This is a genomic window from Hydrogenothermus marinus (assembly GCF_003688665.1).
GTDB classification, from domain to species: domain Bacteria; phylum Aquificota; class Aquificia; order Aquificales; family Hydrogenothermaceae; genus Hydrogenothermus; species Hydrogenothermus marinus.
Genome location: NZ_REFO01000012.1, coordinates 57,672 through 173,014, shown reverse-complemented (window position 1 = coordinate 173,014; position 115,343 = coordinate 57,672). Strand labels below are relative to the sequence as shown.

Here is a 115,343-nt window from a genome sequence, read left to right as displayed (position 1 = left end):
CAGCGAAAAGTTTTACAGTTTCTATATAATCTTCATAAGTATCTCCCGGAAGTCCAACAATCATATGAGCACAAACTTTTATATTTGGTCTTTTTTTTGTTCTTAATACTGCATCTACAAAATCTGCAACTCCATGGGCTCTATTAATATCCCTTAAAGTTTTTATATTAGCAGTTTGAAGTCCATACTCTATCCATATTTCAGGCTTTTTTATAGTATATGTAGCTATTAAATCTAAAACCTCCTCAGGTACAACATCAGGTCTTGTTCCTATGGACATACCAATGATTTCATCATATTCCATAGCTTTATCATATATTTCTTTTAATTTTTCTACTGGAGCATAAGTATTTGTATATGCTTGGAAATATGCTAAAAATCCTTTTATATTTTTAAATCTTTTTTTATAAAAAGAGATAGCCTGATTTATTTGATTTTCTACAGTTTCCTTAGTCATTGCATAAGGACTAAAAGATATATTATTACAAAATGTACATCCACCAGATGCTTTTGTACCATCTCTATTTGGACAGGTAAAACCAGCATCTATGGATATTTTTTGAATTCTTCCACCATATTTTTCTTTAAGATATTGATTAAACTTTATCATAATTTACAAATTATATAATAAATTTGTTTTTTCCAGTTTTTTTAGCTTTATATAGATTTTCATCCGCTTTTTTTATTAATTGTTTAACAGATTCTATATTTTCTTCAAAAGTAGCCCCACCTATACTAACTGTAATTTTTAATTTAATGTCTTCACATACAAATTCTTTAGAAGATACTACATCTCTTATCTTCTCTAAAACCTTTGGTAAATCTTCTTTGTCTAAATATGGAAATAAGATTAAAAACTCTTCTCCACCATATCTAAAAATTAAATCTGATTTTCTTATAACATTTTTTATTTTATTTACTACCTCTTTTAAAATGCAATCACCTATTAAATGTCCATAAGTATCATTTATTTTTTTAAAATCATCTATATCTATCATAGCTATTGAAAATGATGTATTCGCAACTTTAGAAATTGTAAAATGATTTTGCAAGATTATATCCATACTTCTTCTATTTAAAACACCTGTTAAAGGATCAACTTTTGCTTCAAATTCTGCTAATACAGCTGTTGAAAGAGATATTGTATTTATAAGCCTTCCTACATTCTTAATAAGATTAATATAATCTATTAATAAATTTTTAAAACTTCTTTTTTGTATATAAAAATAGATCTCATTTGATATTTCATGTATAAGATCATGTATTTTTTCTATCCTAAGACAGTAATTTTTACCAATTATTAAATCTAAATGTCCTTTTGACAGTTTCTGCCCAAAACTACACTTTCTCGAATTAAGCTCTATTGAAGGCTGAGTTCTTAATTTTTTTATATCTTCTATCAATTTATTTGTCCATATTAGATGATCCAATATATAAGGTTTTAAAATAGATGGATTATCTTCTCCTTTAAATAATCTTAGCTCTTCTCTTATCCAATCTTTATCTTCTTTTAATAACTGGAATAAATAGCCATAAGAAAAAGTATTTTCTATAAAAAGAAAAATATCTTCTAATTTATCTATAAACTCAGATTGTAATTTATCTTTTATTATTACCAATCTTACTCTATCAATAAAATCATAAAAAAAGGAAAAGGGGATATTTTCTTTATAAAAGAAAACACCTACTTTGAAAAACTCCCTTTTTCCATCATCTCTTTTTCCTTTTATCAAAAAGTTAAAACCATTATATATCTCTTTTTTTACTCTTTTTATAAGAAAAGTTTTAAAAATAGCATACATATAATCATCATTTAAGTAATTATTAAAAACCATTTCTAAAGCTTTTTCTACTTTTTTTTCTAAATTCTTCATAATTTTTCAATAATTGCTTGTGCCATTTCATCTGTATTTACTTTTTTAGTACCAGGTTGCCATATATCTGCAGTTCTATATCCATCATTTAATGCTTTTTCGACTGCATCTTGTATATCCTTAGCTGCATCATGCATTTTAAATGTAATATCAAGCATCATAGCAGCAGATAAAATCATTGCAGTTGGATTTGCTATATTTTTACCTGCAATATCAGGTGCTGAACCATGAACAGGCTCATATAAAGCGTATCTTTCTCCAATAGATGCAGAAGGTAGCATTCCAAGGGAACCTGTTAAAGCTCCTGCTTCATCAGATATAATATCTCCAAATAGATTACCTGTAACTATTACATCAAAATCTTTTGGTCTTCTAACAAGTTGCATAGCTGTATTATCAACATACATATGCTCAAGTTCAACATCTTGATAATTCGCCCATACTTTATTTACTACTTCTCTCCATACTGCACTTACTTCAAGAACATTTGCTTTATCTACACTTGTAACCTTTTTTCTCCTTGTTCTTGCAATTTCAAAAGCAAGTTTTGCAATTCTTTCTATTTCATGTTCAGAATATATCATTGTGTTATATCCAACTTTTTCACCATTTCTTTCTTCTATTCCTCTTGGCTCTCCAAAGTATATTCCGCCTGTAAGTTCTCTTATTACTAAAAGATCAACACCTTTTATAAGATTTTCTTTTAAAGGTGAAGCATCTAAAAGAGCGGTATATGCTTTTCCAGGTCTTATATTAGCAAAAAGATCAAGCTCTTTTCTTATTCTTAAAAGTCCTTTTTCTGGTCTTTTATCTGTTGGGAGGTTATCCCATTTTTCTCCACCTACAGCTGCAAGTAAAACTGCATCACTTTCTTTTGCTAATTTTAATGTTTCTTCTGGTAAAGGATCTCCAGTTTCATCTATTGCAGCACCGCCTATAAGCCCTTCTTTAATATCAAACTTAACATCATATTTTTTTTCAATTGCTTTTAAAACTTCTAAAGTTGCTTTTGTAATTTCAGGTCCAATTCCATCACCAGGAAGTACTAAAATTTTGTACTCTTTTTTCAATTTGTTAATCCTCCATTTATTTATTAAATCTTAAATTTTATAATAAATTTAGTGCCTTTTCCATATTTTTATTTTATATTTATTATTCATTTATAGTTGAATATTATTTTATAAATTTTCATGTAAGAAATTACTAATTTAAAAGAAATTCTTGATATAATTTTTTGATTAAATATTTTGGAGGAAAAAATTTTGAAAAAAAGAGTAGTTCTTGCTTATTCTGGAGGTCTTGACACTTCTGTAATAGTTAGATGGTTAACAGATAAAGGATTTGAAGTAATTACATATACTGCTGATGTTGGACAAGGAGAAGAACTGAAAGAAATACCTGAAAAAGCAAAATTAGCAGGAGCTGTTGAAGCTATTGTAGATGATATAAAAGAAGAATTTGCAAAAGATTATTGCATGCCCCTTATGAGAAGCGGTGCATTATATGAAAATAGATATACTCTTTTATCTGCTTTATCAAGACCTTTAATATCAAAAAAATTGGTAGAAATTGCACATAAATATAATGCTAACTATGTAGCTCATGGTTCTACAGGAAAAGGTAATGACCAAGTAAGATTTGAAACATCTGTATGGGCTTTAGATCCAAATATAGAAGTTTTAGCTCCTGTAAGAGATTGGGAATTTAAATCAAGAGATGAAGAGATAGAATATGCAAAAAAACATGGCATTCCTGTAAAAGCAACAAAAGAAAAACCATATTCTTATGATAGAAATTTATGGGGTGTTGCTATAGAAGCAGGTCCTCTTGAAGATATATGGCAAGAGCCACCAGAAGATGCTTTTGAAATAACTGTAAATCCTGAAAATGCACCAGACAAGCCAGAGTATATAGAAATAGAATTCAAAGAAGGATTACCAGTTGCAATAAATGGAAATAAATATGATGAGCTTTGGAAATTAATATGGGATTTAAATGAGATAGTAGGTAAACATGGTGTTGGAAGAATTGATATGGTTGAAAATAGGCTTGTTGGAATAAAAACACGAGAGGTTTATGAATCTCCTGCAGGATTAATATTAATAAAAGCTTATGATGAAATTGAAAGTCTTGTATTGGATAGATTTACATATCATTATAAATTAACTCATATAAGTCAACCTTATGCTGATCTTGTTTATAATGGTCTTTGGTTTTCAAAATTAAGAGAAGCTTTAGACGCATTTACATCAGAAATTTCAAAACTTGTAAATGGAACTGTTAGATTTAAACTTTATAAAGGCTTAGCTACAATTGTTGGAAGAAAATCTCCTAATGGTCTTTATTTTGAAAACTTAGCAACTTATAGCCCTGAAGATGAATTTGATCACAAAGCAGGAGAATACTTTACAAAAGTTTGGGGACTTCCATTAAAGGTTTTCGCAAGAGCTAATAAAAATTTAAAGAATAGTTAGATTGAATTTTTTTATTTGGTGGAGTCGAGGGGAATCGAACCCCTGTCCGAGAACAGCCGTTGCTCGGGCTTTCTACAGGCTTAGCCTGTGCTTTAAATTTCACCTGCAACGACCCCACAGGCAGGGTATTTGCAGGCTATCCCTGTCAAGTTTCGGAAAGAGCTTACAGGGAAATCAGCCCTTTCCTATCCCGTGTATCTGTCGCCCTTCCTAAACCCACGGGCAAGTTTAGGAGGACGTCGCTGCGTTAATTAAGCAGCGAGAGCGATTTCGCGTTCGGGAATTGTTGTTGTTTGGTTTTTTACGGAGTTACCTTCTCCGGCCTGCACACCCGGCGTAACTGTTCCCGTCGAACCCGAATCGACCCCATATTCAGTTAGATTATAAATATATATCAGATTTAGATTTATGCAAGTATTGAACTAATTAGTTTAACACAAATAGCTCCACCGAAAAGTAGGAATAAAAATATTACTGCTGCGGCATATATAGGTTTCATTCCAACGCCTTTTATCTTATTTACATTTGTTTCAAGTCCCATTGCAGCCATAGCTACTGTTAACAAAAATCCATCAATATAATTAATTCCAGAAACAATATTTGACGGAAGAAGATTTAAAGAATTAAAACCAACCATAGCAATAAATCCAAAAACAAAATAAGGTATAGGAATATCTCTAAGTGTTACACCTGTTCCATGAGCTTTATGTTTTTTGGCTAAATAAAAACTTAAAATTAAAAGGAGTGGTGCAAGCATCATAACTCTTGTAAGTTTTGCTATAGTTGCAGTATTTCCTGCAGGTTCTGATATAGCAAAACCAGCTGCTACAACTTGAGCCACTTCATGGACAGTAGCGCCTGTCCATATTCCATATAAAATATCATCAAATCCTGGGAGTAAACCTGCTTTATAAATTACTGGATATAAAAACATAGACGTTGTACCAAATATGGTTACAGTTGCAACTGCCATTGCTGCATGATGCATTTCTGCTTTTACTACAGGAGCAGTTGCTAATACAGCGGAGGCTCCACATATAGAACTACCTGAAGATATTAAATATGCCATCTTATCTTCTAAACCAAACCATTTTCTTGCTATCCAAACCCCAAGTATAAATGTAGAGCTAAGCATTATTGTATCAACTATTAAACCAACTAAACCTACTTCCATAACATTTTGGAATGTTAATCTAAAACCTAAAAATACGATAGCTATTCTTAATATTTTTTTTAATGAAAAAGTAATACCAGGTTTGAAGCTTTCAGGAAATTTTACTAAATTACCAATTACAACGCCCAATAAAATTGCAAGTATTAAAGAACTAAAATGTAATGTTTTTTGCACAAATTCTAAGTTTGCTAAGAACATAGAAATTAAAGCTATTAAAACAGCAACAGAAACTCCTGGGATATATTTAACCATTAAGGAACTCCTTTTATATAGAAAATATAAATATTTAATATATTTTAAAACATCTATATTTTTGTTTTAATAAAAAATATCTATAGATATATAGACATATAAAAAGAAAGAAGCTAGGATAACCCAGCTTAAAGTTTATAAAATTTAGTTTTTAATTAATACTAAGGACATTGATTAGTGTGAGGAACTTTACCTAAGTTTAATAAGAAAGCTTTAAATGGACCCATATTTTGCATAGCTTCCCATTTAGAACCTTTAAATGTCATTTTTGACATTATTCCCATACCCATAAATCCAAACTCACCTCTTGCAAGAGAATTCCAGTTTTCATCAGTTGCATACATTTGAAAGTCAGGGTTTGGATCTACTGCTTTTCCTCCATAAACACAGATAGCTTTTCCATCTTTTGGAATAATATGAACTTCTACTGCTTTTTCAGGTCCCCCGCAATCACTTCTGTAAAACTGAATACTTCTATATTCTTTTCCTTCTTTAATATTCTTAGCCCATTTAGCAAGACCTTCTGTTAGTTCAGGAGTTTTATTCCATAAATCACAAAACTCTTTAGCATATTCTGGAGACATAAATGCTGGTTGTGCAAACGAAAATGAAGCAGTAGCTATTAATGAAAATCCTATAGATAATGCAGTTTTTTTCATATCTCCCTCCAATAGAAAATTGATTAAAGGAGGCTAAAAGCCTCCACTTTTACATTAAAATGACCAATCAAGACCTACACCAATAGAGTCTTGAGAGTTTTTAGCTCCTGCAAGATAATCATTTGGAGCCATATAAGTAGCTGTAGATTCAACTTTTTTCTCAAATGCATGTACATAAGATACATTTAAAGTAAAGTGTTTAGTAAACTGATAGCCTGCACCAAGTGTTATATGATGTTCAGTTATAGCTGGAAATCCAATTAAATTAAACCAAGCTACTTTATAATCTGGGAATGGCTGTGCAAAATCAGGAATATTATTAGAATTTCCCATATTTAAATTACTTCCACTTTTAATTGGAGATTTTCCATAATTATAACCAGCTCTTAATTTTAATTTGTCAATTGTATATTCTCCACCTAATGCAAATACCCATTGATCATCCCATTTAAACTCTTTATATCCTTTAGCACTTGACCAGTTTATCCATCTTATATCAAAACCAACTTTTAAATTATCTAAAGGTTTAGCACCTATACCAATAGCTACTTCTTGAGGCTGTGTTAGTTTTAAATCTTCAAATTGCCTATTACCATCAGAATCAAAAACTTTTTTGTAAGTCATACTTATAGGTGATTGGTAGTTAAATCCTGCATATATCATATCTCCTAATTGATATGCTAAACCTAATTGGAATCCTATTCCATAATCTTGTGAAACTCCTCCTCCTGCATTCCATTTTTTAATTTGATTTGTATTAGGATCTTGATATTGCATTATAGACCCTAAATCTAAAGCTCCATAAGCTAAATCAAGACCAAACCCAATAGAAAGCCCAGGCATTGCTTTATAAGAAATAGCAGGAATTACTCTCATAAACTGTAAATTTGTATGCATATTTGCAAGACGAGGATCCTTATTCCTGTAATCAACACCCATACCAGATACACCAAAAGCACCAATGCCAACTGTTAAACTATCATTAATTTGATTTACAATACCTACTTCTGGGATGACGAATGTATCTGCATCTGATGTTATATAACCACTATCTCCGCCAGAGTCCATACTTCTTCCTTTTACATGAGGCATAAATAAGATTCCGCCAAAACTTACATTAAAACCTTTTTCTGCAGACATCCAAGCAGGGTTTCTAAAAATTGCATCTGTTTTTCCTACTGGCATACCTACACCAATTCCACCCATAGCTCTTGATGCAGGTGATACACCAATCAGGTTGTCTCCATTTGTTGCAAGAGCTGCTGTTGATAATACAGCCGATGCAACTGCTACCGAACCTACCAATTTACGCATTTTTCTTACCTCCAATTACTTAATGTATTTTACATATCTTTTTATATTAAACATATTTTTATTTTATTGTCAAATAGTTTAAACTATTAATATATATATGTTTTTCTAATATTTAATTTTTTTAGTCCCCTATCTTAAGTAAATCTTTTATCTCATCTTCTAATTTTCTACATCTTGGACAGATTGTTGAATCTCCTTTGTATGAAAAAGGAGTCATACATTCTTCACAAGGTATCATTACATGCTCTGCAAGAACTTCCACTTTATTTACAAATGTATCAAACTCTAATTTATCAGCTAAATGTAAACAATCTTCTGGACACATTTCATGGCAAATTCTACATTTTACGCATAAAGCAGGTTCAAATAAGATAGAGAGTTTATTATTTCCTTCTTTTAAAGCACCTGTTGGACACATATGATAACAGATATAACAGTTAGTACATTTTTTATTGTCTATCCATTTTTCAGAAGTAAAAGATATTTTATCTACTTCTAAATATTTATCTTTAAAATCTATGTCTGAGTTCTTTAAAGCATTTATAAAAGCTATCCTTTTGTATGGAACAACCTTTTCTTCTACTAAATTTTTTACTTCTTCTTCATTATTTTCTTCATTTTCTATTGGAATATTAGGAGCTAATGCCCAAAAAGCAAGACCTGCAGTTTGTTTTGTAAATCTTTTTAAGAAACTTCTTCTACTTTCTATTTTCTTTTCTTCTTCTGGTTTTTCATATGCTATTTCTTCAAGTTTTACTCTATTTTCAACACCTAACTGCTCAAGAACATAATTTGCCTCTTTTGCTATATTTTCTATTCTTTCTTTTAAATTTCCTATCTGACAACTACTACAGTGGCCTATATCAAGAATAATATCTGAATTTTTTTCTAAAACAAAAGCAACTAAATACTGACTATCTACTGCAGATACACAAGGAACATTTAATTTACAACTGATTAAATGTTCTTCTGTTTCTATAAATTTTTGGTGAAATTCTTTTAGATCAAAACCTTTTAATGAAAATGCTTCTGTTGGACAAACACCTACACAAGCACCACAAGATATACATTTTTCTTCATTTATTTTAATTTTATCGTTTTCTATATAGAGCACATCTTCTACTGGGCATACATCAATACATTTTTGACAAGAGGAAAATCTATAATAGGTTCTAACACAAGAATATATATCAAAATTTAATCTTGCCATTTTAACTTACCTGAGATTCTAATTTTTCGTTTAAATATTCTAAGTCAGACATTAAAAATTCTAATGTTGCATCTGCAACATCATAATAAAAAGGTGTTTCTGCTATATCCTTTATTGCAAGTAAATAAGGAAGTCCCCAATTTGCAAGATGTTCTTCTAAAAATTTCTTTTGTATTTTTCTATATTCATTAGCTTTTTCTTCATCTTCTCTTGCAATTGCATTTAGTTCATCTTGAATTAGGTTCATCATAAACTCAAGTTCTACACCTATATGATCAGGAGATAAAGCTCTTGTTTTATTTAAGTCTATTGCATAACCATGCTCTCTATAGAAAACGAGGGTTGGATTTGTTATTGTTGGGTTAATATGTCCTTCATCGTTTACAAATACAGATTCATAAGGATATACATTTAAGATAAATAAAGTAGTATAATCAACATTTAAATCTTCTTCTATAAGTTTCATTATATCTTTTTCTTTGAATTTATCCCATTGTTTAGTATTAGGAAAAAGTTCAAGTAAATCTTCATTTTCTTTTATTTTTTGCAAAGTAAAAGGATCTATCTCTTCTATGAAAAGTCTTGATAAAAAACCGTACATATTTATTCTTGCTTGAGTTATATCAATAATATTTTCCATTGTTTTACCTCTTTATTAAATTAAGGAGGCAAAAGCCTCCTTATAAAATTTATCCTTCATGACTTGAATGTCCAGTACCTGGCATTCTATATGAACTATCTGTATGTGGATACCATGGTCTTGGCATCCATTTAGGTCTTCTTAATCCATTTGGTCCTGGAGCTGGTCTTGTAAGTTGGTCTCTCCATGCTTGGAATACTTTAAATGTTGCATCTGTATTTACTACAACATCTCCAATTTTATCATCTGGTCCTGCTTTTTCTATTAATACTTTCTTATGCCAGCACTGCATTCCTGAAAGTGGATCAGGGTTTGGTGGGAATACTGCATTTTGCCATACACCTGTTGTTCCTTTCCACCACACATCTTTAATATCTTTGTTAAATTCTGGATATGGCCATTGTAGGTTTTTGTCTTTATGTTTAATTTCCACTTCTCTTGGAAGAGTTCCTTCTACAGTTCTCATACTCCATGTATTTCCTTGTCTTTGAATATCTACTCTTGTAGAACCAAATGTCATAATTCCAAGAGGTTGATCAAATCCTTCTACATTTACAAAGTTTTTAACTCTCCATCTTCCTTGGTGGTGAGAACAAGCTACAACTCCAGGTCTAACTGCCTGAGTTGGCATTGCCATTCCTACAAAGTATCCTGTTTCTATTCCTGTTAAAGTATCTATTACTCTTAATTTAATAGGATCTCCTCTTTTAATTCCAAGTCTTTTTGCATCACCTTCATATATCCATACAGGGTTATGGTTTTGAGATATTTCCATTAACCATTTTGCATTTACAGATCTTGTGTGAATGTTATAAGGAAGTCTAAATATTGGATTTAAACAGAATGCATTATCTTCTTTCATATATGAATGGTGAACATGAGAGAGTATATGTATCCATTTTCTTCTTTGCTCATCTGTTCTTGGATATATTGGAATTGCATATTCAGGCCATTTAAACTCAACAAGTGTTTTTGAGTAGAACTCAAGATGACCTGTTGGAGTATGGAATCCTTTTACAAATTTACCATCTTTTTTAACTGCTAATATATGTCTTTCAGAGTGATATTCTTTAGCATTATTATGTTTTAAGAATACTGCACCATTTTCATCTATATCACATTCTGAAAGTGGTATCCATTTTCCTTTTACTTTTATTGCATTTTTCACAGGATCATAAGGAACTTCTCTATCCATTACATTATAAACATTTGTTTCTTCTGTCCAAGCACCTCTATCTCTCATATATTCATAAGGAGTAATTCCCATTTTTTCACATATTTTCTTAAGCCCTGGTATTGTGCTAAATGCCGCATTGTACCATTCTTCTACAGTTACAGGTTGTCCTGGATTTTTCTTAGATTCCCAGTATTTTCTAATTCCAAGACTTCCATCTGGATCTATAGCCCATGCAAGATTTATCCAAAACTCATCATCTTCCCAAACTTCACCAAGTCCAGCTTTTTTATGAGCCTCTAATGTTGCTCTTGCAGGATTTTGAGGTTTCCAACCTAATTTCTGTAATGCTACTCTTAATACAGGTTGTCTAAATGCTGTCCATCTTTCAGGTTTTGTTTCTGCTGTTTGATTATCATGTCTTTCACCTGCAAGTCCAACAGGAAGGATATAATCAACAAACCAGCTTGTTTCAGACCATGTTGGAGATAGATGAACTGTTAAACCAAATTTATTTTCATCTGTTAAAGTTTCTATCCATCTAAATCCATCTGGATTTGTCCAAACTGGATTATATATTCTACCAAACCAAACTTCTATTTTATTTGGTATTTTTAACCCTCTTGCTTCCCATTTCTTTCTCCATTCTTCATCAGAAAGTAAATGAGGTAGGATTATACTAAGTTCATAAGATGATATAGGCCATTCTGGAGGCCATAATAACTCACTCCAAGCATCTACAGGTTCAGGTTTATCTGCTAATGTTGAAGCTCCACCATTATTACCTACACCAAGTCCATGCCAGTGGTGCCATCCTGTTCCACCAACTCCTCCGATAGAGCCTGTTAATGCAAGTAAAAAGTTACCTGTTCTTCCTGCCTGCATCCATCCACCACGGTTTCCAGCAGCTTGAGCTCTCCAGAAGTAAGAAGTAATTCTATCTCCTGCCCATAAAATCATTTCATATAGTTTTTCTAATTTTTCAACAGGTACTTTTGTTTCTTCTGCCGCCCATTCAAAAGTATATGGTGCATAAATCTCTTTTAATACAGATATGAAATCATCAAATGTTTCACCTTCAGGTATTTTTGAGATAATACCTTCTTTTTTAAGGAAGTTTAGATAATCTTTATCTTTTATAAATGTTTTCCAGTTAAACCATCTTTCTACAAATTTTCTATTATATTTATCTTCTTGTAATAATCTGCTTGCCATAGCTAAGAATACTGCAGCTTCTGTACCAGGCCATGTAGGTATCCATAAATCTGCCATACCTGCAGAGTTTGAAAGTCTTGGATCCATTACAACTAATTTTGCACCTTTAGCTCTTGCATCTGCTATATAACCTGCGTGCTGTTGATAATAGTGACCTGCATCTGCAGCATGAGAAGAAGATAAGAATATTAATCTTGAATTAGCAAAATCTGGAGAAGTTCTATCATCACCTGACCAAGTTATAGAACCAAGTCTTCCTCCTGAAGAACAGAAGTTGGTATGAGAGTTATGGTAATCTCCACCCCATGACCAAACTACTCTTGGCTGGAATCCATTATAGTTAGGTCTTCCAACATGGTACATTATCATCTTTTTAGCATATTCATTTCCATTTTTAGCTTTTTTAATAACTTCTCTCATTCTTTTTCCGATTGTTTCAAGAGCCTCATCCCATGTTGTTCTTACCCATTTTCCTTCTCCTCTTTTAGAACCTGGAGCTCTTTTAAGTGGGAAAGGAATTCTATCAGGATCATACATCTGAGAAAGAGTTGCATATCCTTTAGCACAATTTCTTCCTCTTGAACCTGTATGGAAAGGGTTTCCCATAAATTTTCTAACTGTAAGATTATCTTTATCTACCCAAGCAGTAAGACCACATGCTGCTTCACAGTTTGAACAAACAGTAGGAATAATCATGTAATTAATAAGCTTTACACCACCTCTTAAAGCTCCTCCCTTTTCTTTCCACACATCTCCTGCAGGTTCTTTCCAATCATTCCACTTATCAAACGGTGGATAATAATCTAAATGTTTTGGTGTAAAAGTTAAATTTGAATTTTCTGATGCTACTGCATCTGTTGAAGCTTTTTCTACTGCTCCTTTTACAAGAGCAGCACCACCTACAGCTGCAGCAACAGTTTTAAGAAAATTTCTTCTTGTTGTCTTCATTTATGCTACCCTCCTAATTAACTTAATGGTAAATATTGTGGAGCAATTAACCAAGCATGTTTTATAAGCCAAAGTCCTACAATTGCACTTAATGCACCTAAGAAAGCATACTGATATTTTTTATTTTCATTTGCTATGCCTACCAATACCATCGGTATTATAAATGTCAAAAACATTCCACCCCAGAAAAATGGAGCAACATCACCAAAAGCAAGTATTTCTATTGTCTTATATGCAAACTCACTATGAATTTTTGCAAAGAAAAGCTCTCCAATAAACATTGCAGCTGCTAATCCTGCACTACCGAAAAGTATATATCCAAGCTCTCTTCTTATTTCTTCTTTTAAAACATTTCCATAAATTGCATCAACTACTAAATAAGCTGCAGAACCAGCTATCATTGCACTTAAAAGCATAGAGATCATTTCAGCAGGAAATACCCAAACTTCTCTTGCCGTAGCTTCTCCCATTATTCCAGCAGTATAAATAGTTGAAAAAAATGCCAAAATAAATCCAGGAATCATAATTCTATCTAAAAGTTTTTTATTTCCAGTTACCCATGACCAAAATGCTATAAGAAGAACAATTACAAAAGCTGAAACTACCCATGCACCTAAGGTAACTGCTGAAGTAAAGTGTGCAAATACAAATATTTTCCAAAATCTAAACATATGGTGTAAATCTAAAACAGTAACTAAAAGAGTAATACCTATAAATATTATTCCAAGTATTGGAAGCCATTTTCTAAAGAAATTATCTTGTTCTGGATATTTTTTTATGAAATAAAGTCCAAGTAAAAATGTTCCTGTTGCTATACTTTTTGCCCACATATTTGTTGAAACAAGCCATCCCCACACTACCTTAGGTAGTGCAACATCAAAAGTTACTTCTGCTCCTAACATTTTAATGCCCTCCTATATGATCTAAAAATTCTACATCTGTAAATAAAGTATATCCTTCAGGTCTTTCTGAAGCTAAAGGATCAAGAGCTACTGTAGAACCTCTTACATAGAAATGCTTAGGATGAGTATTAAGCTCTGGTTTTCTAACCATTACATCTCTGTGTTCTTGTAAGTACTTAGAAATTTCAGATTCAGGATCATCAAGATCTCCAAAGATATTAGCATGAGTTGGACATGCAACAACACAAGCAGGCATCATACCAACTTCTATTCTATGAGCACAGTAAGTACATTTATCAGCAGAGTTTGTAATTGGATCAAGATAGATAGCATTATAAGGACAAGCCATCATACATGAAGCACATCCAATACATCTTTCATGATCAACATTAACAATTCCATTTGGTAGATAGTGAAGAGCTGAAACAGGACAGATTCTTTCACAAGGAGCATTATCACAATGATTACATCTTAAAGGAACAAAATGTCTTTTGGTCTCTGGAAACTCTCCTTGATCTATGTATTTTACTCTGAGCCTCCAGCTGTGCAAAGGAACATTATTTTCGGCCTTACATGATACAGCACAGGCCATACATCCCATGCATCGGCTAAGATCCACTAAAAAACCTAATCTCATTTGGCCATCCTCCTAAAGGTTTGATTATATATTGTCATATATTATCTATATTTAACATATTTTTTTTAATAAAAAAAGGGATACTTTAAAAGTATCCCTTCAAAAATTAATAATTAATTAAAATCAGATTATAAACAACCTTTAAAGAATCCAGGTTTTGGTTTAGGAGTAATGTCTACCTCTTCAAACTTAACTATAGAAATTCCATTTTTTTCACCAACTATTACACCACTTCCATCTAATGTACCACCAAAACCTTCAAGGAGCTCTGAGTATGTAACTCCATCTTTTGTTGGTTTTACGTAGTAATATTCTCCTTCTGTAACATCAAAAACAACTACCTTTGGAGCTGCTGTATATATTTTATCTGCAGGAATTCCTTCAAAAGCTTTATGAGGTGGACATGATGAAAGAACAGAAAATTCTCCAGTTTCTTCAGCTTCTTTAGCACAAGACTCTGCAGTAATTACAGCACTTGTTAAATCAATTTCATTATCTTCATCATCTTCTTCAGCAACTGCAGGATTATAAACAGATATAGCTATTATAGCTAAAAATAAAGCCAATAATTTTTTTAAGCTCATAATATATCACCTCCTAATTAGATCTTACTTAAAATTCTTCCAATTTCTTAAACTTTTCAAGTATGCAACTATGTCATTAATATCTTTTTCAGATAAATGAGAGTATGGAGGCATTTTTGACATTTTTTTACCATCAGGTCCAACTGTATACCAAGTGTACATATCATTATTTGGATAAGCATTAAATTTATCTGGTTTAGCAAATTTATTGTAATGTCTATTTGGATTTAAGTTTCTTATTACAACATCACTTGGGTTTATTATAGATTCTCTTAAATAAGGAGCATTTGCTATTCCACCAATATCAGATAAGTTTGGCGCCATTCCTGGAGGTGCTGTTTGTTGATCATCATATCTATGGCATCCATTACATCCATTTTGTTTCATTAACTGCTTTCCTCTTGCAGGATTTCCTATGCTTTTATAAGGTATTCCCCATGCTACATATTTTAAATATTCTTTATCAAGGCTATAACTTGGAAGTCTTATAAATTTCCATCTTGAAAGAGATTTGTTTCCATCTCTTTCCATATATTTACCATCCCATATAGCAAATGCTATAGGTACAAGACCTGCTTTAAGATTTGAGTTTTCAGTTTTTAAAGGTCTTACAAATACTGCAGTCCAAAGATGTTTTTGTTTATTATATTTCATAGATATATCAGAACCTTCTTCTTTAATCTCTGTTAAAGAACCAAATCCTTCTGAAACAAATACTTTTTGATAATCTCTACCTGCTACAGTTTTTTGGAGATAAACAGTTACTGGATGGTTTTCATCTCCCATTCCAATATAAGGAAGTGTAATTCCTCTTCCAAATTTATTTGGCACTTCAATACTTACACCATCTGCATAGCTATCAGTATTATATTTTGCTTGAGTTGAAGGAGTATTATCTTTCCATTGAACATATACTGCTAAAACTTCATTATTATAAGCAACTTTTACTAAAGCTCTTTGTAAACTTTTTTTAGGAATTAAAGAGTTTGCTTTTTTATCATTTAATCTTACTGAAACTTGAGGATATAGATATACATATTTGCCTGGAACTGTTTTCCATACAGATGATGAAGGATCAGCTGTAAGCTTAGAAGAAACCTTTTTAGCATTTAATACTTCATATTTGTAAAATGCACTATATTCGGAAGCCATAGCTACAGTAGTTAAAGCTGCAAATCCTGATAAGGCAGTTGCAAACCATTTTTTCATTATCGTTGTCCTCCTTAGGTTTTCATAATTTTAAAAGGAGGGGTAATTACCCCTCGTGAGAACTCTCTTTAACATCAAAATATGCTTTTACTTCCATTTTTGGTGTATTCGCACCTTGAACATATCTGTAATCTATTATTTTGAAGAACTCTGTTCCTTTTAATCCTTGTTCTTTTGCTAATTCTTGATAGTAGTTCTCATCAAGTCTAAACATATCTTTGTGATTATAAGCTATAAGGATATCCATTAATTCAGATTCTTCGCCTCTTTTTCTTTTTTCCATTTCAGCTTTTAAAGTTTTAGCTGCTTCATGAACTCCTGGTCCAAATAATTTTTCTAAGAATTCCATAGGTATTCTTTCTGAACCTTCAATAGGAGCTCCACTTTCATCTATTTGAGGAGGTGCAAGTACTGGTGGCACATAGTATACATTAGGTTGTGTTCCAAAATCTGGTCTTAAAGGTAATGCTACTTTATATTTATGAACAAGTTTATAAACTTGTGATTCTTCATCATCTAAGAATCCTACAAATCTAATTCTTCCTACACATTGATGAGCACATGCTGGAGGAAGTCCTCTTTCAATTCTTGGGAAACAGAATATACATTTTTCTGATTTAGAAAGTTTAGGATTGAAATAGATTTTTTTGTAAGGACATCCTGCTATACAGTATCTATATCCTTGACATCTATCAAGGTCAACAAGAACTATACCGTCTTGCTCTCTTTTAAATATTGCATCCCTTGGACAAGCTGCGAGACATCCTGGGTTTGAACAATGATTACATATTCTTGGTAAATAGAAGTAGTATGAGTTTGGCCAATCTCCAGCACCTACATCTTCATCCCAGTTTGGCCCCCATACTGGATCTGAATCAGGTTGTAAAATATCAGTATCAGCATTTCCAAAAAGTTCATCATGGTTATAATCCCAAGGTACTCCATAATCAAGTACCATATCTGGGATTATACCATCTTGAAGGTTTCCATTTTCATCAAATCCACCACCTGCTTCCATCCAGTTTCTTGGATATCCTGCTCCTGGTTGAGTTTCAACATTGTTCCAGTACATATATTCTCTACCATTTCTATTTGTCCATTGAGTCTTACATGCTACTGTACAAGTTTGACAACCTATACATTTATTTAAATCCATTACCATTGCAAGTTGTCTTTTTGACATTTTTTTACCTCCTTAAAATTAAGCTTTTTCTATATCTACTGAAGTAGTATAAGCATGTTGGTTACCATCCCAGTTTCCACCAAATTTAAGATGTCCCCAACCATCTGAAAGTTCCAGGAGGTTGAGTAGATCACCAACTACTGCATTATGGTTTCTATTGAATTTAAACATTAAAGGTTCCCATCCATGCTCTAATAGAATTGCATCCTTAGGAGCTGATGGATAAAGTTTTGCCATTGCATAGAAGTCCCCAAGATCATTAAATACTCTTACTTCATCACCATCTTTAATTCCTTTTTTCTTAGCAATTTCAGGGTTAATCATTACATAAGGTTTTCCTCTTTGAAGTCTAAGTAAGAGTGTAGATGTTTTATATGTAGAGTGAATTGACCATCTTGCGTGAGGAGTCATTAATACAAATGGAAATCTCTTAGGTCTTATAGGATCTTTTGCAGTAGGTACAGCAGCGCCAAGTTCTATCCAAATTGGATGATCTACATAGTAAGTAAGTCTTCCTGATAATGTTTCAAATCTTTCAAACATATATAAGTTATTTTCAAATGAGTTATAAGGTTTATCTGGATAGAGTGGAGAAGATTTTCCTGCTTTTTCGTTTAAAACAAGGAATCCACCTCTTTTTCTCATTGACTCAATAGTATTAGGTTGGAACTGTTCAACATTTTCAAGAGCAAATTCAACTGCATCTTTATCTGTTCTAACTTTTCCATCTTGTGTAAACTCTTTTACAAAGTTTGCAAGGTCTCTATATCCAGTTTTTGAGTGAGTAGGATCTGGTATTTTTATATATTTTTCAGGATTTGGTTCTCCTTTTTTCTTAGCTTCTTCAAATCTTTTGAGGGCAATTTCCTGTAGTTTTTCTGCGATTAATGTACATATTTCCCATTCTGATTTTGATTCTCCAACTGGTTTTAAATTTGCAGGTGGTTGTGCTAAATTTGCAAATCTATGGTATCCAGGGTTTGTTCTTAAGTCCCATACTTCATAATGAGATTTAGCTGGTAAAACTATATCTGCATATTGTGCTGTAGAGTTCATTCTAAAGTCAACATAAGCAAAGAATTTAGCTCTTTCAAGGAATGCTTTTTTATAAGTCATACCTTTATTTCTTCTAAATCTTGAATCTGCAAAAAGTAAAACAGTTTCAAATGTATCCCAGTAAGGTTTTCCATCTTTTTCATGTAAATTTTCTTTCCATTTTTCATCATTTCCAAAGTTGTCAAGTATCTCTCTAACTCTTTTGAAATATTCTTCTTTTGAAAGACCTGTTGCTCTTCTTACATCTTCATCATCATAAAGTTTTTCTGCATCTTCAAGCAAGTTTCCATAAACAAACTCACTTACAAAACCAGATGCAAATCTTTGTTTGTATTTGCCTGCAAATCCAGAAAGTTTACCCATTCCAGATATAGCAACTTCATTTTCTGTTGATAAGCCACCAAATGGTCCAAGTCTTCCTGTTAATCCAGGGATTGAAGCTATAGCTCTATGAGTTAATACACCATTAAAGTATTTTCCAAGGGAGAAACCTACTGTAATTTGAACAACTTTTGGAAGAGCTATATCTCTTGCAAGTTGTTCAACCATTTTTGGATGAACACCTGTTATTTTCCATATTTTTTCTTTGCTAAATTTTCTTGCTTCTTTTTTAAGAAGTTCAAATACTGTTGTTACTTTTATTTTGCTACCATCTTTTAATGTAACTTCCCAAGTTCCTTCAAGAGCTGGATCTATATCCCAAGCTACATCATGAAGTCTTAAAGTTTTTACAGGATTTCCTTCTGTTCCAGGCATAATTGTTAATTTATTTGTTTTTGTATTCCAAGAGAAGAAACAACTTTCTGGTTCAAACTCTCCACCTTCTGCATGATCTTCAAATGTTTTATATACTTCTTCATCAAGCTCAGCAGGTGGATTTTCTACATCTATATCAGAAAGTCTTAATAATTTTTTGTTATCAAGTCTTACTAAGAATGGTAAATCTGTGAAATGTTTTACAAACTCCGGTTTGTATAGTTTATTTTGGATAATTTCATCAATTACAGCCATTGCAAGATGTGCATCATATCCTGCTTTTACAGGAATCCATAAATCAGCGTGTATAGCTGTTGAGTTAAATTCAGGAGATATAACTATTACTTTAGCACCATTATATTTACCTTCCCATACAAAGTGAGCATCAGGGATTCTTGAAGTATTAGGGTTCATTCCCCACCAAACTTGAGTATTAACAGTATAGTAATAATCCCAAGTACATCCTACATTACCTTCACCATAAACAACTGTAACACCCGCAAACATATCACCAACATAAGATGCTATGTATGGTCTTTGTGCTCCAAGCTGTGTTCCAAGTCTTTTACCTGATGCTGCTCTTGCTTCAGTAAGCATTCCTGCACCAACGTGAACATAGAGACCTTCTGGTCCTTTAGTTAACATAGTATTGTAAATATTTTCTGCTATTTCTGTGTATTGTAAATATTTTCTGCTATTTCTGTAATAGCTTCATCCCATGTAATTCTTTTCCATTTACCTTCTCCTCTTTTACCAACTCTCTTAAGAGGATATAAGATTCTATCCTTTTCATACATTATTTGTGAGTGTTGAACCCCTTTATTACAACCTCTTGGGTTAAAGTCAGGTATTTTTGCATTGATTTGTGGATAGTTTGCTACTTGGTTTTCTCTTGTAACTATTCCATTATCAACCCATACATCCCAAGCACAATTACCCTGACAGTTAACACAGTGATAAGCTGTTCCATGCTCCTCTTTTTTCCCATAAGTATAAGCAAACTCTTTTCTATACATATTTTCAACAAAAGAGCTATTAGGATAAGAAGCTCTAGGATCTTCTACTATAAGAGCTTTATCTTTTGCAAAGGCAGCATTGCCACCTACTGTAAGGCCTGCTCCTGTTATGCTAAGAGCTTTTAAAAAGTTTCTTCTTGATAAGGCCATTAGCTTAACCTCCTTATTAAAAGTATAATATTAAAATTTACTAAAAAAAGGGGTAAGGACCCCTCTCTAGTAATATTTATTATAAACAACCTCCACCACCACCAGCTTTTGGAGGTACATATTCATCTTCTTCTGTTGGATATCCTGCGTCATTCCAAGCTTGCATACCACCAGCTAAGTTCTGAGATATCTTAAATTTCTTTTTACACTTTTCAAAAATTTTAGGATCTCCTTCTTTTGAAACAATAACTGTTGGTAAATAGTAGTTTATATGGTCTAAAGCTTCCTTTGGTGCTTTACTTTCATCACAATCAGGTAAAGGTATAGCTCCTGGAATATGAGTTAATGTATAAAACTCATAATCTTCAGCATCATCCTCTTCTTCTTCTGAAGGTTCATAAGGTCTAACATCAATAATCTGTATATTTAATTTTGGATTTTGTAACTTTTTATAAAGTTGTTCAACTGTAAGAGGAATACTAGCTTGAAGCTCAGTTTGTTTTTTTCCAAAACTTACCAGTATTATTGCAAGCACAAAAATTATTCCTATATAAATAGCACGCTCTACTTTTGGATTCATTTTTTATTCCTCCACTTGTGATGAAACTTGAGTAGCTACCTGTTCTAATTTTGAGATATTTCCTTTAACTCCAATTATTGCCACTATTAATACAACTATTGCTATCCAGTATAAAAATCTTTCTATATTGCTCATTTTCTCACCTCTCTTGTATTAGTCATAAACTTTATCAGCATCAGGTTTAGTTTCTAAGAACTTGCTCCATCTTCCAAAGTAAATAAGATGTGCTGTTAAGATCCCTACAATAAAGTAAGTAGCACTCATTGCCATAGAACCTATTGATAAAGTGGGATATGCAGATATGAATGCACCTGTTGTACATCCACCACCAATCATAGCACCATATGCAAGACCGATTCCTGCAAAGAATACAAGAAGTATTCTTACCCATGGAATTGGAGTAACTGTTTCTGCAAAAGAAGGTGGAACAACATCAAATTTGAATGTTCTTGATATTATTGCACTTAAAAATGCTCCCGGCAAAACACCTATAATTAATCCTGCATGCCAAATAATTCCTTCATTAATTCTAGGAACTACAGCTAAAGGATGCCCTATTGCATGAGATATCCATCCAACCAGAGCAAGTGTAGCTCCAGAAAATCCAAGATATTCCCCTTGAGCAGTTGCCCATGTAATTATTAATCCAGCAGCTATTCCAGATGGAAGCCAGTGCCATTCTTCTTTTATTGAAAGGAAAGGTTTACCTTCTTCAAATTTTTTAGCAGGATCAAGCCAGTTTGCTATAAGGGCAAATATTAAGAATAAAGTGCCCCAAGCTACTGCTAAAGTACCATATGGAACACCTAAAAGTCCGTAAAGAGTTAATTTTTCTTTAGTTCCAAGGATTCCTGCTTCTACAAGAGCTGGTTGAGTCATACTATAAAGTACAATACCTAATATTAAACCTATTACTCCACCAATAGCTATAAACTTACCTGCTCCTACTCTTGCAACACAAGTACCAGGACAAAATCCTGCTGCTCCCATAGAAATACCAAATAAAAATCCACCAACAAGGTGAGCAATACCCATAAATGGCATAATCCTTGGGATTATATTTGTTTGTTCAGCAAGTCCAAAAATATCAACAAGTCCATAAATAATAGAAGCAGTTGCAATAGCAGTAAATGCAAATTTCATTATTTTTAAATCTCTAAGAAGTAAAAGACCTTCAACCCTTGAGTATCTAATAGCTCCAACTTTATGAAGAACAATACCAAATAAGGCTCCTGTGATTAGACCCATTATTAAAGGATGCATATATTCCATAACTTAAACCTCCTTTTTTAAATCAAAGGGGTAAATACCCCTTTGAAATTATTTTGCAATTGGTAAAGAAGGATCATTACCCCATTCATCCCATGAACCAATATAAACTTTAGCATTTTTTATACCAATATATTTAGCAGCTGCAAATATGAATGAACCTCTACCTGTTCCTACGTGACAATATGTAATAAGTGTATCTGTTTCAGGGTCAAATCCTTTCTTCTTTAGCTTTTTGTAGAATACTTTTTTAAGTTTTTTAACTTTTTTGAATAAATGTTTTCCAGGTTTACCATTTGCATTACCTGCAACTTTTTTCCATTCAAAGAATACTGCTCCTGGGATATGTCCACCTCTTTTAACTTTTTCATGTTTTCCAGGTTCTGCAAGAGCTTCAAGTTGAGCCTTTCCAACATATTCATTGAATCTTCTTGCATCAAGTATGAAATATTTTGATTTTTTACCATTTTTCTTAATATCTTCTACTGCTTTTAAAACTTCTTCTTTTGTAGCTAAGATATCCCAATTTATGTTAGCTTTAAAAGTTTTAGGTGCAGGTTTAGAACCTTCACCAGTTTCTACTGGATATCCTTTTTTCTCCCAAGTTTTGAATCCACCATCCATCATTCTATTTTGTCCGTTTAAACCATCAATACCATAGAGCCATAAGAAATACCATACACCAGATGCGTTAGGACCTCTACCATCATCATAAGCTATTACTTTTGTATTATTATCTATCCCAAGACTACCAATGAATTTTTCAGCTCTTTCTTTACACATTGGAAGACCATTACATTTTTTAATATCATTTAAAAGGTGTAAATCATGAGCAAATGCATGTGCTGAACCTGGAATATGACCTTGTTTGAACATTTTGTCTGAATCTCCACTTACAAAAACTGCTCCTTTTGAATCGAAAACTTTTTTCGCATCATCAACCCATATGAGCATATTAGGGTTTGCAGGTTTATCTGCTGCTAAAGCAATACCTGCTGATGCTGCTAATCCTGCTGCTACAGAAAGAGAAAATTTTTTGAAATTTCTCATTGGAAAATACCTCCTTGATAAATTTTTATTTGATAAAGATTGGATCCTTTTCTGAACATGTTTACGTATTTAAAGCTCATTTCATTACATTTTTGCTTCATATTAATATCCTAATTTTCTAAATATACATCACAAATTTTAAGTTAACAACAACTAACTTTAATTAGCTTTCTAACTGTAATATGATTATTAATCATAAAAAAATTAAAAAAGCAAGAGGTTTAGTTGAGATATTTTTTATCTTTTATACCTCCTTCAAAAGCTAATAGGGTAAAAATAAAAAATAAGCGCTATATAATTCCAAAAGATGTAAGCCTAAAAATAAATAGAGCAATATGGGAACTTCAAAAACAGCAAGAGAAAATAAATAAAACGTTTTTAGTGCCTGTAGAGGTTGATATAACCTTTATATTGCCTAATAAAAGAAGAAGAGACTTAGATAACATAATGAAAACCGTAGGTGATTGTATGGTTTATGCGAAAATCTTGAAAGACGATAATCTTATATATAAGCAAAAACTTGAAAAAATAATAATTCCTAATAAGGAAGGCATAATTATTGATATTAAGAAATATAAACAAAATATAAAAAAAATTAATAGTTTTATAGAAAGTTTAAATGAGTTTAAAGAAGATATTCATAATGTATGAATAAATAAAATTAATACTTTTAAAAAAAATTAAATATATAAGGAAAGAGATCAATGGAATTTATTTCATATTCTTTAGATAAAGAATTACTTATCAAAATAATATTATCTATTTTATTAGGATTAATAATTGGATTAGAAAGAGAACATAAAGCTAAAGAAGAAAAAGAAGTTTTTGTTGGAATAAGAACATTTCCATTAATTACAGTTCTTGGCTGTTTATCAGCTTTAATCTATGAAAATTATTTTGAAGGTATTTTTTATTTTACGTTTGGAGCTTTAATTTTATTTACAATAATAAAATTTTACTTAGATTTTTCTCGTGATAGAGGTGTTACAACAGAAGTAACGGCAATAATATCTTTTTTAATTGGTGTTTTAACCTATTATAACTATATCTATATAGCAGTTTTTTTAACAATAATAATTACTTTCTTATTAGCCTTAAAAACACGACTTGAAACTTTTGCAAAAGGTTTATCTCAAGAAGATATATTCTCTATTTTAAAATTTATTCTTATTACTATAGTTGTATATCCATTACTTCCTGATAAAGATTTTGGGCCTTTTAATGCTTTTAATTTAAAAGATATTTGGAAAGTAGTAATTATAGTTTCTACATTAGACTTTATTGGATATGTACTTTTAAAATGGAAAGGTGGGAAAGTAATATGGATAACTGGAGTAATTGGAGGTCTTGTATCAAGTACTGCAGTAAGTTATGAACTTGCCAAAAAATCAAAAGAAATACCTTCAATTACTGAATCTACAACTGTTGGTATAGCTTTAGCTTGGGCTATTATGAATATTAGAGTTTTAGTATTATCAAGTTTATTTTCTTATGAACTTACAAAAAGTTTAGCTATTCCTTTATTAATAACAACTTTAATATATTTAGTTATTATCTTTGTAAAATATAAAGATGAGTTTATTTATAAAAAAGAAACACAAAAGGAGATAAATATTGAAAATCCGTATGATATTTGGTCTGCTATTCAATTTGGGATAATTTATGCTGTTGTCTTATTTGTAATTAAAGCTCTTAAATTTTATATAGGTAGTACAGGAATTTATATTGGAAGTTTTATATCTGGAGTTATTGATGTTGATGCTATCACATTGTCTTTATCTCAAATGGTTAAAGATAATCCTTCATTTCTTGAAATTGCAATAAAAGGAATTTTAATTGCTGTTATATCAAATAGTTTTTTCAAATATGGTTATATATTTGCTTTTGGAAATAAAACACTTTCTAAAAATATGCTTATATTTTTAACTGTTATTACCATTATTTGTGGATTTTTTATAATATTTGTCTAAATCAATGATAAAATATATTTCAAACTTGATTTAGGAGTTTTTTATGGACGAAAAAATTTTATCTGCCCATGGTTTAAACCTTGAAGAATATAAAAGAATTATCCAGTTAATAAATAGAGAGCCTAATGAGATAGAACTTGGAATATTTGGAGCATTATGGAGTGAGCACTGCTCTTATAAATCTTCAAAACCATTTTTGAAAGTATTTCCTACAGAAGCACCTTGGGTAATACAAGGCCCAGGTGAAAATGCAGGGGTTGTAGAAATAGATGATAAATATGCAGTAGCTTTTAAAGTAGAAAGTCATAATCATCCATCTTATATAGAACCTTTCCATGGAGCCGCTACAGGAGTAGGTGGAATAATAAGAGATATTTTATCTATGGGAGCAAGGCCTGTAGCTGCATTTGATAGTTTAAGGTTTGGAGATCCAAGAAATGATGGAAATAGAAAAAATATAAAAGATTCAAAACCTATAATAAAGGGAGTTGTTAAAGGAATAGGATTTTATGGAAATTGTATAGGTGTACCTACAATTGGTGGAGAAGCCGTATTTGATGAAGTTTATGCTGGAAATCCTTTAGTAAATGCTTTTTGTATTGGAATCTTAGAAAAAGATAAAATCTTCAAAGCAAGAGCTACAAAAGTAGGTCAAAGAATGGTAATGGTAGGCTCTGCTACAGGTAGAGATGGAATACATGGTGCTACAATGGCATCTGCTGAATTTTCAGAAGAAACAGAAGACAAAAGACCAAATGTTCAGATAGGGGATCCTTTCTTTGGTAAAAGACTTGTTGAATGTACATTAGAAGTTATGCAAAAAGGTTTAATTGTTGGATGTCAAGATTTTGGAGCAGCAGGGCTCGCAGGTTCTACTTCTGAATTTGGTGCTAAATCTGGTATGGGAGTAAAAGTTTATCTTGAGAATGTGCCATTAAGAGAAGAAGGAATGACACCTTACGAAATTCTTCTTTCAGAATCTCAAGAAAGAATGCTTTATGCTGTAGATAAAGATAAAGTTGATGAAGTGATAAAAATAGCAAAATTTTATGGACTTGAAGCGGCAGATATTGGAGAGACTACAGATACTAAAAGAATGGAAGTTTTTTATAAAGGTGAAAAAGTTGTTGATCTTCCTATCTCTGCAATAGTTGATGATGCCCCTGTTTATAATAGACCAAGAAAAAAACCAGATTATTTAGATAAAGTAAAAGAGTTTGATGAAAATAAACTTCCTGAAAAAGATATAAAAGAATCAATAAAAAAAGTTTTATCTTCTCCAACAATAGCAAAAAAAGATTGGATATATAGTCAGTATGATCATGAAGTTGGAGTTAACACTATTGTTAAGCCAGGTAGTGATTCAGCAGTTTTAAGAGTAAGATGGGCTGTAAAACCTGAAATAAACTCAAAAAAAGCAGTAGCAATATCTTCTGATGGAAATGGTAGATGGGTATATTTAAATCCATATGAAGGTGGTAAAAGAGTTGTAGCTGAAGCAGTTAGGAATGTTTATGTTTCTGGAGCAAAACCTTTAGCTATTACAGATTGTTTAAACTGGGGAAATCCTGAAAATCCAGAAATTATGTGGCAGTTTGAACAAGCTACAAAAGGTATGGCTGATGCTTGTAAAAAATTGAATACACCTGTAATTGGTGGAAATGTTTCTCTTTATAATGAAACAGTTTTAGAAGATAAAAGAATTAATATATATCCAACACCTGTAGTTGTAGCTGTTGGTGTTTTAGACAATCCAGAAGATGCTATACCTTCTTTTTATCAAGATGAAGAAGACATTATAGCTATAATTGGAGAAGTTGATAAAAAGCCAACTATAAATGGCAGTGAGTACTTGAAAGAAGTTTATGGAAAAGTAGAAGGAGATATTCCACCAATAGATTTAGACATAGAGTTGAAGCTTTCAAAATTTATTAGAGAAAATAAAGATTTAATAAAATCTGCTCATGATGTTTCAGATGGTGGATTAATAACTGCCACTTTAGAATCTGCATTTATTAATGAAAAAACTTTCGGAATTGATTTAAATATAGATACTACATATAGGCCAGATTTTGAACTTTTTGATGAAATGAGAAGTTTGGTAGTAATATCTGCAGATAAAGAAAGTATAAATAAACTTAAAGATATTGCTGAAAAAGAAGGAATAGGATTTAAGATTATTGGAAAAGTAAAGGCTGATGAAAAACTAAATCTTAATATTAATGGTATTAAAATAGAAGAAGATATGAATTTATTAAGAGATTTATGGGAAAATAGACTTAAAAAAATGCTTGATTAAAAAAGGTAAAGGCATTTTACCTTTACCTCTTAAAAATCTATTTTTTTCCGTATTTTTCTTTTATCGCTTTTAAATTATGAACAACAGCAGGAACAAGTCTATATCCTTCTTCTTGTAAAGCGGCAAGTTTTGCAACACCTGCAGGTGTTATAATAGCAAATGGTTGTATATCTTCTCTTTTAAAACCCATAAATTTTAAAATATTATTACATACATAAAACTTAACTCCATAAGCATCATGAAAAGATTTTATTCTTTCTAAAATCTGCTTAAACTTATCTTTATTTTGTTTTGCAAATATAACAGCTTCTGGACCATGACTTACTACAACAATTTTAAGTTCTGAAAAAGGAGCATATTGAGTATATGCTTTAATATGGTTTGATATATAGTTTAAGGCTTGATTAACATCTTCTGGTGACGATAAATTCCAATCATATACAACTTTTATTGTTGGATATGTTTCTTCTGAAACTTCAAATGTAGCTAACTTTTTTTCTTTTGCATAGGATATAGAAAATAAAAAGATCAAAGGAAAAATTATTAATATTTTTAAGGTTTTCATTTTATAACCTCTTTTTTATTGAACTTTTACTGCACCTAAATCTTTTATTGCTTGTTCTATTCTACTTTCTAACTCTTCTGCTGCTTTTTTTACTTTTGGAAATTTTGTACCATCTAATAACATAGATCCCTTAGCTACTACTATATAGGAATAATCATCATCTTCTCTTTGATAAATTGTTATTACCCATGGAGATAAAACTATAGCATTTGGATCAGTTGTATAGATTTTATATAAAGTTGTAATACTTGTTACTAAGAAGTTCTGAATAAAAGAAATTTTTAGCTTATCAAAATCTGGAAAGAGGTTTACATTGTTTGAAAGTGGAGCAACTGGATTTGTAGTATCAACAAGGGTTATTTGATATGCTTCAAGATTTGATTTTAAAACTATAACTAATTGATCTGCATCCATTTCTACTTTAAAAATATCAAGTCCTTTTCCAGAACCTCCTGTTTCAGGTTGCCATCCAAATGAGTTTAAACTTATAAGAAGTGTAAAAATTGCAGATAAGCTTAATAATCTAATCATATATTCCTCCTTTCTTGTTTTTTTAAAGGGGCTTTATGCCCCTTTAAGATATTAATAGATAAACTGGAATCCTACACCAATATAAGAAAAGTCTTTATCTTTTTTCTTACCCCAGTCATAAGATAAGTTTAATTTGAATTTATCTTTGTTAATTAACCAGTTTAAACTTATTTCATAAACTTCTTGTTTAATAGCTGGTCCAGTGAGACTTTCTTTGGCATTATTAGGATCTTCTTTATCAATATCTTCTTTAGAAGCCATTACAGAAGGTCTTACAATCTGTCCATTAGCTAATTTTATGTTATATCCTGCTTTTACAGACCAAACAGTATCTGTACCACTTTCTCCAGTTTGAAGCTTTCTATATAACCAATCATATTCAGCAACAAAGTCTACAGGACCAAAGTTTGCAAGAAGATCAACACCTCTTAAACTATTTGATTTAAATACATCTGTTTCTCCTTGATAAGTATAGTTTAATCCTACTGTTACACCATTTCTTTTTCCATAATAAGTTTGTGTATAACCCATTTTATATTTTTTATGCTCAGGATCTCTAAATGACCAAGCAACTCTTACTGCAAACAGAGGAGACCATTTTTTACCATCACCAACTTTATCAGATTTTCCACCTATATCCTTAACTATTTTTGTACTATTAGTATCAAAAATACCAAAATTATAATTTAGCTGTTTATTTAATGCTAATCCACCAATATTAATACCTGTTTCTCTACCAGGACCTCTACCTACTATATGCTTTCTTACATCAAAGTTTGTTAAAGCTTTTTGGAAAGATATTACCTTAAATGCAGTAGTAATACTTTCTCTACCAACTTGAGGTCTGAAATATCCAATAGAAATATTAGCCCACTCTGGATCTAAATGCCATGTCCAAAGAGCATCCCATATATAAAACTCTCTATTTTCATGGGCAGAATTGGCATTCGCTGTTCCGGTAGATGCAGATGCCTCATTTTTACCAAGATTATCATACGCAAACCATACTTTGAAAGAGATATCTTTTCTTAATTTACCTTTTACACCAATTCTACCTCTTCTGATATAAATATCATTTCTTGCATCTATATCCTTGTTAAAAGGATCATTTTTTAGAGTATAAACATTCCATACCTGTACCATCTGGAAAATCGTTAATTTTTTTCCATCTCCAAAATAAAATGTTGGTGCTGCATTTGCTGATGGAGCATTAAATAATGCTGCTGCTCCAAGACCTACTAATGCTGATGCTACAACTTTTTTCATGACTACTCCTCCTTAAGGTTTTTTGTTTTTATTTACTACAAACTGTATCAACAGCTTCTTTTAGCTGTTTATCATAAAGTTTTAATATTTTTATTGCTTTTAAATCTGGATTTCCCATCCATTTCATTGCTAAAGATGGTCTAAAAAATCCAATCACAAGCTTATTTTCTTTATTTCTATATGTATAGATTCTTAAAGGACACATTCCTACAAGCCATGGATTATGCTTTAGCACAAAATAACCATCAGAAAGTCTGCAAACCATATAGATATTCATATCTTCCCAAAAATCTGTTCTTCCTTGTTCTTTCATTCCTCTTGTGACATGAGACACTTTAATAATTTTGAAATTTCTTTCTTCCAGGGCAGATTTTAGTAATAAATCAGCTTCTTCAAGTGATAATTCACAACTAATTTCATATATATCTGGAAGTTCTACTATCTCTTCAGCTTCCTCTTTTGCAGATTCTGGTAGCTTTTTTTCTTTTATATGTTTTTCTTTAGTAGAAACTTTTTTGATTTTTACATTATCTTCATCATCCCATGGATCATGTTCTGACATAGATATATACTCAATTCCACAGGATGATAAAAACATGCTTATTAAAAAGATAGAAAAAATATTTAAAATCTTTACGGGCATATTCCACCTTCCATAGGACATCCACATTTAACATCAAGAATTTTTACATTAGATTCATAAGGAACTTTTATAATTTTCTGCTTTTTAATGTAGTCAATTACAACTTCATAAACTGGGGGATGATCTGGTCTTACATTTTTACCTACTCTGTATAAGTTTCCACCCCAAGCTGAAACAACATAAGATCTTTTTGGATCAAGATCTTTACCATTTACTTTGATATTTCTAAGTCTTTTTCCTCTTGGAGCTCCAAGTTTAATCTCATATTCTAAACCTAAAAGCCTACTCATATCTCCACCTTGTTGATAAAGTGGATTTTCATTAAATGCATTATCAGCTATATCTTCAAGAATCATTTTTATCTGTTCACCAGTCATTTCAAAAGTGTAAACATCTGGATAAGTAATAGCTGTCATTTCATAAACATTATCAACTGTAATATCTTGGCCAGGTAAAATAGTTGTTCCCCATCTATATCCTGGGGTAAATACTATCTCTGCATCTGTTCTATCTCTTATAGCCTCTCCAATGAGTCTATCAAATGTTGAGTAGAATGTATCTCTCTTGTATAAAAGAGTTTCTGTTTTTCCTATTACTTGATCTAATTTGTCTTTATAAGGTTCATATGCTTTTTCAACAAATTTTTCTACTTCTGGATCAGGTTTTATAAAATTAGAAGCTATAGGAATTAACTTATAGTTGTATTTTCTAATTTTTCCATTTTTTACATCAAGGTCTAATCTTCCAAGATATTTACCATGTGAGCCTGCAATAACAATCATTGTGTTATTTACAAAAATTGGTTTTGGAGCTGGATTATGAGTATGTCCACTGAATATAATATCAATTCCATTTACCATTTTTGCTAAAGCTTGATCTAAAGAAAAACCATCATGAGATAAAAGAACTACAAGATCAACTTTCTTATCTTCTCTAAGCTCATCTACATATTGCTGTAAACTTTCTGGTTGAATACCAAAAGTCCATCCTTTTACAAACTCTTTTGGATTTGCTATTGGTGTGTATGGGAAAGCATTTCCTATTATTCCTATTTTTACACCGTTTACTTCTCTTATAGTATAAGGTTTAAATACAAGCTCTTCCCACATTGAGTCTTTTATGTTTTGAGCTATAAATTCTGCATTTAGATGATTATTTACAAGTTCAAGAACTCTTTCTTTTCCGTAAGTAAACTCCCAATGACCTACCATAATATCTATACCAAGTAGGTTTTGAGCATCTACTATAGCTTTTCCTTTAGTGAATAAACCTATAGCTGTTCCTTGCCATGTATCTCCAGAATCCATAAATAAAACTTTATCCTTTCCTCTTTCTGCAACTATCTGTTTAACAAGTGTTGCCATATGGGCAACTCCACCCATTTTCCCATATTTATGGGCAAGTTCTGGAAAATCTAAGTATGTATCAAAATAAGCTCTTATTGTTCCAGGAGTAATATCGTAATATTTGAGATAAGCTTCTCCACATAAAAATCCAGGTTTTCCTACAAGTTTAGGATGAGAAACTAAAGTTGATGGTTCTCTCCAGTATAAAGGTCTTAAATGAGCATGCATATCACATATATGAAGTAAAGTAATATTTCCAACAGATTTGAAAGACATTAACTCTTCAGGAGACATATTATTTAGCTTAGCTAAAGCATCTCCTGATGTTAAAGATATACCTGCTATAGCTGCAAGTTCTAAAAAGTCTCTTCTTGTAAGGTTCATAAATTACCTCCTAATTATCTTCTAAGTCCTGGAGTTTTTAGTTCTACACCATTAGCTAATGATTTTATATAAACTTCAAGAGCTACCATTTCCTTTGAACCTAATGGTAATTTTTTCTGACCTGCTTGTTTTTGGCAGCCTAAGAATCTTTGTTGTAGAGTAAAAACTTTATCTTTTGTCATTCTATATGCTGGCCATAAAGAAGCATTTGCTTTTCCTTTTGAACCATTTATAGTTTGTGTTCCAAGGGGATAAAGAGGTTGCATTCTTAAAACATGGCCTACTGCAAATTCATGACAAACCTGACATGAAAGATTTCTTTTTCCTCTTTTTAAGGTAAATACATATCTTCCATAATCATGATACTCTTTTACATGAGGTTCAGATAAATCTATTTTTATAGGTGTTCCAGCAGCTAAGTAGTAAAGATATGTAGTTAATGCAACATTTTCTTTACTTTTTAAAGAAAAAGGTTTTACTTTTTGGTACTTAGCTTGGCAAAGCTGAATTCTTTGCTCTAAATTGATAACCTTACCACAAGATTTGTCATATTTTGGATAATAAGCTGCTGCAGTTGCCACTTTTTCCTCTACTTCTCCATTTTTAGTATGGCAAGAAGCACAAGATTTACCTTCAGGTCCCATAGGTTTATTAAATAATTTCCCACCTACTTCTTCTGCAAAAATCTCTCCTGGGTTAATACCTTCTTGATAAAGTTTCCAGTCTTCTGGTGAAATTACTTCTGCTGCCATTGATGTAGAAGCAGCAATAATAGCAGAAGCCATTAAAAATTTTTTCATTCTCATAACTAAATTCCTCCTACCCTTTAGGTTTTATTTGGATAGTCTTTTCAGTTACATCTCCAGTAATATCTTTCCATACCATTTTTAAAGGAGCTTTTTTGTCTGCTTTTATATAAAATTCCAAGAAAGGATTTGCACTAACAGAACCTTTTAAATCAAAAGTAGTTATTTTTTCATCACCATAATAAACTTCAACTTTGTTTATATAATCTGCAGGAATAATTTTCCCTGTTTTTTTATCTTTTGTTAGACCTGTATGCATTGGATGCATTATAATTGATTTAACTTTTACAATATCTCCTTTTTTATACCTTCTTGGTGATACTCTAATCATTGCTACTCTTGGCATTTTAAATTCCTCCTTATTTTTTATTTAATAAATTAACCACAACCACCAATTGTTACTTTTATAGGTTTTTCAGCTTTAATAGTTCTTCCATCTTTTAAAACAGCTACTGCTACTACTGGCATAGTTTTAGCAAGTCTTATTCTTGTTGAGAGATAAGCTTTACCATTTGCAGGACTTAAAAACATGCTTAATGTATGAGGGTCTGTATTTTTAGTTGCAAAAATATGAATTGATTTAACCTGTTCTATTGGAAGATTTACTTGTACTTTAACAGGAACTACTGCCCCATTTTCTGCAATAGAAGGAGCTATAAGTTTAATATCTGAAGATGCTTCAAGTTTAGATGCATCTACTCCTAAAACTTCTTTAACTGCCTCTTCAAAAGATTTTTTCTTTGGTTTATTTTCTGCTCTTGCAACAGAATTTGGTAAAATTTTAGGAGATATAGCAACTAATACTCCTGAGATAGCAACACCTTTTAAAAATTTTCTCCTGTTCATGAATATAACCTCCTTTTTATTCTTCTAAGAAATAATCAGTCATTGATTTCTTTTTATAATGTCCTTCATAAAAATATTTAAGGATTTTTAAAAAATCTTCTTTTTTCCAAGCACCAAATATACTTTTTACTTTTTTACCAGAAGATTCTATAAAGTGAAAAGTAGGGGTTCCTAAATATCCGTATTCTTTTCTTACTTCTTGTCCTATTTTTGAACATTTTCTAATTTTTACAGGAATAAAGTATTTATTAACTATTTCTTGAACTTTCTTATCTTTAAAAGTCGTAGCTTCCATTCTCTTGCAGTAATGGCAACTTGGAGAAAATATATATATCATTACTAATTTATTTTGCTCTTTTGCTTTTTTAAAAGCTTCTTCATAAGGTTGCCATTTTATATCTGCAAAAGCTGAAACAGTTAATATAGCTACCATAATAAATACTCTTATCACTTTTTCCTCATTATTTTAATGTCATTAAAAATGCAGTTAATGCACAAACTTGATCGTAATTTAATGCTCTTGTTGTAAGGTTTACTGTCATTATGTTGTAATAAGGTACAAATTTTGGTGATTTTGGATCTCTCATTTCCTTAGGAACTTGAACCCTATAATCTGCTATTCTTTGATATATCCAATCTATAGTCTTTTTCTGTCCTCTTAAATCTTTAGCTTTAAATAAACCATTCATATATCCAGTTAAATCAGGCCCTATATCCCCAGCATTTATTGAACCAGGTGCATTATGACAAGCTACACAGTTTGCTAATTTTTTGTTATTAAATATCTTTTTTCCTTCTTTTGCTTTCTTTGCTATAAATTTAGGATTGTCTAGTTTACAGTTCTCAGGTATTGCATATAATCTTGGAGGTGGATTAACATCTTTTAACATTATTTTTTTTGCATCTGGGTACTGTACTCCTGGACAGTCTTGAGCATTAACATCTGAAAAATAAACAAAGCCTCCCAGAATAAGACTTGAAAGTAAAACTTTTTTGGTTTCATAATAAACCTCCTTTTTTATACTCTGGATTTTTATTTATGCAAACAGTGTGCCAATTTTTAAATTTGAATTAAATCGCCTTATAAACTTAGTTTTTACATATATCAGCTAAGTGGAAACATATTTTTTTATATTAAATAATTGTCCCATTTGGAACAATTTTAAATTTTAGTTTTGTTCTTTTTGGGACAGATTTTCTAAAAGACCTAAATTTTTCATTTTTGTTCTAAGTTGTTTTCTTGATATTCCTAATTTTTTTGCTGCTCTTGTTTGATTCCAATTTTCCTCTTCTAAAACTTTCTTGATAATTTTTCTTTCTAATTCTATAAGATTTGTAGTTTCTATAGATTCCTTTTTAGAACTTTCTTTTTTCTTTAAAATTCTTGGAGGAAGATGTTGAGCTTTAATTATTCCTTCTTGGCACATAACAACAGCTCTTTCAATAGCATTTTCCAGTTCTCTAACATTACCTGGCCAGTCATAATCAAGAAGAATATTCATTGCTTCATCATCAATTGAGAAAATCTCTTTATTATCTATTTTGGAAAATTTATCAATAAAATGTTGTACAAGTAAAGGAATATCTTCCTTCCTTTCTCTTAAAGGAGGTATTCTTATATGAACTACATTTATTCTATAAAATAAGTCTTCTCTAAATTTACCTTTTTCTACCATTTCTTCTAAATTTCTATTTGTAGCAGATATAAATCTACATTTTGCAGGAATTAAATTAGATCCTCCAACCCTAAAAAACTCCTTTTCTTGTAATACTCTGAGAAGTTTTGCTTGAGAAACTAAATTAAGCTCTCCAATCTCATCTAAAAATAAAGTTCCTTCTCCTGCAAGTTCTATTTTACCTATTTCTTTATTTGAAGCTCCTGTATAAGCTCCTTTTTCATGTCCAAAAAGCTCATTTTCAAAAAGATCAACTGGTATAGCACTACAATTTATAGCTATAAAAGGAAATTCTGCTCTTTTGGAAAGTTTATGTATAGCTTTAGCTACTTTTTCTTTTCCTGTGCCACTTTCACCTTCTATTAAAATAGTTGAATCACTTTTACTAACAATAGAGATTTCCTTAAAAAGCTCTTTCATTTTCTGACTTTTTCCAACAATTCCATGAAAATTTTCTGTATCTATACTTTTTCCTTTTTTTTCTATATAAAAAGATAAAATTTTTAGTAGATTATTGAAATCTATAGGTTTTGGTAAATAATGGTTTGCACCTTTTTTCATTGCTTCAACTGCACCATTTATAGAACCATAAGCAGTAATAATAATAAAAGGAGTAATACTATCTTGTTTCCTAAATGTTTCTAAAATTTCTATTCCTGTACCATCGGAAAGTTTATAATCACTTAGAATAATATCGTACTGTTTTGCATTTAATTTTGAGATAGCTTGAATTTTATTTGTTACAACATCAACATTAAAACCTTTTTCTGTTAATATCTTTTGCAGGATTTTTATAATGTTTTTCTCATCTTCTATAAGTAAAATATCTGCCATACTAAACCTACCTTGTTATATTTTTCTTTATAATTATTATATATAATATAAATTTTGTAAATTGCAAAAAAGGAAAAACTATGATAAAAAAGTTTTTGAGTAGTTTATTATTCATCTTAATATTTGCCTCTTTTTCTTACGGTAAAGATTTTTATACTTTTGCTGTTCTTTCATCTGAAAGTCCAATACAAGAGTATAAAAGATATAAAGTTCTGGTAAGGTATTTATCTAATATATTAAAAAAGCCTGTACAACTTATAATAGTAAAAAAAGTAGAAAAGTTTTTAACTCTTTATAAAGATAGAAAAATTGATATTGCAGTGACATGTCCTGTTGTTTTTTTTGAACTTAAAGAAAAGTATAATGCTAAAGATTTAGCCGTTTTAAAAATCAATAATAAAATATTAGAAACAGGCGTATGGATAGTAAGAAATGATAGCAATATAAAGAGTATTAAAGATTTAGTAGGGAAAAAAATAACTCTTGGTAGTTCTGTATGTGCAAGTAATTGTGTAATGCCTCTTTATGTTTTAAGTAAAGAAGGTATTACTTATAAAGATATTCCAGATATGTGGAGTTCGGGAACAGATAAAGCCGCTATTTTAAATGTGCTTGCTGGTCTTGCAGATGCAGCAGGAGTAAAAGAAGAAAGTGCAAAAAAATATATTGATAAAGGTATAAAAATAATAGCAAGAACCCCTTATGTGCCAAGATATGTAATCTCTGCATCTTCTAATTTAGATGAAAATGAAATAATAAATATAAAAAATGTTTTATTTTCTTTACATGATAAACATTTATTAAAAAAAGCAGGGATAGATGGTTTTGTTGAAGCTAAAGAATATATGTTTGAAGTTATAAAAGATTATAAAGAAATACTTGATAAATATCCATTTTTAAGATGAAAAAATTAAATTTAAGAAAGCTTTCTATTCAATGGAAAACATCATTAGCAACATCAATATACATATTAATACTTTTATTTGGTTCTATATTTTTAACTGCATTAGGGTTTGAAAAAAAATTAATAAATGAGAAAAATATAGCTACTATTGAAAATATAAAAAGCATAATTGATAGTTATATAGATAGCTTTGTTTTAAGACAGATGGATAAATTAGATGAGATGATACAAAAGATAAAAGAAAATAAGCAGTAGAAAATGTAAAAATTCTTGATATAGATGGAAAGATTATAGGAAATAGTAATATTGAAGAACTTGGCAAAGTAGATAGAAATGCTTTGACAAAGTTTCTATCAAAAGGAAATAAAAGTTTTATAGAAGATATAAAAGAAAAAACTTATTTCTTCTATCCAGTAAAAATAGATAATGAACCAATAGGATATGTGGTATCTATCTATAATCAAAATATGATAAAAAAATCAGCTGATAAAGAAATAATGTCTGTTATATTCCAAACAGGAAGTATAGCTATTTTTGTAATTATTGCTTCTTTCTTAGGAACTTTTTTTATAACTGGTTTAATAATAAGACCTATAAAGGAATTAAAGGACAAACTTATTGGAATTTCAACTGATGACTTTCAGTATAAAAATATACTAAATAAACCTCTAAAGAAAGAAAAAGATAAAAAATGTACAAAAAGTATATCTGAAGAATGCTGGATAGTAGCTGAAAATCCAGAAAAAATACTGGAGAATATAGGGGGCCTTTCAATTAAGGAATGTTCAAAATGTGAAAAATTCCATTCTTTAGCAAAAGATGAGATAGAAGAGCTTTCTTTTAGTTTTTATATGATGACAGCTTCTTTAAAAGATTTTTTAAAGAAACTTGAAGAAGCCCATAAAGAAAGAGAAACTTTAAACTGTATGGCAGCAATGGGTGAAATGAGTGCAAAAATAGCCCATGAAGTAAAAAATTCTTTGTATGCAATAGGAAATGCAGCAAGTTATTTAAAACATAGCATAGATAATGAGATTGTAAAAGAGTTTTCATCTGTAATAAAAGAGGAAGTAAATAGACTAAATGAGATGACTATCACATTTTTGAACTTTTCTAAATTGATAGAGCCAAATTTTAAGTTAAATAATCTAAATACAGAAATAAAAAGAACATTAAATCTTTTAAAAGATGATTTTGAAGAAGAAAATATAAAAACAATAACTAATTTAGGTGAAATTCCAGATTTTGAGTTTGATAAAAATATGATAAAACAAGTTTTATTTAATCTACTTTTAAACTCTATAGATGCAATAAAAGAAAAAGGAGATAAAGAAAGATATATAAAAATTTCTACATATCAGAAAGAAGAAAAAGGACAAAGATTTGTAATTCTTGAAATAGAAGATAATGGTATAGGTATAAAAGATGAGGATAAAGAAAAGATTTTTAAGCCGTTTTTTACTACCAAACAGAAAGGAACTGGTCTTGGACTTCCAATGGTATATAAAATCATATTTAGTCATAAAGGGATTATAAATATGCATTCTGAATATGGTAAAGGAACTAAATTTACTATAATTTTTAAAATATAAGGAGGATAAGACATGAAAAGATTATCTGTTTTACTACTTCTGTTAATTTTTATAAATTCTTTTTCTTTCTCAATGGAGCTAAAAAAGGTAAATAAAAATATATATATGGTAGAAGGTAATATTGGGCTTCCTTCCAAAGAGAATAAAGGTTTTATATCTAATGCTTATGGTATTTTAACATCTGAAGGTTGGATAGTTGTAGATACACTATCAACACCTGAACTTGCAAAAGAATTTATTTCTAAGCTAAAAGGAGTAAGTAATAAACCTATAAAATATGTTTTTATTACTCATTATCATTTAGATCATTATTTTGGAGCATCAGAATTTAAAAAAGAAGGGGCTAAAATAATAGGAAGTAAAGGATTAGAAGATTTTTATACTTCAGGTAAAGCAGATTTATATTTAAATGGTATAAAAAACTCTTTTAAAGGTATATTTGAAAATGTAAAGCTTGTAAAACCGGATATTGTTATTAAAGATAAAAGAGTATTTACTATAGATGGCAAGAAGTATATTATAGAAAATGTTGCTCCTGCTCATACAAGTTCAGATATTATTATCTATATACCAGAAGATAAAATAATATTTGTTGGGGATTTAGTAGTAAAAAATAGAATACCATTTGTAGGAGATAGTGGTTCTAATAGTAAAAACTGGCTAAAAGTATTAGAAAAATTAAAAAATGTGGATATTAAAGTTATATATAATGGACATAATAAACCTTTAGATAAATCTGCTATAGATTTTACATATGACTATATAAAATTTTTAAGAAACGAAATATCAAAAATGAAAGATGAAGATTTATCTTATGATGAAATAAAAGAAAAATTAAGTAATGTTAAATGGAAAAAATATCCTCAATTTAAGGCATTTCACTTTAAAAATATATATAAAATTTATAATGATTTAGATTTTGAATTTTGAATAAAAATATTCTTTCTTGGGCTTTATTTGATTTTGCAGAGACTATATTCTCAGCGAATATAATCTCTGTATTTTTTCCTTTAATTATTGTTTCCTATTTTGGAGGAAAAAGTTATCATTACTCTTTTACTTATTCTTTATCTATAGTATTTGCTATTTTTATTGGATTAATCTTAGGTAAATTTGCTGATAAACATGGTTTAAAACTAAAAATTTTTAAAATTAGTATATTAGCTATATTTTCTTTGCTGGTAGCTTTATCTTTTGCAAATAACTTAATTTATGCTCTTTTTATATTCTTTATATTAAACATTAGCTATCAAACAGCACTTATATTTTATAACTCTATTCTTAATAATTTGTCTAAGAAAAATAATATCAGTTTTATATCTGGATTAGGAGTAGGGATAGGATATATAGGAGGTATTTTAGCTTTAGTTATTACTAATTTGACTCAAAAAGAGCCTCATAATATTCTTATGTTTACAGCTATAATTTTCGCCATATTTTCATTTCCTTCTTTATTTTTACTTAAAATGGATATTCCAAAATTAAATATGAATTTTTCCTTAAAATCTTTATTAAAAGATAAAACTTTTTTGCTTTTTATAATATCTATATTCTTTCTAACAGATGCTATTCATGGAGTTATTATATTTATGTCTCTTTATCTTCACAAAGTATTTGCTTTTGAAACAGGACAAGTTATTTCAGTAATTGCTCTTGCAGGAATTTTTGCAGTTATCTCTGCCCCATTTATTGGAAAATTATGTGATTATATTTTTAATCCTATAAAGTCTTTAAAATATATTATTCTTTTTTGGTTTTTTGGATTTTTAGCTCTTATAATTTCAAATAAATATCTAATTTATATTATAGGTGCTATTTTTGGAATTCTTATTGCATCAAGCTGGACTTTACTTAGAGTTATTTTAATAAAGATTTCTCCTTCAGAGCAACTTTCATCAAGGTTTGCCATTTTTTCAGCATCTTCAAAATTTGCAAGTATTTTATCGCCTTTAATATGGGGAATTATTACTTATACATTTAATGATTCTATTTTTTCTTATAAGTTATCAGTATTGGTTCTGTCAGTTTTTCCATTGATAGGCTTTTTTATTTATAACAAATTTTTAGAAAATCTGGGGACATAAAGTCCCCTTTTTTTTAGTATTTTCTTTCTTGTGGTTGATATTTAGTAATTCTTACTTCTGTATATTCTACTTTTGGTCCATCTTCAGTGTAATATGCTAAAGAATGTTTAAGGAAGTTTTCGTCATCTCTTTCAGGATAATCTCTTCTTGCATGAGCTCCTCTTGACTCTTTTCTCATTTCTGCAGTTACAGCTATTGCTTCTGCTAAATCTAATAGATTTCCAAGCTCCAGATAGTTTATTAAAGCAGTGTTAAATAGTTTGCTACTATCTCCTGGTGCAAGATTTTTATATCTTTCTTTTAATTCTTTTATTTTTTCAATAGCTTCTTGCATTGGTTTTTCTTCTCTAAATATTCCTACTTTATCCCACATTGTTTGAGCCATTTCTGTTCTTATATCATTTATATTTTCTGTTCCTTCTTTCTTTAGAAGTTCTTCTATCTCTTTTCTTGCTCTTTCTTCTTCAGCTTTATAGTTATATGAAGTATCTTCAGGTATATTCTCTGCATATTCTGCAGCTGCTGCTCCTGCAGGTTTTCCAAATACAACAATATCAAGTAAAGAGTTTCCACCAAGTCTATTTGCTCCATGAACAGAAACACAAGCACACTCTCCAACTGCATATACCCCTTTAACAGGAGTCATAGAAGTTTTATAGTCTTCAACATGAATTCCACCCATTGAATAATGAGCAGTCGGTCTTACTGGGATAGGTTCTTCTATAGGATCAATACCTTCAAAATCTATTGCAAGCATTCTAATCTGTGGAAGTCTTTCTTTAATTTTAGCGGCTCCAAGATGTCTAAGATCAAGATGAACATAAGCATTCATTCCTTCTCCCCATCCTCTACCTTCAAGGATTTCTGTCTCTATAGCTCTTGCAACCATATCTCTTGGAGCAAGCTCCATTTTATTTGGAGCATAATTTTTCATAAATCTTTCACCTTTGTTATTTATAAGATATCCACCTTCTCCTCTTGCTCCTTCTGTAACAAGGATTCCTGTTGATCTTAATCCTGTAGGATGAAACTGAACAAATTCTATATCTTTTATTGGAATTCCAGCTCTATAAGCTATTGCAATACCATCACCTGTAGAGCCAATTGCATTTGAGTTTCTTACCCAGTAAACTCTTGCATATCCACCTGTTGCAAATATTATAGCTTTAGCTTTTATTACATGAACTTCTCCATTTCTTATATCTATAGCAATAACACCTTTTGCTTCATTATTGTCAATTAAAAGCTCTTTAACATACCATTCGTTTAAAAACTCAACACCATTTTTTAAACATTGCTCATACATTGTGTGAAGCATAACGTGTCCAGTTTTATCTGCTGCATAACATGTTCTTGGGAAACCTGCACCACCAAAAGGTCTTTGAGCTATTCTTCCGTCTGGAAGTCTTGAAAAAGGAACTCCCATATGCTCAAGTTCATATATTCTTTTTGGTGCTTCTTCACACATAAATTCTATTGCATCTTGATCTCCAAGATAGTCTGAACCTTTAACTGTATCAAATGCGTGAACTTCTGGACTGTCAGATGGATCAACATTCGCTAATGCAGCATTTATTCCACCTTGTGCTGCACCTGTATGGGATCTAGTAGGATAAACTTTTGTTATTACTCCAACTTTTACATTTTTGTTTTTATTTGCTTCTAAAGCAGCCATTAAACCACCACCACCAGCTCCAACAATTAAAACATCATAACTTAACATTAGATATCCTCCTATTTGATTCAAGCATTTTTTTATTATAAAACATATTTTTATATATTTTCTAACCTTTTTATACCTTTATCTCCAATATCTTTTCTATAATGAGCTCCTTTAAAATGTATTTTTTCTACTGCCTTATAAACCTTTTCTTTAGCTTTTTTTAATGTTTCTGCTACTGCAGTAACTGTTAAAACTCTACCACCATTTGTTACTAATTTGCCATCTTTTATATCTGTTCCTGAATGGAAAACAACTATATCTGGATCTTTTTCTGCCTCTTCTATGCCTGTTATCTCAAATCCTTTTTCATACTTTCCTGGATATCCTTTTGATGCCATTACAACACCAATAGAGTATTTATTACTCCATTTTGGTTTTACCTTGTCAATATTTCCATCTAATATATCAAGAATATGTTGAACTAAATCTGATTCTAATCTTCTCATTATAGGTTGAGTTTCAGGATCACCCATTCTTACATTGAATTCTAAAACATTTATTCCTTTACTTCCTATCATAAGACCTGCATATAAAAATCCGCAAAGTTCCCTACCTTCTTTTTTCATACCTTTTAAAGTAGGATACATAATCTTTTCAAGAATCTCTTGTTCAATCTTTTCATCTACTATAGGTGCTGGTGAATATGCTCCCATTCCACCAGTATTTGGACCTTTATCTCCATCAAAAACTCTTTTATGATCTTGAGAAGTTGCCATAGGAACAAGTTTTTCGCCTTTTACCATAGCAATATAAGATGCTTCTTCACCGTCTAAAAACTCTTCTATAACTATTCTTTTTGAGGCTTCTCCAAATTTTCCTCTAAACATATCTTTTATAGTTTGGATAGCTTCATCTAAGGTATTAGCTATTATTACTCCTTTTCCTGCTGCAAGACCATCAGCTTTTATTACTATTGGCATTTGCTGTTTTTTTACAAAATCTATAGCATCTTTTTCATTGTCAAAAGTTTCATAAAAGGCAGTAGGTATCCCATACTTTTTCATAAAGTTTTTTGCAAATACTTTGGAAGCTTCAAGAATTGCAGAAGATTTTCTATGTCCAAATATTTTTAAATTTTCTTCCTCAAATACATCAACTATACCTTCTGAAAGAGGTTGTTCTGGCCCAACGACTGTTAAATCTATTTTTTCTTCTTTAGCAAATTTTACTAAAGCTGGTATATCTGTCGGAGATATATCTACTTTTTCTGCTATCTGCCATATACCTGCATTTCCTCTTGCAACATATAATCTATCTACAACTGGACTTTGTTTTATCTTCCAAGCTAATGCATGTTCTCTACCACCATTACCTACAACTAGAACTTTCATTTATATTTCTCCTTTTTCTTCAGGAATTATTAAATAATTATAATCTTCCCTTTCTCTTATTATATTAAACTTATCTTTTTCAACTAATACTTCAGCAGCTCTTGGTCTTACATTATAATTAGAAGACATGGAAGATCCATATGCCCCTGCACTCATTACAGCTAAATAATCACCTCTTTGTAAATCGTCTATTTCTCTATCAAGAGCAAAAAAATCTCCTGTTTCACATATAGGTCCTACAATATCAGCAACTACTTTTTTATCTTTTTTATTGACTGGTAATATATGATGATAGGCATTATACATGGCAGGCCTTAAAAGATCATTCATTCCACTATCAACAATTATAAAATGCTTATCTTTTTTATTTTTTGTAAAAATAACTTGAGATACTAATGCTCCCGCTTCTCCAATTAAAGATCTTCCCGGTTCTATTATTAGTTTTAATCCTGTCTGTTTTACGATTGGAATTACAATATCTGCAAGTTCTTTTGGATGAGGAGGTTTATCTTCAGGCTTATATTTAATACCTAAGCCACCTCCTATATCAAAATATTGTAGTTCTATTCCTTCCTTTTTTAGATCAAATACTAATTCTGCTACTTTTTCAACTGCTTCTTTATAAGGAGATATATCCATTATCTGAGAACCAATATGACAATGAACTCCTACAATCTCTAAATTTTCTAGCTTTGAGGCATATCTGTATGCATCTAAAGCTTCATTTATATCTATTCCAAATTTACTTGCCCTTAATCCTGTTGATATATAAGGATGAGTTTTAGGATTAACATCTGGATTTACTCTTATAGATATTCTTGCTTTCTTTTTTCTATCTTTTGCTATTTTATCAATTACTTCTAACTCTTGAAAGCTTTCAACATTAAAAGCTAAAATCTCTTCTCTTACAGCATAAGAAAGTTCAAAATCTGTTTTTCCAACTCCTGCATATACTATTTTATTTGGAGGAATTCCTGCTTCTCTTGCTTTAAATAACTCTCCTCCAGAAACAATATCTACTCCAATATCATTTTTTTCTATTATTTTGAGAATAGACAAATTAGAATTTGCTTTAACTGCATAACAGATTAAAGTTGGATAATCTTTAAAAGCTTCTTTATACTGATTAATTTTATCTTCTATAGCTGTTTTACTATAAACATAAAAAGGAGTACCTACTTTTTCGGCAATTTTTTCTAAAGGTACTTCTTCACAATAAAGTTTTCCATCTTTATATCTAAAATATTCGTTAAAATTTTCCATAAATTCCCTACCATAAAACAATTATTATAAAATTTCAGAAAAATTATTATATAATAAATTAAACCTAAAATTATTGAGAGAATTAAATTGGGACTTGAGTTAAAAGGTATTACTGTACCTGCTCTTTTAATAAAATTAGATAAAGAAAAAAGTTTTGAAGAAAATTTAAAAGAATTAGAAGAAAAGCTTTCTTCTGCTTTTTTTGAAAATTCTTATGCAGTAATAGATTATCAAGATTTAAACTTAACAAAAGAGCAAATTGATAAATTAGAAGATATTTTAAAAAAATATAATTCTAAAATACTTGGGTATAAGTTCCATAAAACAGAAAAAGATAATAATAGAAAAGAAATAAATAAAATAATTGAAAAAAAAGCTCTAAAAATAGTTAATAAAACAGTAAGAAGTGGACAAAGAATAGAATATGATGGAGATATTCTCATACTTGGAGATGTAAATCCTGATGCTTATATAATAGCTTCAGGTAATGTTATAGTTATGGGTAAACTAAGAGGTATAGTTCATGCAGGAGCAAATGGAGATGAAACTGCTATTGTTCTTGCTTTAAAGCTTATGCCACAGCAACTTAGAATAGCAAGCTTTTTTTCTCGCTCTCCAGATGTTATAGAAGAACCTGAGTATCCCGAAAAAGCATATATAGAAGATAATCAGATATATATTGAAAAAATATAATGAGGTAATTAAAAATGGCACGAGTTATAGTTGTAACTTCAGGTAAAGGCGGAGTAGGAAAAACAACAATAACAGCAAATATAGCAACTGCTCTAGCCAGACTTGGTAAAAAGGTTCTTACAATAGACGCAGATATAGGTCTTAGAAATCTTGATATGATTTTAGGTCTTGAAAATAGAATTGTTTATGACATAGTAGATGTTGTTGAAGGAAGAGTTCCTCCAGAAAAAGCCTTTGTTAAAGATAAAAGAGGACTTTCTCTTTATCTACTTCCTGCGGCTCAAACAAAAGATAAAGATGCAGTAAAACCAGATCAAATGGTAGATATAGTTGAAACTGTAAAAGAAAAATTTGATTATATTTTTATAGATTCTCCTGCAGGAATTGAAGGTGGCTTTAAAACTGCAGCAGCTCCTGCAGAGGAAGCTTTAATAGTAACAAATCCAGAAGTATCCTCTGTAAGAGATGCAGATAGAATAATAGGTTTATTAGAATCTATGGAAAAACAAAAAATGAATCTTGTTATTAATAGAATAAAACTCCATCAAGTCAAAAAAGGAGAAATGTTATCAGTTGAAGATATAGAAGAAATACTTCAAATACCAAAAATAGGTATAATTCCTGATGAAGAAAAAATGGTTGATTTTACAAATAAAGGCGAGCCAATAGTACTTGAAGAAGGTTATAAAGCTGGACAAGCTTTAAGAAATGTTGCTAGAAGACTAGAAGGTGAGAATATACCATTTAATGAATTAGAAGAAAAAAAAGGTATTCTTGGCTGGCTTTTGGGGAGGTAGCTAAATATGGGTTTGTTTGATTTTTTTACTAAAAAAAATACTTCTTCAGAAGTTGCAAAAAAAAGACTTCAGATGGTTTTAGAATATGAGAGAAAAGGTCTACCTCCTAATTTTGCCAGTATTTTACAAGAGGATTTGAAAGGATTATTTAAAAAATATCCTCAATTTGATTCTAATAATGTGGAAGTTGAGCTAAAAGAAGAAAATGGTAAAGATCAACTTTGGATAAGTATTCCATTTAAAGGATAGTATATGGAGAGAATAATAATAGCAGTTCCAAAAGGAAGATTATTTGGACAGACAATAGAAATTTTAAAAAAAGCAGATATTCTTAAAGAAGAAGTAAAACCGGAAAGTAGAAAACTTACAGTCGAATCAGAAGATTTCATTTTTTTACTTGTAAGAGCTAAGGATGTTCCTACTTATGTTGAGTATGGAGTTGCAGATATTGGGGTTGCAGGGGATGATGTTTTACTTGAGAAAAATCCAGATGTTTATATTCCTACGGATTTAAAAATAGGAGCTTGTAGAATTGTTGTGGCAGGGCTTCCAGAAAGTAAAGAAAAATATAGTCATAATTTAACAGAAATAAAAGTTGCTACTAAGTATCCAAAAATTGCAGAAAATTTCTTTAAAGAAAAAGGGATAAATGCTTCTATTATAGAGCTTTATGGCTCAGTAGAACTTGCACCAATTCTTGGACTTACAGATTATATTGTAGATATTGTAGAAACAGGAACAACATTAAGAGAAAATGGCCTTGTTGTAATTGATGATATTAGACCATCTTCTGCAAAACTTATAATAAATAGGGCAAGTTATAAAACTAATAATGAAAAAATATCTGAGTTTATAAATAAACTTGAGAAGGTATTATAAATGAGGCTAAAAGCTGTAATTCTTGCAGCAGGAAAAGGAACCAGATTTAAGTCAGAAAAACCAAAAGTTTTACATAAAATACTTGGAAAACCTATGATTTTTTATGTTAAATCAGCAGTAGAATGGGTAAATCCAGAAGAAATTATTTTTATAGTTGGACATAAAAAAGATGAAGTTATAAAAGAGATAAACTGTGATTCTTGTAAATTTGTAGAACAAAAACATCAGCTTGGGACAGGACATGCAGTAATTCAAGCAATAAAGTATTTTAAAGATTTTGATGGATATATACTTATAATAAATGGAGATACGCCTTTAATAAAAGGAGAGACTTTAAAAGAGGCAATAAACTATCTACAAGCTCTTATAAATTACGAAGGAAGAAATATAAAAGATAAAAATTATCAAAATAAAGAGATTGCTGGACTAATATTAACTGCTACTGTAGAAAATCCATATGGATATGGAAGAATAGTAAAAGAAAAAGCTGGAGTTGTAGAAAAAATAGTTGAAGAAAAAGATGCATCATTTACAGAAAAACAGATAAAGGAAGTAAATTCAGGGATATATATAGTTTATGCACCATATTTAAAAGAAGCTTTAGAAAAACTAAATAACAATAATGCTCAAAAAGAGTACTATTTAACTGATATTGTTAAAATTTTAAAAGAAGAAGATAAAAAGTTTTATACTTTCAATGTTGGAGATCCAACTCAGATATTAGGAGTAAATGATAGATGGCAACTTTCTCAGGCAGAAAATATACTAAAAAATCAGTTTATCTATTTTTGGGCTTTAAATGGTACTACCTTTCATAATCCTGAAACTATTTATATAGAGTTTGATGCTACTTTTGGAAAAGATATAGAGATTTTTCAAGGCTGTTCTATAAAAGGAAATACAGAAATAGATGATGGAACTATTATTTATGAAAACTGTGTAATAAAAAACTGCAAAATAGGAAAAAATGTAAAGATCTATCCAAATACAGTAATTGAAGATAGCATAATAGAAGATAATGCAGAAATAGGACCTTTTGCAAGAATTAGAAATAATACAGTTATAGGAAAAAATGTATCTATTGGAAATTTTGTAGAGATTAAAAACTCTACGGTTGGAGAAAACACTACAGCAAAACATTTAACATATCTTGGAGATGCAGAAATAGGAAAAAATGTAAATATTGGAGCTGGAACAATAACCTGTAATTATGATGGAGTAAAAAAACATAAAACAGTTATAAAAGATAACGCATTTATAGGAAGTGATACAATGCTTGTTGCACCAATTATTATTGGAGAAAATGCTTATACCGGTTCAGGTTCAGTAATTACTAAAGATGTTCCTGATAATGCTTTAGCAGTAGAAAGAACACCGCTTAAAATAATAGAAAATTACTCAAAGAGGAAGAAAAATAAAGATGAACAATCTTGTTAAATATTTATTAATACTAATAGTTGGAATAAATTTTGTATCATATGCAAAAGATAATATAAAGCTTTATGACAAAATAGTAATAATAGTTAACAATAGGCCTGTATTAAAATCAGAAATAGACCTTGCAAAAAAATGGTATAACTTAAAAGATGATAAAGAAGCTGCTAAAAAATTAATAGACAGTATTCTTTTATATCAAGAAGCAAAAAAACATCATATACAAGTTTATCCTCAAGAAGTTGATTCAGCTATTTTAAGAATAGCAAAGTTAAACGGTATAAATTCCATAGATAATTTTAAAAAATTTTTAGAAAAAGAAGATATAGCTTACAATGAATTTTATGATCTTGTTAAAAGAGAAATAACAATTCAAAAATATATTCAGTTTGTTATAAAACCAAAAATTTTAGAAAATATAAAAGAAGCAAATGAGGAAACATATAGAAAAGTAAGAATAATATATTTAAGTAAAAAAGATAAAGATTTTGAAGAAAAATATCAGTTTTTAAAGAAAAAACTAACCGTTGCTAATTTTTCAGATTTAGCAAAAAAATACTCAGATGATCCTATAACCAAAAAAGATGGAGGACTTCTTGGATTTGTTAAAAAAGGAGAACTATTAAAACAGCTTGATGAAAAAGTTTGGAGTATAAAGCCAAAACAGATAGCAGAAGTTAACACAAAAGATGGAATTTATTTTGTATTAGTTGAAAAAGAAGAGAAAAAATTTGTTCCAAAAGATGTAGATATAGACAAGATAAAACAAAAGCTAAATGAAGAACTGAAACTACAATTAAAAAAATTAAAAGAAAAAGCTGTTATACAATATTTAGATAAATCCTTAAAAGGTTAGACTAATGGAGGAAATAAAAAAATTAATAAAGAAAATTACAGAGTTTAAAGATTTAGAAGAGGAAGAGGTTAGATTTTTATTCAATAGCTTAATGGAAGGAAGGTTAACTGATGCTCAGATAGGGGCTGTTCTTACTGGCTTAAAAATGAAAGGAGAAACAATTAAGGAAATTACTGAAGCTGCTAAGGTTATGAGGGAAAAAGCTGTAAAAGTTCCAGTAAAAGATAAATCAAAGCTTATAGATACATGTGGTACAGGTGGAGACAAAGTTGATACTTTTAATGTTTCAACAATTACTGCATTTGTTATAGCTGGAGCAGGTGCAAAAGTAGCTAAACATGGAAATCGTTCAGTTTCTTCAAAATGTGGAAGTGCAGACATAATGCAAGCCTTAGGTGTAAACATAGAAATGACACCTAAAATAGCAGCAAAAGCTATAGAAGAGATAGGACTTGCATTTTTATTTGCACCAATTTATCATCCTGCAATGAAAAATGTAATAAAACAAAGAAGAGAGCTTGGAATTAGAACTATTTTTAATATTCTTGGACCTTTATCAAATCCTGCAGGAGCTAAATATCAATTAATGGGTGTTTATGATGAAAATCTTGTAGAGCCTCTTTCAAAAGTTTTAAGACTACTTGGAATTGAAAAAGGATATGTTGTATATGGTAAAGAAGGATTAGATGAGGTTTCTATCACTTCAGAAACTGTAGTTGGTGAGATAAATGGAGATGAAATTTCAATTTATACAGTAAAACCTGAAGATTTTGGTTTAAAAAGAGCTTCTTTATCAGATATAGAAGGTGGAGATATAGATTGTAATTTACAGATAGCCCTTGATATTTTAGAAGGAAAAGATAACTCTCCAAAAACAGATTTTGTAGCTATAAATTCAGCATTTGCTTTATCTGCTGTAGGTATTGTAGATAATATAAAAGAAGGTGTTCAGCTTGCTAAGGAAACTATTTATACAAAGAAAGCATATGAAGTTTTAGAAAAATTAAGAAATTTCAATAAAGGAGAGGAAAGCTAAATGGAGTGTAAACCTTTAAAAAATAAGCTTGCATTTATAACTGGTGCAAGTAGAGGAATAGGTAGAGCAATAGCTTTAAAGCTTGCTGATATGGGTGCAGATGTAATAATAAATTATTACAAAAATAAAGAAAAAGCAGAAGAAGTAGTAAAACTAATAGAAGAAAAAGGGAGTAAAGGATATACATTACAAGGTGATTTTGGAAAAAAAGAAGATATAGATAAGGCTTTTAACTGGATAAAAGAAGAATTTGGATATCTTGATATTTTTGTTAGTAATGCAGTTGCATCAGGTAGAGAAGTTGTTGGTGGTTTTGCTCCATTTTTAAGACTTAAAGAAAGAGGTACTAAAAGAATTTATGATATTACAGTTTTTGGTTTTATCTGGTCTGTCCAAAAAGCAGTTCCTTTAATGGAAGGAAGAGAAGGAAAGATAATAGCAATTTCTTCAACAGGTACAAAAGATTATATGCCAAACTATGCTATTCATGGCTCTGCAAAATCAGCTCTTGAAGCATTGGTTAGATATGCAGCAGTAGAATTTGGAGAAAAAGGCATAAATGTAAATACAGTTTCTGGAGGTCCAATAGATACAGAAGCTATTCAGCTTTTCCCTAATTACGAAGAGGTAAAAGAAGGAACAATAAAATTAACTCCCCTTGGAAGAATGGGTTTACCTGAAGATATAGCAGGAGTTGTGGGATTTTTATGTACAGATGATGCTAAATGGATTCAAGGTCAAACAATAGTTGTAGATGGTGGTTTATCTCTTGTAAGGGGTCGTTAGTTTTCTAAAGACCCTTTTTTTATCATTTGAGTTATATGTCCAATAGTCATAGAAATATTATTTATATTTTCTTTTAAATCTTTGCTAATATACTTAGAAGATTTTGGATTATCTATGAACATTTCTATTTGGATTAAATTTTGTCCTATCATGTCTAGTATATTTTCACCTTTAATATCAAACTCTTCTAAGAATACAGGTATTTTTTCTGCAACAGAAGGAAATGTAAAAAGTATCCAAGCTAAACTTTCAGAAGATAGTATAAATATATTTCTAAGTCTTTCTGTATCTTCTATTTCATCAAGATATTTTATTAACTGACTTGTTTTCTTTAAACCAGTAGAAAATTTATCTAATATTTCTAAACTTTCTTTATATGTTGGAATATGATTTTCCAGTACATAACTATTTATTTTTGTTTTATTTGAAAATAAAAAATATTCTAAATCACCTATTAGAAAGTCTATATAAATTTCACTCTTTTTCATAATTTACATATTTATTAATTAGTTTTCTTAATTTTAACATAGTTTTTGTATGAATTTGAGAGACTCTTGATTCTGTAATACCTAAAATTTCTCCTATTTCTTTCATAGATAATTCTTCATAATAATAAAGTGTTATTATCAATCTTTCTCTTTCTTCTAATTTTGAAATAGCATTAGCTAATATTTCTTTTAATTCTTTTTCTTCAATATATTTATCTGGAGTATCATCGTTTATTGATATAACTTGCCAAAGTTTTGTATCATTATCTTCATCATTACTAACGTTAGTTTCAATTGAAATTAATCCTGAATTTGAAACTTTTTCTGCATATTTCATATACTCTTCTACAGACATTCCAAGATATTCAGCTATCTCTTCTGTTGTTGCTTCTCTTCCAAATTTTTGTTCTAGATGCAGTATGGCAGACTCAATTTCTCTTGACATTTTTCTTATATTTCTTGGTATAAAATCAAGTTTTCTTAAAGAGTCTATAATATTACCTCTAATTCTTATTTCTGCATATGTTGCTAGTTTTACTCCTTTTGATTCATCATATTTCTCTAAAGCATCTATTAATCCAAGTACTCCTGCTTGAAATAAATCTTCTTCTGTAACAATAGGTGGAAGATTTTCTTTTTTTAAAGAATTTACTATATACTTTATCTTTGGTATAAATTCCTCAATAATTCTATTTCTATCCTTAGTTAACATACCCATTTTTAACCCTCCTTAATCTTAATCCAGCTATTAAAAACTCTTTTCCAGAAATTAGTTTCTGGAGATTTCTTTTTACCACTTATTAAAAAGTTTGCAAAATTATGTATATCTTTAGAATATTTTGAGTTTTTGTCTTCTTTAAAAAGTATATTTCTATCTCTTATAGATTTAGTTAATTTCTCATCATTTCTTAAATAACCATAAAACTCTATCTCTTTTCCTGTAAATCTCTTTAAAATGGAATTCATTCCTTTATAAATCTTTTCTCCTTCTTCAGCAGAAGATACCATATTTACAATAAGTCCTAATTCTAAACTTTCTGGTTTATGCTTAGAAATAATTCTTGAAACTGCATAAGCATCGGCTATAGCAGTAGGATCAGGTGTTGTAATTACTGCAGTTTTATCTGCTGCAAGACAAAAATTAATAACGATTTCATCAACACCTGCAGATGTATCAATTAGCATAAAATCAAAATCATAATAAATATCTTTTAATGAATTTATGAGAAATAGCTGTTGTTCTTTTGTTAGATTGGCAAGTTCTTCAACTCCAGAAGTAGCAGGGATAAATTTTATTCCATATCTTGAAGTATATATTATCTCATTTATTGATTTTTCTCCGGTAAGTAAATGTCCTAAGTTATAAGGTGGTTTTTCATCTAAAAGAATATCTATATTTGCAAGAGCTAAATCTGCATCTAATATAAGAACTCTTTTACCAAGAGTTTGAAGACAGTATGCCAGATTTACTGTAAAACTTGTTTTTCCTACTCCTCCTTTTCCAGAGGTTATAGTTAAAACCTGAAAATCATTGTTTTCTTCTTTAATAAGCTTTCTTAAATCAAAAGCTTGATCTTTCATAGCTTAACAGCCTCAAGTTTTTCAAAAATTTCTTTAAATTCAAAAATATCTGTTGGTACATTTAAACCATTAGTTATGTAACTAACTTTATAAGGAATGTTTGAAAGAGTTATAAATAGTTCCTCTTCAGTTGATAATTCATCAAATTTTGTTAATATTACATGAGATATATTAAATTTTGCAAAGTATTCTAATTCTTTTTTTATGATGCTTTCTTTTTTATCTAAGGAAATAGTTAATATATTTTCACTATTGTTAGTATAAGCTACGTAATTTACAAACTTTTCTATATCTTTAAGTTCTTTTAAATTTCCGGGGGTATCAAAAATAATATGATCATAATCTTCAAAGCTATCTTTATAAGAGATTATATCTTTTTCATTTTTAATTGGAAAAAATGGTATCTGCATAATTTCAGCAAATTTTTTCAAGCTATCAAATCCACTTATTTTAAAGAAATCAAAAGATGCAATAGCTATTTTTTTATTCCTTGAAAATTTTAAAATAGATGCTAATTTTGCTATTGTTGTTGTTTTACCAGTTGCAATTCCACCAAGAACAGTAATAAATTTTTTGGCTAAGCTATTTTCTTCTACCTTTGAGTTTAATAGTTCTTTGTCGTTAGAATTTATATAATTTGAAAAATTTGCATATATATAATCAGATATAAACTCTTTTTTCTTCAAATCTAATGGTTTTAGTTTTATTAAGAAATTTAATAAACTTTCTAATCCTTCAAAATCTTTTTCTGTTTTAAAATTAGCTTCTATAGGATTTTTAAATTTATCATCTGAAAAATCTTTTTTGTTTGGTGATGCAGCAATTATTTCAAGTTTATCTTCTGATTGTGAGATATTAATTATTATCGCATTTTCACCTAATTCGTCATTTATTTTTTTCCAGCCTTCTTGTATGCTTTCTACAATAAATTTTTTCATATACATCTTTCACCCCCTTTTAACATCTGCATGTATACTATAAGCAATATTTATGCCAAATATAATCTTATATATTTTACTTTGCATTAAAAGTTATTTAAAACGAAAAGATGCAAACTTTTTACTGCACTAATCTGTATAAATTATTACAATAGCTGTAGAGAACTTATTTTCATGGGCTATTGATAAGCTTATTTTATAAGCTTTAGAAGGATTTTCTTTAAGGTGCAGTAAAATTTCTGCAGGCTGTCCTTGTTTCCCAATAATTTCTATCTGATTAAAGTATAGAATTTTTTTAAATGCTTGATAATATGCTTTTATACCTGCTTCTTTAGCAGCAAATCTTGCTGAAAAGCAAGGAATACTATTTTTACAGTATTTTATCTCATTTTCTGTATAAATTCTTTTTAAAAACCTATCTCCAAACTTTTCAATAGCTTTTTTTATTCTTTCATTTTCTACTATATCTATTCCAGTATATATTTGCATTTTAAAGCTCTTTTAAAATTTCATTTGCTATATTTTCAGGATTTTTACTATCTACATTTATGCTAATATCTGCTTTAGAATATAATTTTTTTCTATTTTCATAAAGTTTTTTTATATTTTCTATAGGCTGGTTTAGTAAAGGCCTATTTGTATCACCTTCACATCTTTTAAAAACTTCTTCTAAGGAAACATTAAGCCATATTACTCTACCTGAGTTTTTCATAATTTTTAGGTTTCCCTCATCTGCCCCAACACCTCCACCTGTTGCAATAACTAATCTATCTTTTTTTGCAAACTCTTTTAAAATATTCTTTTCTAAATTTCTAAAATATTTCTCTCCTTTTTCTTTAAAGATTTCAGGAATTGTTTTATTTTCTCTTCTTTCTATCTCTTCATCTAAATCTATAAACTGCATATTTAGTTTTTCTGCCAAAATCTTTCCAACTGTAGATTTACCACTGCCCATAAATCCTATTAAATATATATTCATTTTTCCATTCCTACTAATAGTTGTAAATCAAATATTTTTAAGTCAATCTGGTAAATTATATTAAGATATTGTAAGAAAACATCATTATAATTTTTTTCTGCTTCAAGAACATCTACAATATTTGTAAGTTTATATTTATATCTTTCTGTAGCAAGCTTTAAAGCTTCAGCGGATGCTTTTATATTTTCTTCATATGCTTTTGCTTGGATAGTTAAAGATTTTATATCTTCTAAAGTTGTTTCATACTGCTTTTTTAGATCATTTAAAGTGTTTTTGTAATTTAGTTTTTCTTTTATCTTTTCAGACTCTTTTTGAAGAACTTGGCTTTTTTGCTTAAATCCATCAAATATTGTCCAGTTTGCTGAAACTGTTAAAACATAGCCTTTTTTCCATGTTTCTTTTAAAGATGGAAATTCTTTTGTCCTATATGTTTCATATTTTAGATTTAAGTTAACTGTTGGAAAGTTTGATGATGCATAAAAATTTTTTTCTCTTTCTTTTATTTTTATATTTTCTGTAATAATTTTAAGCTGGGTATTGTTTTTTAGGTTATCTTTAGAAGGTATTTCATAAGATATTATCTTAAGGTTTCCTTCTGGATAAACTATTTTATCTAAGAATAAAAATCTTTTTAATTCTATTAAAGCCTTTGTATAATCTGCTTTTGCTTTTTCTACATCTGCTTTAGCAAGCTGATACTGGGCTTTAACCCTATAAAGATTGTATTTATTTGTAAGTCCTACTTTAAACTGATTTTTTATAAATTTATAATTTTCTTCCCAGTATTTTAATGAATCTTCTTTCTTTTTTAAGACTGCTTTATAATAAAGAGCTTTTATATAAAGTTTTTTAGCTGTGTCTATTATTTTAACTTGGGTATCCTTTTTTATTAAATTTTGAAGTTTTATATTTTCTTTTGCTACATTTAAACTTTCAAAAACAGTTTTATCAAATAATTTTTGAGATATTCCTATAGATGCTGAGTATCTATTTTTGAGGGATAATCCTGTAATATAGTTTGGATCATATTTTTGAAAGGTTCCTGTTATTTGTATAGTTGGATATAAATTACTTTTAACTTCTTTTATTTTTTGATAAACCTTCATTAAATCTGCTTCATTCATTTTTATTTGTAAACTATTTTTTTTAGCAATTTCTATTACCTGATTTAATGTAATTGCAAAAGAGGTTGTGGATATAAAAAGAACTAAAATTATTAACTTTCTCATTTAGTTTCCTCAATCTTAACTTTTACTCTTTCTTGAATACCAAAAGGTGCTTCTAAAATAACCTTATCTCCTGATTTTAAATCTCCTGTAGCTATTAGCTTACTTCCTTTTTTACCTACTATTTCTATATCTACTTTTTTAGCTTTTCCATTTTGTATTATCAGTACATAAGCTCCATTTTCTTCAAAATGAACTGCTTTTTCTGGAATCAAGAATCCTTCAATATCTTTTTCTTTTATTTTTACTTTTCCATATAAACCTTCTTTTAATAATGGATTTTGTTTTATATCTGCTTTTACTTTAATCATATTTTCATTATTAAATGAAAATGATATATAGCTAATTTTTCCTTCAAAGCTATCTATTGATGGGATATTAACTTTTACCTTATCTCTTAATCTAATTATTTTTACAAATCTTTGAGGAAGATAAAACACTACTTTTAAGCTTTTTGGATCAACAATGTAAAATATATTAGTTGATTGATTAACTATATCTCCTTCATTTACAAATTTTTTATCTAAAATTCCATTAAAGGGTGCTCTTAAATCTGTTTCTTTAAGATTTTTTTCTAATTTTTTTAACTGCTCTTGAGCTGATTTTAAATCTTCTAATGAAGTTTCTAAATTTCTTTTAGCAAGTAAGAATTGGTCTTCACTTATTAATTGTTTTTCATATAAAAATTTGTTCTTTTTGTAAACTGAAAGATTGTATTTATAAATTTCTTCAAGCTTTTTAACTTGATGTAGCTGCTGATTATACTGGAAATTGTATTCATCTTTTTCTATTTTTGCTAAAATCTGCCCTTTTTTTACTTTATCTCCTTCATTAACGTATATTTTTGTTATTCTTCCACTTACTAAAGGCTTTAAATTTACATATCTATCTGCTTTCAAAACTGCATTTGTTTCATAGTATATTGGTATTTTTTCTTTTTTCAGTGTAATTACATTAACTAAAGCTTCTTTTGCATAAGAAATAGAAATTAAAAAAAGCAACATATAAAATATTCTCAAATTACAATCTCCATTGACTAAAAAGTTTATTCTAAATTATTCTACAATAATAATGTAAATCTATTTCAAGGAGATAAAATGTATAAATTTTTTATAAATAGGCCAATTACAACATGGATGTTTACCCTTGCTTTTATATTATTTGGTCTTTATGGTTTTAAAAATATTCCTGTTGATAGATTCCCAGATGTTGATTTTCCATTTGTGGTAATAACAACAACTTATGAAGGAGCATCTCCTGAAGTTGTTGATTCAAGCATTACAAAGCCTATAGAAGATCAACTTTCTAAAATAAGTGGTATAGAAGCAATAAATTCTCAAAGTTTTGCAGGCGTTTCAAGAATAACGGTTATATTTAATATAGATAAAGATTTAAATTCTGCAGTAGAAGATGTTAGAGATGCAATAAATAGAGTTTCCAAAATTTTACCTGAAGATGCAGATACTCCAATAGTTCAAAAGATAAATACATCTGTAGCTCCTATAATGGCTATTTTATTACATGGTAAAAATGTAGATTATGAAAAGCTTTCTTATTATGCTGATAAAGTTGTAAAAAGAGAGTTTGAAAGGATAAATGGCGTAGGTGGTGTTGCTCTTGGAGGTTTCCAAGATCTTGTAATGTGGGTAAGGCTTAACCCTGAAAAAATGGAAAGTTATAAAATCACTCCTCAAGATGTAATTACTGCATTAAGAAGAAATAATCTTGATATTCCTGCGGGAAGAATTGATTCAAAAGATAAAGAGTATGTAGTAAGAATCTTAGGAAAGATAAAAGATGAAGAAGATTTAAATAATCTAATAATTAAAGGAAATATAAAATTAAAAGATATAGGCTATGCAAAATTTGATTTTGATGAAGTTAGAAGTATAGTTCGTTTTAAATCTGCAAATTCTAAAAAATCAGATAGGGCAATAGCTTTAATTATTTATAAACAAACAAAAACAAATACTGTAAATGTTGCAGATAGAGTAAAAGAAAAAATTAAAGAACTTAATAAGAAACTTCCAGATGGAATAAGATTAGATATTAATTATGATTCTTCTGAATTTGTTAAAAAAAGTGTTAAAGATGCTATCCATGAAATAATTGTAGGAGCTATTCTTACTGCTATTACTATATTTTTATTCTTAGGTAGTTTAAGAATGACTTTTATTCCATTTATGGCTATACCTGTTTCATTAATTGGTACAGTCTTTTTAATGTATTTATTTGGATACTCTTTAAATACAATATCTTTAATGGCTATGGCTGTTGCAGTTGGCCTTGTAATTGATGATGCTATTGTTGTTATGGAAAGTATTTTTAGAAGAAAAGAAGAAGGCCTTGATTCTAAGGAAGCAGCAATTGTTGGTACAAGGGTTGTAATATTTGCCATCTTAGCATCTACTGCTTCTTTAATTGCTATTTTTATTCCAGTTTTATTTATGAAAAGTGTTATAGGTAAGTTTTTTTCAAATTTTGCATTTGTTTTAATTACTGCAATAGCAATTTCCTATATTATTTCTTTAAGTTTTACTCCTTCTGTTTCAAGATATTTAGTTAAAGTAGGAAAAGAAAATATTTTTAGAAGAATTTACTCTAAGTTTGAAAATATATTTGATATAACCTTAAGATGGAGTTTAAATCATAAATTAATAGTTATTTTTATTGCATTTATTACCATTATTGGAGGTTTTAGTTTAAATAAATATGTAAAGAAAGAGTTTTTTCCAATTGTAGATGAAGGAAGATTTATTGTTAGATTTGAAACACCAACAGGTTCTTCTTTTGAGTTTACTAATCAAAAAGCTAAGGAAATAGAAAAAATCTTACAGAATAATCCTTATATTCTTAGATATGGACTTGCTTTTGGTGAAGGAATAGTTGGAAGGCCTGAAGTAAATGGAGGAATGTTTTTTATTACTTTAGTAGATAGAGAAAAAAGACCTCATCAAAAAATAGTTATGAAGCAATTAAGAGAGCAGTTTTCTAAACTAAAAGATATAAAAGCTATAGTTGATTTACCAGGGGCAGTTGGAGCACATTTAGGAAGGTCTGCAGATATTATGTATATAATAAAAGGTCCTGACTTGAAACAGCTTGCTAATATATCTTCTAAAATAATAGATAAATTACAAAATATGAAAGGATATGTAGATGTAGATACAGATATTAGAATTACAAAACCAGAAATTGAAGTTTTAATAGATAGAGATAAAGCCATAAAAGATGGAGTTTCTATTAAAGATATTTCTGATGCTATACAAATAATGTTTTCAAAATATGTAGCAGGAAGTTATGAAAAAGGTTCAGAAAGTTATGATTTGGCTGTGAAAATATATAAAAAATATCTAAACAAATTTGATGCGTTAGAACATATTTATATAAGAACAAAAACTGGAGAGCTTGTTCCAGTTGATAATTATATAAGGCTAAATTTAACTGCCGGATATAATGTAATTAATAGATACAATAAACAGTATGCAGTTACTATATATGCAAATCTTCAAGGAAAATCAACAGGTGAAGCAATAAAAGAAGTTGAAAAATTAATAAAAGAAAATCTACCTATTGGATATACTTATGAAGTAGGAGGACAAACAAAAGAGTTTAAAAAAGCATTTAGTTATCTGGGATTAGCTGTCATAATTGCAGTTATAGCTATTTATATGATTTTAGCATCTTTATTTGAAAGTCTTTTACATCCTTTTGCAGTTTTACTTATGGTTCCATTTTCAATATTTGGGATATTTGGATTTATAATCTTAACTAATACAAGCTTAAATGTAGCATCTTACTTTGGTATTATTCTTTTAGTTGGAATTATTACAAGGGACGCAGTTTTATTTATAGATAGAATTGTACAATTAAAAGAAAAATTACCTATAAGAGAAGCTATTTTACAAGCAAGAAAAGAAAGATTAAGGCCAATACTTATGACAACATTTACAATAATAGCATCTTTAATACCAGTAGCTTTTGGTTTAACAACCGGTTCAGAAATGAGACAACCTATAGCAATTGCAATTATAGGAGGGCTTATAACTGCTCTTCCTTTAAGCTTATATGTAATACCTATAATTTATGAAATTTTTGATAAAGTTGAAATGTTTATAAAAAGAAAGCTTATAAGATAGAAGTTTGATATAATTATTAAGATTTTTTAACAAATTAAGGAGAAAGGGTTGATAACTTTTCAAGAAATAATACAGACCCTACAAAATTTTTGGACAAAACAAGGATGTATTTTATGGCAACCGTATGATATAGAAACAGGTGCAGGGACAATGAACCCTGCAACATTTTTAAGGGTTTTAGGACCAGAACCTTGGAATGTAGCTTATGTTGAGCCATGTAGAAGGCCAAAAGATGGAAGATATGGTGAAAATCCAAATAGACTTCAACATTACTATCAGTTTCAAGTTATTTTAAAACCTGCTCCAGAAAATCCACAAGAGTTATATTTAAAAAGTCTTGAAGCTTTAGGGATAGACTTAACAGCCCATGATATAAGATTTGTTGAAGATGATTGGGAAAGTCCAACTCTTGGAGCTTGGGGGCTTGGTTGGGAAGTTTGGCTTGATGGAATGGAAATAACTCAATTTACATATTTCCAACAAACAGGTGGATTTGATTTAGAAGAAATAGCAGTAGAGATAACTTATGGACTTGAAAGAATAGCAATGTATTTACAAGGTGTTGATAGTGTCTATGACATTTTATGGTCTGAAGGATTAACATATGGTGATATATATAAAGAATCAGAAAGACAATGGTCAATATATAATTTTGAAGAAGCTGATATAGATATGCTTTTTAAAACTTTTGATATGTATGAGAAAGAAGGATTTAGACTTGCGGAAAAAAATCTTCCTATTCCTGCTTATGATTATACATTAAAGTGCTCTCATATATTTAATCTGCTAGATGCAAGAGGAGCTTTATCTGTAAATGAAAGAGCAAGATTTATAGCAAGGGTTAGAAATCTTGCAAAAGAGTGTGCAAAAAGATTTTTAGAGCAAAGAAAAGAACTTGGATATCCATTAATAAAAAAAGAAAAGGTAGGTAAATGAAGTATTTACTTGAGATAGGAACAGAAGAACTTCCTCCTAAAGCAATAAATATTGCAAGAGAATTTTTAAAAGAAAAATTAAATGAGATTTTTCTAAATTTTTTTGAGTATATCTCTCCAGAAAATATAGAAGAGTTTGCAACACCAAGAAGATTAGCATTTTTAATTAAAAATTTAAAAGAGAAAGAAGATTCAGAAAAACAAGTTTTAATAGGTCCACCTGCTAAGGTAGCAATAGATAATGAAGGTAAATTCACAAAAGCAGCATTAGCTTTTGCATCTAAAAATAATATTCCTATTGAAGATTTAAAAATAATAGAAAATGAAAAAGGAAAATACATAGGTGCAGAAATTATAAAAGAAGGAAAAAATATAAGAGAAGTTATAAAAAAAGAAATTCCTGAAATAATATCTAAAATACCATTTCCAAAAACAATGAAATGGGATAATTCTAATTTTAGATTTTCTCGACCTGTAAGATGGGTTGTTTCATTACTTGAAAAAGAAATAGTAGAGTTTGAAATTGGAAATATAAAAGCAGATAGATATACCTATCTTCATAGATTTATGACAAAGCCAGTAGGGAGAGGAGAGAAAAAGGAAATTCAAGAAGCAGGTGTTTATGAAGAAATAACTAAAATGGGATTTATAATTGGTAAATATGAAGAAAGAAAGAAAGCTATCCAAACTCAAGCAGAAGGATTTGCAAATAGTTTAGAAGCAACATGTATATTAGATGAAGAACTATTAGATGAAGTTGTAAATCTTACAGAATTTCCAGTTGGAATATTAGGAGATTTTTCGCCAGAATACTTAATACTTCCAAAAGAAGTAATAATTACTGTATGTAAATCACATCAAAGATATTTTAATTTTGAGAAAGATGGCAAATTAATACCAAAATTTTTAGCATTTTCTAATACTGCAGTTAAAGATAGAGATATTGTAAAAAAAGGATATGAAAAAGTATTAAAAGCAAGATTAGAAGATGCTTTATTCTTCTATGAAGAAGATTTAAAACATAATTTAGAAGAGTTTTATCCAAAACTTGAAGGTATACAGTTTCATCAAAAACTTGGTTCAGTTCTTGATAAAGTTAAAAGAAATGGAAATATAGCAACCTTAATAGCAAAGAATATAGATTTTAAAGAAACAAAAGATTTAGAAAGAGCAAATAAACTTTCAAAATGTGATCTCTTAACAGAGATGGTAAAAGAGTTTGATGAGCTTCAAGGCATAATGGGAATGCATTATGCCTTAAAACAAGGAGAAAAAGAGGAAATAGCTAAAGCTATATATGAGCATTATCTTCCTATATCATCAGAAGATGATTTACCACAAACAAATTTAGGAACAATTTTAGCTTTAGCAGATAAATTAGATACTGTAATTTCTTTTATTTCCATAGGGGAAAAACCAAAAGCAACTGCAGATCCATTTGCAGTTAGAAGAGCAGCAATAGGAATTGTAAGAATTTTAGTAGAAAAACAGATAGATATAAATTTAGAAACTTTACTTAATGAAATAGAAAAAGAAGCTAAGAAAAAGTATATTTTAGCCTTTGCAGGAATAAATAAAAATTGGGAAGTAGAGTTTGAGAAAAATATAAAACCTGAAATATTAGACTTTATTGTAGGAAGATTTATTGCATATATGAAAGATAAAGGATTTTCCACAGATATTATAAATGCAGTAGTTTCTACAGGAGATTTTAATTTATATAGAAATTACCTAAAAATTAAAGCTATACAAGAATTTAAAGAAAGTCCTGATTTTAACGAAGTAATGACTGTATTTAAAAGAGTTGGAAGAATAATTCCTGAAAATTTCCAAGAAAAATTTGACAAGTCATTTTTAGAGCAACAAGAAGAAAAAGATTTATATGAAAAATATGAAGAAATAAAAAATGAGTTTGAAGAGGAAATAAAACAAAAAGATTATAAAAACGCTTTAGCTACCTTATTAAAATTAAAACCTTATATAGATAAATTTTTTGATAATGTAATGGTAATGGTAAAAGATAGCCAGAAAAAAAATAATCGCTTATCTTTATTAAAGAAAATAGATAATATGTTTAAAAAAATAGCAGATTTTACAAAAATAACAACTTAGTTAAGATATATTAGGAGGATAGATTATGTCCAAAGAAAGATTATTAGTATGGTTTAATGAAGTTGGGATAGAAGATGTTGATTTAGTTGGAGGAAAAAATGCTTCTCTTGGGGAAATGATAAAAGGATTATCCCCTTTAGGTATTAAAATCCCTATGGGATTTGTAGTTACTGCTGCAGCTTACAGATACTTTATTGAGTATAACAATCTAAAAGAAAAGATTAAAGAGGCATTAAAAGGATTAGATGTAAATGATATAGAAGATTTAGCAAAAAGAGGATTAAAAGTTAGAGATATGATTAAAGGCGGGGAATTTCCAGAAGATCTTAGAAATGAAATTATCAAGTATTACCATGAACTTAGTAATATGTACAACCAACCTTATGTAGATGTTGCAGTTCGTTCTTCAGCAACTGCAGAAGATTTACCTGATGCATCTTTTGCAGGACAGCAAGAAACATACTTGAATATAAAAGGTGATGAATCTTTATTAATTGCAATTAAGAACTGTTTTGCATCATTATTTACAGATAGAGCAATATCTTATAGAGAAGCTTTTAAATTTGATCATTTTTCTATTGGTCTTGCAGTTGGGGTTCAAAAAATGGTTCGTTCTGATTTAGCTGCTGCTGGAGTTGCATTTTCCTTAGATACCGAAAGTGGATTTAAAGATGTTGTTTTAATTAATGGTTCTTATGGACTTGGAGAGATGGTTGTTCAAGGAGCAGTTACTCCAGACGAATTTTTGGTATTTAAACCAACCTTTAAAGAAGGTTATGAAGCTATAATTGAAAAAAAATTAGGTAGAAAAACTCACAAAATGGTTTATGGTACTACAGAAGAAGAAAGAGTAAAAATAGTTCCTGTATCTAAGGAAGATCAGAAAAAGTTCTGTTTATCAGATGAAGAAGTTCTCAAACTTGCAGGCTGGGTAATGAAAATAGAAGAGTATTATTCTAATAAATATAATAAATGGACACCTATGGATGTGGAATGGGCAAAAGATGGTGAGTTAAATGAGTTATTTATTGTCCAAGCAAGGCCAGAAACAGTTCACTCAAGAAAAGATCATTCTAAAATAACTGTTTATAAGATAACAGAGCCTATTGAAGAAAGAAGAAAAAAAGTAATTACTGAAGGAATAGCAGTAGGTGATAAAGTAGCTTATGGAAAAGTAAAAATAATGCATTCCCTTGAAGATGCAAAATATTTTGAAGCAGGGGATATTCTTGTAACAGATATGACTGATCCAGATTGGGAACCTATAATGAAAAAAGCAGGAGCAATAGTTACAAATAGAGGTGGTAGAACTTGTCATGCAGCAATAGTAGCAAGAGAACTTGGAGTTCCTGCAGTAGTTGGTACAGGTAATGCTACAGAAGTATTAAAAAATGGAATGGATGTTACTGTTTCCTGTGCCGAAGGAGAAGTAGGATATGTTTACAAAGGAAAAGTTGATTATGAAGTAGAAGAAATAGATATATCAACTCTTCCAAAAACAAAAACACCTATTTTAATGAATATAGCTACACCAGAAGGAGCATTTGATTACTCTTTCTTACCAAATGAAGGAGTAGGCCTTGCAAGAGAAGAATTTATCATTAATAACTATATTGGTATTCATCCATTAGCATTAATCCATTTTGATGAAATTAAACAAAAAGATCCAAAACTTGCTGAGGTTATAGAGGATAAAACTTTTGGATATGATAACAAAGAAGAGTTCTACATAAAAAGATTATCTTATGGTATTGCAAGAATTGCAGCAGCATTTTATCCAAAACCTGTGATTGTAAGATTTTCAGATTTTAAATCTAATGAGTATGCAAATCTAATAGGTGGCCAATTATTTGAGCCAAAAGAAGAAAACCCAATGATAGGTTGGAGAGGAGCTTCAAGATATTATTCAGAAAAATTTAAACCTGCTTTTGGCCTTGAATGTAAAGCAATACTTAGAGTTAGAAATAAAATGGGATTAAAAAATGTAAAAGTAATGGTTCCATTCTGTAGAACTCCTGAAGAAGGTGAGAAAGTACTTAAAGTTATGGAAGAATTTGGACTTAAAAAAGGAGAAAATGGCCTTGAAGTTTATGTAATGTGTGAGCTTCCTTCTAATGTAGTATTGGCAGATCAGTTTTCTAAGCATTTTGATGGATTTTCAATAGGTTCAAACGATCTTACTCAATTAACTCTTGGACTTGATAGAGATTCTTCTTTAGTTGCACATATTTATGATGAAAGAAATGACGCAGTAAAAAGACTTATATCTCAAGTAATAAAAACAGCAAAAGAAAATGGAAGAAAGATAGGTATTTGTGGACAAGGTCCTTCTGATTATCCAGATTTTGCACAATTTTTAGTAGAACAAGGTATTGATACAATATCAATAAATCCAGATGCAGTCTTAAAAACTACAAAAGCAATATATGAGATTGAGAAAAAGTTAGGAATCCAGTAAATTTTTAATAAGAGGGATACTTAGAGTATCCCTCATTAAATACGAAAATGTAAAATATATACTAAGGATTAGGGAATAAAAATGAAATTTTTAAAAAGTATAAAATTTCCTATTATAAATTTAAGATTTTTTTCTAAAACCCAGTATTCTTTGGGAATTCAGATAAATAAAGAATCGGCAAAAATTGCATATTTAGAATCAACCTCTAAAGGGTTTAAACTCCCTATAGTACCTTTCCAAATAAATTTACCAGAAAACGAAGAAGAAGCAGGAAATATAATAAAAGAAGAATTAGAAAAAAGGAATATTAAACCTACAAAAGTAGTTTCAGGACTTTCTTCTTCATCAGTATTATTTAAAACATTAAAACTTCCGAAGGTCAGTAAAGAAGAGCTTATAGATGCAATAGAATACAATATAAAAGAAGAATTAAATACTTTAAAAGGATTAGCATCTTATGATTTTGATATTATTGGTGAAGAAAAGGATTTTTTTGAAATATTAGTAGTTATTGGTAAAATGAAAGATATAGAAAGAATAAATACTATACTTAAATATGCTAGCATAAAAACAAATATAATAGATGCAGATCCTTTAGCTTTGATAAATATGGCTCTTTTATACCAAGAGAAAACTGAAAAAGAAGAGAATATATGTATAGTACATTTTGAAGAGAAAGAATCTTATTTAACTTTTTATCATAAAAATGTTATTATCCAAAGCTTAAATTTTTCTAAGGAAAATTATGAACAGTTATCACCTGATGATAAAGAGATTGCTGTAGAAAATCTTATAAATGAAATAAATTATTTCTTTTTAACTATTCATGAGCCTGAAAACATATACTTATCAGGATATGCTTTTAAATTTCCAGAAATTAAAGAATATATGCAATTAAAATTTGGAAGAAGATTTAATCTAGAATATTTAGATCCTGTTGAGATTCTAAACATAGATTATAATGGTAGTACACCTTTAGGAATTTATAATGTACCTTTGGGACTTGCTTATAGAGGTTTCTTAGAATGATTAAAATAAATCTAAATCCAGAAAAAAGGAAAAAGAAAGAAGCAAAATTCCCATCCTTAGAGTTAGCTAAATTCTCAGTTTTAATTTTTACTCTTCCTATTATTTTTATAATTGGAGCTATTGTTTATATTTACTTTTTAGAAAATAGTATTTCTAATTTAAAAGCAGAAAAAAATAAATTAACAAAAGAAAAACAAAAATATATTTATGTAGAAAGAAAACTAATTAGAATAAAAAAAGAATACTCAAAACTTCAACAATTAATAAAAGAATTAGAACTAAAAAGAAAAATTTATGAAAAACTGACTATATCAAAAGTAAACTTTAATAAAAATTTTGAAATTGTAGGTAAAACTTTACCTGAAGGTATATGGTTAGATCATATATATTTATCAACAAATAGATTTAATTTTAAAGGATATGCTTTTGATCCTAAAAAAATTTCACTATTTTATAATAATCTAAACCAATATTTTGAAAAAGTTAATTTTGATTCTACCAAAAGAGAATCTAATAAAATGAATAGTTTTTATTCTTTTAGTCTAAAAGCTTCAGGCTTTAAAAGTAAGGGGGAAAACCATTGAATCTGGAAGATTTAAAAGCTCAGTGGCAAGAGCTTGAAAACTGGAAGAAAATATTAATAGTTGTTATCCTAACAGGTGGAATATTATATTTAATATACAGTTTCAAGATAGAGCCTTTAACTACAGAAAAACAAAAATTAGAAGAGGAAATTTCTGGGTTAAAAAATCAGATAGAACTTTTAAAAAAAAGATTTAATAAAAATCAGATTGCAAAACTTGAAAAAAAGCTAAAAGAAATAAATAAAGAGAAAAAAGAAAAAGAGGAAGAAATAAAAAAGCTTAAACAGATAATTCCAGACAAACCAGATTTAGGAAATACCTTAAAAACTATAACATCTAATATTGAAAATACCAATTTAAACTTAATTGAGTTAAATAAAAAACCTGAAAAAACAGTTTTAATTGTTTATGATGAAAAAGCAGATAGAGTTGATTTTAAACAGTTAAGAAAAAACAATAGAGAAAGGTTAAAAAATAGTAAAGGTATTTTATTAGGAGAGCTTAATTTTGAAATTAAATTAGAAGGAAACATAAAGGATTTAAAAAGATATATAAATAATCTATATAATTCAAAAAGATTAATATCTATAAAAAGCTTAACAATAGATATTAAAGAAAAAGGAACTCAATTTAAATTAATAGTTTCTTCATACTACATAAGAGGTAAAGAAAAATGAAAAAGTTTATCCTATTTATTATTTTAATTTTTCAATTTTCAATGGCTGAAGAAAATTATCTTTATGATATAGGTAATACAGTTGGTTATATAAAGGACAATAAAGGAAATAAATATCTTGTTATTGAAACAAAAAATGGAGCAAAATTAATAAAAACTAAAGAAAATCCCGAAGATTTAGTTAAGGATAAATTTGGATTAACAAAAAAAGAGTTTAGTGGGGATGAAAAATGAGATATAAAGTTATACTATTATTAATTTTTGTTTTCCAGATCATATATGCAAATGCACAAGTTAAAATCACAGCAGAATTTTACAATGCAAAATTAGGAACAATTATAGATGCTTTAGCAAAATTAGAGAACGAAAATATTATTTGGGATGAAGATACTAATAAACTAAAAGATGAAAAGGTTAGTATAATTATAAGAAAACCTTTATCTACAAGTCAGTTATTTAAAACAGTATTGAAAGAGTATGATTTAACATATTTAAAAAATGGAAATCTAATAACAATAAAGAAATTAGACAAAAAATTATTTACAATACCTACAGAAATAGTATTATCCTTAGGTAAAGAAACATTTTTTTCTATATACTCTTTTATAAAATCAAACTTAACAACTGCAGGTAAAATAAAAGCATTTCAAGAGACAAACACAATTTATGTAGAAGATACTAAAGAAAATATTGCAAACCTTGAAAAACTATTTGATGCATATATTAATCCTTTAGAAGAAAAAGCTAAAAAGGTTGCAAAAGAAAAAGAGCTTTATAGTCAATTAATAAAAAAAGAAATAAAGGTTCCACCTGATAAATTTAAGGAAATAGAAGATGAGCTTGTTGAAAAATTATCCCCTGTTGGTAAATATCATTATGATAAAAAAACACAAATTTTACAAATATTAGAAACGAAAGAAAATTATGCACAAATAAGTAAAATAATAGCTAAGCTTAATAAAGTTAATATAACTACAAAATGCTTTTATGTTAGATCTTTAGAACCAAATGAGTTATTACTTAATATTAGAGAAAGTTATTTATCTCAATATGGCTCTTTAACTTTTAAATCTAAAGAAACACAGACAACTCAAACTGGAAGTACTACACAAACTTCTTCTACAGCTACAACTAATACAGCAGCAAGAAATAGTTTTAATATAAATAATAATATAATTACATCATTACCTAAGCTATGTATTACAGATTTACCTATGGTTATAGAGAAGATAAAAAATAAATATTCTGGAATACTAATAAATAGACCTTATCAGATAGTTATAGAAGCAAGAATTATACAAATTCAATCCAGTTTTATAAGAAATTTAGGTATCCAATGGGGCGGAAACTACACAACATCTTCAGCAGGGGTAAGTTATTCAACAGGAAGTGGTTTTAATACTACTTTTGATCCATTAACTGGACAGGCTGGATATAACTATATGTTTGATTTTCCTGCAGATGGGGTTTCAATAGGAACAGGAGCAGCTATAGGTTTCTTAGTAAGTGGAGCTAAAGGTGCCTTAGATTTAAGGCTTTCTGCTTTAGAACAGATAGGAAAAACTCAAATATTATCAAGACCAAAAGTTATTACAATAGATGGAGAACCTGCTGAAATATCTCAAGGTATAGAAATTCCATACCAATCTTCATCTGCAAACTTAGGTACTAATGTTCAGTTTAAAGAAGCTCTTTTAAAACTAAATGTTATACCAAGGACACTTCCAGATGGAAATATTGTAATGAATATAACCCTAACTCAAGATATTCCAGATTTTGGTAAAGCTGTAAATGGACAACCACCAATAAATACAAAAAGTATTACAAGTAGAGTTGTAGCAAAAGATGGTTCAACAATAGTAATTGGTGGAATACTTGAAAAAACAGATACAACATCAACGACAGGAACACCGGGATTACATAGAATACCTATTTTAGGTTGGTTATTTAAGAAGAAATCTATACAAACAGAAAATAGAGAGCTTTTAATATTTATATCACCAAAAATTGTTTATGAATAAGGAGGGAAAAATGTACGATTTAATTATAATTGGGTTAGGACCTGGAGGATATGAAGCAGCATTAACGGCTTTAAGAAAAGGTTTAAAAATAGCTATTGTTGAAAAAGATAAACTTGGTGGAAACTGTTTAAATAGAGCTTGTATTCCTACTAAATATTTTTGGACAGGTGCTCATAATATTGAGAAATTAAATATTTTAAAAAATTATGGAATTAGTTTTAATGGGGAAGCAAATATTGATTACTCAATAGCATGGGAAAATAAAGAAAAAGCAATAGGATTTTTAAGAAAAAGCTTAGCTAATTTATTAAAAACTAAAAAAGTACCTGTATATAAAGGAAATGGTAGGATTATAGATAAAAATAAAGTGAAAATCACTAACAAAGATAATGCAGAAGAGATAATAGAAGGAAAAAATATAATAATATCTACAGGTTCTATTCCTTCTTCTGTAGGTAATATTGTTCCAGATGGCGAGTATATAATAACAACTGAAGATTATATGGATAATCTTAAAAGTTTACCTGAAAAAGTACTTGTAATAGGTGGTGGAGTAGCAGGATGTGAGCTTTCTTATATAATGAATAAATATGGTGTTAAAGTTTATATTGTAGAGCTTATGGATAGATTACTTCCTTCTAAAAATATATCTCCGGAAATATCCAAGTATTTACTAAGAAAGTTTAAGAAATTAGGAATTACCACTTTCTTTAATACAACTTTAGAAGATTATAAAATAAAAAATGAAAAAATAGAAGTAAAACTTTCTAATGGAGAAAGCTTAGAAGTAGACAAGATTTTATTGTCTGTAGGTAGAAAACCAAATAGTGATGTAGATGAGATAGGAATAGAGAAAGATGGAAAAGGTTTTATAAAAGTAAATGAATATCTTCAAACAAATTTTGAGAATATATATGCAGTTGGTGATGTAATAAATAGTCCAATGCTTGCCCATGTAGCTCAGTATGAAGCAAAAATAGCAATGGAAAATATTTTAAATAATAAAAAAGTATCTCCAGATTACTCGTTGATACCTTTTGCTACATTTACTGCTTATGAAATAGCTACAGTTGGATTAAATGAAGAGCAAGCAAAAGAAAAAGGAATAGATACTATTTCCGGATATTTTCCTTATACTTATAATGAAAAGGCAGTTGATGAAAGTCAGACTGAAGGATTTATAAGACTTATTTTTAATAAATCTGACAAAACAATAATTGGTGGTTATATTGTTGGATTAGGAGCATCTGAGCTAATTCATGAAATTTCTTTAATGATAAAAAACAGATTTACAGCAAAAGAAGTTCATGAATATATATATTTCCACCCTTCTTTAAGTGAGATTTTTGTATATGCTAGTTATGATATAGCAGTTGGTAAATTATTCTAAATCAAATTCTATAACTGGAATAAGCTTTTCATTCATAATATTTACTAATTTTGTAAATAGTTGATAAGGGGTATTGCCATCTTCTGGAAAAGAAGCGATACCTTCTATTATTTCAAAGTTAAAGTTCTTTTTAATTCTATCTATAACTTTTTTCGCTTCTTTTTGAGTTGTATCTGGAAAAAATAAAAATAGAAAATCCTCTTCTACAGGAGTTATAACATCTGATGATCTAATATCATCTTTAATTTTAAAAGCTATCTCATCTTTTAATGATTCATTATTTTCTACTTCTTTAACTAAATTTGGTGCATATAAGAAAGCTATCGAAAAATATTTTGGCTCTTTATATCTTTCATTTCTTCTAATTTCAATCTCTACAAGAGCTTTAAAAACATCAAAATCATAAATATTTAATTTTTCAGACATTTTTCAATCCCTCTAATATATTTTTATTTAATTGCTCCCATTCAAACTCTTCATCTTCTTTCCCAAAATGGCCATATATTGAACTTTTTTTATATATAGGTTTTCTTAATTTCAGATTTTCTATAATTCCAGCAGGAGATAAATCAAAAATCTCTTCTATTTTTTTGATTAAATTCTCTTTATCTATATCTTTGTTATCTATTTTAACATCTATAGATATAGGATAATCCATTCCTATAATATATACAAGTTCTATTTTACATTTATTACAAATTCCAGAAGCAACTATATGTTTTGCAATATATCTTGTCATATAAGATGCTGATCTATCTATTTTTGTAGGATCTTTACCTGAAAAAGCACTTCCTCCAGAAGGTACTGCTGTTCCATAAGCATCTGCTATAGTTTTTCTTCCTGTAAGCCCGGTATCTGCCATAGGCCCACCTATAATAAATCTTCCAAGAGGATTTATTATTATCTTTGTTTTATCATCTATTAAGTTTTCTGGAACTTCTTTTTTTATGACTTCCTCTATTATAGCCTCTTTTAATTGTTTTTCAGAAACATAAGGCTCATGCTGAACAAGAACTGTTAGGCTATCTACCCTTTTTGGTTGTCCATCTTCATATTCAACTACTGCAATAGCTTTACCATCTGGTCTAAAAAAATCTACAATATCTTCTTTCCTTAATGTATCTATTCTTTTTACTATGGAATTTGCTATATTACAAGCAATAGGCATATAATTTTTTGTCTCATTTGTAGCATAACCAACTACTATGCTTGTATCTCCAGCTTTACCTAAGGGTATTCCCATAGATATTTCAGGGCTTTGATCATTTATAGAGGTAATAACTCCTGCAGTATATCCATCAAACCCATATTCAGGTTTTATATAACCAATATCAATTAAAACATTCCTAGCTATATTTGGAATATCAACATAACTATCTGTAGATATTTCTCCAGAAACATATATAACACCAGTTGTTATTAATGTTTCAATTGCTGTTTTTGCATAAGGGTCTTTTTTTATAAGCTCGTCTAAAATAGCATCTGATATCTGATCAGCTATCTTGTCTGGATGCCCTTGACAAACTGCTTCAGCAGATTGTATTTCTCTCAATATCTCCTCCATAAAAAACTATTCAAACAAAAAGCATGCCAAGTTTGACATGCTTTATAAAAACTATATTTTTTTATTTTTAACACTTTTTGTCTTAATAGATAACAACTTTTGTCAATTTACGTACATTCATCAGTAAGTATAGCACCTGTATTTGCAGATGTAACAAGTTTAGAATATCTTCTAAGCCATTTACTTTTTATCTCTTTTCTTTTTGGTTTAAACTCTTTCATTCTTTTTTCAAATTCTTCATCTGATATTAAAAGCTCTATCTTTCTATTTGGTATATCTATAAGAATTTCATCTCCATCTTGGATTATTCCTATTGGTCCACCTGCTGCAGCTTCTGGAGAAATATGTCCTATACAAGCTCCCCTTGTAGCTCCTGAAAATCTTCCATCTGTAATAAGAGAAACTTTATCTCCAAGACCCATTCCCATAATTGCAGACGTTGGAGAAAGCATTTCTCTCATACCAGGGCCACCTTTAGGTCCTTCATATCTTATGACTACAACATGTCCTTCTTTTACTTTTCCTGAAGTAATACCTTCAATAGCCTCTTCTTCACTATCAAAACAGATAGCTTTACCTTTATGAACCATGATTTTAGGATCTACTGCTGCAGCTTTTACCACTCCACCATATGGAGCAATATTGCCAAACAAAACAGCTAAACCACCTTTTTCACTATAAGGATTATCAATAGGCCTTATTACATTTGGATCTTTTATTTCTGCATCTTTTATATTTTCTCCAAGAGTTTTTAATGTAACTGTTGGTCTATCAAGATGTAAAAGTCCTTTTTTAGAAAGTTCTTTTAATATAGCACTTATTCCGCCTGCTCTATCTAAATCTTCTATATGATAATTAGATGCAGGCGCAAGTTTACATAAAGTTGGTGTTCTTTCTGATATTTCATCTATTTTAGATATATCAAAATCTAAACCTGCTTCATTTGCAATTGCAAGTAAATGTAAGACTGTATTTGTAGAACCACCCATTGCAATATCAAGAGTAAATGCATTTTCTATAGTTTCTTCATTTACTATATCTTTAAATTTTAAATCTGCTTCTATAAGTTTTATAATCTGTCTACCTGCTTGTTTTGCAAGTTCTTTTCTTCTTGGATCAACTGCTAAAATACTTCCATTTCCTGGTAGAGCTACACCTAAAGCTTCCATTAGACAGTTCATAGAGTTTGCAGTAAACATTCCAGAACAAGAACCACAAGTTGGACAAGCATTTTGCTCTATTACTTGAAGTTGTTTTTCATCAATTATTCCTTTTTTATAAGAACCTACTGCTTCAAAAGCTGTTGCAAGGTCTATGGCTTTTCCATCAGGTGTATGGCCTGCTGCCATAGCTCCACCGGAAACAAATATAGTTGGAATATTAAGTCTTGCAGCAGCCATTAACATTCCTGGAACGATTTTATCACAGTTAGGAATACATACTAAACCATCAAGTTTGTGAGCTTCAACAACGGTTTCTACACTATCTGCTATAAGTTCTCTACTTGGAAGAGAGTAATGCATTCCAGAGTGTCCCATTGCTATTCCATCATCAACACCTATTACATTAAACTCAAATGGAACTCCACCTGCTTCTCTTATTGCTTCTTTAACATATTGTGCAAACTCCCTTAGATGAACATGGCCAGGAACTATATCTATATAAGAATTAGCTACTCCTATAAATGGTTTTCCAAAATCTTCTTCTGAAAGACCACAAGCTCTAAATAAACTTCTATGAGGAGCTCTTTCTACTCCTTTTTTTACTATATCACTTCTCAATATTACTTCTCCTTTCAAAAGGTTTTTTATATTTTATGCTGCTTTTCCTTCTTTTTCCATAAATTCTTTTATTTTAGTTTCCATTAAATCTTTTAAATATAGTTTTCTTCTTTTTAATTTCTCTTCTTCTGCTTCAAGTTCAGGATCAGGTGGAAAATGCTTATCAAGTTTATGAACTTTCCATTTTAACTCTTCATGTTCTTCATACCATTCTTTAAATTCTGGATCTGTTTCTAATAATTTTTTTATAGCCTCTTCTCTTGTCATCTTAAATACCTCCATTTAAGTTTTTTATAAATCTAAGTACCATGTTGCCAACTGGCAAGATACTCTTTTTGCTGTTGTGTTAGTTCATCTATTTTAATTCCCATTGTATTTAGTTTTAATCTTGCAACTTCAAAATCCAGTTCGTCAGGAACTTTATAAACTTTTGGTTCTAAATTCCCTTTATTTTTTACAAGATATTCAGCAGATAAAGCTTGATTTGCAAAAGACATATCCATAACTTGAGCAGGGTGTCCTTCAGCAGCTGCAAGATTTACAAGTCTTCCTTCTGCAAGTATATAAATTTTTCTTCCATCTTCCAAGGTATATTCATCTACATAATCTCTAATTTTCCTTTTATTTACTACCATTTCTTCTAAAGCTTTTATATTTATTTCTACATCAAAGTGTCCTGAGTTAGAAACAATACATCCATCTTTCATATTTTCAAAATGATGTTTATCTACAACATTTATATTTCCTGTTACTGTAACAATAAAATCTGCTTGTTTTACTGCTTCAATCATTGGCATTACTCTAAATCCATCCATTCTTGCTTCTAATGCTTTTAAAGGATCAACTTCTGTTACTATTACATCTGCTCCCATTCCTTTAGCTCTCATTGCTACACCTTTTCCACACCAACCATAACCTGCCACAACAAATGTGGAACCTGCTAAAAGTCTATTTGTTGCTCTTAATATTCCATCTATTGTAGATTGACCTGTTCCATATCTATTATCAAATAGATGTTTTGTGTAAGCATCATTTACTGCAATTACAGGGAATTTTAAAACTCCATCTTTCTCCATTGCTTTAAATCTTATTACACCTGTTGTTGTTTCTTCTGTTCCACCTATTACATTTGGTATTAAATCTTGTCTTTCTTGGTGTAATGTAGATATTAAATCTCCACCATCGTCCATTGTAATATTTGGTTTTTTATCAAGTACAGTATAAAGATGTTTATAATATGTATCTCTATCTTCTCCATGAATTGCAAATACTGGAATATTAAATTCTTTTACAAGAGCAGCTGCTACATCATCTTGGGTGGAAAGTGGATTTGATGCTGTTAAATAAACATCTGCCCCACCTGCTTTTAAAGTAATCATTAAATTTGCTGTCTCTGTTGTAACATGGAGACATGCACTTATAGTTATTCCTTTTAAAGGTTTTTCTTTTTCAAATCTTTCTCTTATCTGCCTTAAAACAGGCATATCTTTTTCTGCCCACTCAATTCTAAGTTTTCCTTTTTCTGCTAAAGAAATATCTTTTACATCAAAATCCATATTTATACCTCTTTTATATTTTCTTAAGGAAAATTATACAATAATGTTAAAATTTTAATTAATTTTAAGACTTTCTTAAGGAGGTATCTTTTGTCAAAAATAAAAAAAATAAGAGGTTTTCAAGATATTTATGGAGAAAATGCAAAAAAATATAGATATATTGTAGAAACTGCAAGAAAGATATTTGAAAAATATAATTTTGAAGAAATTATACTTCCATTTGTAGAAGATATATCCCTATTTGTTCGCTCAGTTGGAGAAGAAACAGACATAGTCCAAAAAGAGATGTATGTTTTTACAGATAGAGGTGGAAGACAAGTAGCCCTAAGACCAGAAGGAACTGCATCTACAGTAAGAGCATATATAGAAGAAAAAATGTATGCAGAAGGAGGATATAAAAAGCTATTTTATGAAGGTGCAATGTTTAGATATGAAAGACCACAAGCAGGAAGATATAGACAATTTCATCAAATAGGAGCAGAAATATTTGGAATATCATCACCTTTAGCAGATGCACAGCTTATAAAAATGGTAAAAGATATACTAGATAGTTTAAATATTCAAACAACCCTTGAAATAAATACCTTAGGAAGTTTTGAAGATAGAAAAAATTATATAAAAGCATTAAAAGAATATCTAAACAAATATAAAGAAAATCTATGTGAAACATGTAATGTAAGGATAGAAACAAATCCTTTAAGAGTTTTAGATTGTAAAGTAGAAAGTTGTAAAGATATTACAAAAGAAGCACCAAAAATAACAGATTTTATTTCAGAAGAAAGCTTAACAAGATTTGAAAAAATAAAAGATTATCTAAAAGCCTTAAATGTACCATTTGTAGAAAATCCAAGACTTGTAAGAGGTCTTGATTATTATACAGATACAGTATTTGAGTTTACTACAGACAAACTTGGAGCTCAAAACACAGTAGCCGCAGGAGGAAGATATGACAAATTAGTAGAACAACTTGGAGGACCTGCTACTCCAGCATTAGGATTTGCTGCTGGAATAGAAAGATTAATGCTTTTAGTAGAAAATCTACCTACGGAAAAACCTTTAATATCTGTAATATCTATTGCAGATGAATTTAATATAGAAGCCTTAAAACTTGCAGATGCACTTAGGAAAAAAGAATTAAAAGTAGAAAATATAATGAAAGAAGGAAGTCTAAAATCAAAAATGAAACTTGCAAATAAAATAGGTTCTAAATATGTAATATTTGTAAGCGAAAAATATGAACTGAAAAATATGGAAACCGGAGAGCAGGAAATATTTGAAAATAAAGAAGATTTAATAGATATTTTAAAAGATAAATTTTAGTATTGCATTATAAAATTTTATCCATATATTAACCCCAAAGAAAACTTGGGGGTTTTTAAATGAAAGCTTTAGCTTGGATGTCAGAAAAAAAAGAAAATGGAAAAGTTTTATGTAAAGCATGCAACCAAAGATGTGTTTTAGACAAAGGAGAACTTGGAGTTTGTGGAATAAGAAAAGTTGAAGAAGATGGGAATTTATATTTAACAACATATGGTCTTGCAGCAGCTTATAATATTGATCCTATAGAAAAAAAACCTTTATACCATTTTTTACCAAATACTCCAATTTTTTCCCTTGGAACAGTTGGATGTAATATGAGATGTAGTTTCTGTCAAAATGCAGACATTTCTCAATATCCTCAAGAGCATAATGGAGAAGTTTTTGGAGCAAATTTGATGCCAGAAACAATAGTTAATTTCTGCGTAGAGAATAATATTCCATCTATTGCATACACATATAATGAGCCTGTAGTTTTCTTTGAATATGCTTATGATATTATGAAACTTGCTAAGGAAAATGGTATCAGAAATGTTTTTGTATCTTCAGGATATGAAACAAAAGAAGCATTAGAAACTTTAGCACCTTACCTTGACGCAATGAATATAGATTTAAAAGCTTTTAATGATAAATTTTATAGAGAAATTGTTGGAGCAAGATTAAAACCTGTATTAAAGACTATAGAACATGCAAAAGAACTTGGTATATGGGTAGAATTAACAACTCTTATTATTCCTGGACATAATGATGATGAAAAAGAGTTAAAAGAAGCAGCAAAATGGATAGCATCCTTAGATAAGGATATACCATGGCATCTTTCAAGATTTTTCCCTGCATGGAAGATGAAAGATGTACCACCAACACCAATAGAAACTATTAAAAAAGCTTATGAATTGGGAAAAGAAGCAGGATTAAATTATGTATATGTTGGAAATTTTGATGATGAAGATAGAGAATCTACCTACTGTCCAAATTGTGGATTTAGAGTAATTGATAGAAGAGGACATTTAGGTCAGTTTGTAATTAATCATTTAGAAGATGGAAAATGTCCTAAATGTAAAACTGAGATAGCAGGAGTTTGGGCTTAATTTGATTAATTTTGACAGACTTCTGCTTTTTAGTTTATCATTTTTTATATGAGGAATTTTTTAAAAGATAAAAAAAGAATTGTTATAAAAATAGGTTCCCAGTTATTAGAAAAAAATAATGATATAGACAAAGATTTTATTGAAAATTTAGCCAAACAGATAAAAGATTTAAAAAAAGAAGATAAAGATATAATCTTAGTATCTTCAGGTGCTGTTTTAGCAGGTATAAAAAAATTAAATTTAAAAAAAAGACCTTCTACTATTACAGAAAAACAAGCAATTTCTGCTGTTGGACAAGCTTATTTAATTCAGCTTTATGATAAGATTTTCTCAAAATATAATTTAACTATAGCCCAAATCTTACTTACTACCGAAGGATTAAAAGAAAGAAAAAGATATAATTATGCAAGAAATACTATAAATAAACTTTTAGAACTAAATGTAATTCCTATAATAAATGAAAATGATACTGTTGCTATTGAAGAAATAGTTTTTGGAGATAATGATTTTTTGGCAGCACATGTTTCTATATTAGCAAATGCAGAACTTTTAATAATTCTTTCTACAGCAGGGGGCGTTTACACTTCTGATCCGAGCTTTGAAAATGCAACTCTTTTAAAAGAAATAAAGGATATAGAAGAAGCTTTGAATTTTGCTAAAGCTTCAAAATCAAAATATGGAACAGGTGGAATGAGAAGTAAGTTAGAAGCATCTGAAATAGCAGTAAGTCATGGAATACCTGTTGTAATTGCTCCTAAGAAAGAAAATATTATTTTAGATATTATAAATGGAAAAGATATAGGAACTCTTATTTATCCAAAAGATAAAAAATATAAAGGTAAAAAAAGCTGGTTAGCTCTTTTATCAGAACCAAAAGGGAAATTAATAATAGATGAAGGAGCTGAAAAGGCTTTATTAAATGGAAAAAGTCTTCTTCCTGCAGGAATAAAATATGTAGAAGGATATTTTTCAAAGAAAAATGTTGTAGCAATTGCAAATTTAGAAGGAAAAATAATAGGAAAAGGTATAATAAATTATTCATCTAATGAACTTCAAAAGATATTAAACAAAAAAGAGAAAAAAGAGGCTATCCATAGAGATAACCTTGTTATATTTGAAGATTAAAAATTTAATTGACCTCTCATTCCTAAAACATAAATAGTATCACTATTAGAGTCTCCATAAGGATTCCATATTATTTGTAAATCTGGTGATAAATTTAGATGTTTATTAAGTTGAAAATTATAGTAAGCTTCTAAATGATTTTCTGATTCAAGTTTTTGATTAACTGAATTTTTGAAATCATTAGAAGGGATTAATTGTCCAAAGCCTATTCCAAAAGTATCATTTTCTCTTTTCCATAAATTACCATTTATTTGGAAACCAATACTCCAAAAATGTTCAATATTGAAACCATTATCTTCTATATAAACTTTTGGGTTTTGCCAGCTATATCTGAAAAATATTCCTATAATATCAGTTATCTCTTGGTCAAAACTTACTCCAAAACCATAATTTTTTTCATTTGTTTTTAAAGGATTATTCCATTTGGTATGTTTAGAAGTATTTACCCAAATATAAAATCTATAATTTCCAGATTTATTAAAAATTTTTGTTTTAAATTTAAACTGATTAGCAATAAACATATCATCAAATATATCTTCTAAATTACTTTTAGCTGACATAGATAAAAAGTCTATATCTAAAAAATTTAATAGACTTAACTGAAAATTTGCTCCAATAGAAGATGAAGGAAAATCTATAGCAGGAGAATTTACAAATATATCTGATAAAAATTGGATAGTTTCATCATTTGCATATTCATTATCATCTATATAACAGGTAGGATCAAGTTGTCCAACTGTTAATTTTAAAGGAAAATTTTGAAAATTATATTCATACCAACCTTCAACTAAATAAAGACTTTCTTCACCTGTAGCATCAGCATTTACATTACCAAATAGTTGTAATTCATCAGTAACTCCTGTTCCGTTACCATGTTCAAAATATAAATATACTTTATCATTTTTAGAAAACTCTTTTCCAATCTCTAAATCTATAGAATAGGAACCATCAGTTATGCTTTTTTTAGATTGATCATTATTAACGTTGTTTGCATTTTGGATGATGAAAGTAGTTCTAACATTTATTAAAAGTTCTTTTAATTCTTCTATTTTTTGAGAAGTTGTTTTTTTACAATTATCATTTGATTGATCATAAGTATCATATCCTAAAATTCTACATATACCTTCTTTATTACTTCTAAAATGATCTATACCATTTGTCATTGTAAAGTATAGTTGGTATTCTCCATAATCCTTTGGATCATACTTACCTGCAATTTTACCAAGATATACTGAAGCATTTTCATCTTCTATCTGATTAAGTTTTTCAGCCCAATATTTTATATCTTTTACATCTTTATTATATCCATAATCTGTATCTTTCCAACCAGTACTACCAGTTAATTTTCTCCAATATGTGAAAGTACTATCAACTGTACCACTTATAGCACCATGACAAGCCATACAAAATGCCATTTCTTCTTCTGATTGAGGTCTTAATTTCCCATCTTTATCTTCTATCCATCCACCCATTAACCATGTTTCTGGATCATTTGGCATTAAGCCATTATCATAAGGAAAGTAATCTATATTTTCCTCTTCCTCTTCTCCTCCAACATTTATATCAGGCATAGCTAATTTTTTCATATACCTGAACTCTTTTAGATGTCCTGTTTTTGCTGCTAAATCAGGTCTACTTTCCCAGTCTGGATCAATATAATAAATAGGATGTGCAAGTTCTGTTCCTACAGGATAAAGTCCAACTTTAGTTCCATCTGATTTTATTTGCCATACATCAATATTAGAAGCATCTCCCATATACTTATTTGGTACTTGATTAAATATGATTGTACTATTTGTAGTTGTATAATTAATTCCATATCTGTCTAATAAATTTGTATCTAAAGGTTCTACTTCACAATTTTCTGTTAACTGTTTTACAGCACACTCAAGTATTGCCAAATTTATTTTATAAATTTCTTTATTATATTGTCCATTTTCTTTCCTAAATACTTCAGGAAGTCTTATCATAGCAGAATCAAGTCTTCCATTTGTAGGGAAAAATCCTGGAAAGTGTTTCCAATCATAAGCTCTCCACCATGTGTTTGTATTGTTAGTGTGTTCATTTTCTGAAGAGTATATAAAGCCTTCATTATCTATATAGTTTGTTTTTACAAATCTGTTATTGTTTGAGTCCCATTTATAGAGAGGTGGTATATCTAATTTGTATTTTCCAAGACCAAAAGGATTATCGCTACCAATATAAACTTCATTATTATAAGCATCTTCCCAGTTATTCTGTTTTATCCAATCATCAATTTTAATAATTTTATTTTCTTTATTATCTTTTACTTGATTATTTATTTCATCAAGTTCTGTCCATTTTTTTCCATTAGATAAAGGTTTTTCAATTGTTTTTTCAGGTGCTACTGCATTCAGCCATGGATTATCATTTGCAGGGAATCTAAGCCAGTTAATCTGATTTTCCCAATCCCCTGCATTATCTACTGGTGTATTTCCTGCATTATGACATACATAGCAAGGATTAGCAAAAGCTTCTCCTGTTTTTGCTTTACCTGTATCTGTATAACATTCTAATGGTATGTATGCAGTTGGATTTTTATATTTACTAAACCATGGAAAACCTGCTACTAATTTAGCAGGCTTTACCTCATTTTCATCATACTCTCCAACTGGATCAGATATATTAGCTCCTCCAATATTACATCCATATAAGAAGGCTGAAGAGATAATTCCAGTTAAAACTAATTTATATTTCATTTTTGTACCTCCAGTTAGGATATGAAACCAACTCCAAGTTCAAACACATCAGCTTCATCTTCTTTTTTATTGTCTCTAAACTGATAATCTGCTTTTAGGATTATATTTGGATGAGGTTTAAAATTAAAACCTATAATCCATATAATTTTATCATTAGATTTGTCTGCTGAAAATCCTGAAGGTACTTTTTCTTGAGTATTATATTTTTCATATCTTGCAAAAATAGGTAATGCAAAATTTGATTCTTTATTAATTAGTTGGTAAACATCATAAGCAACATTAATATAATACCCATAAGCTTCTTTCCCTATAACTTCACTATTTATCGAGGAAATTTTATCTGCATCATCTAAATAACCTTTAACATATAAACCTGTTAGTTCTAACCCTTGCCAGTTATATTTAAGGTGTGCCTCATAAAGACTGACAGTTCCATCAATTTTATTTCCTGATGCATCTAATTCTCCTTGTCCAGAATTTCCTCTATATACAGAACCACCTACTAAAAGACCTTCTATACCTGTATAATCAAATCTACCAACAACTGCAAAATCTTCAGCTAATGCTTTGGCTCCTGCTTGTCTTCCTCCTCTTATCCAGCTACCAGAAGAAAAACCAATTTCTCCAGATTTTACTGCTCTTAAACCATTAACTATTCCAGCATAATATGTAAATGTATCGGTATTACTAAATATCATTATTCCATTTTCATTCCATGTTGATGGAATTATTTTTGTTTCTACTTCTGGTCTATTTACAGAATTAAAAAATATAGGCTCATGCATTAAGTTTGTAATTCCAACAGGAATTAACATATTACCTATTCTTATATTTGCTCATTTATTTAGAAGGAAATCAATATATGCAAATTCTACAGCAACCTCTCCTCCCCTTTCTGGATTTGCACCATGTTCAAACTCTATTTCTGCATTAAGTACTATATTATCTGTAAATTTGTATCCAATATATGGAATAAACCTATATAAATCTGTAGTATCTTTTTTATCTTTTTCCCAGTTTTGATAAATTATCTCTCCATATCCACCTATAGATAAACCTTTTGGTGAAAAATAAACCTTAGAAGCTGCATATCCCAGACCTGCAAACTGTTTTTGTCTAAGTTCAGGTATAGCCACTTGCTGCTTTAGATTAGCTATTTCATCAATTAACTGCTGATTTTGTTCCTCAAGTGTTTTTAATTTTTGTTTTATAGTATCTAATTCAGAATCAGCAAATACTCCAGCAGTTAATCCTGTAGTTAAAGCCAATACTGCAAGTTTTTTCATTTTGTCTCCTCTTAATATTATTATTGAGAATAAATCTCAATTTCAAAATTTTGATAAAATAGTAAATGAAAAATTAAAAAAGTTTTATGATTTGATAGTTAGTTTTGTCATATTTTTGTAAATTAGTTTTATTAAACTATTAAAAAAAAGAGGTAAGAAAATGAAGAAAATATTTTTATTTTTAACAGTTTTATTTAATATCTCATATGCAGGTTTATTAATAATGCCTAAAGAAGTTTTAAAGGAAAATTTTCCAAATGCAAAATATGAAAAGAAAAATATACTTTTATTATCTTCTCAAAAGAAAAAAATAGAGAAATTATCAGGAAAAAAATTAAATTCAAATATTTTTACAACATATATTGTTAAAAAAGATAATAAGATTATAGGTTATGCTATACTTCATTCTCACAAAGTAAGAACCAAAAATGAGGTAATTTTAATATCTTTTGATAAAGATTGTAAAGTAAAAGATGTAGAGATAATAGCATTTTATGAACCTCCTGAATATATGTTAAATAAAAACTGGTTAAATTTATTAAAGGATAAAGATAAAAAAATCCACCATATTTAAAAAGAAATATTCCAAATGCTACAGGTGCGACTCTTTCTTCAAGAGCTACTGCTGATGCAGTAAGAGAATCTATATATATATGTGAAATTGCTTTAAAGGATAAAATAAAATGAGATTTGTAGTTCAACATAAAAAAGCAAATTATATTAATTTTTTAGTAGTTCTATTTAGCTTAGGACTTTATTTTTTTGTTTTTTCTTTTTAGGATATAAATATTTATCTAAGGAATTTTTTCCTACTCAAATAATATTATCTTTAAAAGGAAATCCTGATATATTTTTGGAACCTAAGGATTTAGTTTCTATAATAGAAAATCTTCATATAGAGTCTTTTTTGCTGATTGTTTTCTTTTTAACAATTTTTTCTATATTAATAAGGACAAATATAAAAAATAGTTTAAAGTTAATCTTTATATTTCTTGGGTTTTTATCTGTATTTATTTATATATCTTCTATTTTTGCTATTAGATATTTATCTGATTTTTTTTCTTATATTTATTTTATCTCTTTAATAACTATTTTTGTTATAGGCATAGTTGTAAATTCTTTAAATTTAGTATGTTTTCTAACAGGTAAGATTAAATGAAAATTGTAAAAATTACTATAGCTTTATTTATAATTCTTTTCATTTTTCAGATTTTAACAGGAATATTTTTATTTTATGAAAAGTATGGATTTACTGTAAGTTATATATCTAATCATATTCTTGGAAATCCTGATAAATTTATAAATCCAAAAACAGTTTTAGGGCTTATTGAGATAGTAATGCCTCATTTTTTTGCAATATTTTTAGTTATTTTTATTATTTCTCACTTATTATACTTTTTTAAAATAAAGATTTATCATTTTATACTATCTGGAATTACTTTTTTAGCAGGATTTTTAGATATTATTTCTAATTTTTTAATTTTAAAAATATCTTCCTCCTTTGCTTATTTAAAAATCTTTTCTTTTTTAACCTTTGAATTTGGAATTTTTTTGATGATATTTATTTTATTTTTCAATATTATTAGTAAACTCAACCATTGATTTAAATTTTTTATTAATTAGAATTTCACCATTAATTTTTATTATAAAATATCCAATTTTATTTTCTTCTAAAAATTTTATAGCTAACTTTTCTGGCATAACAGATACTGCCGTTGTATAAGCATCAAGATATGTATTGTTTTTTATCCCTATTAAAGTTATAGAAGCAAAATTTTTTTCAGATTTTTTTGTTTTAGGATTTATTAAATGATTGTTTTCTTTTGTCTTTATATATCTTTCATAATTTCCACTTGTTGATATTGATGTATTTTTATATTTTGTTTTAAAGCATTTTATAAATCCTTCTTTAAAAGGATTTTTTATACATATATTACATATATCAAAACATCTTATATCTCCACTTAACTTTATAATAGCTTTTTTTACTTTCTTTTTTTCTAAAAAATTTGAAATTTTATCAATGGCATATCCTTTACCAATTGCCCCAAAATCTAAACTTATATTATTTAAAAGGTATATATATCCATCTTTTATTTTTATATTTTCTATTCCTATTGTATATTTTTGATTTTTATTTTCTTTTATATAGAAACTTCCATATTTCTTTGTTAAATTTCCTAAGGATATATCAAAATATCCATATGTTTTTTTATTTATCTGAAGAGAAATATTTAAAAGTTTTAGGAACTCTTTATCTATTTTTGCTTTTTTATGTTTATTTAATTTATATAAATAGCTTTTTGGATTATATTTTGAAAATTTTAAATCTACCTGTTTAATAATATTAAAAGAAGGTTTAAATAAATATTTATTTTCTTTTGGTAAATTAATGGAAACATAAGTTCCCATTAAATATTTTGTTCTTTCTATAGAAAAAGCAAAAGAAACAGAGATAAGAATTATTAATAAAACTTTATTTATCAATCTTAATTTCAGACTCTTTAATCTTTTCAAGCATTAAAAGAACTTTATAATATGTTTCAAATATTTTTATCCTTTCTTCAGGATTCCTTGTTTTTTCAAGGATATTTAAAAATTCAAAAGAAATATTTTCTACTTCTGAATTAATCTCTTTAACTGACATTTTTTCACCTCTTGACAAATTTTTGAGATTAAATCTCAATTTCAATCAGTATTATAAAAATAGATATAGTATGAGAATATGATATAAGTCATTATATTTTGAAAAGTAAAACAAAAAGCCAAAAACATAAGTGTTTAACCTACATTTACAAAAAACTAATACACAGTAATGCTTTCACTTGCTTTTTTCGCTCTTTCTCTTGCTTCTTCAATAGTACTTCCTGTTGCTAAAGCTACTCCCATTCTTCTTTTTGGTCTTGTTGTAGGTTTACCAAATATCCTTATTTTAGTATCTGGAATACTTAAAGCCTTTTCAACTCCTTCATAAACAGGTGCAACTCCATAATCTTTAGCATGGAAACAGTAAGAAGCTCCTGCAGGAGCTATCATTTTTATATCTATTGGTAATCCTAAAATTGCTCTTAAATGAATCTCAAATTCAGACATATTCTGAGAAACCATTGTTGTCATTCCTGTATCATGAGGACGAGGAGAAATTTCATTAAACCAAACCATATCATCCTTTATAAAAAGCTCACATCCAAAAATTCCATATCCTCCAAGGGCATCTGTTATCTTTTTAGCTATATCTTTTGCTTTTTCTAAAGCTTTTTCTGACATTGGATGAGGTTGCCAGCTTTCCCAGTAATCTCCTTCTACCTGTATATGCCCAATTGGTGGACAGAATAATGTTCCTTGATTTTTAGTTCTTACTGTTAAAAGGGTTATTTCATAATCAAAATCTATAAATTCCTCAATTATAACTTCTCCACCTTTTCCTCTTGCATTCTCTTGTGCATAATACCAAGCTTTTTCAATATCTTCTTCTTTTTTTACTATACTTTGGCCTTTTCCTGAAGAACTCATTACAGGTTTTACAACAACAGGAAGACCTATCTCTTTTACTGCTTTTTTATAAGTCTCTATATCTGAAGCAAATCTATATTTTGATGTTGGAAGGCCTACTTCTTCTGCAGCAAGCCTTCTAATACTTATTCTATTCATTGTATGTTTTACTGCATTTGCACAAGGTACAACATTAAATCCTTCTTTCTCAAGTTGTACTAACATATCTGTATTTATAGCCTCTATTTCTGGCACTATAAAATCTGGTTTTTCTCTATAAACAATATTTTTTATCTGCTCTCCATTTTTCATATCTATTACATAACTTCTTTGGGCTACTTGCATCGCCGGAGCAAACTCATAATTATCTACTGCAATAACCTCTATTCCAAGTCTTAATGCTTCAATAGTAAACTCTTTTCCAAGTTCCCCACTTCCAAGAAGTAAAACTTTTGTTGCATTATGTGATAAAGGTGTTCCTATTTTCATTAACTTTCTCCTCCTTTTGTTAAAGCTAATGCTCCATATGCGCCACTATATTCTCCAAGTTTTGATATATCTATATCTAAATCTTCAATTGAAACTGGAAAAGCTTTTTCTTTAAGTTTTGAATAAGCCATTTTTACTAAAATTGGATAATGTTCAACAATTCCACCTGATAAAATAATTTTATCAGGATTAAATATATGAGTTATATTCATTAAACCTGTAGAAAGATAATCATTAAAAATCTCAAAAGCTTCTAATGCTTTAGTATTCCCTTCATTTGCAAGGGAAACTATTTCGGAAGAAATTATTTTTTTATCTGTAAGCATGTAGTATATTCTTTCAAGTCCATAAGATGATACATAACTTTCAAGACATCCATTCCTTCCACAATGGCATCTCCATCCATTTTTTTCTACTGTAGTATGCCCAAGCTCCATAGCAACTCCATTTACTCCAGATAATAATTTTCCATTTATAACTGCCCCACTTCCAAGACCAGTTCCAAGAGTTAAAGTAATAAGAATATTTGAGTTTTTGCCATTACCATATATGTATTCTCCTAATGCTGCTGCATTTGCATCATTTTCTATATAAATTTCTGCTTTTAAATTTTCTCTAAAAAAATCAACTATAGGATATTTTTCAATAGGTTTTATATTTGGAGAAATTTCTACATATCCTTTTGATTTATTTAAAAGTCCTGCTACTGCTATTCCTAATTTTTTTATGTTTTTATCTTTTAAGATAAATAATACTTCATTTAAAAAACCTTCAATATCTTTTTTTTCTATATAATCTTTTATCAAGATTTTTTCTGTTTTTATACTACCATTTTCTTCAAAGGCAAACTTAACAAAAGTTCCGCCAATATCTATTCCTACATTCATTTAATATATTTCTCCAGATTTTGTATATAACATTTAAAAATTTTATCAATTTTTTCTTGGATATTTATGTCTGTTTTTTTGGATAAATTTTCTTTTATTGCATTTAATAACTCTTCTTTTGAATTTACAATAGTTATATATTCCTTAAACTGCTCATAAATAGGTTTTATTTTTTGATAGTTTTTACCAATTATTACAGGTTTGTTTTTTAAAAGAGCTTCTAAAATATTATGCCCTCCAATATTTTCTATAGTTCCTCCAACAAAAGTAGCATCTGCATAATTATATAAAGAAGATAAATAACCCATTTTATCTACTATTAAAACTTTTTCTTTAATATCTTTTGATTTTGATAAAAATTGATAATTAAAACCTTTTTCTCTTACAAGATTTTCTAGTTCTTGAAGTCTTTCTAAATGTCTTGGAGCAAGCACCAAAATAATGTTATCAAGCTTTTTTAAAATATCTAAAAGCATTTCTTCTTCTATTTTGTAGGTACTACCTGCAACTATTATTTTTTTATCTGTAGGAAATGTAAGATTTATATCCTTTGAATTTAAAGAAGATACAAATTTTAAATCTCCACATACTTTAATTTTTTCTTCATTTACAAAATAAGAAATTATATCTTTATCTTCTTTTGTTCTTGCTAAAATCAAAGAAAAATAATTAAAAACTTTCCTAAAGAAAAAAGAAAATTTTTTGTAAAACTTAAAACTTGAAGGAGAAATTCTTGCATTTATAGATATTACAGGAATTTTTTTAGAACTTGTTTTTATAAGATTATACCAAAGTTCCTCTTCTACTATAATTAAAGCTTTTGGTTTATAAATATTTAGAAATCTTTTTACTAAAAATCCTAAATCAAAAGGAAGTTCTCTTATTTTTGCTTCTTTAAAATTTTCAATAGCATATTTTTTCCCTCTTGGAGAAAAAACAGTAATTAATATTTTGTATTTATCTTTATAATATTCATAAAGAGGCTTTAAAGTGTTTAGTTCTCCAACACTTGCACAATGAAACCATATATAGCTATCACCTTTATCTTTATATAAAACAAATCTTTCTTTTAAGGAAAAATCAAAACCTTTTATTTGAGATTTTATTTTTATGAAGGGTAATACAATTAGCATTACTAAACTATAAAGAAAAGAATATATCATTTTTCCTCCAAAATATATATAAAAAGTTTATTATAAATTCTTAAGTGAACTTTTTTCAAAATTAAAGGATTTTATCAAAAAATTTGACAATAACTTACTAAAGTTATATATTATTTTACACGAAAACAAATAAAATAAGGGGATAAAATAAATGGCTAAAAAAGATTATTATGAAATACTTGGAGTTAGTAGAAATGCTACCCAAGATGAGATAAAAAAAGCTTATAGAAGACTTGCAAGAAAATACCATCCTGATTTAAATCCTAATAATAAAGAAGCAGAAGAAAAATTTAAAGAAATAAGTGAGGCTTACCAGGTATTATCTGATCCTGAAAAAAGAAAGATGTATGATCAGTTTGGCCATGCTGCATTTAGTGGAGGTGGAGTAGGTACAGAAAATATTGATTTTGAAGATATATTTAGTAGTTTTGGAAGGGGATTTGGTGGAGGTAGAGGAGGATTTGGTATATTTGACGATATTGATGAAATTTTAAATGAGTTTTTAGGAAGAGGAAGAGGTAGATCAAGAAGCTATCAAGAAAGGGCAAAAAGACCTGAAAGAGGAGAAGATATATATCAAACAGTTTCTATATCCTTAGAAGATGCTTATCATGGTACAACTTTAACCTTAGAAGTTCCAAGATATGTTATTTGTGATGCTTGCGCAGGAACAGGAATTGAACCTAATAGTAAACCTCAAGTTTGTCCTCAATGTGGAGGAACAGGGCAGATTGTTAAGTCAGTAGGATTTATGCAGATAGCTCAAACTTGCCCTAAATGTCAAGGAACTGGATATATTCAAGAGCCTTGCAAAAAATGTAATGGTAGAGGATTAGTATTACAAACTGAGACTGTAAAAGTAAGAATACCACCGGGAGTTGATAATGGAAGTAAATTAAGAGTACCAGGTAAAGGACATAGTGGTAAATTTGGAGGACCAGCTGGAGATTTATGGATAATAGTTAATGTTAAACCCCATCCTTTATTTTCAAGAAAAGGAGATAACCTTTATTTAAAAGCCAATATAGACGTAGTAGAAGCAATAGAAGGAACAGAGCTTGAAGTACCTACCGTAGATGGAAAAAAAGAAAAAGTAAATATCCCTGCAGGAACTCAATCTGGAGATAAGATAAAGATTTCAGGTAAAGGAATGCCAAGATTAAAATCTTCAGGATATGGAGATTTAATAATAGTAGTTAATGTGAAAATTCCTTCTATAGATGAACTTTCAAGAAAAGGCAAAAAGTTAATTAAAGAATTAAAAGATGAAATTCCGAAAATAGGAAAAAGGTTTGAGAAATTAGAAAATTAAGAGGTGGTGCAAAATGAAAGATAAAAACAAAAAGAAAGAACCTTTATATATGATAGGTGCAGTTTCAAGAATGTTTAATATACATCCTCAAACCTTAAGACTTTATGAAAGGGAAGGGCTTTTAACACCATCAAGAACAGAAGGTAAAACAAGGCTTTACTCACAGGAAGATATAGAAAAGCTTGAGTTTATCCTATTTTTAACAAGAGAACTTGGAATAAATTTAGCAGGTGTAGATGCAATACTTAGAATGAGAGAACAGATGCAACAAATGCAACAGCAAATAGAATATCTTTTAAACTATATCCAAGAAGATATTAAAAGAAGATATGCTGAAGATTTACAGGAGCAAGAACAAGCTCTTGTTAGAATGCCAAAAATACAGATTATGAAAGTTGAAGATTATATGTATAAAATATATAAAAAAGATAAAGAAGAAGAGTAAATATAGTTATGAAAAAACTAATTTATTCAATACCAAATGAGCTTTTTGAGATTTTTTTAGTAGAACTAAATGGGTATGGTGTAGAAGTTTTAAATAGAGATGAAAATGAAGTAGTTTTTGCTTTATATTCTGAAGATGAAGAAGTTAATACATTAAAAATTAGTGTAAGAGAAATATTTGAAGATTTAGGAAATGGAAAATTAATATTAGAAGAAGATATTCAAGAAGAGAACTGGGAAGAAAAATGGAAAGAAGGATTTGAACCTATAAAAATACCACCTTTCATACTTATTCCAGAATGGGAAATATATAAAGGTAATGATTTTATTCCTATAAAACTTAAGATCGGAATGGCTTTTGGAACAGGAAAACATGCTACAACTCAGATAGCTTTATCTTTTTTACCAAAATATATAAAAAATAACTATTCAGTATTAGATGCAGGATGTGGTTCTGGAATTCTTGCAATTGCTTCAAAAAAACTTGGTGCTAAAGAAGTAGATGCTTTTGATATACACAAAGAAGCTATTGAAGAGTGTAAAATTAATGCCTGGGAAAATGAAGTAGATATAAATTGTCAAGAAAAAGATTTATCACAAATAAATAAAGATTATAATGTAATAATTGCAAATATTCAGATTGAGGTTTTTAGAAAAATATTTGACAAATTAGTAAAACATTTTAAAGATTATTTAATAATATCTGGCATATTTAAAGATAAAGAAAAAAATGAATTACTTGAAATGGCAGAAAAAAATAATTTAAAGCTTTTAGAAGAAAAATCAAAGCCAGAATCAGAAGATAAACCACAGGATTTATGGTATGGATTTGTCTTTAAACATAGCTAAATATATAGATCATACAAATTTAAAACCTTTTGCATCTAAGGATGATATTAAAAAGTTATGTAATGAAGCTATTAAATATAATTTTTATGGAGTATGTGTAAATCCTTATTATGTTCCTTTTGTTAAAGAGTATTTAAAAGAATCAGATATAAAAATCATTACTGTAATTGGATTCCCTCTTGGAGCAAATAAGCTAAAAACAAAACTTATTGAAGCAAAAAATGCTCAAAATGATGGAGCAGATGAACTTGATATAGTATGGAATTTATCTGCTTTTAAATCTAAAGAATATAATTATGTTTTAGATGAATTAAAAACAGTTATTGATTATACAAAAGAACTTATACATAAAGTTATTGTAGAAACTGCTTATTTAACAAAAGAAGAAAAAATAAAAGCAGTCGAAATAGTAATAGAATCTGGTGCAGATTTTATAAAAACATCTACAGGTTTTGCAAAAGAAGGAGCAAAAATAGAAGATATAAAACTTTTTAAAAAGTTAGCAAAAGATAAAATAAAAATAAAAGCATCAGGAGGTATTAGAACCTACCAAGATGCTATTGCTTTTATTAAAGCAGGTGCTGATAGAATTGGAACTTCTTCATCAGTTAATATTATTTCTCAATTAAACTCTCAAGATGCTGATAAAACTCAGGATAAGAGATAGATGCACAGTCAGCATTTTTTATTTCAATTCCTTCTTCAGAAATTAATGCAAGAATACTAAAAGCCATTGCTATCCTATGGTCGTGAAAACTATCAACTATACCACCTTTTATTTTCTGCTTTCCTTTTATTATCATTCCATCAGGTAGCTCTTCAACTTTAACACCAATCTGTTTTAAATTTTCAACTACTGCTTTAATTCTATCACTTTCTTTAACTCTTAACTCTTCTGCTCCCTTTATTACAGTTTCTCCTTCTGCTTGAGTAGCAACTAAAGCCAAAAGAGGAAGCTCATCAATCATTGAAGGTATCTCTCTTTTTTCTACAGATATTGCTTTTAAATCTGGAGAGTATTTAGCCAATATATCAGCTACTGGCTCACCATTTTGCTCTCTATGATTTGTATACTCTATATTTGCTCCCATCTCTTTTAATTTTCTAAAAAATCCATCTCTTGTTGGATTTATAAGAACATCTTTTAATAAAATTTCAGAATTAGGTACTAAAACTGCTGCTGCAACAAAAAATGCTGCAGAAGAAGGATCTGCTGGTACATCTATATCAATAGGATTTAATTTATCAGAAGGGAATAGATGTACTCTATAACCACCTTCATCAAACTCAGTTTTTATATTAGCCCCCATAGCTTTTAACATTCTTTCTGTATGATCCCTTGACATTACAGGTTCTATTATAGTTGTTTTTCTATTTGCATTTAGTCCTGCAAGTAAAAGAGCAGATTTAACTTGAGCACTTGCTTTCTCATTAAAAAACTCTATCCCTCTTAAAGAACCTCCTCTTATAGCTACAGGTAAAAACTCTCCTTTATTTCTACCATCTACATTAGCACCCATATTTTTTAAAGGAAGAAGAACTCTTTTCATAGGTCTTTTTCTTAAAGAGTTATCTCCAGTTAAGGTAGCAAAAATATTTTGACCTGCTAAAACTCCTAAGGTTAATCTTGTTGTTGTTCCTGAATTTCCCATATATAATACATCTTCAGGCTCTTTAAGTCCTTTTAATCCAACACCATGTACAAAAAAAAGTCCTTTTTCTTCATCTATTTTTACCCCAAGCTTTCTATAAACATCAACAGTAGTTAAAGTATCCCCTGCTTTTAGATAGTTTTTTATAATAGAAGTTCCATCTGAAATAGATGATAATATTACAGATCTATGGGATATTGATTTGTCAGAAGGTACTCTTAAAGTTCCTTTTATTGATTTTGCTTTTGTTATTTTTTTATCCATTATTATCCTTATCCATTTGTTGTTAGTTTGTATATTATAAATAAAATTAAAGCTATATTTAAGGTTGTTAGAAAAATTAATAATAGTTGAAGTAATGATTTTCTTTTGCCTTTTATATCTAAGATAGAAGGATCTATAGTTTCTACTGCTATTTCTACATTTTCTGGTTTTATTTTGTATGAATTTTCCATAAATGCTGACATTAAAGCTCTTGAAGAAAGTATATTAATTATTCTTGGAATACCTTTACTATATTTATAAATTTTCTTAAAAGCACCTTCTGTAAAATTAACTGATACTTGTCCTGCAAGCATTAATCTATGAATAATATATTTTTTTGTATCTTCAAAATCTAAAGGAACAATATATGCTTTATTTGTTATTCTTTGATTTAATTGCCTTAATTGAGGAAGTCTTAATTTATCATCTAATTCTGGTTGTCCTACTAATATAATCTGTACTAATTTTTCTTTATCTGTCTCAAGATTAGAAAGAAGTCTTAATTCTTCAATGGTTTCAACAGGAAGATTTTGAGCTTCATCTACTACAATAAGAATTTTTTTGCCTTTTTTAACTGTTGCTTCAAGAAATTTTTTAAAATCCTTTAAAAGCTGATCTTTTTCTTTATTTTCTGCATCTAACCCAAAATCATTTAAAACAGTTTTTAAAAATTCTTCTGGATTTAAAGTTGGGTTTAATATTAAAGCATAAATCACTTGAGATTCTACATCTCTTAGGAATCTTCTTAATACTGTTGTTTTTCCAACACCAGGTTCACCAATTATTACACAAAAACCCTCTCCATTATCTACTACAAATTTTAAAAGTTTTTCTGCTTGTCTATGGGATTTAGAAGGGAAAAAGAAGTTTGGATCCGGTGTTATCCTAAAAGGATCTTCTTTTAATCCAAAATATTCCAAATAATCTATCATTTCTTAGTTTCCTCAGGAATTATAATAGTTCTTACTTTTTTATTTTTACCTATTACTATAGCTTTTTCTTCTTTAAGATAATAATCTATTTCATCACCTTCTAAAACATTATTTCCTTTTTTCACTTTAGCATTTTCAATCAATTTAATAAGATCTTTATCTGCTTCATAAGTAGCTTTGTCAGAAGAACCTGAATATTCTCCTTTTTTAAATCTTACATTTCCTTCTGCTATAATCTTTTTTATATTTCCAGCTTGATCAAAAAATACTTTCATAAGATCTGCATAAAGAATAAATAATCCTTTTCTAACAACTACATCTTTTTTATAAATAGCTAATTTCTGATTATTAAAGTACTCAAAATGGTTTGATTCAATAATAATAGGTACTGTTTTTTTCTCTGCAAAAGCAAATGAAAGTATTAAAATAATACTTAAAAAAATTCTAATCAATTTTTTCCTCTTTAATTATAGTTTTTACCTTTTCTAATTTTAACAAATCCTTTTTTATATCAAAAAATAGATTTTTACCTGATATTGTCATATTTTTAGAGAAAATCTTGTTGTCGGTAAAATTGTAAGCTATATCCTTATTAAAATTAACTGTTAAATAATCTGTATTTAATACCATATCATTAGTAGTTATATTTACATTGTTTTCAAGGTTTAACAAATCTTTTTTATCATAAATTGCTTTTTCTGAGCTTATTTTTATATTTTTATTTTTATCATTAATGTATGCTTTCATATTTTGTATCAAAACATTTTTCTGATTATCTATAAGCTTTTCCCCTTTTACAATAATTTTTTGAGAATTTTTCTTTACATAAGTAAAATTGTAGATTGTAGAGTTTTTATAAGTTATATTTTTTAGTTTACTTTCTTCTAATTTTGTAGATACAAAATAAAAAATAACTGAACTACTTAGAAAAAAGATCATATAAATAAATATTTTTTTCACTTTTCCACTTTATTTTTATTTTTTTTCCTTAAATCCCATCTTGAACTAAACATATCTTCAAATATTTCTACATAATCTTGCACATCTTTACTGCTTGCTTTATCTTTTAAATACATTGTAGGCCTATGCAAAATTTTATTTATTATTGCATTAATAGCAAGTTCTATATTTTCTCTTTCTTTTTCGTTAAGATATGGCATCTGAGAAAAAAGTTTTTCAAGCTGTTTTTCTTTTATCTCTTCTGCAAAAAATCTTATATTTGCTATTATTGGAGATAGTTTTTGTTGGGCTAACCATTTATTAAATTTTTCAACTTCTTCATCTATTATAATCTCTGCTTTCATTGCTTCTAATTTTCTATCTTCTAAATTTTGATTTACAACATCTTTTAAATCATCTATATCATAAACATAAACATTTTCAAGTTCATTTACTTTTTCTTCTACATTTCTTGGTACAGATATATCAAATATAAAAACTGGTTTCCCTTTTCTTTTTTTTAGAACTTCTTTAAAGGTATCCTTGATAATTATAGGCTTTTTTGCTCCTGTTGAAGTAATTACAATATCACTTTCAGGTAAAAAATCCTTAAAATTTTCAAATTTTATTGGGGTACCAGAAAATTTATCTGCAAGCTCTACAGCTTTTTCAAAAGTTCTATTTGCAACAAATATATGTTTCACACCTGTTGATTTAAGATGTCTTGCAGCAAGCTCTGCCATCTCACCAGCACCAATTAAAAGTACATTTTTATCAGATAAATCTCCAAATATTTTTTTTGCAAGCTGAACAGCAGCGTAACTTATGGAAACTGCTTTTTTACTTATTCCTGTTGATGTTCTTATTTTTTTTGATACTTGAAGGGCTTTATCAAAAAGCCTTCCCATTATATGCCTTACTGCTTTTAGCTCTTTTGCTTTTGAAAAAGAGTCTTTAAACTGACATACAATCTGAGGTTCCCCAATTACCATAGAGTCAAGGCTTGATGCTACTTTAAATATATGTCTAATAGCTTTTTCCTCATAATAGAAAAATATATATTTTCTTATTTCATCTTCAGAAATATTAGCTTTTTCTGAGATTGCCTGTATTAATTTATCTTCAAATTCTTCTTTATTATCTATAACTCCATATAATTCAACTCTATTACAGGTAGAAAGAATACATATTTCATAAACTGGATTAAGTTTTAGAAGTTTACCTACTACTTCATTGTATTCTGACTGGGAAATGGCAAGTTTTTCTCTTATTTCTACAGGTGCAGTTTTATAATTTAATCCAGCTGCAAATATATACATTTATTTCTCCAAATTTGGAATATAAAATATTATAATAGATAAAATTATTTATTTTTCAAAAGGTGAAAAAATAAGATGATAAAAAGAGAACATTGGGGAAGTCGTATAGGGCTTATTTTAGCTGTTGCTGGAAATGCTATTGGTCTTGGTAATTTCTTAAGATTTCCTGTTCAAGCTGCAGATAATGGTGGTGGTGCTTTTATGATCCCTTATATGATTTCTCTTCTTGTTTTAGGAATTCCCCTTTTACTTGTTGAATGGTCTCTTGGAAGATATGGAAGTGTAATTAATCATTCTACTGCTCCAGCAATATTTAATAACCTTTGGAAAAATCCTATTTCAAAATATATAGGTATACTTGGTATTATAATTCCGCTTATTGTAGTTGTTTATTATACATATATTGAAAGCTGGACATTGCTTTATAGTATTTTTAGCCTTTTTGGATTAACCCCTTCAGTATCCGTAGATACTGCAAATGGTGAATATTTAAAACCTTTCAAAGATTTTCTAATTTCTATTATTGGGGCAAACAGTGAAGGTTTACTTTTATCACCTTCAATTTATGCATATATATTTTTCCTAATAACTTTATTAATAAATTTATATATCCTCTATAGAGGAATAACTGCTGGAATTGAAAAAGTTGCAAAATTTGCTCTACCTGCCATTTTTATAATGGCAATTATATTAATGGTCAGAGTATTTACTTTAACATCTCCTGATGGTAGAAATTTCTTAGATGGTTTAGGTTTTTTATGGAATCCAGATTTTTCAGCTTTAACTGATCCTAAAGTATGGCTTGCCGCAGCTGGACAAGTTTTCTTTACTTTAAGTGTTGGATTTGGAGCAATAATGGTCTATGCATCATATATTAAACCAAAAGATGACATAGCCTTAAATGCTATTTCTGGTGCATCTGTAAATGAGTTTGCTGAAATTATATTAGGTGGATCTATTGCTATTACTGCATCTGTAATATTTTTTGGTATTTCTACTACTGCAGAAATTGCACATCAAGGAGCTTTTAATCTTGGTTTTATGGCACTTCCTGCTATATTTGCAAATATACCTTTTGGGCAGTTTTTTAGCTTTTTATGGTTTTTACTTTTATTCTTTGCAGGAGTAACTTCCTCAATTGCCCTTTCTCAACCTGCAATAGCTTTCTTAGAAGATGAGTTTGGATTTCCAAGAAAAAAATCTGTTTTAATCCTAGGTTTATTCTTATTTATTTCAGCACATATACCTATCTTCATAAAAGGAGCATTAGATGAACTAGATTTTTGGGTGGGAACTTTTGGACTTATTCTTTTTGCTCTTTTTGAAGTGCTTGTATTTTTCTGGTTTTTTGACTCTAAAAAAGCATGGCAAGAAATGACAAGGGACAATGATATAAAGATACCTTCTTTCTTTTATTACTTGATAAAGTATATAGTACCTCTTATTTTAATTGTTATCCTAATATCATGGGGAATTGATTATCTTCCTAAGAAAATTAGTGAAAATACATTAAATATTTGGATAGCAAGAGGATTTATAGTATTTACTATTATTATTTCTATTCTTTTAGTAAAATATTTATGGAATAAAAGAGGTAAACAATAATGGAAGGACATTTACTTAATATATATGGAGCTTTATTTTTAGCTGTATCTTGGGGAATAGTAATATGGTTAAATATATTCTCTTTTTCAAAAATTTTATCTAAAAATAATAAATCTTAGGAGGAACAAATGTCAGTAGAAAGAACCTTAATGCTTGTAAAACCAGATGCAGTAAAAAGAAATTTAGAAGGAAAAATTATTGCTCATGTACAAGAAAAAGGATTTAAGCTTGTAGCATTAAAAAAATTAAGATTAACAAAACAACAAGCTGAAAAATTTTATTATGTACATAAAGAAAGACCTTTTTTTGATGAATTAACTGATTTTATGTCATCAGGTCCTATTGTTGCTATGGTATGGGAAGGTGAAAATGCAATTTCTAAAATTAGAGAAATTATGGGAGCAACAAATCCTGAAGAAGCAGAAGAAGGAACTTTAAGAAAACTATATGGTACAAGTATAGGTGAAAATGCAGTTCATGGTTCAGATTCTAAAGAATCAGCAGCATATGAAATACTATTTTTCTTTAGTGAGTTAGAAATTGTTGAATAGATATATTCCTTTTTTAATTTTATTATTGCTTGGTATATTATTAGGATTTAGTATATCTTTAACATTTATTGTAGCACCTTTAATGTTTTCTCATTTTAGCCAGCGTTTTGCTGGCGAAATTATGCAAACTATTTTCCCTTATTATTTTGCTTCTGGATGGCTAATTGGGATTATTATTTATACTTTTATAGCTATTTTATCTTTGAAAGAAAAAGAGATTGTCAAAAAATTAAAATCTTTTATAATTGCTTTATCTATAATGATATTCTCTTATATGGCTTTACATAAAGCTATCTTACCAATTGCAGAAAGTTTAAATAATCAATATTACTCTTTATTAGATGCAGGGAAAAAAGAAGAAGCTGTTTTAATAAAAGAAAAATTTAAAAAAGTTCATGCTATATCTTCAAGTTTGAATTTAATGAATATTCTTATACTTGCATTTTTGTTTTATAACTTTTACTTTAAAATAAAGAATAAAGAGTTATAACCGAATAAATTATAAATTATATAACATCAGGAAGGTTTTATTATGGAAAAAAAAGGTTCTGTTTTAAATGAAATATCATTAATAGTTCTTGGTGGTTCAGTAGTTGGTGCAATTTTTGTTGGTATTTTAGTATATTTTCTTCTTGCTTCAGCAGGAGACCCTTCAGCATTAAATAAAGCAATAATTTCAACAATAATTATAGAAGTAGCATTTTTAATTCCTGTTTATATGATTAGAGTATTAATTGACAAATATATAATTCAGAAAATAAAAACAATTGAAAAAGCCCTTAATGAAGTTAGTATGGGTAATTTAGACCATAAAGTAGAAATCAAAGGTAATGATGAGTTGGCTCAATTAGGAGAAGCTTTTGAAAGAATAAGAATAAGCTTAAAAACAATAATGGAAAAATTAGAGAAAGAAGAATTATAAACCTAAAAAAATAGGTGCTATTATGGAAGATTTAAAATTTTATTCAGATGCTTTATTTGATTTAGCAAATAAAGTAAATGCGTATTTTACAGCTATATATATAGGAGAAGAACCTTTTTTATCATATTGTAGAGATAAAAATAAAGAAAATACATTAACAGAAATTCTATCTTTGCTTATAAGAAAAATGTATACATCAGAAGAATTAATAGAAGGTTTTGGAACAGAATATGCATTTGCAGAAGGTAAAGATTTTGCAATATTCTTATTAAGAATAAAAGATGATATTTTCGTAGCAACTATTATTGATGAGAATCCTAATTTTGCACTATTAAAATATGAAAATGAAAAACTTTCTAAAAAGTTAATAGATAAAATAGAAGATATTAAAAATTTAAAAGGTTCAAAAGAACAGCAAGAACATATGGAAAAAGAAGAAATACCTTCAGAGATAGAGCAGTTAGAAGAATCTTTAAAGGAAAAAGAGGAAGTTCCTAGTTCTAAAGAAATATCAGAAGAAGAAATTCCATATGATATTGAAAATTTAGAAGAAGTATTATCAAATAATGAAGAATCTTTAAAAGAACAGGAAAAAGTATCAGAAAAAGAAAATTCATCTAAGATTAAGAATTTAGAAGAAGAAATTTCAACAGAACAAAAAGAGATTGAAGAAAAGGTGCCTTCCCTTGAAGAAATATTAGAAGAAGGAGAAGATATTCCTGTAGAAGAAGACATATTAAATGAATTAAAGCAAGAGTTTATTAAAGAAATAGGCCCTGTTGGAAAGATTTTATTTAATACACATCTAAAAAATTTAGGCAAAATTACAAAGAAAAATTTAAAATTATTTACAGATAAGTTAGCAGATGAGATACCTGAAGAAGAAAGAAAGCTTAAGTTTTTGCAAGAAATTAAAAGCATTATTAAAGGAGGCAATAAAGAATGAGTATCAATTTTGAAGATATACTGAAAGATTTAGTGAGGGATACAGGGGCAGAAGGAGCTATCTTAGTTAGCCCTGATGGTCTTACAATTGCTTCTATACTTCCACCTGATGTTGAAGAAGATAGAGTAGCTGCTATGGGTGCTGCAATACTTTCCTTAGGAGAAAGAGTTGCTACTGAACTTAATAAAGGAGAACTTGAACAACTTTATGTAAAAGGTACAAAAGGATATGTAATATTTACTGGAGTCAAAGATTTTGCTGTTCTTGGGATACTTGCACCACCTACAGTTAAATTAGGACTATTATTGATAGAAATAAAAAGAGCAATAAAAAAACTAGAAGAGATTATAGGATAAAAAATGGCTATTTCTGGTGATTTAGAAATATTCAATTTTGTTGATATTTTTCAAATTTTAAGAAAAGACAAAAAAGATGGCATATTAGTTGTAGAAAGTGAAGATAAAAAATTAGCTGTTTATTTTAAAGAAGGGGATATAGTTTTTATAAGACCAGTAAAAAAAGTTTTTTATATTTATTTAGATATTGATTTTTTAGCTGTCTTAAAAAAAGAAAATTTAGATAAGGATGATTTGTATAAATATTTAGTAGCAAGGCTTCCTATATTACTTGCTATAAAAAAAGGTAAATTTTCTTTTACTTCTGGATTTATAAAATATCCAGAAAATATAAAGCCTCAAATTCCAATAGAAAAATTAATAATGTATTTAAGTAGGCAACTTTCTCAAAATGAAGTAGAAAGAAAAATATCTGATCCAAAATTAATATATACAAAAGCTGAAAACTTTGAAGAACTGGCAAAAAAAGCTTATTTAACAGATATAGAAAAAAGGATTTTATTTTTAATAGATGGTAAAAAAACAGTTGAAGATATAAAAAAAGAGCTTAATGTAAAGGATTTAACATTAAAAAGAGCTTTATATGGAATGCTCGCTGCTGGAATAATAAAAAGAGTTAAAAGGGAGAAAAAATTGGGATTTAATCTTACAAAAAATCTACTGAAAAAAATAGTAAATGTAATTAAGGGATTATAAGATGGCAGAAAAACAGATAAAAATTGTTGTATCAGGGCCATATGCTGCAGGGAAAACCCAGTTTATTAATACTGTAAGTGAAATTCAAACTGTACAAACTGAAGCAAAAACAACAAAAACTGGTGAAAAAGAGAAAAAGTCTCATACTACAGTTGCAATGGATTTTGGAAAAATAAAAATAGATGATGAGCATGTATTATATCTTTTTGGAACACCTGGTCAATCAAGATTTGATTTTATGTGGGATATATTAGGAAAAGGTATGGTAGGTCTTATTGTATTAGTTGATAGTACTGACCCAAATACTTTCCATGAAGCAAGGAAAATAATAAACTTCTTTGAATCAAGATATCCTTCTCCTTTTGTTGTAGGATGTAATAAACAAGATTTAAAAGGAGCTTGGGATCCAAAAGATATAAGAACAGCTTTAGATTTAGATGAAGATGTTAAAGTATTACCTGTAGTAGCTCTCAACAAAGAAAGTGTAAAAAATGTGCTTTTAGAGCTTTTAGAAGAAATAGCAGAGTATATTTAATCTTCTAAGACTTTTTTCTTCCATTTTTGGGCTTTTTCTAAAAGCTCTTTTTTATTTAAAACTAAAACTTTTTTATTTAGCACTTTTATATCTCCATTTATTATAACTGTATCCACATCTTTTCCATTTGATGAATAAACTATTTGGGTATAAGGATCAAAAACTGGCTGTAAATGAGGATCATTAATATCCATTAAAACAATATCTGCAAACTTTCCTATTTCTAAACTTCCAATTTTATCTTCTTTTCTTATAGCTTTAGCTCCATCTAAGGTTGCCATTTTTAGAGCTTCTTTTGCATTTAAAACAGTTGGATTTAATGTATATCCTTTATGAAGTTTAGCAGCAGTTGATATTTCCCCAATTATATCTAAATCATCATTTGATGCTGTTCCATCTGTTCCTATAGCAACAGTAACTCCTTTTTCAATCATTTTTGGAATAGGTGCAACACCTGATGCAAGCTTCAAATTACTTTCTGGACAGTGAGCTACTTTTACATTTTTTTCTGCAAGAATATCTATTTCTTCTTCTGTTGGATGAACCATATGAGCTGCTAAAACTCTTTCATTTAAAACTCCTACTTTTTCAAGATGTTTAACAGGTGTATTTCCATATCTTTCTTTAATATCATTTACTTCAAACTGGGTTTCTGAAACATGTATATGATATAAAACATCATATTTTTCAGCTAAATTAAATGCTTTTTTTAAAGTATCAGGTGAGCATGTATAAGGGGCATGGGGACCAACTGCTGGAAATATATTTTCATCTTTTTCAAAATGCTTTATAAAATCTTCTGTTTTTGCTATTCCTTCATCTGCATTTTTTGCTCCTGGTGTTGGAAAATCAAGTATTCCAGTACATAAAACTGCCCTCATTCCTACTTCTTTTACAGATTGAGCTACTGCATCTTCAAAAAAATACATATCTACAAAAGTTGTTACTCCATTTCTAAGCATCTCATAACAAGCAATATCTGTTCCATCTTTGACAAATTCATAACTTACAAGTTTTCCTTCTGCTGGCCATATATACTCTTCAAGCCAAACTTTTAAAGGATTATCACTACCATATCCTCTAAGCAAAGTCATTGCCGCATGGGTATGGGTATTTATAAGTCCAGGTATTGCTATTTTATTTTTACCTGAAATTGTTTTCCCAAAATACTCATCTTTTTTATTTTTTCCTATATCTATAATTTTTCCATCTTTTATTACAATATCTGAATCTTTATATTCAGTAAAATTCTCATCCATTGTTAATATATAAGAAATATCTGTAATTATAAGGTCTGCCTTTTTCATTTTTACTCCTGCTTTAAAATGTTTTATATATAGTATAACTAAACTTGAATAAACTCTCTTAATTTTTTACCAATATCTTTTTCTTTCATTAAAGACTCACCTATTAAAAATGCATCTACCCCTGCTTCTTTTAGCTCTAAAATTTCATTTTTAGAAGAAATTCCACTTTCTGCAACTACTACTTCCACACTATTTTCTTTTAACCAAGGACAAAGCTTTTTAGAAATATTTATATCAACTTGAAAAGTATCTAAATCTCTATTATTTACTCCAACTATTTTTGCATTAGATTTTATTGCTTTTTCTCCTTCTTCTTTTGAAAATATTTCAACAAGAGGTTCCATACCAAAACTTCTTCCATAATCTATAAGCTGTTTCAATCTATCTGAAGATAATATTCTTACAATTAATAAAAAGCTATCAGCCCCTTTTGCATAAGCTTCTAAAATCTGTCTTTCATCAATTATAAAATCTTTTCTCATTACAGGAATATTTACTACTTTACTTACCTGCTCAACATATTCAATACTTCCTTGAAAATATTTTTCATCTGCTAGAACAGATATAGCAGCTGCCCCATTTTCTTCATAAATCTTTGCTATTTTTACAGGATTAAAATCTTCTCTAATAATGCCTTTTGAAGGAGATGCTTTTTTTATTTCTGCAATAATATTTATTTTTTCCTTTTTTAAAGCAGATTTAAAATCTCTTATAGATTTCCTTTTTTCTGCCAAGTTTTCAAGAGTTTTTATATATTCAGGTGTATATTTTTTAAGTTCTTCGTATTTGGTTTTTACTATTTTATTTAGTATATTCAATATTTGCCTCTTTTATAATTTTTATCATATTATTATATCAATTTGAAACTGATATAATGGAAAAAAATAACTATTATTAATATGGAGGTAAAATTATGTCTGAAATAAAAAATAAACCTGAGATTTTAGCACCTGTAGGACATTATGAAGGATTAGCAGCTGTAATAAAAGCAGGTGCTGATGCAATATATATGGGTTGTGGAAGAATAAATCAAAGAGCAAGAAAAGCAAATTTTGATATTGAAGATGTAAAAGAAATAAGAAAAATTACTCAAGATAAAGGTATTAGGCAATATATAGTTTTAAACTCAATAGTATTTGAAGAGGATCTTCCAGAAATAAATGAAACTTTACATCAATTAAAGGAAATTGGAGTAGATGCAGTAATAGGATGGGATATGGCTGTTTTATCTAAATCTTTAGAACTTGGTATAGAAACCCATCTTTCTACTATGGCATCTGTTTCTAACTCTCAAGCAGCAAAATTTTATGAAAATATGGGAATAAAAAGAATAGTACCTGCTAGAGAAGTTAAATTAGAAGGACTTTTAGACCTAAAAAGAAAAACAAATCTTGAAATAGAGATATTCATACATGGTGCTATGTGTATGGCAGTTTCAGGAAGATGCTTTTTATCCCATGATGTTTTTGAAACTTCAGGAAATAGAGGAGAATGCAATCAGGTTTGTAGGCATGAGTTTGAGGTTAAAATAACATCCAAAAACACAGGAACAGATTTTGTTTTAGGTAGTGATTATGTTTTATCTGCAAGAGATTTAGTAACAATAAATTTTGTTGATAAATTAATGTGGGCAGATAGCTGGAAAATAGAAGGTAGAAATAAAAATCCAGATTATGCATATATGGTTACAAAAGCATATAGAGAAGCAAGAGATAGAATATTAAATGGAGAATGGGAAACTAAAGGATGGAAAGATTTATGGGATATGCTTGAAAGAGTTTACCATAGAGAATGGGATAGTGGATTTTATTTTGGAGAAGGCTTATTTGGAATTAATAAATCTATAGCAAAAGAGCAAAAACTTTATGTTGGAGAGGTAGTACATTACTATCCTAAAATCTCTGTAGCAGAAGTAAAAATAATAAACAACCCAATGAAAATAGGAGATACAATTCATATAATTGGTAAAAAAACAGGAGTAGTTAGACAAAAAGTAGAATCAATGCAGATAGATAGAAAAAATATAGAAGTAGCAGAAAGAGGAACAGTTGTAGGATTAAAAACAACTGAAAAAGTAAGAAAAGGAGATAAAGTTTATGTAATGAAAGAAGTTGAAAATTCCGATATTATAAATAATAAATTACAAAAGGTGGGATAAAAATTGGAAGATAAAGAAGAAATAAAATGTAAATATTTTAAGTATTACGATGATTCAAATATTTATAAGTATAAAAGAGATATACCACCAGAAGATTTTAAAAATATTACAAATATTTTAAAAAAGGAAATATCTTTTTTAGTAAAAAATTATATTCCCCCTTTACCAAAGCAATATGAATTATGGTTTCCTGTATTTTGTTATATTGTAGAAAATAAAAAGGAATTGTCAGATTTAGAAATTAAAGGATTATATAGAAAACTATATGAAGATGTAGAAGATTTTAGTAAAGGTGATATTCCTAGATTAGCTATAGATAAAATTTCTCATATTTCAGAGGAGATAGAACATACTCTTGAAGATATTATAAAAAATATTGAAATCCATCAAAAAAATTTAGATAAACATACAGAAAGGATAGAAAATAAAAAAGAAGAAATAAAGGAAGAATCTCTACTTTTTTATATTAAAAAAATTCTTGAAGAACTTCAGAATATCAAAGAAGAAAATCAAATTCAAAGTAAGAAACTTCAAGAATACCATGAAGAAATTAGAAAATTAAGAGAAGAACTAAAAATAACAAAAAAAGAGGCTGATCAAGACTTTTTAACTGATTTACCTAACAGAAGAAGATTTTTTAGAGCATTAGAAGATTTTCTTAAAGATTTTAAAGAGAAAGGATATATATTTTCATTAATACTATTAGATGTAGACAATTTTAAAAAGATTAACGATACTTATGGACATCCTGTAGGAGATTTGGTTTTAAAAGATATTTCTGCTGTTTTAAGATTTTATCTTAGGGCAAATACAGTATCAGGAAGAATTGGTGGAGAGGAATTTGGTATAATTCTTCCTGGTGTAGATATTGAAAATGCCAAAAAAGTTGCAGAAAGATTAAGACAGATTTTTGAAACAAGGAAGGTACATACGAATGGAGATATTATAAATTATACTGTAAGCTTAGGAGTTACTCAGGTAAAAGAAGGAGATACTGTAGACACTATTTACCAAAGGGCTGATGAAGCTTTATATGAAGCTAAAAAAACAGGTAAAAATAAGGTGGTAGTTAAGTTATAAGGAGGGTTAAATGGCATTTCCTATTCATAGACCAAGAAGACTTAGAAAAAATGAGAATATAAGAAGGCTTGTAAGAGAAACGAAACTTTCTATTGATGATTTAATTTATCCATTATTTATAGAAGATGGAAAAAATATAAAAACAGAAATACCATCTATGCCGGGAATTTATAGATATTCCTTAGATAAATTGGATGAAGAGCTTAAAGAAATAATAGATTTAAATATTCCTGCAGTTTTACTTTTTGGAATACCTTCCTACAAAGATGAGATTGGAAGTGATACATGGAATGAGGAAGGGATAATTCAAAAAGCTATTAAATATATAAAAGATAAATATCCAGAACTTTATGTAATAACTGATGTGTGTTTTTGTGAATATACTGAGCATGGACATTGTGGAGTATTATGTTGTAATGATGTTGATAATGATAAAACCTTAGAAAATACAAAAAAACAGGTAATATCTCATGCAAAAGCTGGAGCTGATATGGTAGCTCCGTCTGGAATGATGGATGGAGTAGTAAAAGTAATAAGAGAAGCTTTAGATAGTGAAGGTTTTGTAGATATTCCAATTATGTCTTATTCAGCAAAATACGCATCTTCTTATTATGGACCTTTCAGAGATGCTGCAGAATCTGCACCAGCCTTTGGAGATAGAAGGACTTATCAGATGGATCCTGCAAATAGAAGAGAAGCCTTAAAGGAAGTTGCTTTAGATCTTGAAGAAGGTGCAGATATTGTTATGGTAAAACCTGCTTTAGCATATTTAGATATTATTTCAGATGTAAAAAATAATTTTAATGTTCCTGTTGCTGCTTATAATGTAAGTGGAGAATATTCTATGATAAAAGCAGCAGGAAAATTAGGATGGATTGATGAAAAGAAAGTAATCTTTGAAACATTAACCTCAATCAAAAGGGCTGGAGCTGATATAATAATAACTTATCATGCAAAAGAGGTTGCAAAAGAAATTGGATAAAAAAATTAAATTTTTGTATATATATACAGTTGGGTTAACTATATTTTCTTTTATCATTTTTTATATATTAATTAATACAAAAAAAGACTATAAAGAATTTCAAAAAAATTATCAAACTGAAATTGTATCTTTACAGAAAGAAGTATTAGTTTTAAAAGAAATTTTAAAAGATAGAGAAAAAGAACTTGAAAAAACAAAAAAAGAAAAGGAAGAAATAGAAACAAAATTAAAAAATATTGAAGAAAAGATAAAAAAAGCCAATCATTATTTGGAAAGAAAAGGCATAAAAGTTGAGCTTCCAGAAGGTGGTATATATATTCCTGAAAATAGCAAAAAAATTCATCTATATGCAGGTAATTTAGAAAAAAGTATAACTAAACTTTTAAAAACTATTCAAGATATTCCTGTAGGTGTACCTTTATATGGCAAAATCACCTCAGGTTTTGGAGTAAGAAGAGATCCTTTTACAGGTAAAAAGGCTTTCCATACAGGTATTGATCTTAGAGCTACTTTTAAACAACCAGTATTTGCTACTGCAAATGGAAAGGTTGTTTATGCAGGCTGGGGCAGAGGATATGGAAAAATGGTAAAAATAAAGCATAAATACGGTTTTACAACTCTTTATGCTCATATGTACTATATAAAAGTAAAGACAGGCCAATATGTTAAAGCTGGGCAAATTATAGGTTATGCAGGAAGTACAGGTAGGTCAACAGGTGTTCATCTTCATTATGAAATAAGAAGATATGGAAAACTTATAGATCCAAAGAAAATGCTTTATTTAAATAGTAAAAACAGGATATAACAGTGAAAAAAATAGCTTTAGTTGACGGCTCATCATATATATATAGAGCTTTTTATGCACTTCCACCTTTGACAGCTCCAGATGGAAGACCTACAGGAGCTATTTATGGCTTTTTAAGAATGATATTAAAACTTATTAATGACCTTAATCCTGAATATATAGCAGTAATTTTTGATAAAGGAAAAATAACATTTAGAACTAAACAGTATGAAGATTATAAAGCTACTAGAAAAGAAACGCCAGATGAGTTAAAACAACAAATCCCAGAAATAAAAAGATTATTAAAATTATTTGGAATAAAAGTTTTAGAAAAAGAAGGTTTTGAAGCAGATGATATTATTGCAACTCTTGCTAAAAAAGCAAAAAATAAAGGCTTTAAAGTTTATGTTGTAACACCTGACAAGGATATGATGCAACTAGTAAGTGAGAATATATATCTTCTAAATCCTGTTTCAAATATTATTTTTGATAAAGAGAAAGTAAAAGAGAAATATGGAGTTTATCCTGAGCAGTTCATAGATTACCAAGCTTTAGTAGGGGATACTGTAGATAATATTATAGGAGTAAAAGGAGTAGGTCCTAAAACTGCATCTAAGCTTTTAAATCAATATGGAAATATTGAAAATATATTAAATCATTTAGATGAACTTTCTCCAAAATTACAAAAAGCTTTTCAGGAAGCTATAGACAGACTTGAAAAAAATAGATTTTTAGTAAAATTAGATGATAATGTACCTTTAGATATAGAAATAGAAAACTTAAAAAGAGAAAAAATAGATTGGGAAAGTTTAATAAAGGAGTTTGAGAAACTTGGATTTAAATCATTATTGAAAGAAATTGGAAATAAGGAGCAAAAATATGAAAAAAAAGAAAAAAGCCAAAGAACCTTGTTCTAAGAAAATTAAATTTACTGAAGAGGAAGTTATAGCAAGATTAAAAAAACATTTTCCAAGTCCTAAAACAGAACTTAATTATAAAAATCCTTTTGAATTAATAATTGCAGTACTTCTTTCAGCTCAAACTACAGATATAAAAGTAAATGAAGCAACAAAAATACTTTTCAAAAAGTATCCAACTCCAGAAAAACTTGCAAAAGCTGATATAGAAGACCTTTATGAAATTCTTCGTCCTATAAATTACTATAGAAAAAAAGCTCAATATATTAAAGATGTAGCAAAATATATTGTTGAAGAGTTTAAAGGGAAAATACCAGACACAATAGAAGAATTAGTTAAACTTCCGGGTATAGGAAGAAAATCAGCATCTGTGATACTTGTAAATGGATTTCATAAACCAGCTATTGTTGTAGATACTCATGTTAAAAGAGTGTCAAAAAGATTAGGGTTAACATGCCATAATGATCCTGAAAAAGTAGAAAAGGATTTAGCAGAATTTTTTTCAAAAGAAAACTGGATATATATATCAAACGCTTTAGTACTGTTTGGAAGATATATATGTAAAGCAAGAAAACCTTTATGTAAAGAATGTCATTTAAATGATATATGCCCATATCCAGAAAAAAATCTATAAAGAGGTAAAAAAATGAAGGCTTTAATAGATAGAATAAAAAGAGAAAAAGGAAAAATACTAATATTTACTCATGAAAACCCAGATGCAGATGGTATTGGTAGTATGCTTGCCCTTTATGAGTTTTTAAAAAATGAAGGTAAAGATGTAGAATGTGCAATGAAAGACCCAGCACCTGCAATCTTAGATTTCTTACCAAATATAGATAAAATAAAAAAATTACCAAATGAAAAAACATATGATTTAGCAATACTTGTTGATGCTGCTGGAGCCTTTAGAGCAGGAACTAAAATAAACGCAAAAGAGATAATAAGAATAGATCATCATATAGGTGGTAATAAAGAAAGTAATTATGATTTTATAGATACATATGCTCCTTCAACTACTTTTTTAGTTGCAAAAATTCTTCGTTATTGGAATGAAGAAAAGATAAATTCTAATATTGCAACAAATTTATATACAGGCCTTTTAACAGATACAGGTTCATTTAGATATAACAATGTTGATGATGAAGCTTTTGAAATGGCTGAATTTTTAGTAAAAAAAGGAGCAGATCCTACTTATATTGCAAATATGATTTATGAAAGAAATAAATTAAGTACAATAAAACTTTTACAGCTTACACTTTCAACTTTAAAGTTATATGCAGAAGGAAAAATAGCTTCTTTAATAGTTGAAAGAAAATATCTCCATGAAACAGGTGCTTTAGAAGAAGAGACAGAAGGATTTGTAAATTATGCAAGAAGTATAGATGGTGTTGAAATAGCTTTCATAATGATTCAAAAAGAAGATCCTGATCTTTGGAGAGTATCGATTAGAGGAAAAGGAAATATTGATGTAAGAGAAATTGCTGAATATTTTGGCGGTGGTGGACATAGAGATGCAGCAGGTTGTAGAATAAGAGGTAAAAAAGAAGAGGTTTTAAATAAATTAGTTGAAAGAGCAAAACAACAATTAGAAAAAGAACTAAATATTAGCTATTCAACTATATAGATTAACGGTATTTAGTTTAAAAGTAGTTTGTTATTTTTAATATAGATTTGATAATTCAGAATACCTTAAAAATTTAGTACTTAAATTTGGCTAATTTAATATAAATTTTTAATTATTTTTGGTATCTTCCTGTTTTAAATATCTAATAGCATCTTTATACATATTATAAAATCCAGCTATAATACCAAGAATTAAAAATATGATTTTAAATAAATAATCTTTATGGAATAAGTTATCAAAAATATAACCAAGAAAAAGGCCTACAATAATTCCTGATATAAGATGTAGGCCTATCGCAGAAACTGTTAGATATTTGGATACTTTTCTATTAATCATTTTAAGTTGAGGACATCCATCATATCATAAAGTCCTGCAGGTTTATCTTTTATCCATTTAGCAGCTTCTATAGCTCCTCTTGCAAAAATATCCCTTGAGCCTGCTTTATGGGTTAACTCTATTCTTTCTCCAAGACCTGCAAATATTACAGTATGATCTCCAACAACATCTCCACCTCTAAGTGCGAAAACTGCTATTTCATCAGAAGGCCTTCCATTTGGATATTCTCCATTTCTACCATATACTACATTTTCAATTCCTGTTTCTTTTTTTAGAATATCAACAAGTTTTACAGCAGTTCCTGAAGGTGCATCCTTTTTAAATCTATGATGCATCTCAATAACTTCAATATCATATCCTTTATCTTTTAAAGCTTTAGCAGCCTCTTCAACAAGTTTAAATAAAAGATTAACTCCAATACTCATATTAGGAGCTAAAACAACTGGAATATCTTTTGATAATTCTTTAATTTCCTTTAATTCTTCATCATTAAAACCTGTAGTCCCGATTACCATACCTTTTTTATTTTTATCTGCTGCTAAAAGTCTCAAATGAGACAAAGCTGCTTCTGTAGAGTTTGAGAATTCTATAACAACATCAGTAATATCTATTACCTTAGATAAATCTGAAACTATTGGTGCATCTAAATCAACGTTTAAAATTTCTCCAACTGTATCATGAGTATGGGCACAATCTGGGCTTTCAATTCCTGCAACTATTTCTATATTTGAATCTTCATATGCAAGTTTTGCGATAGTTTTTCCCATTCTTCCAAGAATACCTGATATTGCTACTTTTACCATCTTAACCTCTTACGCATCCATTTTTTCTTCAGGATTAAAAACTATGTTTGCAAGATTATTTAATGCATCATTTACTTGATCTGGAGGAACCACATAAGGTGCAATAGCAATATCTACATCTTCAGTAAATATTGTATCTTTTAAAAGTTGTTGAAGCTTTTCTAACTCTTCAGGAGTTACATCTTTTCTAAATATTTCTTCTATAGGCTTTTCACTTACAAAAAAACCTACTAGAGCAAATGGATATGCTTTTCTTTCTTCTTCCATAAAATTCTCCTTTCTATTAAAATAAAATTAAGAAACTCAGTGTTAAAATTTATACTAAAAATATATTACGCTTATAACATAACTTTAATAATTACTAATTAATAAAACTTTTCTTAAATCTCTTCAAGCTTTAGTGTGCCTGTTGCTGTGAGTTTTCTTTCACAGTCCTAGACATTAAAATTCCCCATAAAAATAAAAATTGAGTAAGCATTAATATTAAAAGAATTAATTCCGGAAAAGAGTTTACCCAGTTTTGCATTTTTTCAAACCTCCTTTTAAGTTTTATTTAGTATATCTAAATACTGTTTATATATCAAATATAATCCTTCCATAGCCAAAAATTTATCTACTATATGTTTTTCTTCTATACAATTTGATATTAGTTCAGAATTTCCTCCTGTCAATATTATATTAAAATTTTTCTTTGTTTTTGATTTTATTTTCTTTATCAGTCCATCTATAAGACTACAATATCCATAAAATATTCCTGATTTTATACTATCTACAGTTGTTTTTCCTATGATATTTTTTGGCTTTTCTACTTTTACCATAGGAAGTTTAGAAGTTTTTGAAAAAAGAGTATCTACACTACTTTCTATTCCAGGGAATATTAAGCCACCTTCATACTCTCCTTTTTCATTTACTATATCAAAAGTAATAGCAGTACCAAGATCAATTACAATTAGAGGTGGATTTTGCTTTTTTAAGGCAGAAAAAGCATTAACTAATCTATCAATTCCTACTTCATCTGGATTTTTGTATTTATTTACAATAGGTACTTTTATATCTTTTCCTACAATTAATGGATTTTTCCCTAATAATTTTTCAATTGCTACAAATATTTTTTGTTCTATCTGAGGTACAACTGA

Annotated in this window: 118 protein-coding genes and 1 other RNA gene (2 of these 119 cut by a window edge); 51 read left to right on the top strand and 68 right to left on the bottom strand. The window is 28.8% G+C overall.

The genetic code is table 11. The annotated features are described in order from the left end of the window. The 3 genes in view from CLV39_RS05805 to leuB are tightly spaced (at most 10 nt apart) and all read right to left on the bottom strand, a layout consistent with a single transcriptional unit that may run on beyond the window. On the bottom strand, positions 1–610 hold the 5' portion of the coding sequence (locus CLV39_RS05805; RefSeq protein ID WP_121923294.1) for a TIGR01212 family radical SAM protein. It extends 293 nt beyond the left edge of the window; only the first 610 of its 903 coding nucleotides appear in the window; its start codon is at positions 608–610; its stop codon lies beyond the left edge, outside the window. 10 nt (positions 611–620) lie between these two features. Continuing rightward, on the bottom strand, positions 621–1,874 hold the full coding sequence (locus tag CLV39_RS05800; RefSeq protein WP_121923293.1) for a sensor domain-containing diguanylate cyclase: 1,254 nt from the start codon (positions 1,872–1,874) through the stop codon (positions 621–623). Continuing rightward, positions 1,871–2,944: a 3-isopropylmalate dehydrogenase gene (leuB, locus tag CLV39_RS05795; RefSeq protein ID WP_121923292.1), complete on the bottom strand. Its 1,074-nt coding sequence runs from the start codon at positions 2,942–2,944 to the stop codon at positions 1,871–1,873. Before leuB ends, CLV39_RS05800 begins: the two co-directional genes overlap by 4 nt. 192 nt (positions 2,945–3,136) lie before the next feature. Between leuB and CLV39_RS05790 the strand changes: the two genes are divergently transcribed. After that, positions 3,137–4,348, top strand: a complete 1,212-nt coding sequence (locus CLV39_RS05790; RefSeq protein WP_121923291.1) for an argininosuccinate synthase — start codon at positions 3,137–3,139, stop codon at positions 4,346–4,348. 16 nt (positions 4,349–4,364) lie between these two features. On the opposite strand, the gene ssrA is transcribed toward CLV39_RS05790, so the two are convergent. The 18 genes from ssrA to CLV39_RS05710 all read right to left on the bottom strand — a co-directional run bounded on the left by ssrA (position 4,365) and on the right by CLV39_RS05710 (position 23,326). Continuing rightward, positions 4,365–4,716, bottom strand: a transfer-messenger RNA (tmRNA) gene (gene ssrA, locus CLV39_RS05785). A 38-nt stretch (positions 4,717–4,754) separates the two neighbouring features. After that, positions 4,755–5,774, bottom strand: coding sequence for a YeiH family protein (locus CLV39_RS05780; protein WP_121923290.1), 1,020 nt, complete (start codon positions 5,772–5,774; stop codon positions 4,755–4,757). Between the two features lie 161 nt (positions 5,775–5,935). Further along, a complete protein-coding gene (locus tag CLV39_RS05775; protein ID WP_121923289.1) occupies positions 5,936–6,433 on the bottom strand; it encodes an SCP2 sterol-binding domain-containing protein in 498 nt (165 codons plus the stop codon). A 54-nt stretch (positions 6,434–6,487) separates the two neighbouring features. Beyond that, entirely contained in the window at positions 6,488–7,747 is a 1,260-nt protein-coding gene (locus CLV39_RS05770; RefSeq protein ID WP_121923288.1) for an OmpP1/FadL family transporter, read from the bottom strand. Between the two features lie 121 nt (positions 7,748–7,868). After that, positions 7,869–8,957: a 4Fe-4S binding protein gene (locus tag CLV39_RS05765; RefSeq protein ID WP_121923287.1), complete on the bottom strand. Its 1,089-nt coding sequence runs from the start codon at positions 8,955–8,957 to the stop codon at positions 7,869–7,871. Between the two features lies 1 nt (position 8,958). Next, positions 8,959–9,597: a TorD/DmsD family molecular chaperone gene (locus CLV39_RS05760; protein WP_121923286.1), complete on the bottom strand. Its 639-nt coding sequence runs from the start codon at positions 9,595–9,597 to the stop codon at positions 8,959–8,961. Between the two features lie 49 nt (positions 9,598–9,646). Beyond that, positions 9,647–12,934, bottom strand: a complete 3,288-nt coding sequence (locus CLV39_RS05755) for a molybdopterin-dependent oxidoreductase (protein WP_121923285.1) — start codon at positions 12,932–12,934, stop codon at positions 9,647–9,649. 17 nt (positions 12,935–12,951) lie between these two features. Then, positions 12,952–13,836, bottom strand: coding sequence for an NrfD/PsrC family molybdoenzyme membrane anchor subunit (nrfD, locus tag CLV39_RS05750; RefSeq protein ID WP_121923284.1), 885 nt, complete (start codon positions 13,834–13,836; stop codon positions 12,952–12,954). Between the two features lies 1 nt (position 13,837). Beyond that, positions 13,838–14,473: a 4Fe-4S dicluster domain-containing protein gene (locus tag CLV39_RS05745; RefSeq protein ID WP_121923283.1), complete on the bottom strand. Its 636-nt coding sequence runs from the start codon at positions 14,471–14,473 to the stop codon at positions 13,838–13,840. 128 nt (positions 14,474–14,601) lie between these two features. After that, positions 14,602–15,057, bottom strand: coding sequence for a hypothetical protein (locus CLV39_RS05740; RefSeq protein ID WP_121923282.1), 456 nt, complete (start codon positions 15,055–15,057; stop codon positions 14,602–14,604). Positions 15,058–15,081: 24 nt separating this feature from the next. Next, positions 15,082–16,266 (bottom strand): c-type cytochrome, encoded by a 1,185-nt coding sequence (locus CLV39_RS05735; protein ID WP_245960329.1) that lies wholly within the window; start codon positions 16,264–16,266, stop codon positions 15,082–15,084. Between the two features lie 46 nt (positions 16,267–16,312). Then, a complete protein-coding gene (locus CLV39_RS05730) occupies positions 16,313–17,449 on the bottom strand; it encodes a 4Fe-4S dicluster domain-containing protein (RefSeq protein WP_121923281.1) in 1,137 nt (378 codons plus the stop codon). Positions 17,450–17,467: 18 nt separating this feature from the next. Then, positions 17,468–19,906, bottom strand: coding sequence for a molybdopterin dinucleotide binding domain-containing protein (locus CLV39_RS08825; protein WP_281271976.1), 2,439 nt, complete (start codon positions 19,904–19,906; stop codon positions 17,468–17,470). A gap of 20 nt (positions 19,907–19,926) precedes the next feature. Beyond that, positions 19,927–20,427: a molybdopterin-dependent oxidoreductase gene (locus CLV39_RS08820; protein WP_281271975.1), complete on the bottom strand. Its 501-nt coding sequence runs from the start codon at positions 20,425–20,427 to the stop codon at positions 19,927–19,929. Between the two features lie 79 nt (positions 20,428–20,506). Next, entirely contained in the window at positions 20,507–21,007 is a 501-nt protein-coding gene (locus CLV39_RS05720; protein WP_121923280.1) for a rhodanese-like domain-containing protein, read from the bottom strand. A 3-nt stretch (positions 21,008–21,010) separates the two neighbouring features. After that, positions 21,011–21,142, bottom strand: coding sequence for a hypothetical protein (locus CLV39_RS08815; protein ID WP_281271974.1), 132 nt, complete (start codon positions 21,140–21,142; stop codon positions 21,011–21,013). 18 nt (positions 21,143–21,160) lie between these two features. Further along, positions 21,161–22,279: a YeeE/YedE thiosulfate transporter family protein gene (locus CLV39_RS05715; RefSeq protein WP_121923279.1), complete on the bottom strand. Its 1,119-nt coding sequence runs from the start codon at positions 22,277–22,279 to the stop codon at positions 21,161–21,163. Positions 22,280–22,327: 48 nt separating this feature from the next. Then, the gene (locus CLV39_RS05710) at positions 22,328–23,326 is read right to left on the bottom strand and encodes a sulfurtransferase (RefSeq protein WP_245960328.1); all 999 of its coding nucleotides are present in this window, start codon (positions 23,324–23,326) and stop codon (positions 22,328–22,330) included. A gap of 225 nt (positions 23,327–23,551) precedes the next feature. On the opposite strand from CLV39_RS05710, the gene CLV39_RS05705 reads away from it, so the two are divergent. The 3 genes from CLV39_RS05705 to purL are packed head-to-tail and all read left to right on the top strand — an operon-like array spanning position 23,552 to position 27,595. Then, positions 23,552–23,977, top strand: coding sequence for a RusA family crossover junction endodeoxyribonuclease (locus CLV39_RS05705; protein ID WP_121923278.1), 426 nt, complete (start codon positions 23,552–23,554; stop codon positions 23,975–23,977). A 53-nt stretch (positions 23,978–24,030) separates the two neighbouring features. Next, positions 24,031–25,296, top strand: coding sequence for an MgtC/SapB family protein (locus CLV39_RS05700; RefSeq protein WP_121923277.1), 1,266 nt, complete (start codon positions 24,031–24,033; stop codon positions 25,294–25,296). Positions 25,297–25,339: 43 nt separating this feature from the next. Beyond that, positions 25,340–27,595, top strand: coding sequence for a phosphoribosylformylglycinamidine synthase subunit PurL (gene purL / locus CLV39_RS05695; protein WP_121923276.1), 2,256 nt, complete (start codon positions 25,340–25,342; stop codon positions 27,593–27,595). Between the two features lie 37 nt (positions 27,596–27,632). On the opposite strand, the gene CLV39_RS05690 is transcribed toward purL, so the two are convergent. The 11 genes from CLV39_RS05690 to CLV39_RS05640 form a co-directional block, all read right to left on the bottom strand. Continuing rightward, positions 27,633–28,160, bottom strand: coding sequence for a DsrE family protein (locus CLV39_RS05690; protein WP_121923275.1), 528 nt, complete (start codon positions 28,158–28,160; stop codon positions 27,633–27,635). A gap of 15 nt (positions 28,161–28,175) precedes the next feature. Further along, entirely contained in the window at positions 28,176–28,691 is a 516-nt protein-coding gene (locus tag CLV39_RS05685) for a hypothetical protein (RefSeq protein WP_121923274.1), read from the bottom strand. 51 nt (positions 28,692–28,742) lie between these two features. Then, positions 28,743–29,957, bottom strand: coding sequence for a porin (locus tag CLV39_RS05680; protein WP_121923273.1), 1,215 nt, complete (start codon positions 29,955–29,957; stop codon positions 28,743–28,745). Between the two features lie 28 nt (positions 29,958–29,985). Then, positions 29,986–30,600 (bottom strand): DUF302 domain-containing protein, encoded by a 615-nt coding sequence (locus CLV39_RS05675; RefSeq protein WP_170145612.1) that lies wholly within the window; start codon positions 30,598–30,600, stop codon positions 29,986–29,988. Continuing rightward, on the bottom strand, positions 30,591–32,330 hold the full coding sequence (soxB, locus tag CLV39_RS05670; RefSeq protein WP_121923271.1) for a thiosulfohydrolase SoxB: 1,740 nt from the start codon (positions 32,328–32,330) through the stop codon (positions 30,591–30,593). Before soxB ends, CLV39_RS05675 begins: the two co-directional genes overlap by 10 nt. A gap of 14 nt (positions 32,331–32,344) precedes the next feature. Then, entirely contained in the window at positions 32,345–33,136 is a 792-nt protein-coding gene (gene soxA, locus CLV39_RS05665; protein ID WP_245960327.1) for a sulfur oxidation c-type cytochrome SoxA, read from the bottom strand. Between the two features lie 13 nt (positions 33,137–33,149). After that, positions 33,150–33,482 carry a thiosulfate oxidation carrier complex protein SoxZ gene (gene soxZ / locus CLV39_RS05660; RefSeq protein ID WP_121923270.1) on the bottom strand — a complete coding sequence of 111 codons (333 nt, stop codon included), beginning with the start codon at positions 33,480–33,482 and terminating at the stop codon, positions 33,150–33,152. A gap of 32 nt (positions 33,483–33,514) precedes the next feature. Beyond that, entirely contained in the window at positions 33,515–33,982 is a 468-nt protein-coding gene (gene soxY, locus CLV39_RS05655) for a thiosulfate oxidation carrier protein SoxY (RefSeq protein WP_121923269.1), read from the bottom strand. Positions 33,983–33,998: 16 nt separating this feature from the next. Beyond that, positions 33,999–34,433 (bottom strand): thioredoxin family protein, encoded by a 435-nt coding sequence (locus CLV39_RS05650; RefSeq protein WP_245960326.1) that lies wholly within the window; start codon positions 34,431–34,433, stop codon positions 33,999–34,001. A gap of 10 nt (positions 34,434–34,443) precedes the next feature. Continuing rightward, entirely contained in the window at positions 34,444–34,872 is a 429-nt protein-coding gene (gene soxX / locus CLV39_RS05645; RefSeq protein ID WP_121923267.1) for a sulfur oxidation c-type cytochrome SoxX, read from the bottom strand. Positions 34,873–35,151: 279 nt separating this feature from the next. After that, entirely contained in the window at positions 35,152–36,492 is a 1,341-nt protein-coding gene (locus CLV39_RS05640) for a sigma-54-dependent transcriptional regulator (protein WP_121923266.1), read from the bottom strand. An 80-nt stretch (positions 36,493–36,572) separates the two neighbouring features. Here CLV39_RS05640 and CLV39_RS05635 point away from each other — a divergent pair, with 80 nt between their 5' ends. The 5 genes from CLV39_RS05635 (at position 36,573) to CLV39_RS05620 (ending at position 41,072) form a co-directional block, all read left to right on the top strand. Further along, complete coding sequence (locus tag CLV39_RS05635; RefSeq protein ID WP_121923265.1) at positions 36,573–37,397, top strand: phosphate/phosphite/phosphonate ABC transporter substrate-binding protein; 825 nt, start codon at positions 36,573–36,575, stop codon at positions 37,395–37,397. Next, positions 37,394–37,651 carry a hypothetical protein gene (locus CLV39_RS08750; protein WP_245960325.1) on the top strand — a complete coding sequence of 86 codons (258 nt, stop codon included), beginning with the start codon at positions 37,394–37,396 and terminating at the stop codon, positions 37,649–37,651. The genes CLV39_RS05635 and CLV39_RS08750 overlap by 4 nt, the downstream gene beginning before the upstream one ends. Before the next feature lie 83 nt (positions 37,652–37,734). Then, complete coding sequence (locus tag CLV39_RS05630) at positions 37,735–38,988, top strand: sensor histidine kinase (RefSeq protein ID WP_245960324.1); 1,254 nt, start codon at positions 37,735–37,737, stop codon at positions 38,986–38,988. Between the two features lie 12 nt (positions 38,989–39,000). Next, positions 39,001–39,918 (top strand): MBL fold metallo-hydrolase, encoded by a 918-nt coding sequence (locus CLV39_RS05625; protein WP_121923264.1) that lies wholly within the window; start codon positions 39,001–39,003, stop codon positions 39,916–39,918. Then, positions 39,915–41,072: an MFS transporter gene (locus CLV39_RS05620; protein ID WP_170145611.1), complete on the top strand. Its 1,158-nt coding sequence runs from the start codon at positions 39,915–39,917 to the stop codon at positions 41,070–41,072. The genes CLV39_RS05625 and CLV39_RS05620 overlap by 4 nt, the downstream gene beginning before the upstream one ends. A 13-nt stretch (positions 41,073–41,085) precedes the next feature. Here the strand turns inward: CLV39_RS05620 and sdhA are convergent, their stop codons facing one another. Genes sdhA through lysA form a run of 3 tightly spaced genes read right to left on the bottom strand, consistent with a single transcriptional unit; the run spans position 41,086 to position 45,389 of the window. After that, positions 41,086–42,795, bottom strand: a complete 1,710-nt coding sequence (gene sdhA / locus CLV39_RS05615; protein ID WP_121923262.1) for a succinate dehydrogenase flavoprotein subunit — start codon at positions 42,793–42,795, stop codon at positions 41,086–41,088. A 50-nt stretch (positions 42,796–42,845) separates the two neighbouring features. Further along, entirely contained in the window at positions 42,846–44,126 is a 1,281-nt protein-coding gene (purD, locus tag CLV39_RS05610) for a phosphoribosylamine--glycine ligase (RefSeq protein WP_121923261.1), read from the bottom strand. Continuing rightward, entirely contained in the window at positions 44,127–45,389 is a 1,263-nt protein-coding gene (gene lysA / locus CLV39_RS05605) for a diaminopimelate decarboxylase (RefSeq protein WP_121923260.1), read from the bottom strand. Between the two features lie 87 nt (positions 45,390–45,476). Here lysA and minC point away from each other — a divergent pair, with 87 nt between their 5' ends. Genes minC through CLV39_RS05565 form a run of 8 tightly spaced genes read left to right on the top strand, consistent with a single transcriptional unit; the run spans position 45,477 to position 51,870 of the window. Beyond that, positions 45,477–46,082 (top strand): septum site-determining protein MinC, encoded by a 606-nt coding sequence (gene minC, locus CLV39_RS05600; protein WP_121923259.1) that lies wholly within the window; start codon positions 45,477–45,479, stop codon positions 46,080–46,082. A gap of 14 nt (positions 46,083–46,096) precedes the next feature. Then, positions 46,097–46,879: a septum site-determining protein MinD gene (gene minD / locus CLV39_RS05595; RefSeq protein ID WP_121923258.1), complete on the top strand. Its 783-nt coding sequence runs from the start codon at positions 46,097–46,099 to the stop codon at positions 46,877–46,879. A gap of 6 nt (positions 46,880–46,885) precedes the next feature. Next, positions 46,886–47,128 (top strand): cell division topological specificity factor MinE, encoded by a 243-nt coding sequence (gene minE / locus CLV39_RS05590; RefSeq protein WP_121923257.1) that lies wholly within the window; start codon positions 46,886–46,888, stop codon positions 47,126–47,128. 3 nt (positions 47,129–47,131) lie between these two features. Beyond that, entirely contained in the window at positions 47,132–47,758 is a 627-nt protein-coding gene (gene hisG / locus CLV39_RS05585) for an ATP phosphoribosyltransferase (RefSeq protein ID WP_121923256.1), read from the top strand. Then, entirely contained in the window at positions 47,759–49,195 is a 1,437-nt protein-coding gene (gene glmU, locus CLV39_RS05580; RefSeq protein WP_121923255.1) for a bifunctional UDP-N-acetylglucosamine diphosphorylase/glucosamine-1-phosphate N-acetyltransferase GlmU, read from the top strand. Further along, positions 49,179–50,048: a peptidylprolyl isomerase gene (locus CLV39_RS05575; RefSeq protein WP_121923254.1), complete on the top strand. Its 870-nt coding sequence runs from the start codon at positions 49,179–49,181 to the stop codon at positions 50,046–50,048. Before glmU ends, CLV39_RS05575 begins: the two co-directional genes overlap by 17 nt. 4 nt (positions 50,049–50,052) lie before the next feature. Next, positions 50,053–51,084, top strand: a complete 1,032-nt coding sequence (gene trpD / locus CLV39_RS05570) for an anthranilate phosphoribosyltransferase (RefSeq protein ID WP_121923253.1) — start codon at positions 50,053–50,055, stop codon at positions 51,082–51,084. Next, positions 51,085–51,870 (top strand): SDR family oxidoreductase, encoded by a 786-nt coding sequence (locus CLV39_RS05565; protein WP_121923252.1) that lies wholly within the window; start codon positions 51,085–51,087, stop codon positions 51,868–51,870. Here the strand turns inward: CLV39_RS05565 and CLV39_RS05560 are convergent. The 8 genes from CLV39_RS05560 to CLV39_RS05525 form a co-directional block, all read right to left on the bottom strand. After that, positions 51,867–52,358: a hypothetical protein gene (locus tag CLV39_RS05560; RefSeq protein WP_121923251.1), complete on the bottom strand. Its 492-nt coding sequence runs from the start codon at positions 52,356–52,358 to the stop codon at positions 51,867–51,869. The genes CLV39_RS05565 and CLV39_RS05560 overlap by 4 nt on opposite strands. Then, positions 52,345–53,076: a sigma-70 family RNA polymerase sigma factor gene (locus tag CLV39_RS05555; RefSeq protein WP_121923250.1), complete on the bottom strand. Its 732-nt coding sequence runs from the start codon at positions 53,074–53,076 to the stop codon at positions 52,345–52,347. The genes CLV39_RS05560 and CLV39_RS05555 overlap by 14 nt, the downstream gene beginning before the upstream one ends. Positions 53,077–53,078: 2 nt before the next feature. Further along, positions 53,079–53,939, bottom strand: coding sequence for a MinD/ParA family protein (locus CLV39_RS05550; protein ID WP_121923249.1), 861 nt, complete (start codon positions 53,937–53,939; stop codon positions 53,079–53,081). Beyond that, a complete protein-coding gene (locus tag CLV39_RS05545) occupies positions 53,936–54,883 on the bottom strand; it encodes a flagellar biosynthesis protein FlhF (protein ID WP_121923248.1) in 948 nt (315 codons plus the stop codon). The genes CLV39_RS05550 and CLV39_RS05545 overlap by 4 nt, the downstream gene beginning before the upstream one ends. 123 nt (positions 54,884–55,006) lie before the next feature. Next, positions 55,007–55,366, bottom strand: coding sequence for a holo-ACP synthase (gene acpS / locus CLV39_RS05540; protein WP_121923247.1), 360 nt, complete (start codon positions 55,364–55,366; stop codon positions 55,007–55,009). Between the two features lies 1 nt (position 55,367). Continuing rightward, positions 55,368–55,856 carry a shikimate kinase gene (locus CLV39_RS05535; RefSeq protein ID WP_121923246.1) on the bottom strand — a complete coding sequence of 163 codons (489 nt, stop codon included), beginning with the start codon at positions 55,854–55,856 and terminating at the stop codon, positions 55,368–55,370. Then, positions 55,853–57,085: a TolC family protein gene (locus tag CLV39_RS05530; RefSeq protein WP_121923245.1), complete on the bottom strand. Its 1,233-nt coding sequence runs from the start codon at positions 57,083–57,085 to the stop codon at positions 55,853–55,855. The genes CLV39_RS05535 and CLV39_RS05530 overlap by 4 nt, the downstream gene beginning before the upstream one ends. Further along, positions 57,082–58,086 (bottom strand): efflux RND transporter periplasmic adaptor subunit, encoded by a 1,005-nt coding sequence (locus CLV39_RS05525; RefSeq protein ID WP_147435396.1) that lies wholly within the window; start codon positions 58,084–58,086, stop codon positions 57,082–57,084. The genes CLV39_RS05530 and CLV39_RS05525 overlap by 4 nt, the downstream gene beginning before the upstream one ends. A 93-nt stretch (positions 58,087–58,179) precedes the next feature. Between CLV39_RS05525 and CLV39_RS05520 the strand changes: the two genes are divergently transcribed. The 10 genes from CLV39_RS05520 (at position 58,180) to lpdA (ending at position 72,426) form a co-directional block, all read left to right on the top strand. Continuing rightward, a complete protein-coding gene (locus CLV39_RS05520) occupies positions 58,180–61,221 on the top strand; it encodes an efflux RND transporter permease subunit (RefSeq protein WP_121923243.1) in 3,042 nt (1,013 codons plus the stop codon). Between the two features lie 51 nt (positions 61,222–61,272). Continuing rightward, positions 61,273–62,157, top strand: a complete 885-nt coding sequence (locus tag CLV39_RS05515) for a glycine--tRNA ligase subunit alpha (RefSeq protein WP_121923329.1) — start codon at positions 61,273–61,275, stop codon at positions 62,155–62,157. Further along, positions 62,154–64,268 (top strand): glycine--tRNA ligase subunit beta, encoded by a 2,115-nt coding sequence (glyS, locus tag CLV39_RS05510; RefSeq protein ID WP_121923242.1) that lies wholly within the window; start codon positions 62,154–62,156, stop codon positions 64,266–64,268. Before CLV39_RS05515 ends, glyS begins: the two co-directional genes overlap by 4 nt. Positions 64,269–64,293: 25 nt before the next feature. Then, positions 64,294–66,726 (top strand): phosphoenolpyruvate synthase, encoded by a 2,433-nt coding sequence (gene ppsA / locus CLV39_RS05505; RefSeq protein ID WP_121923241.1) that lies wholly within the window; start codon positions 64,294–64,296, stop codon positions 66,724–66,726. Positions 66,727–66,807: 81 nt separating this feature from the next. Further along, positions 66,808–67,755, top strand: coding sequence for a type IV pilus biogenesis protein PilM (pilM, locus tag CLV39_RS05500; protein WP_121923240.1), 948 nt, complete (start codon positions 66,808–66,810; stop codon positions 67,753–67,755). Further along, complete coding sequence (locus CLV39_RS05495) at positions 67,752–68,339, top strand: PilN domain-containing protein (protein WP_121923239.1); 588 nt, start codon at positions 67,752–67,754, stop codon at positions 68,337–68,339. Before pilM ends, CLV39_RS05495 begins: the two co-directional genes overlap by 4 nt. Continuing rightward, positions 68,336–69,016 carry a hypothetical protein gene (locus CLV39_RS05490; protein ID WP_121923238.1) on the top strand — a complete coding sequence of 227 codons (681 nt, stop codon included), beginning with the start codon at positions 68,336–68,338 and terminating at the stop codon, positions 69,014–69,016. The genes CLV39_RS05495 and CLV39_RS05490 overlap by 4 nt, the downstream gene beginning before the upstream one ends. Continuing rightward, positions 69,013–69,249 carry a hypothetical protein gene (locus CLV39_RS05485; RefSeq protein ID WP_121923237.1) on the top strand — a complete coding sequence of 79 codons (237 nt, stop codon included), beginning with the start codon at positions 69,013–69,015 and terminating at the stop codon, positions 69,247–69,249. The genes CLV39_RS05490 and CLV39_RS05485 overlap by 4 nt, the downstream gene beginning before the upstream one ends. Beyond that, positions 69,246–71,036, top strand: a complete 1,791-nt coding sequence (locus CLV39_RS05480) for a pilus assembly protein PilQ (RefSeq protein ID WP_121923236.1) — start codon at positions 69,246–69,248, stop codon at positions 71,034–71,036. Before CLV39_RS05485 ends, CLV39_RS05480 begins: the two co-directional genes overlap by 4 nt. 10 nt (positions 71,037–71,046) lie before the next feature. After that, positions 71,047–72,426: a dihydrolipoyl dehydrogenase gene (gene lpdA / locus CLV39_RS05475; protein ID WP_121923235.1), complete on the top strand. Its 1,380-nt coding sequence runs from the start codon at positions 71,047–71,049 to the stop codon at positions 72,424–72,426. Here the strand turns inward: lpdA and CLV39_RS05470 are convergent. The 5 genes from CLV39_RS05470 to ahcY form a co-directional block, all read right to left on the bottom strand. Continuing rightward, positions 72,418–72,852 (bottom strand): nucleotidyl cyclase domain-containing protein, encoded by a 435-nt coding sequence (locus CLV39_RS05470; protein WP_121923234.1) that lies wholly within the window; start codon positions 72,850–72,852, stop codon positions 72,418–72,420. The genes lpdA and CLV39_RS05470 overlap by 9 nt on opposite strands. Continuing rightward, positions 72,845–73,978, bottom strand: coding sequence for a methionine adenosyltransferase (metK, locus tag CLV39_RS05465; protein WP_211325064.1), 1,134 nt, complete (start codon positions 73,976–73,978; stop codon positions 72,845–72,847). The genes CLV39_RS05470 and metK overlap by 8 nt, the downstream gene beginning before the upstream one ends. Positions 73,979–74,097: 119 nt before the next feature. Beyond that, the gene (gene ilvD, locus CLV39_RS05460; protein WP_121923232.1) at positions 74,098–75,771 is read right to left on the bottom strand and encodes a dihydroxy-acid dehydratase; all 1,674 of its coding nucleotides are present in this window, start codon (positions 75,769–75,771) and stop codon (positions 74,098–74,100) included. Between the two features lie 33 nt (positions 75,772–75,804). After that, on the bottom strand, positions 75,805–76,038 hold the full coding sequence (locus CLV39_RS05455; RefSeq protein WP_121923231.1) for a DUF465 domain-containing protein: 234 nt from the start codon (positions 76,036–76,038) through the stop codon (positions 75,805–75,807). A gap of 32 nt (positions 76,039–76,070) precedes the next feature. Next, entirely contained in the window at positions 76,071–77,327 is a 1,257-nt protein-coding gene (ahcY, locus tag CLV39_RS05450) for an adenosylhomocysteinase (RefSeq protein WP_121923230.1), read from the bottom strand. Positions 77,328–77,417: 90 nt separating this feature from the next. Here ahcY and hisS point away from each other — a divergent pair, with 90 nt between their 5' ends. Genes hisS through proB form a run of 3 tightly spaced genes read left to right on the top strand, consistent with a single transcriptional unit; the run spans position 77,418 to position 80,857 of the window. Further along, a complete protein-coding gene (hisS, locus tag CLV39_RS05445; protein WP_121923229.1) occupies positions 77,418–78,647 on the top strand; it encodes a histidine--tRNA ligase in 1,230 nt (409 codons plus the stop codon). 59 nt (positions 78,648–78,706) lie between these two features. Continuing rightward, complete coding sequence (amrS, locus tag CLV39_RS05440; RefSeq protein ID WP_121923228.1) at positions 78,707–79,732, top strand: AmmeMemoRadiSam system radical SAM enzyme; 1,026 nt, start codon at positions 78,707–78,709, stop codon at positions 79,730–79,732. Positions 79,733–79,780: 48 nt separating this feature from the next. Further along, positions 79,781–80,857, top strand: a complete 1,077-nt coding sequence (proB, locus tag CLV39_RS05435) for a glutamate 5-kinase (protein ID WP_121923227.1) — start codon at positions 79,781–79,783, stop codon at positions 80,855–80,857. Here proB and CLV39_RS05430 read toward each other — a convergent pair. From CLV39_RS05430 to CLV39_RS08740, 3 genes are read right to left on the bottom strand one after another with little or no spacing between them, the layout of a single operon-like run. Further along, positions 80,854–83,577: a carbohydrate porin gene (locus CLV39_RS05430; protein ID WP_121923226.1), complete on the bottom strand. Its 2,724-nt coding sequence runs from the start codon at positions 83,575–83,577 to the stop codon at positions 80,854–80,856. The genes proB and CLV39_RS05430 overlap by 4 nt on opposite strands. A 14-nt stretch (positions 83,578–83,591) precedes the next feature. Further along, on the bottom strand, positions 83,592–84,392 hold the full coding sequence (locus CLV39_RS08745) for a hypothetical protein (protein ID WP_245960323.1): 801 nt from the start codon (positions 84,390–84,392) through the stop codon (positions 83,592–83,594). Between the two features lie 21 nt (positions 84,393–84,413). After that, a complete protein-coding gene (locus tag CLV39_RS08740; RefSeq protein WP_245960322.1) occupies positions 84,414–84,863 on the bottom strand; it encodes a hypothetical protein in 450 nt (149 codons plus the stop codon). A 160-nt stretch (positions 84,864–85,023) separates the two neighbouring features. On the opposite strand from CLV39_RS08740, the gene CLV39_RS05420 reads away from it, so the two are divergent. Continuing rightward, positions 85,024–85,437, top strand: a complete 414-nt coding sequence (locus CLV39_RS05420) for a hypothetical protein (protein ID WP_121923225.1) — start codon at positions 85,024–85,026, stop codon at positions 85,435–85,437. A 581-nt stretch (positions 85,438–86,018) separates the two neighbouring features. Further along, entirely contained in the window at positions 86,019–86,465 is a 447-nt protein-coding gene (locus CLV39_RS05410) for a hypothetical protein (RefSeq protein ID WP_121923223.1), read from the top strand. Here CLV39_RS05410 and CLV39_RS05405 read toward each other — a convergent pair. The 5 genes from CLV39_RS05405 to CLV39_RS05390 all read right to left on the bottom strand — a co-directional run bounded on the left by CLV39_RS05405 (position 86,430) and on the right by CLV39_RS05390 (position 90,894). Next, positions 86,430–87,350 carry an FAD:protein FMN transferase gene (locus tag CLV39_RS05405; RefSeq protein WP_121923222.1) on the bottom strand — a complete coding sequence of 307 codons (921 nt, stop codon included), beginning with the start codon at positions 87,348–87,350 and terminating at the stop codon, positions 86,430–86,432. The two genes, CLV39_RS05410 and CLV39_RS05405, sit on opposite strands and share 36 nt — an antisense overlap. Then, positions 87,340–87,510, bottom strand: coding sequence for a hypothetical protein (locus CLV39_RS08600; protein WP_170145610.1), 171 nt, complete (start codon positions 87,508–87,510; stop codon positions 87,340–87,342). Before CLV39_RS08600 ends, CLV39_RS05405 begins: the two co-directional genes overlap by 11 nt. A 155-nt stretch (positions 87,511–87,665) precedes the next feature. Further along, complete coding sequence (gene purT, locus CLV39_RS05400) at positions 87,666–88,844, bottom strand: formate-dependent phosphoribosylglycinamide formyltransferase (RefSeq protein WP_121923221.1); 1,179 nt, start codon at positions 88,842–88,844, stop codon at positions 87,666–87,668. Further along, on the bottom strand, positions 88,844–89,731 hold the full coding sequence (locus CLV39_RS05395; protein WP_121923220.1) for an ROK family protein: 888 nt from the start codon (positions 89,729–89,731) through the stop codon (positions 88,844–88,846). Before CLV39_RS05395 ends, purT begins: the two co-directional genes overlap by 1 nt. After that, complete coding sequence (locus tag CLV39_RS05390; RefSeq protein ID WP_121923219.1) at positions 89,728–90,894, bottom strand: 3-deoxy-D-manno-octulosonic acid transferase; 1,167 nt, start codon at positions 90,892–90,894, stop codon at positions 89,728–89,730. Before CLV39_RS05390 ends, CLV39_RS05395 begins: the two co-directional genes overlap by 4 nt. 151 nt (positions 90,895–91,045) lie before the next feature. Between CLV39_RS05390 and dnaJ the strand changes: the two genes are divergently transcribed. The 4 genes from dnaJ to deoC are packed head-to-tail and all read left to right on the top strand — an operon-like array spanning position 91,046 to position 94,166. Next, positions 91,046–92,206, top strand: coding sequence for a molecular chaperone DnaJ (gene dnaJ, locus CLV39_RS05385; RefSeq protein WP_121923218.1), 1,161 nt, complete (start codon positions 91,046–91,048; stop codon positions 92,204–92,206). Between the two features lie 13 nt (positions 92,207–92,219). Then, the gene (locus CLV39_RS05380; protein WP_121923217.1) at positions 92,220–92,651 is read left to right on the top strand and encodes a heat shock protein transcriptional repressor HspR; all 432 of its coding nucleotides are present in this window, start codon (positions 92,220–92,222) and stop codon (positions 92,649–92,651) included. Between the two features lie 8 nt (positions 92,652–92,659). Next, complete coding sequence (locus tag CLV39_RS05375; protein WP_121923216.1) at positions 92,660–93,499, top strand: 50S ribosomal protein L11 methyltransferase; 840 nt, start codon at positions 92,660–92,662, stop codon at positions 93,497–93,499. Next, the gene (gene deoC / locus CLV39_RS05370; RefSeq protein WP_121923215.1) at positions 93,474–94,166 is read left to right on the top strand and encodes a deoxyribose-phosphate aldolase; all 693 of its coding nucleotides are present in this window, start codon (positions 93,474–93,476) and stop codon (positions 94,164–94,166) included. Before CLV39_RS05375 ends, deoC begins: the two co-directional genes overlap by 26 nt. On the opposite strand, the gene aroA is transcribed toward deoC, so the two are convergent. The 5 genes from aroA to hemA are packed head-to-tail and all read right to left on the bottom strand — an operon-like array spanning position 94,114 to position 98,605. Then, a complete protein-coding gene (gene aroA / locus CLV39_RS05365; RefSeq protein WP_121923214.1) occupies positions 94,114–95,415 on the bottom strand; it encodes a 3-phosphoshikimate 1-carboxyvinyltransferase in 1,302 nt (433 codons plus the stop codon). The two genes, deoC and aroA, sit on opposite strands and share 53 nt — an antisense overlap. A gap of 8 nt (positions 95,416–95,423) precedes the next feature. After that, on the bottom strand, positions 95,424–96,347 hold the full coding sequence (locus tag CLV39_RS05360; protein ID WP_245960321.1) for an ExeA family protein: 924 nt from the start codon (positions 96,345–96,347) through the stop codon (positions 95,424–95,426). Further along, positions 96,344–96,799, bottom strand: a complete 456-nt coding sequence (lptA, locus tag CLV39_RS05355; protein WP_121923213.1) for a lipopolysaccharide transport periplasmic protein LptA — start codon at positions 96,797–96,799, stop codon at positions 96,344–96,346. Before lptA ends, CLV39_RS05360 begins: the two co-directional genes overlap by 4 nt. Further along, entirely contained in the window at positions 96,792–97,307 is a 516-nt protein-coding gene (lptC, locus tag CLV39_RS05350) for an LPS export ABC transporter periplasmic protein LptC (RefSeq protein ID WP_121923212.1), read from the bottom strand. Before lptC ends, lptA begins: the two co-directional genes overlap by 8 nt. Further along, positions 97,304–98,605 (bottom strand): glutamyl-tRNA reductase, encoded by a 1,302-nt coding sequence (gene hemA / locus CLV39_RS05345; protein WP_121923211.1) that lies wholly within the window; start codon positions 98,603–98,605, stop codon positions 97,304–97,306. Before hemA ends, lptC begins: the two co-directional genes overlap by 4 nt. A gap of 75 nt (positions 98,606–98,680) precedes the next feature. Between hemA and CLV39_RS05340 the strand changes: the two genes are divergently transcribed. The 8 genes from CLV39_RS05340 (at position 98,681) to CLV39_RS05305 (ending at position 104,216) form a co-directional block, all read left to right on the top strand. After that, positions 98,681–100,210 (top strand): sodium-dependent transporter, encoded by a 1,530-nt coding sequence (locus CLV39_RS05340; protein WP_121923210.1) that lies wholly within the window; start codon positions 98,681–98,683, stop codon positions 100,208–100,210. A gap of 128 nt (positions 100,211–100,338) precedes the next feature. Next, the gene (ndk, locus tag CLV39_RS05335) at positions 100,339–100,761 is read left to right on the top strand and encodes a nucleoside-diphosphate kinase (protein WP_121923209.1); all 423 of its coding nucleotides are present in this window, start codon (positions 100,339–100,341) and stop codon (positions 100,759–100,761) included. Further along, positions 100,754–101,251, top strand: coding sequence for a DUF4149 domain-containing protein (locus CLV39_RS05330; protein WP_245960320.1), 498 nt, complete (start codon positions 100,754–100,756; stop codon positions 101,249–101,251). Before ndk ends, CLV39_RS05330 begins: the two co-directional genes overlap by 8 nt. A gap of 42 nt (positions 101,252–101,293) precedes the next feature. Further along, on the top strand, positions 101,294–101,683 hold the full coding sequence (locus tag CLV39_RS05325; RefSeq protein ID WP_121923207.1) for a HAMP domain-containing protein: 390 nt from the start codon (positions 101,294–101,296) through the stop codon (positions 101,681–101,683). Positions 101,684–101,705: 22 nt separating this feature from the next. Then, positions 101,706–102,629, top strand: a complete 924-nt coding sequence (locus CLV39_RS05320) for a hypothetical protein (protein ID WP_121923206.1) — start codon at positions 101,706–101,708, stop codon at positions 102,627–102,629. Next, the gene (locus CLV39_RS05315; protein ID WP_121923205.1) at positions 102,626–102,985 is read left to right on the top strand and encodes a roadblock/LC7 domain-containing protein; all 360 of its coding nucleotides are present in this window, start codon (positions 102,626–102,628) and stop codon (positions 102,983–102,985) included. The genes CLV39_RS05320 and CLV39_RS05315 overlap by 4 nt, the downstream gene beginning before the upstream one ends. A 3-nt stretch (positions 102,986–102,988) precedes the next feature. Continuing rightward, entirely contained in the window at positions 102,989–103,681 is a 693-nt protein-coding gene (locus tag CLV39_RS05310; RefSeq protein WP_121923204.1) for a DUF4388 domain-containing protein, read from the top strand. A gap of 1 nt (position 103,682) precedes the next feature. Further along, on the top strand, positions 103,683–104,216 hold the full coding sequence (locus CLV39_RS05305) for a GTP-binding protein (RefSeq protein ID WP_121923203.1): 534 nt from the start codon (positions 103,683–103,685) through the stop codon (positions 104,214–104,216). On the opposite strand, the gene CLV39_RS05300 is transcribed toward CLV39_RS05305, so the two are convergent. Continuing rightward, positions 104,213–105,523, bottom strand: a complete 1,311-nt coding sequence (locus tag CLV39_RS05300) for an amidohydrolase (protein ID WP_121923202.1) — start codon at positions 105,521–105,523, stop codon at positions 104,213–104,215. The genes CLV39_RS05305 and CLV39_RS05300 overlap by 4 nt on opposite strands. Positions 105,524–105,561: 38 nt before the next feature. After that, entirely contained in the window at positions 105,562–106,341 is a 780-nt protein-coding gene (gene trpC, locus CLV39_RS05295) for an indole-3-glycerol phosphate synthase TrpC (protein WP_121923201.1), read from the bottom strand. 95 nt (positions 106,342–106,436) lie between these two features. Between trpC and CLV39_RS05290 the strand changes: the two genes are divergently transcribed. From CLV39_RS05290 to CLV39_RS05260, 7 genes are read left to right on the top strand one after another with little or no spacing between them, the layout of a single operon-like run. Then, positions 106,437–107,681, top strand: coding sequence for a peptidase U32 family protein (locus tag CLV39_RS05290; RefSeq protein WP_121923200.1), 1,245 nt, complete (start codon positions 106,437–106,439; stop codon positions 107,679–107,681). 3 nt (positions 107,682–107,684) lie between these two features. Then, a complete protein-coding gene (locus CLV39_RS05285; RefSeq protein WP_121923199.1) occupies positions 107,685–108,761 on the top strand; it encodes a GGDEF domain-containing protein in 1,077 nt (358 codons plus the stop codon). 10 nt (positions 108,762–108,771) lie between these two features. Beyond that, positions 108,772–109,743 (top strand): porphobilinogen synthase, encoded by a 972-nt coding sequence (gene hemB, locus CLV39_RS05280; RefSeq protein ID WP_121923198.1) that lies wholly within the window; start codon positions 108,772–108,774, stop codon positions 109,741–109,743. Further along, the gene (locus CLV39_RS08735) at positions 109,736–110,548 is read left to right on the top strand and encodes a M23 family metallopeptidase (protein ID WP_121923197.1); all 813 of its coding nucleotides are present in this window, start codon (positions 109,736–109,738) and stop codon (positions 110,546–110,548) included. Before hemB ends, CLV39_RS08735 begins: the two co-directional genes overlap by 8 nt. Before the next feature lie 2 nt (positions 110,549–110,550). Continuing rightward, a complete protein-coding gene (locus tag CLV39_RS05270; RefSeq protein ID WP_121923196.1) occupies positions 110,551–111,444 on the top strand; it encodes a 5'-3' exonuclease in 894 nt (297 codons plus the stop codon). Continuing rightward, positions 111,407–112,078 carry an endonuclease III gene (gene nth / locus CLV39_RS05265; protein ID WP_245960319.1) on the top strand — a complete coding sequence of 224 codons (672 nt, stop codon included), beginning with the start codon at positions 111,407–111,409 and terminating at the stop codon, positions 112,076–112,078. The genes CLV39_RS05270 and nth overlap by 38 nt, the downstream gene beginning before the upstream one ends. A gap of 12 nt (positions 112,079–112,090) precedes the next feature. Further along, entirely contained in the window at positions 112,091–113,068 is a 978-nt protein-coding gene (locus CLV39_RS05260) for a DHH family phosphoesterase (RefSeq protein WP_121923195.1), read from the top strand. A gap of 108 nt (positions 113,069–113,176) precedes the next feature. Here CLV39_RS05260 and CLV39_RS05255 read toward each other — a convergent pair whose 3' ends face one another. From CLV39_RS05255 to CLV39_RS05240, 5 genes are all read right to left on the bottom strand, one after another. Then, complete coding sequence (locus CLV39_RS05255; RefSeq protein WP_121923194.1) at positions 113,177–113,404, bottom strand: AtpZ/AtpI family protein; 228 nt, start codon at positions 113,402–113,404, stop codon at positions 113,177–113,179. Continuing rightward, the gene (dapB, locus tag CLV39_RS05250) at positions 113,401–114,207 is read right to left on the bottom strand and encodes a 4-hydroxy-tetrahydrodipicolinate reductase (RefSeq protein WP_121923193.1); all 807 of its coding nucleotides are present in this window, start codon (positions 114,205–114,207) and stop codon (positions 113,401–113,403) included. The genes CLV39_RS05255 and dapB overlap by 4 nt, the downstream gene beginning before the upstream one ends. Before the next feature lie 9 nt (positions 114,208–114,216). Then, entirely contained in the window at positions 114,217–114,474 is a 258-nt protein-coding gene (locus CLV39_RS05245) for a hypothetical protein (protein WP_121923192.1), read from the bottom strand. A 130-nt stretch (positions 114,475–114,604) separates the two neighbouring features. Then, positions 114,605–114,733: a hypothetical protein gene (locus CLV39_RS08810; protein WP_281271972.1), complete on the bottom strand. Its 129-nt coding sequence runs from the start codon at positions 114,731–114,733 to the stop codon at positions 114,605–114,607. A gap of 16 nt (positions 114,734–114,749) precedes the next feature. Beyond that, positions 114,750–115,343, bottom strand: the 3' portion of a protein-coding gene (locus CLV39_RS05240; RefSeq protein ID WP_121923191.1) for a type III pantothenate kinase. The gene runs 180 nt beyond the window's last position; the window shows 594 of its 774 coding nt (coding positions 181–774); the start codon falls outside the window, past its right edge; the stop codon is at positions 114,750–114,752.

Coding starts and splice junctions, on each gene's coding strand:
- CLV39_RS05800 (WP_121923293.1), bottom strand. CDS start 1,874: ATGAAGAATTTAGAAAAAAAAGTAGAAAAAGCTTTAGAAATGGTTTTT.
- CLV39_RS05780 (WP_121923290.1), bottom strand. CDS start 5,774: ATGGTTAAATATATCCCAGGAGTTTCTGTTGCTGTTTTAATAGCTTTA.
- CLV39_RS05775 (WP_121923289.1), bottom strand. CDS start 6,433: ATGAAAAAAACTGCATTATCTATAGGATTTTCATTAATAGCTACTGCT.
- CLV39_RS05770 (WP_121923288.1), bottom strand. CDS start 7,747: ATGCGTAAATTGGTAGGTTCGGTAGCAGTTGCATCGGCTGTATTATCA.
- CLV39_RS05765 (WP_121923287.1), bottom strand. CDS start 8,957: ATGGCAAGATTAAATTTTGATATATATTCTTGTGTTAGAACCTATTAT.
- CLV39_RS05760 (WP_121923286.1), bottom strand. CDS start 9,597: ATGGAAAATATTATTGATATAACTCAAGCAAGAATAAATATGTACGGT.
- CLV39_RS05755 (WP_121923285.1), bottom strand. CDS start 12,934: ATGAAGACAACAAGAAGAAATTTTCTTAAAACTGTTGCTGCAGCTGTA.
- nrfD (WP_121923284.1), bottom strand. CDS start 13,836: ATGTTAGGAGCAGAAGTAACTTTTGATGTTGCACTACCTAAGGTAGTG.
- CLV39_RS05745 (WP_121923283.1), bottom strand. CDS start 14,473: ATGAGATTAGGTTTTTTAGTGGATCTTAGCCGATGCATGGGATGTATG.
- CLV39_RS05740 (WP_121923282.1), bottom strand. CDS start 15,057: ATGAGCTTAAAAAAATTATTGGCTTTATTTTTAGCTATAATAGCTATA.
- CLV39_RS05735 (WP_245960329.1), bottom strand. CDS start 16,266: ATGAAAAAATGGTTTGCAACTGCCTTATCAGGATTTGCAGCTTTAACT.
- CLV39_RS05730 (WP_121923281.1), bottom strand. CDS start 17,449: ATGTCAAAAAGACAACTTGCAATGGTAATGGATTTAAATAAATGTATA.
- CLV39_RS08825 (WP_281271976.1), bottom strand. CDS start 19,906: ATGTTAACTAAAGGACCAGAAGGTCTCTATGTTCACGTTGGTGCAGGA.
- CLV39_RS08820 (WP_281271975.1), bottom strand. CDS start 20,427: ATGGCCTTATCAAGAAGAAACTTTTTAAAAGCTCTTAGCATAACAGGA.
- CLV39_RS05720 (WP_121923280.1), bottom strand. CDS start 21,007: ATGAATCCAAAAGTAGAGCGTGCTATTTATATAGGAATAATTTTTGTG.
- CLV39_RS08815 (WP_281271974.1), bottom strand. CDS start 21,142: ATGAGCAATATAGAAAGATTTTTATACTGGATAGCAATAGTTGTATTA.
- CLV39_RS05715 (WP_121923279.1), bottom strand. CDS start 22,279: ATGGAATATATGCATCCTTTAATAATGGGTCTAATCACAGGAGCCTTA.
- CLV39_RS05710 (WP_245960328.1), bottom strand. CDS start 23,326: ATGAGAAATTTCAAAAAATTTTCTCTTTCTGTAGCAGCAGGATTAGCA.
- CLV39_RS05700 (WP_121923277.1), top strand. CDS start 24,031: ATGGAATTTATTTCATATTCTTTAGATAAAGAATTACTTATCAAAATA.
- purL (WP_121923276.1), top strand. CDS start 25,340: ATGGACGAAAAAATTTTATCTGCCCATGGTTTAAACCTTGAAGAATAT.
- CLV39_RS05690 (WP_121923275.1), bottom strand. CDS start 28,160: ATGAAAACCTTAAAAATATTAATAATTTTTCCTTTGATCTTTTTATTT.
- CLV39_RS05685 (WP_121923274.1), bottom strand. CDS start 28,691: ATGATTAGATTATTAAGCTTATCTGCAATTTTTACACTTCTTATAAGT.
- CLV39_RS05680 (WP_121923273.1), bottom strand. CDS start 29,957: ATGAAAAAAGTTGTAGCATCAGCATTAGTAGGTCTTGGAGCAGCAGCA.
- CLV39_RS05675 (WP_170145612.1), bottom strand. CDS start 30,600: ATGCCCGTAAAGATTTTAAATATTTTTTCTATCTTTTTAATAAGCATG.
- soxB (WP_121923271.1), bottom strand. CDS start 32,330: ATGAACCTTACAAGAAGAGACTTTTTAGAACTTGCAGCTATAGCAGGT.
- soxA (WP_245960327.1), bottom strand. CDS start 33,136: ATGAGAATGAAAAAATTTTTAATGGCTTCTGCTATTATTGCTGCTTCT.
- soxZ (WP_121923270.1), bottom strand. CDS start 33,482: ATGCCAAGAGTAGCAATGATTAGAGTATCACCAAGAAGGTATAAAAAA.
- soxY (WP_121923269.1), bottom strand. CDS start 33,982: ATGAACAGGAGAAAATTTTTAAAAGGTGTTGCTATCTCAGGAGTATTA.
- soxX (WP_121923267.1), bottom strand. CDS start 34,872: ATGTTAAAAGATGTTAATCCACCTCCAAGATTATATGCAATACCTGAG.
- CLV39_RS05640 (WP_121923266.1), bottom strand. CDS start 36,492: ATGGCAGATATTTTACTTATAGAAGATGAGAAAAACATTATAAAAATC.
- CLV39_RS05635 (WP_121923265.1), top strand. CDS start 36,573: ATGATAAAAAAGTTTTTGAGTAGTTTATTATTCATCTTAATATTTGCC.
- CLV39_RS08750 (WP_245960325.1), top strand. CDS start 37,394: ATGAAAAAATTAAATTTAAGAAAGCTTTCTATTCAATGGAAAACATCA.
- CLV39_RS05625 (WP_121923264.1), top strand. CDS start 39,001: ATGAAAAGATTATCTGTTTTACTACTTCTGTTAATTTTTATAAATTCT.
- sdhA (WP_121923262.1), bottom strand. CDS start 42,795: ATGTTAAGTTATGATGTTTTAATTGTTGGAGCTGGTGGTGGTGGTTTA.
- purD (WP_121923261.1), bottom strand. CDS start 44,126: ATGAAAGTTCTAGTTGTAGGTAATGGTGGTAGAGAACATGCATTAGCT.
- lysA (WP_121923260.1), bottom strand. CDS start 45,389: ATGGAAAATTTTAACGAATATTTTAGATATAAAGATGGAAAACTTTAT.
- minD (WP_121923258.1), top strand. CDS start 46,097: ATGGCACGAGTTATAGTTGTAACTTCAGGTAAAGGCGGAGTAGGAAAA.
- minE (WP_121923257.1), top strand. CDS start 46,886: ATGGGTTTGTTTGATTTTTTTACTAAAAAAAATACTTCTTCAGAAGTT.
- hisG (WP_121923256.1), top strand. CDS start 47,132: ATGGAGAGAATAATAATAGCAGTTCCAAAAGGAAGATTATTTGGACAG.
- glmU (WP_121923255.1), top strand. CDS start 47,759: ATGAGGCTAAAAGCTGTAATTCTTGCAGCAGGAAAAGGAACCAGATTT.
- CLV39_RS05575 (WP_121923254.1), top strand. CDS start 49,179: ATGAACAATCTTGTTAAATATTTATTAATACTAATAGTTGGAATAAAT.
- trpD (WP_121923253.1), top strand. CDS start 50,053: ATGGAGGAAATAAAAAAATTAATAAAGAAAATTACAGAGTTTAAAGAT.
- CLV39_RS05565 (WP_121923252.1), top strand. CDS start 51,085: ATGGAGTGTAAACCTTTAAAAAATAAGCTTGCATTTATAACTGGTGCA.
- CLV39_RS05560 (WP_121923251.1), bottom strand. CDS start 52,358: ATGAAAAAGAGTGAAATTTATATAGACTTTCTAATAGGTGATTTAGAA.
- CLV39_RS05555 (WP_121923250.1), bottom strand. CDS start 53,076: ATGGGTATGTTAACTAAGGATAGAAATAGAATTATTGAGGAATTTATA.
- CLV39_RS05550 (WP_121923249.1), bottom strand. CDS start 53,939: ATGAAAGATCAAGCTTTTGATTTAAGAAAGCTTATTAAAGAAGAAAAC.
- CLV39_RS05545 (WP_121923248.1), bottom strand. CDS start 54,883: ATGTATATGAAAAAATTTATTGTAGAAAGCATACAAGAAGGCTGGAAA.
- acpS (WP_121923247.1), bottom strand. CDS start 55,366: ATGCAAATATATACTGGAATAGATATAGTAGAAAATGAAAGAATAAAA.
- CLV39_RS05535 (WP_121923246.1), bottom strand. CDS start 55,856: ATGAATATATATTTAATAGGATTTATGGGCAGTGGTAAATCTACAGTT.
- CLV39_RS05530 (WP_121923245.1), bottom strand. CDS start 57,085: ATGAGAAAGTTAATAATTTTAGTTCTTTTTATATCCACAACCTCTTTT.
- CLV39_RS05525 (WP_147435396.1), bottom strand. CDS start 58,086: ATGTTGCTTTTTTTAATTTCTATTTCTTATGCAAAAGAAGCTTTAGTT.
- CLV39_RS05520 (WP_121923243.1), top strand. CDS start 58,180: ATGTATAAATTTTTTATAAATAGGCCAATTACAACATGGATGTTTACC.
- glyS (WP_121923242.1), top strand. CDS start 62,154: ATGAAGTATTTACTTGAGATAGGAACAGAAGAACTTCCTCCTAAAGCA.
- ppsA (WP_121923241.1), top strand. CDS start 64,294: ATGTCCAAAGAAAGATTATTAGTATGGTTTAATGAAGTTGGGATAGAA.
- pilM (WP_121923240.1), top strand. CDS start 66,808: ATGAAATTTTTAAAAAGTATAAAATTTCCTATTATAAATTTAAGATTT.
- CLV39_RS05495 (WP_121923239.1), top strand. CDS start 67,752: ATGATTAAAATAAATCTAAATCCAGAAAAAAGGAAAAAGAAAGAAGCA.
- CLV39_RS05485 (WP_121923237.1), top strand. CDS start 69,013: ATGAAAAAGTTTATCCTATTTATTATTTTAATTTTTCAATTTTCAATG.
- CLV39_RS05480 (WP_121923236.1), top strand. CDS start 69,246: ATGAGATATAAAGTTATACTATTATTAATTTTTGTTTTCCAGATCATA.
- lpdA (WP_121923235.1), top strand. CDS start 71,047: ATGTACGATTTAATTATAATTGGGTTAGGACCTGGAGGATATGAAGCA.
- CLV39_RS05470 (WP_121923234.1), bottom strand. CDS start 72,852: ATGTCTGAAAAATTAAATATTTATGATTTTGATGTTTTTAAAGCTCTT.
- CLV39_RS05455 (WP_121923231.1), bottom strand. CDS start 76,038: ATGACAAGAGAAGAGGCTATAAAAAAATTATTAGAAACAGATCCAGAA.
- ahcY (WP_121923230.1), bottom strand. CDS start 77,327: ATGGATTTTGATGTAAAAGATATTTCTTTAGCAGAAAAAGGAAAACTT.
- amrS (WP_121923228.1), top strand. CDS start 78,707: ATGAAAGCTTTAGCTTGGATGTCAGAAAAAAAAGAAAATGGAAAAGTT.
- proB (WP_121923227.1), top strand. CDS start 79,781: ATGAGGAATTTTTTAAAAGATAAAAAAAGAATTGTTATAAAAATAGGT.
- CLV39_RS05430 (WP_121923226.1), bottom strand. CDS start 83,577: ATGAAATATAAATTAGTTTTAACTGGAATTATCTCTTCAGCCTTCTTA.
- CLV39_RS08745 (WP_245960323.1), bottom strand. CDS start 84,392: ATGTTAATTCCTGTTGGAATTACAAACTTAATGCATGAGCCTATATTT.
- CLV39_RS08740 (WP_245960322.1), bottom strand. CDS start 84,863: ATGAAAAAACTTGCAGTATTGGCTTTAACTACAGGATTAACTGCTGGA.
- CLV39_RS05420 (WP_121923225.1), top strand. CDS start 85,024: ATGAAGAAAATATTTTTATTTTTAACAGTTTTATTTAATATCTCATAT.
- CLV39_RS05410 (WP_121923223.1), top strand. CDS start 86,019: ATGAAAATTGTAAAAATTACTATAGCTTTATTTATAATTCTTTTCATT.
- CLV39_RS08600 (WP_170145610.1), bottom strand. CDS start 87,510: ATGTCAGTTAAAGAGATTAATTCAGAAGTAGAAAATATTTCTTTTGAA.
- purT (WP_121923221.1), bottom strand. CDS start 88,844: ATGAAAATAGGAACACCTTTATCACATAATGCAACAAAAGTTTTACTT.
- CLV39_RS05395 (WP_121923220.1), bottom strand. CDS start 89,731: ATGAATGTAGGAATAGATATTGGCGGAACTTTTGTTAAGTTTGCCTTT.
- CLV39_RS05390 (WP_121923219.1), bottom strand. CDS start 90,894: ATGATATATTCTTTTCTTTATAGTTTAGTAATGCTAATTGTATTACCC.
- dnaJ (WP_121923218.1), top strand. CDS start 91,046: ATGGCTAAAAAAGATTATTATGAAATACTTGGAGTTAGTAGAAATGCT.
- CLV39_RS05380 (WP_121923217.1), top strand. CDS start 92,220: ATGAAAGATAAAAACAAAAAGAAAGAACCTTTATATATGATAGGTGCA.
- CLV39_RS05375 (WP_121923216.1), top strand. CDS start 92,660: ATGAAAAAACTAATTTATTCAATACCAAATGAGCTTTTTGAGATTTTT.
- deoC (WP_121923215.1), top strand. CDS start 93,474: ATGGATTTGTCTTTAAACATAGCTAAATATATAGATCATACAAATTTA.
- aroA (WP_121923214.1), bottom strand. CDS start 95,415: ATGGATAAAAAAATAACAAAAGCAAAATCAATAAAAGGAACTTTAAGA.
- CLV39_RS05360 (WP_245960321.1), bottom strand. CDS start 96,347: ATGATAGATTATTTGGAATATTTTGGATTAAAAGAAGATCCTTTTAGG.
- hemA (WP_121923211.1), bottom strand. CDS start 98,605: ATGTATATATTTGCAGCTGGATTAAATTATAAAACTGCACCTGTAGAA.
- CLV39_RS05340 (WP_121923210.1), top strand. CDS start 98,681: ATGATAAAAAGAGAACATTGGGGAAGTCGTATAGGGCTTATTTTAGCT.
- ndk (WP_121923209.1), top strand. CDS start 100,339: ATGTCAGTAGAAAGAACCTTAATGCTTGTAAAACCAGATGCAGTAAAA.
- CLV39_RS05325 (WP_121923207.1), top strand. CDS start 101,294: ATGGAAAAAAAAGGTTCTGTTTTAAATGAAATATCATTAATAGTTCTT.
- CLV39_RS05320 (WP_121923206.1), top strand. CDS start 101,706: ATGGAAGATTTAAAATTTTATTCAGATGCTTTATTTGATTTAGCAAAT.
- CLV39_RS05315 (WP_121923205.1), top strand. CDS start 102,626: ATGAGTATCAATTTTGAAGATATACTGAAAGATTTAGTGAGGGATACA.
- CLV39_RS05310 (WP_121923204.1), top strand. CDS start 102,989: ATGGCTATTTCTGGTGATTTAGAAATATTCAATTTTGTTGATATTTTT.
- CLV39_RS05305 (WP_121923203.1), top strand. CDS start 103,683: ATGGCAGAAAAACAGATAAAAATTGTTGTATCAGGGCCATATGCTGCA.
- CLV39_RS05300 (WP_121923202.1), bottom strand. CDS start 105,523: ATGAAAAAGGCAGACCTTATAATTACAGATATTTCTTATATATTAACA.
- CLV39_RS05290 (WP_121923200.1), top strand. CDS start 106,437: ATGTCTGAAATAAAAAATAAACCTGAGATTTTAGCACCTGTAGGACAT.
- hemB (WP_121923198.1), top strand. CDS start 108,772: ATGGCATTTCCTATTCATAGACCAAGAAGACTTAGAAAAAATGAGAAT.
- nth (WP_245960319.1), top strand. CDS start 111,407: ATGAAAAAAAAGAAAAAAGCCAAAGAACCTTGTTCTAAGAAAATTAAA.
- CLV39_RS05260 (WP_121923195.1), top strand. CDS start 112,091: ATGAAGGCTTTAATAGATAGAATAAAAAGAGAAAAAGGAAAAATACTA.
- CLV39_RS05255 (WP_121923194.1), bottom strand. CDS start 113,404: ATGATTAATAGAAAAGTATCCAAATATCTAACAGTTTCTGCGATAGGC.
- dapB (WP_121923193.1), bottom strand. CDS start 114,207: ATGGTAAAAGTAGCAATATCAGGTATTCTTGGAAGAATGGGAAAAACT.
- CLV39_RS05245 (WP_121923192.1), bottom strand. CDS start 114,474: ATGGAAGAAGAAAGAAAAGCATATCCATTTGCTCTAGTAGGTTTTTTT.
- CLV39_RS08810 (WP_281271972.1), bottom strand. CDS start 114,733: ATGCAAAACTGGGTAAACTCTTTTCCGGAATTAATTCTTTTAATATTA.